General features: G+C 71.5%; 96 protein-coding genes (2 of these 96 cut by a window edge). 49 read left to right on the top strand and 47 right to left on the bottom strand.

Features of this window, described 5'->3' with window-relative positions; all coding sequences use genetic code 11:
• From K8638_RS10610 to K8638_RS10565, 10 genes are all read left to right on the top strand, one after another.
• On the top strand, positions 1–1676 hold the 3' portion of the coding sequence (locus K8638_RS10610; RefSeq protein ID WP_223754339.1) for a heavy metal translocating P-type ATPase. The gene continues 757 nt to the left of window position 1, outside the view; the window shows 1676 of its 2433 coding nt (coding positions 758–2433); the start codon falls outside the window, past its left edge; the stop codon is at positions 1674–1676.
• A complete protein-coding gene (locus tag K8638_RS10605; RefSeq protein ID WP_223754338.1) occupies positions 1673–1864 on the top strand; it encodes a cytochrome oxidase in 192 nt (63 codons plus the stop codon). The genes K8638_RS10610 and K8638_RS10605 overlap by 4 nt, the downstream gene beginning before the upstream one ends.
• Before the next feature lie 4 nt (positions 1865–1868).
• On the top strand, positions 1869–4229 hold the full coding sequence (gene ccoN / locus K8638_RS10600; protein WP_223754337.1) for a cytochrome-c oxidase, cbb3-type subunit I: 2361 nt from the start codon (positions 1869–1871) through the stop codon (positions 4227–4229).
• On the top strand, positions 4229–4408 hold the full coding sequence (locus tag K8638_RS10595) for a CcoQ/FixQ family Cbb3-type cytochrome c oxidase assembly chaperone (RefSeq protein ID WP_223754336.1): 180 nt from the start codon (positions 4229–4231) through the stop codon (positions 4406–4408). The genes ccoN and K8638_RS10595 overlap by 1 nt, the downstream gene beginning before the upstream one ends.
• Complete coding sequence (locus K8638_RS10590) at positions 4401–4964, top strand: c-type cytochrome (RefSeq protein WP_223754335.1); 564 nt, start codon at positions 4401–4403, stop codon at positions 4962–4964. Before K8638_RS10595 ends, K8638_RS10590 begins: the two co-directional genes overlap by 8 nt.
• 27 nt (positions 4965–4991) lie before the next feature.
• Positions 4992–6410 carry a cytochrome c oxidase accessory protein CcoG gene (gene ccoG, locus K8638_RS10585; RefSeq protein WP_223754334.1) on the top strand — a complete coding sequence of 473 codons (1419 nt, stop codon included), beginning with the start codon at positions 4992–4994 and terminating at the stop codon, positions 6408–6410.
• A gap of 449 nt (positions 6411–6859) precedes the next feature.
• On the top strand, positions 6860–8230 hold the full coding sequence (gene hemN, locus K8638_RS10580) for an oxygen-independent coproporphyrinogen III oxidase (protein ID WP_223754333.1): 1371 nt from the start codon (positions 6860–6862) through the stop codon (positions 8228–8230).
• Positions 8230–8817: a hemerythrin domain-containing protein gene (locus K8638_RS10575; RefSeq protein ID WP_223754332.1), complete on the top strand. Its 588-nt coding sequence runs from the start codon at positions 8230–8232 to the stop codon at positions 8815–8817. Before hemN ends, K8638_RS10575 begins: the two co-directional genes overlap by 1 nt.
• Before the next feature lie 112 nt (positions 8818–8929).
• On the top strand, positions 8930–9493 hold the full coding sequence (locus K8638_RS10570; protein ID WP_223754331.1) for a peroxiredoxin: 564 nt from the start codon (positions 8930–8932) through the stop codon (positions 9491–9493).
• Between the two features lie 248 nt (positions 9494–9741).
• Positions 9742–11082, top strand: a complete 1341-nt coding sequence (locus K8638_RS10565; RefSeq protein WP_223754330.1) for an agmatine deiminase family protein — start codon at positions 9742–9744, stop codon at positions 11080–11082.
• Between the two features lie 93 nt (positions 11083–11175).
• On the opposite strand, the gene K8638_RS10560 is transcribed toward K8638_RS10565, so the two are convergent.
• From K8638_RS10560 to K8638_RS10540, 5 genes are all read right to left on the bottom strand, one after another.
• Positions 11176–11853 carry a DUF4476 domain-containing protein gene (locus K8638_RS10560; protein ID WP_223754329.1) on the bottom strand — a complete coding sequence of 226 codons (678 nt, stop codon included), beginning with the start codon at positions 11851–11853 and terminating at the stop codon, positions 11176–11178.
• Positions 11854–11907: 54 nt separating this feature from the next.
• Positions 11908–12888 carry a M28 family peptidase gene (locus tag K8638_RS10555; RefSeq protein WP_223754328.1) on the bottom strand — a complete coding sequence of 327 codons (981 nt, stop codon included), beginning with the start codon at positions 12886–12888 and terminating at the stop codon, positions 11908–11910.
• Between the two features lie 103 nt (positions 12889–12991).
• Positions 12992–13600 (bottom strand): 2,3-diphosphoglycerate-dependent phosphoglycerate mutase, encoded by a 609-nt coding sequence (locus tag K8638_RS10550; protein WP_223754327.1) that lies wholly within the window; start codon positions 13598–13600, stop codon positions 12992–12994.
• A gap of 88 nt (positions 13601–13688) precedes the next feature.
• The gene (locus tag K8638_RS10545; protein WP_223754326.1) at positions 13689–15605 is read right to left on the bottom strand and encodes a lytic transglycosylase domain-containing protein; all 1917 of its coding nucleotides are present in this window, start codon (positions 15603–15605) and stop codon (positions 13689–13691) included.
• Between the two features lie 82 nt (positions 15606–15687).
• The gene (locus tag K8638_RS10540; protein WP_223754325.1) at positions 15688–16152 is read right to left on the bottom strand and encodes a YaiI/YqxD family protein; all 465 of its coding nucleotides are present in this window, start codon (positions 16150–16152) and stop codon (positions 15688–15690) included.
• 242 nt (positions 16153–16394) lie between these two features.
• Between K8638_RS10540 and K8638_RS10535 the strand changes: the two genes are divergently transcribed.
• Positions 16395–16853, top strand: coding sequence for a response regulator (locus K8638_RS10535; RefSeq protein ID WP_223754324.1), 459 nt, complete (start codon positions 16395–16397; stop codon positions 16851–16853).
• On the opposite strand, the gene K8638_RS10530 is transcribed toward K8638_RS10535, so the two are convergent.
• Entirely contained in the window at positions 16807–17868 is a 1062-nt protein-coding gene (locus K8638_RS10530; protein WP_223754323.1) for a serine hydrolase, read from the bottom strand. The two genes, K8638_RS10535 and K8638_RS10530, sit on opposite strands and share 47 nt — an antisense overlap.
• 273 nt (positions 17869–18141) lie before the next feature.
• Between K8638_RS10530 and K8638_RS10525 the strand changes: the two genes are divergently transcribed.
• Both K8638_RS10525 and K8638_RS10520 read left to right on the top strand, forming a co-directional pair.
• Positions 18142–18435 carry a hypothetical protein gene (locus tag K8638_RS10525; RefSeq protein WP_223754322.1) on the top strand — a complete coding sequence of 98 codons (294 nt, stop codon included), beginning with the start codon at positions 18142–18144 and terminating at the stop codon, positions 18433–18435.
• 204 nt (positions 18436–18639) lie between these two features.
• Entirely contained in the window at positions 18640–18972 is a 333-nt protein-coding gene (locus K8638_RS10520) for a hypothetical protein (RefSeq protein WP_223754321.1), read from the top strand.
• A gap of 6 nt (positions 18973–18978) precedes the next feature.
• Here K8638_RS10520 and K8638_RS10515 read toward each other — a convergent pair whose 3' ends face one another.
• The 3 genes from K8638_RS10515 to K8638_RS10495 form a co-directional block, all read right to left on the bottom strand.
• Positions 18979–20253: a serine/threonine-protein kinase gene (locus tag K8638_RS10515; protein ID WP_223754320.1), complete on the bottom strand. Its 1275-nt coding sequence runs from the start codon at positions 20251–20253 to the stop codon at positions 18979–18981.
• Entirely contained in the window at positions 20250–22052 is a 1803-nt protein-coding gene (locus tag K8638_RS44540; protein WP_305071154.1) for a sigma 54-interacting transcriptional regulator, read from the bottom strand. Before K8638_RS44540 ends, K8638_RS10515 begins: the two co-directional genes overlap by 4 nt.
• A gap of 78 nt (positions 22053–22130) precedes the next feature.
• Positions 22131–23114 (bottom strand): ARPP-1 family domain-containing protein, encoded by a 984-nt coding sequence (locus K8638_RS10495; protein WP_223754319.1) that lies wholly within the window; start codon positions 23112–23114, stop codon positions 22131–22133.
• 291 nt (positions 23115–23405) lie between these two features.
• On the opposite strand from K8638_RS10495, the gene K8638_RS10490 reads away from it, so the two are divergent.
• Positions 23406–25865, top strand: a complete 2460-nt coding sequence (locus tag K8638_RS10490; protein ID WP_223754318.1) for an ABC transporter permease — start codon at positions 23406–23408, stop codon at positions 25863–25865.
• A gap of 69 nt (positions 25866–25934) precedes the next feature.
• Entirely contained in the window at positions 25935–26855 is a 921-nt protein-coding gene (locus K8638_RS10485; protein ID WP_223754317.1) for an RluA family pseudouridine synthase, read from the top strand.
• A 16-nt stretch (positions 26856–26871) separates the two neighbouring features.
• Here K8638_RS10485 and K8638_RS10480 read toward each other — a convergent pair whose 3' ends face one another.
• From K8638_RS10480 to K8638_RS10435, 10 genes are all read right to left on the bottom strand, one after another.
• Positions 26872–28281: a hypothetical protein gene (locus K8638_RS10480; protein WP_223754316.1), complete on the bottom strand. Its 1410-nt coding sequence runs from the start codon at positions 28279–28281 to the stop codon at positions 26872–26874.
• A gap of 42 nt (positions 28282–28323) precedes the next feature.
• A complete protein-coding gene (locus K8638_RS10475; RefSeq protein ID WP_223754315.1) occupies positions 28324–29364 on the bottom strand; it encodes a ChaN family lipoprotein in 1041 nt (346 codons plus the stop codon).
• A gap of 184 nt (positions 29365–29548) precedes the next feature.
• A complete protein-coding gene (locus K8638_RS10470) occupies positions 29549–30046 on the bottom strand; it encodes a hypothetical protein (RefSeq protein WP_223754314.1) in 498 nt (165 codons plus the stop codon).
• A 127-nt stretch (positions 30047–30173) separates the two neighbouring features.
• Entirely contained in the window at positions 30174–32207 is a 2034-nt protein-coding gene (locus tag K8638_RS10465) for a hypothetical protein (RefSeq protein ID WP_223754313.1), read from the bottom strand.
• Positions 32194–33348, bottom strand: coding sequence for a DUF3142 domain-containing protein (locus tag K8638_RS10460; protein ID WP_223754312.1), 1155 nt, complete (start codon positions 33346–33348; stop codon positions 32194–32196). The genes K8638_RS10465 and K8638_RS10460 overlap by 14 nt, the downstream gene beginning before the upstream one ends.
• 176 nt (positions 33349–33524) lie before the next feature.
• Entirely contained in the window at positions 33525–33968 is a 444-nt protein-coding gene (locus K8638_RS10455; RefSeq protein ID WP_223754311.1) for a hypothetical protein, read from the bottom strand.
• Between the two features lie 242 nt (positions 33969–34210).
• Positions 34211–34933 (bottom strand): hypothetical protein, encoded by a 723-nt coding sequence (locus K8638_RS10450; RefSeq protein ID WP_223754310.1) that lies wholly within the window; start codon positions 34931–34933, stop codon positions 34211–34213.
• 40 nt (positions 34934–34973) lie between these two features.
• Positions 34974–37013 carry a YgiQ family radical SAM protein gene (locus K8638_RS10445; protein WP_223754309.1) on the bottom strand — a complete coding sequence of 680 codons (2040 nt, stop codon included), beginning with the start codon at positions 37011–37013 and terminating at the stop codon, positions 34974–34976.
• A 136-nt stretch (positions 37014–37149) separates the two neighbouring features.
• Positions 37150–38217, bottom strand: coding sequence for a M48 family metallopeptidase (locus K8638_RS10440; RefSeq protein WP_223754308.1), 1068 nt, complete (start codon positions 38215–38217; stop codon positions 37150–37152).
• Entirely contained in the window at positions 38198–38923 is a 726-nt protein-coding gene (locus K8638_RS10435; RefSeq protein ID WP_223754307.1) for an EcsC family protein, read from the bottom strand. The genes K8638_RS10440 and K8638_RS10435 overlap by 20 nt, the downstream gene beginning before the upstream one ends.
• Before the next feature lie 205 nt (positions 38924–39128).
• Between K8638_RS10435 and K8638_RS10430 the strand changes: the two genes are divergently transcribed.
• On the top strand, positions 39129–42701 hold the full coding sequence (locus K8638_RS10430) for an AAA family ATPase (RefSeq protein ID WP_223754306.1): 3573 nt from the start codon (positions 39129–39131) through the stop codon (positions 42699–42701).
• A gap of 10 nt (positions 42702–42711) precedes the next feature.
• Here K8638_RS10430 and K8638_RS10425 read toward each other — a convergent pair whose 3' ends face one another.
• The 7 genes from K8638_RS10425 to K8638_RS10395 all read right to left on the bottom strand — a co-directional run bounded on the left by K8638_RS10425 (position 42712) and on the right by K8638_RS10395 (position 51545).
• A complete protein-coding gene (locus K8638_RS10425; protein WP_223754305.1) occupies positions 42712–43257 on the bottom strand; it encodes a hypothetical protein in 546 nt (181 codons plus the stop codon).
• Between the two features lie 36 nt (positions 43258–43293).
• Positions 43294–46242, bottom strand: coding sequence for a CHAT domain-containing protein (locus tag K8638_RS10420; protein ID WP_223754304.1), 2949 nt, complete (start codon positions 46240–46242; stop codon positions 43294–43296).
• Positions 46239–46811 (bottom strand): RNA polymerase sigma factor, encoded by a 573-nt coding sequence (locus K8638_RS10415; RefSeq protein WP_223754303.1) that lies wholly within the window; start codon positions 46809–46811, stop codon positions 46239–46241. Before K8638_RS10415 ends, K8638_RS10420 begins: the two co-directional genes overlap by 4 nt.
• 156 nt (positions 46812–46967) lie before the next feature.
• A complete protein-coding gene (locus K8638_RS10410; RefSeq protein ID WP_223754302.1) occupies positions 46968–48170 on the bottom strand; it encodes an alanyl-tRNA editing protein in 1203 nt (400 codons plus the stop codon).
• Between the two features lie 56 nt (positions 48171–48226).
• Positions 48227–49462 (bottom strand): cytochrome P450, encoded by a 1236-nt coding sequence (locus tag K8638_RS10405; protein ID WP_223754301.1) that lies wholly within the window; start codon positions 49460–49462, stop codon positions 48227–48229.
• A 26-nt stretch (positions 49463–49488) separates the two neighbouring features.
• Positions 49489–50856 (bottom strand): sensor histidine kinase, encoded by a 1368-nt coding sequence (locus K8638_RS10400; RefSeq protein ID WP_223754300.1) that lies wholly within the window; start codon positions 50854–50856, stop codon positions 49489–49491.
• The gene (locus K8638_RS10395) at positions 50853–51545 is read right to left on the bottom strand and encodes a response regulator (RefSeq protein WP_223754299.1); all 693 of its coding nucleotides are present in this window, start codon (positions 51543–51545) and stop codon (positions 50853–50855) included. Before K8638_RS10395 ends, K8638_RS10400 begins: the two co-directional genes overlap by 4 nt.
• Before the next feature lie 266 nt (positions 51546–51811).
• Between K8638_RS10395 and K8638_RS10390 the strand changes: the two genes are divergently transcribed.
• From K8638_RS10390 to K8638_RS10370, 5 genes are all read left to right on the top strand, one after another.
• Complete coding sequence (locus K8638_RS10390; RefSeq protein ID WP_223754298.1) at positions 51812–52096, top strand: hypothetical protein; 285 nt, start codon at positions 51812–51814, stop codon at positions 52094–52096.
• 100 nt (positions 52097–52196) lie between these two features.
• Positions 52197–53696 (top strand): ABC transporter substrate-binding protein/permease, encoded by a 1500-nt coding sequence (locus tag K8638_RS10385; RefSeq protein WP_223754297.1) that lies wholly within the window; start codon positions 52197–52199, stop codon positions 53694–53696.
• Positions 53693–54457, top strand: coding sequence for an amino acid ABC transporter ATP-binding protein (locus K8638_RS10380; RefSeq protein WP_223754296.1), 765 nt, complete (start codon positions 53693–53695; stop codon positions 54455–54457). Before K8638_RS10385 ends, K8638_RS10380 begins: the two co-directional genes overlap by 4 nt.
• A gap of 108 nt (positions 54458–54565) precedes the next feature.
• A complete protein-coding gene (locus tag K8638_RS10375) occupies positions 54566–55360 on the top strand; it encodes an alpha/beta fold hydrolase (protein ID WP_223754295.1) in 795 nt (264 codons plus the stop codon).
• Between the two features lie 131 nt (positions 55361–55491).
• The gene (locus K8638_RS10370) at positions 55492–56310 is read left to right on the top strand and encodes a DUF459 domain-containing protein (RefSeq protein ID WP_223754294.1); all 819 of its coding nucleotides are present in this window, start codon (positions 55492–55494) and stop codon (positions 56308–56310) included.
• A 21-nt stretch (positions 56311–56331) separates the two neighbouring features.
• Here the strand turns inward: K8638_RS10370 and K8638_RS10365 are convergent, their stop codons facing one another.
• From K8638_RS10365 to K8638_RS10355, 3 genes are all read right to left on the bottom strand, one after another.
• Positions 56332–57213, bottom strand: a complete 882-nt coding sequence (locus K8638_RS10365; protein WP_223754293.1) for a general secretion pathway protein GspE — start codon at positions 57211–57213, stop codon at positions 56332–56334.
• Positions 57214–57302: 89 nt separating this feature from the next.
• On the bottom strand, positions 57303–57671 hold the full coding sequence (locus K8638_RS10360) for a Spx/MgsR family RNA polymerase-binding regulatory protein (RefSeq protein ID WP_223754292.1): 369 nt from the start codon (positions 57669–57671) through the stop codon (positions 57303–57305).
• Positions 57672–57685: 14 nt separating this feature from the next.
• The gene (locus K8638_RS10355; protein ID WP_223754291.1) at positions 57686–58567 is read right to left on the bottom strand and encodes a LysR family transcriptional regulator; all 882 of its coding nucleotides are present in this window, start codon (positions 58565–58567) and stop codon (positions 57686–57688) included.
• Positions 58568–58724: 157 nt separating this feature from the next.
• Here K8638_RS10355 and K8638_RS10350 point away from each other — a divergent pair, with 157 nt between their 5' ends.
• From K8638_RS10350 to K8638_RS10335, 4 genes are all read left to right on the top strand, one after another.
• Positions 58725–59480 carry an outer membrane beta-barrel protein gene (locus tag K8638_RS10350; protein WP_223754290.1) on the top strand — a complete coding sequence of 252 codons (756 nt, stop codon included), beginning with the start codon at positions 58725–58727 and terminating at the stop codon, positions 59478–59480.
• 263 nt (positions 59481–59743) lie between these two features.
• Positions 59744–60457, top strand: a complete 714-nt coding sequence (gene rpiA / locus K8638_RS10345; RefSeq protein ID WP_223754289.1) for a ribose-5-phosphate isomerase RpiA — start codon at positions 59744–59746, stop codon at positions 60455–60457.
• Positions 60458–60806: 349 nt separating this feature from the next.
• Complete coding sequence (locus tag K8638_RS10340) at positions 60807–62405, top strand: DUF1592 domain-containing protein (RefSeq protein WP_223754288.1); 1599 nt, start codon at positions 60807–60809, stop codon at positions 62403–62405.
• Between the two features lie 5 nt (positions 62406–62410).
• The gene (locus tag K8638_RS10335; protein ID WP_223754287.1) at positions 62411–63847 is read left to right on the top strand and encodes a DUF1552 domain-containing protein; all 1437 of its coding nucleotides are present in this window, start codon (positions 62411–62413) and stop codon (positions 63845–63847) included.
• A gap of 102 nt (positions 63848–63949) precedes the next feature.
• Here the strand turns inward: K8638_RS10335 and K8638_RS10330 are convergent, their stop codons facing one another.
• Both K8638_RS10330 and K8638_RS10325 read right to left on the bottom strand, forming a co-directional pair.
• Positions 63950–65026 (bottom strand): metal-dependent hydrolase, encoded by a 1077-nt coding sequence (locus K8638_RS10330; protein WP_305071153.1) that lies wholly within the window; start codon positions 65024–65026, stop codon positions 63950–63952.
• Positions 65027–65126: 100 nt separating this feature from the next.
• Positions 65127–66437 carry a pectin acetylesterase-family hydrolase gene (locus K8638_RS10325; RefSeq protein ID WP_223754286.1) on the bottom strand — a complete coding sequence of 437 codons (1311 nt, stop codon included), beginning with the start codon at positions 66435–66437 and terminating at the stop codon, positions 65127–65129.
• A 297-nt stretch (positions 66438–66734) separates the two neighbouring features.
• Here K8638_RS10325 and K8638_RS10320 point away from each other — a divergent pair, with 297 nt between their 5' ends.
• On the top strand, positions 66735–67352 hold the full coding sequence (locus tag K8638_RS10320; RefSeq protein WP_223754285.1) for a hypothetical protein: 618 nt from the start codon (positions 66735–66737) through the stop codon (positions 67350–67352).
• Positions 67353–67541: 189 nt separating this feature from the next.
• Entirely contained in the window at positions 67542–69203 is a 1662-nt protein-coding gene (locus K8638_RS10315; protein ID WP_223754284.1) for a PAS domain-containing sensor histidine kinase, read from the top strand.
• On the opposite strand, the gene K8638_RS10310 is transcribed toward K8638_RS10315, so the two are convergent.
• A complete protein-coding gene (locus tag K8638_RS10310) occupies positions 69169–71292 on the bottom strand; it encodes an ATP-binding domain-containing protein (RefSeq protein WP_223754283.1) in 2124 nt (707 codons plus the stop codon). The genes K8638_RS10315 and K8638_RS10310 overlap by 35 nt on opposite strands.
• Here K8638_RS10310 and K8638_RS10305 point away from each other — a divergent pair.
• The 12 genes from K8638_RS10305 (at position 71291) to K8638_RS10255 (ending at position 82787) form a co-directional block, all read left to right on the top strand.
• Positions 71291–72280, top strand: coding sequence for a spermidine synthase (locus K8638_RS10305; protein WP_223754282.1), 990 nt, complete (start codon positions 71291–71293; stop codon positions 72278–72280). The two genes, K8638_RS10310 and K8638_RS10305, sit on opposite strands and share 2 nt — an antisense overlap.
• 130 nt (positions 72281–72410) lie before the next feature.
• Positions 72411–73298 carry a hypothetical protein gene (locus tag K8638_RS10300; protein ID WP_223754281.1) on the top strand — a complete coding sequence of 296 codons (888 nt, stop codon included), beginning with the start codon at positions 72411–72413 and terminating at the stop codon, positions 73296–73298.
• 155 nt (positions 73299–73453) lie between these two features.
• Positions 73454–74230, top strand: a complete 777-nt coding sequence (locus K8638_RS10295; RefSeq protein ID WP_223754280.1) for an AraC family transcriptional regulator — start codon at positions 73454–73456, stop codon at positions 74228–74230.
• Between the two features lie 61 nt (positions 74231–74291).
• Entirely contained in the window at positions 74292–74639 is a 348-nt protein-coding gene (locus K8638_RS10290) for a DUF3703 domain-containing protein (RefSeq protein WP_223754279.1), read from the top strand.
• An 85-nt stretch (positions 74640–74724) separates the two neighbouring features.
• Positions 74725–75321 carry a hypothetical protein gene (locus K8638_RS10285; RefSeq protein WP_223754278.1) on the top strand — a complete coding sequence of 199 codons (597 nt, stop codon included), beginning with the start codon at positions 74725–74727 and terminating at the stop codon, positions 75319–75321.
• On the top strand, positions 75318–76880 hold the full coding sequence (locus tag K8638_RS10280) for a GMC family oxidoreductase (protein ID WP_223754277.1): 1563 nt from the start codon (positions 75318–75320) through the stop codon (positions 76878–76880). The genes K8638_RS10285 and K8638_RS10280 overlap by 4 nt, the downstream gene beginning before the upstream one ends.
• 220 nt (positions 76881–77100) lie before the next feature.
• Positions 77101–79857 carry a pitrilysin family protein gene (locus K8638_RS10275; RefSeq protein ID WP_223754276.1) on the top strand — a complete coding sequence of 919 codons (2757 nt, stop codon included), beginning with the start codon at positions 77101–77103 and terminating at the stop codon, positions 79855–79857.
• A 23-nt stretch (positions 79858–79880) separates the two neighbouring features.
• Positions 79881–80042, top strand: coding sequence for a neutral zinc metallopeptidase (locus tag K8638_RS45160; RefSeq protein ID WP_223754275.1), 162 nt, complete (start codon positions 79881–79883; stop codon positions 80040–80042).
• 105 nt (positions 80043–80147) lie between these two features.
• On the top strand, positions 80148–81062 hold the full coding sequence (locus tag K8638_RS10265; RefSeq protein ID WP_223754274.1) for a hypothetical protein: 915 nt from the start codon (positions 80148–80150) through the stop codon (positions 81060–81062).
• Between the two features lie 81 nt (positions 81063–81143).
• Positions 81144–81818, top strand: coding sequence for a hypothetical protein (locus K8638_RS10260; RefSeq protein ID WP_223754273.1), 675 nt, complete (start codon positions 81144–81146; stop codon positions 81816–81818).
• A 94-nt stretch (positions 81819–81912) separates the two neighbouring features.
• On the top strand, positions 81913–82044 hold the full coding sequence (locus K8638_RS44535) for a hypothetical protein (RefSeq protein ID WP_255662551.1): 132 nt from the start codon (positions 81913–81915) through the stop codon (positions 82042–82044).
• Positions 82041–82787: a helix-turn-helix domain-containing protein gene (locus tag K8638_RS10255; RefSeq protein WP_223754272.1), complete on the top strand. Its 747-nt coding sequence runs from the start codon at positions 82041–82043 to the stop codon at positions 82785–82787. Before K8638_RS44535 ends, K8638_RS10255 begins: the two co-directional genes overlap by 4 nt.
• Positions 82788–82797: 10 nt before the next feature.
• Here the strand turns inward: K8638_RS10255 and K8638_RS10250 are convergent, their stop codons facing one another.
• The gene (locus K8638_RS10250) at positions 82798–83007 is read right to left on the bottom strand and encodes a hypothetical protein (RefSeq protein WP_223754373.1); all 210 of its coding nucleotides are present in this window, start codon (positions 83005–83007) and stop codon (positions 82798–82800) included.
• On the opposite strand from K8638_RS10250, the gene K8638_RS44840 reads away from it, so the two are divergent.
• From K8638_RS44840 to K8638_RS45155, 3 genes are all read left to right on the top strand, one after another.
• Positions 83006–83245, top strand: coding sequence for a hypothetical protein (locus K8638_RS44840; RefSeq protein WP_305071152.1), 240 nt, complete (start codon positions 83006–83008; stop codon positions 83243–83245). The genes K8638_RS10250 and K8638_RS44840 overlap by 2 nt on opposite strands.
• A 171-nt stretch (positions 83246–83416) precedes the next feature.
• Positions 83417–84070, top strand: a complete 654-nt coding sequence (locus K8638_RS10240; protein WP_223754271.1) for an AHH domain-containing protein — start codon at positions 83417–83419, stop codon at positions 84068–84070.
• Between the two features lie 18 nt (positions 84071–84088).
• Positions 84089–84658 carry an imm11 family protein gene (locus K8638_RS45155; protein ID WP_370643947.1) on the top strand — a complete coding sequence of 190 codons (570 nt, stop codon included), beginning with the start codon at positions 84089–84091 and terminating at the stop codon, positions 84656–84658.
• A 6-nt stretch (positions 84659–84664) separates the two neighbouring features.
• Here the strand turns inward: K8638_RS45155 and K8638_RS10230 are convergent, their stop codons facing one another.
• The 3 genes from K8638_RS10230 to K8638_RS10220 form a co-directional block, all read right to left on the bottom strand.
• Positions 84665–88351 (bottom strand): VIT domain-containing protein, encoded by a 3687-nt coding sequence (locus K8638_RS10230; RefSeq protein ID WP_223754269.1) that lies wholly within the window; start codon positions 88349–88351, stop codon positions 84665–84667.
• A 74-nt stretch (positions 88352–88425) separates the two neighbouring features.
• Positions 88426–88845, bottom strand: coding sequence for a hypothetical protein (locus tag K8638_RS10225; protein WP_223754268.1), 420 nt, complete (start codon positions 88843–88845; stop codon positions 88426–88428).
• A gap of 14 nt (positions 88846–88859) precedes the next feature.
• Positions 88860–89330, bottom strand: a complete 471-nt coding sequence (locus K8638_RS10220) for a hypothetical protein (protein ID WP_223754267.1) — start codon at positions 89328–89330, stop codon at positions 88860–88862.
• Between the two features lie 249 nt (positions 89331–89579).
• On the opposite strand from K8638_RS10220, the gene K8638_RS10215 reads away from it, so the two are divergent.
• The 3 genes from K8638_RS10215 (at position 89580) to K8638_RS10205 (ending at position 92888) form a co-directional block, all read left to right on the top strand.
• On the top strand, positions 89580–89720 hold the full coding sequence (locus tag K8638_RS10215) for a helix-turn-helix domain-containing protein (RefSeq protein WP_223754266.1): 141 nt from the start codon (positions 89580–89582) through the stop codon (positions 89718–89720).
• A gap of 177 nt (positions 89721–89897) precedes the next feature.
• Positions 89898–90527 carry a hypothetical protein gene (locus tag K8638_RS10210; protein ID WP_223754265.1) on the top strand — a complete coding sequence of 210 codons (630 nt, stop codon included), beginning with the start codon at positions 89898–89900 and terminating at the stop codon, positions 90525–90527.
• Between the two features lie 345 nt (positions 90528–90872).
• Positions 90873–92888 (top strand): nuclease-related domain-containing DEAD/DEAH box helicase, encoded by a 2016-nt coding sequence (locus K8638_RS10205; protein ID WP_223754264.1) that lies wholly within the window; start codon positions 90873–90875, stop codon positions 92886–92888.
• A gap of 879 nt (positions 92889–93767) precedes the next feature.
• Here the strand turns inward: K8638_RS10205 and K8638_RS10200 are convergent.
• A complete protein-coding gene (locus K8638_RS10200) occupies positions 93768–94154 on the bottom strand; it encodes a hypothetical protein (protein WP_223754263.1) in 387 nt (128 codons plus the stop codon).
• Between the two features lie 66 nt (positions 94155–94220).
• Here K8638_RS10200 and K8638_RS10195 point away from each other — a divergent pair, with 66 nt between their 5' ends.
• The 3 genes from K8638_RS10195 (at position 94221) to K8638_RS10185 (ending at position 97526) form a co-directional block, all read left to right on the top strand.
• Positions 94221–94409, top strand: a complete 189-nt coding sequence (locus K8638_RS10195) for a hypothetical protein (protein WP_223754262.1) — start codon at positions 94221–94223, stop codon at positions 94407–94409.
• Between the two features lie 74 nt (positions 94410–94483).
• On the top strand, positions 94484–95764 hold the full coding sequence (locus K8638_RS10190) for a transposase (protein ID WP_223754261.1): 1281 nt from the start codon (positions 94484–94486) through the stop codon (positions 95762–95764).
• Between the two features lie 187 nt (positions 95765–95951).
• Positions 95952–97526 (top strand): hypothetical protein, encoded by a 1575-nt coding sequence (locus K8638_RS10185; RefSeq protein ID WP_223754260.1) that lies wholly within the window; start codon positions 95952–95954, stop codon positions 97524–97526.
• A 25-nt stretch (positions 97527–97551) separates the two neighbouring features.
• On the opposite strand, the gene K8638_RS10180 is transcribed toward K8638_RS10185, so the two are convergent.
• The 9 genes from K8638_RS10180 to K8638_RS10140 form a co-directional block, all read right to left on the bottom strand.
• On the bottom strand, positions 97552–98892 hold the full coding sequence (locus tag K8638_RS10180) for an MFS transporter (RefSeq protein WP_223754259.1): 1341 nt from the start codon (positions 98890–98892) through the stop codon (positions 97552–97554).
• Between the two features lie 131 nt (positions 98893–99023).
• The gene (locus K8638_RS10175; RefSeq protein ID WP_223754258.1) at positions 99024–100106 is read right to left on the bottom strand and encodes an energy transducer TonB; all 1083 of its coding nucleotides are present in this window, start codon (positions 100104–100106) and stop codon (positions 99024–99026) included.
• A gap of 89 nt (positions 100107–100195) precedes the next feature.
• Positions 100196–100786, bottom strand: coding sequence for a hypothetical protein (locus K8638_RS10170; protein ID WP_223754257.1), 591 nt, complete (start codon positions 100784–100786; stop codon positions 100196–100198).
• Positions 100787–100795: 9 nt separating this feature from the next.
• Entirely contained in the window at positions 100796–101497 is a 702-nt protein-coding gene (locus K8638_RS10165) for an STAS domain-containing protein (protein WP_223754256.1), read from the bottom strand.
• A 250-nt stretch (positions 101498–101747) separates the two neighbouring features.
• The gene (locus K8638_RS10160; RefSeq protein ID WP_223754255.1) at positions 101748–103607 is read right to left on the bottom strand and encodes a hypothetical protein; all 1860 of its coding nucleotides are present in this window, start codon (positions 103605–103607) and stop codon (positions 101748–101750) included.
• Positions 103608–103701: 94 nt separating this feature from the next.
• A complete protein-coding gene (locus K8638_RS10155) occupies positions 103702–104949 on the bottom strand; it encodes a hypothetical protein (protein WP_223754254.1) in 1248 nt (415 codons plus the stop codon).
• Between the two features lie 99 nt (positions 104950–105048).
• Positions 105049–106617, bottom strand: a complete 1569-nt coding sequence (locus K8638_RS10150) for a hypothetical protein (protein ID WP_223754253.1) — start codon at positions 106615–106617, stop codon at positions 105049–105051.
• Between the two features lie 3 nt (positions 106618–106620).
• A complete protein-coding gene (locus K8638_RS10145) occupies positions 106621–107373 on the bottom strand; it encodes a DUF4384 domain-containing protein (RefSeq protein WP_223754252.1) in 753 nt (250 codons plus the stop codon).
• Positions 107370–107873: an RNA polymerase sigma factor gene (locus K8638_RS10140; RefSeq protein WP_223754251.1), complete on the bottom strand. Its 504-nt coding sequence runs from the start codon at positions 107871–107873 to the stop codon at positions 107370–107372. The genes K8638_RS10145 and K8638_RS10140 overlap by 4 nt, the downstream gene beginning before the upstream one ends.
• Positions 107874–108149: 276 nt before the next feature.
• On the opposite strand from K8638_RS10140, the gene K8638_RS10135 reads away from it, so the two are divergent.
• On the top strand, positions 108150–108497 hold the full coding sequence (locus tag K8638_RS10135) for a helix-turn-helix transcriptional regulator (RefSeq protein ID WP_223754250.1): 348 nt from the start codon (positions 108150–108152) through the stop codon (positions 108495–108497).
• Positions 108498–108536: 39 nt separating this feature from the next.
• On the opposite strand, the gene K8638_RS10130 is transcribed toward K8638_RS10135, so the two are convergent.
• Positions 108537–112647, bottom strand: partial view of a TOMM system kinase/cyclase fusion protein gene (locus K8638_RS10130; protein WP_223754249.1) — the 3' portion only. Its footprint extends 17 nt past the window's final position; only the last 4111 of its 4128 coding nucleotides appear in the window; its start codon lies off the right edge, out of view — the gene reads right to left on this strand; it ends in the stop codon at positions 108537–108539.

The raw sequence follows: 112647 nt of genomic DNA, 5'->3' as shown, positions 1-112647 counted from the left end.
TGGTGCAGGCCCGTGGCGGCCGCGGCGACCTCGCCTACTTCGACACGCTCAACACCTTCGTCACCCTGATGCTCGTGGGACGCTGGCTCCAGCAGCGCGTGCTGGAGCGCAACCGGCGCTTCCTCCTGGAGGATGACGGGGCGGAGGGGCTGTTCGTCCGGCGGCAGGAGGGCGAGCGGCTCGCCACCGTGCGCGCCTCGGAGGTGGGAGAGCGCGACGTGCTGGTGATTGCCCCGGGCGACCTGGTGCCCGTGGACGCGGTGCTGCTGGACACGGAGGCGCGCGTGTCCACCGACTGGATTACAGGGGAGCCCGGCGAGCGTGCGGTGGTAGAGGGGGAGCCGCTGCCCGCCGGGGCCTTCAACGCGGGCCGCGAGGCGGTGCGCGTGAGGGCGACGCAGGCCTTCACCGACTCACCGCTGGTGGCCCTGCTGCGCCGCGCACCCGAGGGCGCGGGTGGGGCGGCGGTGCACACCCGCTTCTGGGACCGGGTGTCACGCCGCTGGGTGGTCACCGTGCTGGCGGTGTCCGCCCTGGGGCTCGCCGTGTGGTGGCCGGCGGGGCCCGACAAGGCGCTGGAGGTCGCGGTGGCGCTGCTGGTGGTGACGTGCCCTTGCGCCATCGGCATCGCCACGCCGCTGGCGTACGAGTTGGTGCAGGCGCGGCTGCGGCGTGGCGGCTTCTTCGTGCGCAGCCCGGACCTGCTGGACCGGCTGCCGCGCGTGCGCCAGGTGCTGTTCGACAAGACGGGGACGCTGACGCTGGGCCGGCTGGAGTTGGTGGACCGCGCGTCGGTGGAGGGGCTCTCTCCGGAGGCGCGGGACGTGGCGTTCGATATGGCCTCGCGTAGCAACCACCCGGCGAGCCGGTGCCTCGCCGCCGCCCTCAACCGCGTGGGCGCGCGTTTCTCCGCGGAATCACGCGTCACGGAGTACCCCGGCCAGGGGCTGGAGCTCATCCGTGACGGTGTGTGCTGGCGGCTGGGGCGCCCCGGGTGGGCCGCGGTCGTGAGCGAGGTGGGCTATGCGGCCCCGCGCGGCCAGGGCCCGGTGCTGTCACGCGACTCGGTGCTGGTGGCGGCCTTCCCGCTGCGCGAGTCGGTCCGCTCGGACGCGCGGCGCGAGGTGCAGGCGCTCCAGGCGGAGGGCCGCGCGGTGTGGCTCATCTCCGGTGACTCGCCGGCGCGGGTTCGGGAGATGGCCGAGTCGCTGGGCGTGCCCGCACCGCATGCGCTGGGCGGCCAACGCCCCGAGGACAAGGCGGCGGCGGTGGCGGCGCTGGACAAGGCGGACACGCTGTACCTGGGCGATGGCGTCAACGACAGCCTCGCCTTCGAGCGGGCGCTGTGCGCGGGCACGCCCGCCATCGACCGGCCGGTGATGCCGGGCAAGAGCGACTTCTTCCTCCTCGGCGAGGGGCTGGCCTCCATCCGCGAGGCGCTCCACCTGTCGCTGCGGCTGCGCGCCGTGGTGCGCCGGCTGCTGGGGCTCGCCATCGCCTACAACGTGGTGGCCGTCGCCGTGTGCCTCGCGGGGTGGATGACGCCGCTGCGCGCCGCGGTGGCCATGCCCGCCACCAGCCTCATCACCGTCCTCTTCACCGTGTGGAGCCTGTCCGCCGCGCGTGAGCGTCCGGCCTCCATACCTACGCCCCTGCCGCGGGAGGTGCCGGCATGAACGTTCTCGTCCTCCAGGTCTTCGTGAGCCTGATGCTCGTCGCCAGCTCGGTGCTGCTGTTCGCGTACAGCGTGCGCCACCGCGACCACGAGCACGCCGACCGGCTCGCCCTCTTCCCGCTCGAGGACGACAGCGCCCGCCCGGCGCCGTCCACCTCCGAGTCCAAGCCTTCCGCTTCCCAGGAGTGATTCCGTGCAACAGCAACGAATCATCTACGACGACACCACCGTCCGGCGCTTCATCATGGCGTCGGTCGTGTTCGGCATCGTGGGTATGGCGGTAGGGGCCCTGGTGGCCAGCCAGCTCGCCTGGTGGCAGGCCAACCTGGGCATCCCCTACACGACGTACTCGCGACTGCGCCCGCTGCACACCAACGCGGTCATCTTCGCCTTCGTCGGCAACATGATGTTCGCCGGCGTCTACTACTCCACCCAGCGCCTCCTGAAGGCGCGGATGGCGTCCGACCTCCTCTCGAAGATTCACTTCTGGGGCTGGCAGCTCATCATCGTCGCGGCGGCGATAACGCTCCCCCTGGGCATCACCACCTCCAAGGAGTACGCGGAGCTGGAGTGGCCCATCGACCTGGCCATCACCCTCATCTGGGTGGTCTTCGCCATCAACTTCTTCTGGACGCTGAAGAAGCGGAACGAGAAGAACCTCTACGTCGCCATCTGGTTCTACATCGCCACCATCGTCACGGTGGCGGTGCTGCACATCGTCAACAGCCTGGCGCTGCCGCTGTCCGGGCTGAAGAGCTACTCCGTCTACGCGGGTGTGCAGGACGCGCTGGTGCAGTGGTGGTACGGCCACAACGCCGTCGCCTTCTTCCTCACCACGCCCATCCTGGGCATCATGTACTACTTCCTGCCCAAGGCGGCGGAGCGGCCCGTCTACTCGTACCGGCTGTCCATCATCCACTTCTGGGCGCTGGTCTTCATCTACATCTGGGCCGGCCCGCACCACCTGCTCTACACCGCGCTGCCGGACTGGGCGCAGTCGCTGGGCATGATCTTCAGCGTCATGCTGTGGGCTCCGTCGTGGGGCGGCATGCTCAACGGCCTGCTCACCCTCAAGGGCGCCTGGTACAAGCTGCGCGAGGACCCCGTCCTCAAGTTCCTCATCGCCGGCGTCACCTTCTACGGCATGGCGACCTTCGAGGGGCCGCTGCTCTCCATCAAGTCGGTGAGCGCGCTGGGCCACTACACGGACTGGATTGTCGGCCACGTGCACGGCGGCGCGCTGGGCTGGAACGGCTTCATGGCGGCCGGCATGTTCTACTGGCTGGTGCCCAGGCTGTACGGCACGAAGCTGCACTCCACCAAGGCGGCGGACGCGCACTTCTGGCTCGGGACGGTGGGCATCCTCCTCTACATCGTGTCGATGTGGATCAGCGGCATCAACCAGGGCCTGATGTGGCGCGCCACCAACCCGGACGGCACGCTGCTCTACCCGAACTTCGTGGAGACGCTGCTGGCCATCCGGCCCATGTACATCGTCCGCTTCGTGGGCGGCACCATGTACCTGGTGGGCTTCATCATGATGGCGTGGAACCTGTGGAAGACGGCGGTCGCCGGCAAGGCGGTCGACGGGGAGACCACGGTGGTGGTGGAGGAGAAGGCCGCCGAGGCGGGTGTCGCTCCCGCGCCGGTGCCCGGCTGGGTCCAGGTCGTCACCGGCCGCCCGCTGGTGTTCGCCATCGCCATCCTCGCCGCGACGATGTTCCTGGGCTGGGCGAAGCCGGTGCGCGCGCTGGTGCTGATGGGCGCCATCATCGCCATGGGCGAGTTCGCCTGGATTGTCACCCGGCGCGAGCGCGAGGCGGGCAAGCCGTCCTGGTTCGGCCTCATCGAGGGCCGGCCGCTGGCCTTCACCGTGCTGACCCTGATTGCCATCCTCATCGGTGGCGTGGCGGAGCTGCTGCCCACCATCATGATCAAGCAGGCCGTGCCGGCGCACGGGGCGGCGCAGCAGCCGTACTCGCCGCTGGAGCTGCAGGGGCGTGACCTCTACGTCCGCGAGGGCTGCTACACCTGCCACTCGCAGATGATTCGTCCCTTCGTGGCGGAGACGCAGCGCTACGGCGACGTGTCCCGCGCCGAGGAGTTCATCTACGACCACCCGTTCCAGTGGGGTAGCAAGCGCACCGGCCCGGACCTGCACCGGCTGGGCGGCAAGTACCCGAACCTCTGGCACTACACGCACATGATGGACCCGCGGGCCACCAGCCCCGGCTCCAACATGCCGCCGTACCCGTGGCTGGCGGAGAACCGCATCCAGGTGAAGGAGGCGCCGAAGAAGCTGGCGCTGATGCAGAAGCTGGGCGTGCCGTACACCAACGCGGACGTGGACTCCGCGGAGGACCGGCAGAAGGCGCAGGCCGAGGCCATCACCGCGGACCTGGCCACGCAGGGTGTGAAGGTGGCGTGGGACTCGGAGATGGTGGCCCTCATCGCCTACCTGCAGCGCCTGGGCCGCGGGCCGCAGGACGTGCCCGCGACGCCGGGTGGGCCGCCCACCGCCGCCGTCACCGGCAGCCAGGGAGGGAGCCGCTGATGTACAAGCAATTCTACCAAGGCATGGCGCTGACGGAGCTGCCGCTCTTCGCGCTCGTCCTGTTCATCATGGTGTTCCTCGGCGTCGTCGCGTGGGTGTTCGGCGTGCGGCGCAGCCGGGACTTCGACACACTCGCTCAAATGCCACTGGCGGAGCGGGGGGAGGGTGGCCGTGAGTGACAAGGCCATGAGTGAGAAGGCGCCGCTGCACTACATCTACGACGGCATCGAAGAGCACGACAACCGGCTGCCCAACTGGTGGTTGTTCATCCTCTGGACGACCATCGTCTTCGGGGCGGGCTACTGGTTCTGGTACCACATCGCGGAGGTGTCGCCGGGGCAGCTCGGCGAGTACAACGCCGAGGCCGCGGAGCTGGCGAAGCGCTCGCAGGGCAACAAGCCCGCGTCCGACGAGACGCTGCTGGCGCTGATGCAGGACCCGAAGGCGGTGGACGGCGGCAAGGCCGTGTTCCAGGCCAACTGCGCGTCGTGCCATGGCGCGCAGGGACAGGGCCTCATCGGCCCCAACCTGACGGACGGGTACTGGCTGCACGGCGGCAAGCCGGTCGCTATTCACAAGGTGGTGGCCGAGGGCGTGGTGTCCAAGGGCATGCCCGCATGGGAGCGCACGCTGGGGGCCGAGCGAGTCAAGGCCGTCACCGCGTACGTGCTGACGTTGAAGGGGACGAACGCACCCGGCGGCAAGGAGCCGCAGGGCGAGCCCGAGCAGCCGTAGGCCCGGGAGGGAAGAGGCGCGCGGTATATGGGAACGACATCCGGGCCGGACAGCCCACGCATCGACCAGCTCAGCTCCATCCACGCGGACGGTTCGCGGCGTGCCATCCACCCCGCGGACGTGCATGGGCGGTTCATCACCCGCCGGCGCGTGGTGTTCGCGGTGCTGATGGCCATCTACGTGGCCCTTCCGCTGGTGCAGGTGGGCGGTCACCCCTCGGTCCACCTGGACGTTGCGGCGCGCCGCTTCTACCTCTTCGGCGGCACGTACAACGCCCAGGACTTCTGGCGCGTTCTCTTCCTGCTCACCTCGGTGGGCTTCGGCCTGCTGTTCTTCACCGCCTGGCTGGGCCGCGTCTGGTGCGGCTGGGCGTGCCCCCAGACGGTGTTCCTGGAGGGCGTATACCGGCCGATAGAGCGGCTCTTCGACGGGCCCCGCGAGCGGCGGCTGAAGCTGGCCGGCGCGCCGTGGACGCCCGCCCGCGTGGGACGTGCGGTGCTCAAGCACGGCGCGTACGTGGGCGTGTCCATGCTCATCTCCCACGCGGCGCTCAGCCTCTTCGTGTCCGCGGGCGGCCTGGTGTCCATGGTGTCCGCGGGCCCGGCGGCGTCACCCGTGGCCTTCGGCTGGGCCATGGCCGTCACCGGCGCGCTGTACTTCAACTTCGCGTGGTTCCGCGAGCAGCTCTGCGTGGTGGTGTGCCCCTACGGCCGGCTCCAGTCCGCCATGCAGGACCGGGACTCCGTCATCGTCGGCTACGACACGAAGCGGGGCGAGCCTCGCGGCCGGATGCTGAAGGTGAAGCCCGGCGAGGTGGCTCCGCCGCGCGGGGACTGCGTGGACTGCCGCCGGTGCGTGGCGGTGTGCCCCACCGGTATCGACATCCGCAACGGCCTGCAGATGGAGTGCCTGGCCTGCGCGCAGTGCGTGGATGCGTGCGACGAGGTGATGGACAAGGTGGGCCGGCCGCGCGGGCTCATCCGGTACGACTCGCTCAACGGGCTGGCGGGCCAGAAGCACCGCGTGGTGCGGCCGCGGCTGGTGCTGTACGGCGCGCTGATGGTGGCCGCCATCACCGGGCTGGTGCTGAGCCTCGTGGGGCGCGTCCCGTTCGAGGCCAACCTGCTGCGCTTCCAGGGCACGCCCTACCTCCTCGAGGAGGGCACGGTGCGCAACCAGTTCGAGCTGCACCTGGTGAACAAGAACCCCGGTGAGGCGACCTTCACCATCCGCGTGGACAGTCCCGTTCCCGCGCACGTCGTGGTGCCGCAGTCGGAGCTGAAGCTGGCCTCGCTGGAGAGCTTCCGCGTGCCGCTGTTCATCACCGTCCAGCAGGGCCGCGTCGCCGTGCCCTTCACCTTCTACGTGGAGGTGAAGGACTCCGCCTCCGGCGAGGTGAAGCGCATGGAGGCCCGCTTCCTGGGGCCCGCGCAGCCCGGCGGGTGATTGGCGGTTCGCCCGCCCCCCACGGCGGGGCCGTTGGCGGGGCGTGCCCGGTACGGAAGCCGCGCACCCTGTGGGCGGGGCGTGCGTGAGCCCGGCCTGATGCGCCCGGTCAGCGCTCGCGCCCGCCGTGAGCGCGGCTGCCTGGGACGATGGTGAGGCTCCCCTGGGGCGGCTGCCCGTCGTGAGCGTGGCTGCCTGGGACGCTGGCGAGGCTCCCTTGGGGGGGCGGCTGCCCGTCGTGAGCGTGGCTGCCTGGAGCGCCGACGGGGGCCCGCCCCGCGGGGGCTCGTTCCCCATCAGATCGGCTGCCTGGTGGGCTGGCGGGGGCACGACGCAGAGGTCGCGCCCCCTGGGGGGAGGGGCGCAGAAGTTGCGCCCCAGGAGGGGGCGTGGGGGGCCGGGTCCTTCGGTGCGGGGCTGGCACGGGGCTTGGAATGGAGAGGGGTGAGATGGAACCCCGAGCGCACGTTCCCACGCCCTCCGAAGCGCTGCTGAGCCGGTACGACGTCGCCGGCCCCCGGTACACCAGCTATCCCACCGCGCCCGAGTGGCGGCAGGACTTCGGCGCCGACGCGCTCGCCGAGCGGCTGGGCATCGCGGGTGCCCGGGAAGGCTCGGAGCCCCTGTCCCTGTACGTCCACCTGCCGTTCTGCCGCAGCCTCTGCTGGTACTGCGGGTGCAACGTGGTCATCAGCAAGGACCGCGGCGCGGCGGACCGGTACATCGACCACCTGGTGATGGAAATGGACCTGGTGGCGGAGCGGCTCGGCGCCCGGCGCGCGCTGTCCCAGATTCACTGGGGCGGCGGCACGCCCACCTTCCTCACCGAGGCGCAGATTGAGCGGCTGTGGAGCGAAATCACCCGGCGCTTCACGCCGCTGCCGGACGCGGAGGTGGCCATCGAGGTGCACCCCGCGCTGACGACGCCCGGGCAGCTCTCGCTGCTGCGGCGGCTCGGCTTCAACCGCGTGTCCATGGGCCTGCAGGACTTCGACCCGCTGGTGCAGCAGGTGACGAACCGCATCCAGACGCCGGAGCAGACGCGGGCGCTGCTGGAGCACGCGCGCGAGCTGGGCTTCAGCGGCGTGAACTTCGACCTCATCTACGGCCTGCCGCATCAGAACGCGGAGCGTTGGGCTCGCACGCTGGAGAAGGTGCTGGAGATGCGGCCGGACCGGCTGGCCGTCTACTCCTTCGCGTACATGCCGGACACGCTGAAGCACCAGAAGCGCATGCCGGCGGACGCGATTCCCGGCGGCCGCGTGAAGCTGGACCTGTTCCGCTCCGCGTACGCGGCCTTCGTGGAGGCCGGCTACCGGCCCATCGGCATGGACCACTTCGCGGTGCCCGAGGACGAGCTGGCGCGCGCGCAGGCCGAGCGCCGCCTGGGCCGCAACTTCCAGGGCTACACGGTGAAGGCCGCGTCGGACGTGGTGGCGCTGGGCAGCACCGGCATCAGCGACGTGGGCGGGGCGTATGCCCAGAACGTGCGCGCGCTGCCCTACTACTACGAGCGCGTGGCCCAGGGGAGCCTGGCCACCGAGCGTGGCATCGCCCTCACCGACGACGACCGGCGGCGCCGCGCCGTCATCACCCAGCTCATGTGCAACTTCTGGACGGACCTGGGCGAGGAGGGCGCGAGCTACTTCGCGCCCGAGCTGGAGCGCCTCAAGCCGTTCGAGGACGACGGGTTGGTGGCGCGCACCGGCACGCAGCTCGAGCTGACGCCGCTGGGCCGCCTCTTCGTCCGCAACGTGGCGATGGTGTTCGACGCGTATCTCTCCCGGGCCGCTCGGCCCCGTTTCTCCCGGACGGTGTGATGACAGCAATGGATGCATTGGACGTACTGACCCACGAGCACCGGCAGATCCAGCACGTGCTGGACCTCGTGGCCCGGGCGGTGGAGCGAGGGAAGCAGGGAGAGTTCGTGTCCGCCTCGCTCTTCCTGCGGGCGGCGAACTTCTTCCTCACGTACGTGGACGGCAGCCACCACGCGAAGGAGATGGTGCTCTTCCAGACGATGCTGGTCCACCGGCTGCCGCTGGCCACCAGCCTGCTGTCCCAGGTGTCCGGAGAGCACGGCACGGGCACCGAGCAGGCGCTGGCCCTGCGCGACGCCGCGGAGGCCGCGCTGCGTGAGGGCGCGGACCCGGAGCCGATGCTCACCGCGGCCGAGGCCTACCTCCGCCTGCAGCAGGGCCACACCACGGCCGAGGAGACGCAGGTCTTCCCGCTGGCGCGCCGGCTGCTGCCCGCCAACGTGCTGGAGCGCATGCGCACGCGCTTCGCCCGCATCGAGGCTTCGCACGGCTCGCTCGCCGAGGCCGTTGACGCCATGGAGCGTGCCTTCGCTCCGGCACGCCCGCCCGTGCGGCCCCTCGCGGTAGGCGGCGTGCGCTCGTTCTGAGGACGCCGCGCCCGGGCGGGGAGCAGGCGGGCGGCCGGCGCCCGCTCCCCTGGTGTCACCACCCGGCAGTGGCCACCTCTACCCGCGTGGACCCTGAGCCAGGGGCGCGTGCATGGGACGACCCGACGGGACGGCAGGACGTGATGCGAGAGGGGGCCTCGCGCCGCGCGCGCTGAGGCACCTGGCCCTGGTGGGCGCGCTGCTCGCCGCCACCACCGCGGGCGCCACGCTCCGGCCCGGCGAGTCGCTGCCGGAGTTCTCCACGAAGGACCTGCTGGACCAGCCGCACCAGAGCCGCGAGCTGGTGGGGCGGACCACGCTGCTGGTGGTCATCACCGACAAGGACGGGGGAGACGAGATGCGCCGGTGGTTCGACACCGCGAATACCCGCGTGCCCGGCTCCGTGCACCGTGCCTCCATCCTCACCTTCAAGCTGCCCTTCTTCGTGAGCGCCGGCACCGTGCGCGGCAAGGCCCGGGAGAAGGTGCCCCGCGAATTCTGGCGCGACACGTGGCTGGACAAGAACGGCGACATGGCGAAGGCGCTGGGGCTGGCCTCCAGCCGCACCCCGTACGCCTTCGTGCTGGACGCGCGGGGCCGCGTGGTGGCCGCCGTCCACGGCACCGTCGACTCGCCGGAAGCCCAGGCGGTGTGGGACGCACTCACCCGGGGCTGAGCGTCCTCCGGGGAGGCCCGCGCCTCCGCCGCCTGGGTACGCGGCTACCCCGAGGCGATTGCCATGTCTCTCCGCCCACACCCGGTGTGTCTGACGCGGCGCTTCCGGGTTTTTCCTGGCGCACCGCGAATCGACATGTGTCGGAGGGCTCATCCACGATGCGCGCCCCGGGGCCGTGGCGCGTGCACGCACGATGAGTCGACACCGGCCGGCGCTGCCCCTGGGCCGGCCTTGCAAGGGGATGTCACATGAAGTGGCTGAAGCCGTGGTTGTTCGCCACCCTCGCCGTGGCCGGCGCGGGCTGCGGCGGCGTGGAGCCGGAGTCCGGCGCCGGGATTGCGTCGCGCGCGGAGGCGCTCAGCGACGAGCCGCCGATGGTGCCTCGCGGGCTGACGGAGGAGGAGAAGGCGCGCACCGAGTCGGACCCCGCGCAGGGCGCCGCGCAGGCACTCGCGTGGGAGTGCAACCCGGAGCTGTACGGCTTCACCTCCGCGTCCGGCAACGTGGGCTTCGCCAGCGAGGCGGACTCCACCACGGGGCTGCTCATCGGCTGGCCGTCCTATGGCTGTAGCGTCCCGGAACTGACGGAGCTCATCCGCACCGGCATCGGGCGGGTGCAGGTCACCGTGCTGGCGGACGGGCAGTTCCACGAGGGGGCGAAGGCGTGCCTGGAGCACCGGGGCGTGACGCCGGCGCAGCTGTCCCAGGTGGAGTGGGTGGACATCCCCGTGGACAGCGTCTGGATTCGCGACTACGGCCCTGAGGTCGTCACCGGGGCGGGCGGCGAGCGGCGCATGGTGGACATGAGCTACTACCCGCAGCTCTCCAACACCTGCAACAACCTGGCGGGGCGCACCAACGACGACGCGTCGCCCACGCGGCTGGCCGCGGCCTGGGGCGGCATGCCGGTGGACCGGGCGCAGGTGCGGCTGGAGGGCGGCAACCTCCAGACGGACGGCGCGGGCACCTGCTTCCGCGCGCGGCGCGACGCCAACGCGCGCAACTGCTTCTCGCGCTGGTGCTACACGGAGGAGGAGCTGAACGAGGTCATCGGCGCCTTCCACGGCTGCCGCGTCATCACCCTGGAGTCGATGGTGGGCGGCGTCATCGACCACATCGACATGTGGATGACGGTGCTGTCTCGGCGCACCATCCTCGTGGGCCAGTACGACCCGGCGGATGACGCCGCCAACGCCGCGATTCTGGACCGCAACGCGCAGCGGCTGGCCGGCCTGGGCTACCGCGTGGTGCGCGTGCCCATGCCGAAGCCGTACTGCAAGCAGCGCAACGCCACCTGCACCGGCAAGGAGTCCCTCATCGGCCCGTGCGACGGCACCAGCGAGCGCGTGTGGGCCACGTACATGAACTCCATCCGCGTGGGCAACGCGCTGGCCGTCCCCGTCTTCCAGTGGGTGCCCGAGTCCCACGAGGCCATCATCGCCCAGCAGCAGCAGCAGGCGCTCTCCACGTACCAGCGCGAGCTGGACCGCGAGTTCGGCCAGGGCGCCGTGCACGTGGTGCCCATCCCGTCCGACAGCCTCATCCCCTGCCAGGGCTCGCTGCACTGCGTGACGATGACGTACCGCTGAGCGCCCGCGGGCACGCTGAAAAGACCACGGGCGCCCCGGGAAGTGTCCCGAGGCGCCCGCGGTGCTCCAGTCACGCTCGCGTCGTCCGGCCCGTCAACGCTGCGACAGGATGTCCTGGAGCCGCTTCTTGTCGCTGGAGAAGGAGAAGGCGCTGTAGAGCTGGTAGCCGTTCTCCGGGTCGAGGATGCGCGGCTTCAGCTCGCGCACCGCCGTCAGCTTGTCCTGCGAGAAGGGGAAGTGGTTGAGGAGCTCCGCCACCTGGGAGATGAGGAAGTAGTTGTCGCCGGCCGCCAGGCTGATGATGCGCATCTTGTCCTCGGCGAAGCTCTCCCTGGCGACGGCCTCGTTCAGGCGCTTGAAGGGGCCGTCCGGCATGGGCCGCACCACCGGCGCGGGCGGCGGCGGAGGGGGCTGCGGCTGCGGCCGCGGGGCCGGGGTGACGGCGCCCAGGGGGGGAGCCTCGGCGACGAGCTGCTGCACGGAGTCCAGCGTCTCCTGCGCCTTGCGCACCTTGTTGCGCCCGTTGCCACCACGGCCGTCCATGCGCTCCTCGGCCTCCTCCAGCAGCCGCTCCAGGCGGGCCAGGCGGGCGTTCAGCTCATCGCGGTCCACCACCACCAGGGTGCCCGTGCGCGGGGGCGGCTGCGGCGCGGGCTGCGGCATGGGCCGGCCCGGAGGCGGCGGGCGGCGCAGCTCGGCGCCCTGCGGCTCGTTCGCGGCGAGGGACGTCGTGGCGGTGAGGAGGGCGAGGGCGAGGGTGAGGGCCTTCATGGGGAGCATCCTTTCGTGTACTCGACACTACCGACGCGCCCCGGCCCCCGGCATTCAATTCCCGGGGGGAGGGCCCGCGGCCAGCGTCCGTACGGCGCAATACACCCCCTGGACGGCCTGGGCCATACGCTCGTAGTCGAGCGTGTCCCATGTGTCCTCGGAGGTGTGGTAGCGCGGGTTCCGCATGAAGGCCGTGTCCGTCACCATGACGGCCCGGTAGCCCTGGTCCCAGAAGCTGGCCTGGTCCGAGAAGTCCACTCCCTCCAGCGCCCTGGGCGCGGTGAGGGACTCCACGGGGAGGGGGCTGCCGGCGCGCATGGCGGCGGCCACGGCGTCCGTGAGCCCGCCGTCCCCCGGGATTCCCACCACGCCGATGAAGTCCCCCGTGTCCGGGTAGCGCAGGCGGAGCGCGGCCACGGGGTAGTCCTGGCTGCCCGGCGCGTCGCTGTAGGTGCCGAGCATCTCCAGCGAGAGCATGGCGCGCACGCTCACCCCGGCCTCCTTCAGCGAGCGCGCGTGCACCGCGCTGCCCATGCGGTCCGTGTGGAAGTGGGGCGGCTCTTCCAGCGTGAAGGCCACCAGGTCCACGCGGAGGGGCGGGGGCTCGCGGCCCAGCACCCGCGCCAGCTCCAGCAGGCCGGCCACGCCGCTGGCGTTGTCGTCCGCGCCGGGCGTGCCCTCGGCCGAGTCGTAGTGCGCGCCGACGACGAGCCGCGCGCCGCCCTCCGGCCCGAAGCGGGCGATGACGTTGCGGTAGTCGCGGCCCGCCACGCGGAAGGGCTGTGACTCCACGTGCCCGCCGGCCCGCTCCAACTGGCCCGCGATGTAGTCCGCGGCGCGCTCCAGGTTCTCCGGGTGGCGGTAGTCCCGTGGGTGGAAGGTCTCCGACAGCATGCGGACGTGCGCTCGCAGCCGCTCCGGCTCCACGCCGGCCATGGCGCACGTCCGGGCGGAGGGGAACTCCCGCCGCGTGCCCCACCCCCACGCGCGGGCCAGCCCGAGGACGGCCGCGAGCAGCGTGGCACCGATTCCCATCCACAGTCCTCCGCGACGCATGTGCCGTCTCCCTCCGGGCGCCGTGTCCACCCGTGCCGCCGTTGGACCTCCCGGGAGGCGGCGGAGTTCCGCGCCCCGTGACTCAGGGCATGGGCGTGTGCTTGGAGAGCACCTGGCCGTCGGGCGACATCTCGTAGATGAGCGGGGCGCCGGTGGCCAGCTCCAGCCCCACCACCTGTTCGCCGGTGAGCTTGTCCAGCTTCATCACCAGCGAGCGGTTGGAGTTGCCGTGCGCCACCACCAGCACGTTCTTCCCCAGGCGCAGGTCGCCGGCGATGGCGCGCTCATAGAAGGGCAGCACGCGCTTCGCCGTCATCTCCAGCGACTCGCCGTTGGGCGGGGGCACGTCGTACGAGCGGCGCCACAGCTTCACCTGCTGGTCGCCGAACTCCTTCGCCGCGTCCGCTTTGTTGAGCCCCTGGAGGTCGCCGTAGTGCCGCTCGTTGAGCGCGGCGTCGCGGATGATGGGAATGCGCTGGCCGAGCGTCTCCAGGATGATGTCGAGCGTCTCCTGCGCGCGGCTGAGCGCGGAGGTGTAGGCGACGTCGAACTTCATCCCCTGGAGCGCCTTCGCCGCGAGCCGTGCTTCGTTGCGGCCCTGCTCGGTGAGGGGCACGTCGACGAAGCCGGTGAAGCGGTTCTCATGGTTCCAGAGGGACTGGCCATGGCGGACGAGAGTGAGAGTGGGCATGGGCCCTTCTGCTAGCGCAAGCCGGACGGTGCGGCCAGGGCGGGAACGCGCCTTCCGCGGGCATTCGTCCGGGGCTCCACACCGGCCGCTATCTTCCGGACGTCTTGCGCTTCACGGGCTTGGGGGCGCAGCGCCCGGTCTTCGCCGCTCCGCCCGGGGGCCAGAAGTGCTCCAGCGGGCGCGCCTTCGTCTCGAGGATGCGCGACGAGTACCAGTAGTGGTTGCGGATGATTTGAGCCACGTAGTCACGCGTCTCCCGCAGCGGGATGGACTCGATGAAGTCGACGAGGTCCGTCCCCACGAGCCCCTGCCGCTTCCAGCCCGCCACCCGTCCCATGCCCGCGTTGTAGCTCGCGAGCGCGAGGGCGCGGTTGCCGCAGAAGTAGTCGACGAGGTAGCGCAGGTACTTCGTCCCGACGCGGATGTTGGGCTCCACCTGGAAGAGCAGCCGGCCCGTGCCCCGCTCCAGTCCGTCCGCGGTGCTCGGCAGGAGCTGCATCAGCCCGATGGCGCCCTGTCCGGACTCCGCGTTCGTCCGGAAGGAGGACTCCTGCTTCATCACGCCCAGCACGAGGGCGGGCTCCAGCGCGTGCTCGGCCGCGTACTTCTGGACGAACTCCAGGTGTCTCGGTGGGAAGAGGAGCCGGAGGGCAAACGGCGTGAGCGCGCCGGGATGCTTCCGCCGGAGCAGCTCCGCGACGGCCTGGAACGCCGCCGGGTCATCCCCGGCCTCCGAGTGCAGCATCGCGAGGTACAGCAGGAAGGGAGCACCGAGCCTCGCCGGCTCGCGTGACGCCAGCCCCTGGAGCTCCTCCGCCGCGAGCGGGGCCATGCCCTCGGCCAGGAAGTGCTCGGCCCGCTCCAGGCGCTGCTGCTCGCACGAGTCCAGCGCCGCGTCTCGTGCCGCCGCCTTCGGCGTGGCGGAGGAGATGCGAGCCTGGAGGTCCTCCCCCGAGGCCGTCGCCGCGAGCATGCCGTACCAGGTGAGCGGCGCGTCCTCGACGAGCGCCTTGAAGACCTGCTTCGCCTCCGCGGGCTTCCTGCCCCGCGCGAGCGCGCGTCCCCTCCAGTAGCGGGCGCGGAGGACGTGGGGCGAGGCGGGCCAGGCCTCCGGCAGGGCCTGGAACGCGGCGGCGGCCTCCGCGAACTTCCGCGCCCGGTAGAGGGCCATCGCCCTGGTGAAGGCCTCGGCGTCGGGGGCCATGGTGGGCGCGGTGGGCTTCCGGGACGGCGCGGGAGGGAAGGGGCCGAGCGCTTCGAGGGAGACGTGCTTCGTGATGGCCCGGGCCTTGGGCGAGGTGCGTCCCTCGAGCTGGATGAACCGGCGCAGCCACTCCGCGCACGTGGGGGAGACGGAAGGTTTCGCCGGCGGCGGGGGGGCCTGCCGCGCGCAGGACTCCGCGTAGCGGCCGAGTGTCTCCGGCTGGAAGCCCATCAGCAGGTCCACCGAGTCGAAGTGGGCGAAGGCGCTCTCGTAGAGCTTCTGCGTCTCCGGCCACTGCTGTCGCGCATGGAGGGCCTCGCCGGCCACGGCCTCGGTGCGCCCGAGCTCCTCCGGCAGTTTCCTCACCGCGACAGGGGACGGGCAGCTCTCCTCCGCGCGCTGGTAGAGCGCGAGCGCCTTCTTCGCGGCCTCCAGCGCCTCCTCGCGCTTGCCCCCGGCCAGGAGCTCCCTCGCCTGGTTGCGCGAGCCCGCGGCCTCGAGCTGCAAGCCATACGGGAGGAAGAGCGGGTCCTGTTGCAGGAGCGTCGCGAGGCGCAGGGCCTCCGCGGGCTGTCGCGGGAGGGCGTCCTGGGCCGCGCGGAGCTGCCGGGCGGCCGGTGAGCGGAGTGCCTGGAGCGCGTCGCGCAGCTCCTCGACGGAGCGCTCGGTGATGGGGGCGTTGGCGTTCCCTTCACGGGCCGGCGGAGGTTGGGCTTCGGCGGAAGGGGGCGTGCCCCAATGGCCCGTCCCCCCGAAGAGGACGAGACAGGCAATCCACCCCACGAGCTTCACCCCGCGCATCCCGCCTCCGTTCCGAGCGCCGCGAGCCGTGGGCATCCGATGCCCCGGGCCGCGTCCTGTCCATGGCTGGGAACATCCAGCATCATGTGGGCCGGCCCGCCTTCACGAGCCTCGTCAGCTCGCGGTCCAGGGAGGCGGCGAACTGCTGGCGGTCCTGCGCGGAGAAGCCGCTCGGGCCTCCGGTCATCACTCCACTCTCGCGCAGCTCCTGCATGAAGTTCCGCACCGAGAGGCGCTCGGCGATGTTCTCCTCGGTGAACAGCTCCCCGCGCGGGTCCAGCACCACCACGCCCCGGGGCACCAGGAGCGCGGCGAGTGGGATGTCCTGCGTCACCGCCAGGTCTCCCCGCTGTGCCGACTCCGCGATGTGACGGTCCGCCACGTCCAGCCCCGCGCCGACCTGCACCGTGGAGACGAGCTCCGAGCGCGGAAGCGAGAGGGCCCGGTTGGCCACGAAGACCATGGGCACCTTCAGGCGCTGCGAGGCGCGCAGGAGGATGTCCCGGACCGCTCCCGGGCAGGCATCGGCATCGACCCATATCTTCATTCGCGACCCATCCTCTCCTGGCCGCCTGCCCGCTGCCCGACAAGGCGACCGTCCCGGAGTCCCTGCAAGCGTCCGGGCGTGACGCTCCATGCGTCTACCACTCCTCGCAGCCGTTTTTGATGGTGGGAATTCCCGCCAAACGGGGGCCATTTGCTCAAGCTGCAATCTCCCACGGTCGCTTCCAGGCCGGGCCGGTTTGTCGGGCCCCCCTGGTGCGGCCGGTGGAGTCACATGGAGGAGCCGTGGCCGTGACCCGTGACGGACTGGGGCAGGGGATGCAGCAGGCTTCGTGGACCCGCGCGGAGCCCGGTGGGATGGAGGAGGACGTGGCGCCACGGCGCATCCTCCTCGTCGAGGACAACGTGGACATCCAGGAGGCGATGCGCGAGCTGCTCGAGGAGATGGGGCACTGCGTGGAGGTCGCCGCCGATGGGGTCCAGGGCGCGAACCGGCTGCTGGAACTGCGGCCCGATGTCGCGCTGGTGGACATCGGGTTGCCAGGCATCGATGGGTACGAGGTCGCCCGGCGCGCGCGCTCGGCGCCCGGCGGGGACGGCTTCTACCTGATTGCGCTCACGGGGTACGGCGGCTCGGAGGCGAGGGCGAAGGTGCTCGCGGCGGGCTTCGATGTGCACATGGTGAAGCCGCTGAGCCTCAGCGACCTGCCGCGCCTGGTGGGACAGGCGAAGCGTGGGAGGTGAGCCGGGTGAGGAGGGCGAGGCCGGGGGCCTCCAGCGGTACACGGCCTCGCAGCGCGGCGAGCAGTGACCAGCCGTGGTCCGAGAGGAGGGCCACCCCCGCGTCCGCCTCCGGCGCGAAGCCGAGGAAGCCGGTGTAGCCACCCATCACCGATGACCGCCACACCACCGTGTGTCCCCGCACCTGGGAGACCGTCCACCCGAGTCCCATCCGATGCGGGCGGGCCTCCGCTCGCGGCACCTGCGCCAGCTTCAGGGCGCGGGTCAGGCCCGGCTCTCCGCGGCCGAGGTTCGCGTCGAGGAAGCGCAGCAGGTCGGGCACGGTGGAGTGGAGCGCGCCCGCACCCGGAAGCGCCGGGAAGGTCCAGGCGGGCACCGGCTTGCCTCTCGCGGTGTGGCCGGGGCGCAGGCGGGGCTGCTGCTCGTCCGTGACACGCGTCGCCGTGTCCGTCAGGCCCAGCGGCTTGCAGAGATGGTCTCTCAGTGCATGCCCGTAGTTGACCCCCGCCCGGCGTGAGAGGGCGTGGCCGAGGACTCCCATGCCGAGGAGTGATTCCGCGTAGGGCCGTGGTGGAGGACTCGCCGGCTGGTAGCTCCGCAGGAAGTCCCCGAAGAGGCCCGCCGAGTAGTGGCCGAACGGGTCCTCCGGGTTCCGGGGCCCCGCCTCCAGGTTGGGCGGGAGGTGGGGCATGCCCGACGTGTGCGTGGCGAGCTGCTCCAGCGTGATGCGGCCCGCGGACTCATGGGTCAGCAGCGAGCGCGGGATGAGGTCCGCGAGCGGCGTATCCAGCCGCAGCTCGCCCCGGTCCACCATCAGCGCCAGCAGGGCTCCCGTGAAGACCTGGGTCAGCTCTCCCAGGGCGAACACGGCGTCGGTGGCCGGCGGGGCTCCCTTGCCTCGCAGGCACTGCACGTGGTGCTCGCCACGCACGGTGAGCCCCACGCACAGGGCCGCGGACCGGTACCCGCGCACGTAGCGCCGGGTCTCCTCTTGGATGAGCTCGGAAGGTGTGGGCATGGAGGTGCGAGAGGGGCGGCTCTCGCATGGCTCCCGTGGCCCGTCAACCCGGAGCGCTTGCGCGTGGGAACACCGGGCGTCGTGGAAACCCCCATGTCGCCTCGTGGGAATCCACCAGCCCGGAGCCCCGCGAGACATTGGTGGCGCTGCATGTTTCCCGCTCAAGTGTCTCTGTTTGGTTTGTGATGTATATGCTTAAGCTGGATTTGCTGGTATTGCAGTGCTTGATATGTGGCATCCACCTCTCCATGACGGAGGGGCTCGGAGGCTCACATGAAGACCTCGTTGACGAAGCTGTTCCTGGTTGCCGGCGCCGTCCTGATGGCGGGTTGTGGTGGCTCCATGGAGGCGGAGGAGGGCGCGGAGGTGACGCCGCCCACGGCCGAGGAGCCGGGCGTGTCCCAGGAGGCGCTGCCGGTGTGTGGCTCGGGGCTGGACTGCCGCGGCTACTACGTGAGTGGCTCGTACACCTGCGTCCAGTATCCGGGGTCCACGCGGGCCGTGTACTGCTGCCCGTCCGGCATGCGCGTCTACTACAACGACGCGGGCCAGCAGTGGTGCGCCTGAGCCCTGCTCCGGCATGACGTGACGGGGTGAGACGAGGGGAGTCCGGAGACGGAGCGGCGCTGCGTCGCGCTGTCACGGGTGGGCCCGCGAATTGACGGATTGTCGCTCGCGGGCCCGGCGGGCGCCTCGCAAGTCCCCGGAATCCCGAACGGGCCGGGTTGGAACGGCATGTGTAAGGGACAGGACCCGCAAGGAGGTCCCGTCATGTGCTGCCCGGTCCCATCCCGCGCGTTTTCTCTCACCCGCCACTTCATCGAGCGCCGCTCGCGCCGCCAGCTCCGCGACGACGTGCTCGACTTCATCCTCGAATTCGGTGCCCGCGCCCGCGCCAGCGGCATGACGCATGTCACGGTGCTGGAGAGGGACTTGCCGGCCGCCTTGCGGAGCTCGTCGATGGCCCGGCAGGCACGAGGGTGGATTGTCCTGCTGAGCGACGAGGAGCGCCTCGTCACCTGCTACCGGCGGGGCGACGCGAGCCGCTTCATCCGCCGCAAGCCGAAGCGCCGCATGTCCGCGGAACAGGTCCAGCGGGCCTGAGGCGGGCTATTCCTTTTCCAGCAGCGCTTCCTTCGGCGTCGCCTTCGTCAGGCCCGGCCTTCCGGCCTTGGACGGAGCCGTGCGCTTCATGCCACCACGCTTGAACGCTTCTTCCGTGGCAGGGCTCGTTCCCCGGGTGCCGAGGCTGTCCGCCGTCTGGGGGGCGCCGGGAGTCGCGACTCGAGGTGCCTGCGGCGTCGAGGGCTCCGTGTTCTTCGTCTGCAGTGGCTCCACGGGTGACGGCTCGGGCGCCGGCGTCACCGCCTGGGCTGCCTGGGGCACGGGCGCCTTCGTCGCGGCCGGAGGCTCACGGCTCGCGGCCGCCGGGCCCAGCAGCAGGAGCGCCGCGAGCGCCGCCACCGTCGAGGTCCCCACGGCCAGCGCGCCCACCGGGACGCGTCGCTCCAGCAGCCTTCTGGCGGACTCCGCGCTGTCGGGCCGGTCCTCGATGCGCTCGGCGAGCAGCCGCGTCAGCAGCCTGCGCAGGCGGCCCGGCACTCCCGCGGGCAGCGGCTTCTCGCCGGGAAAGCCTCCCGCGAGCGCCTCGTAGAGCACCAGCCCCAGTGCGAACAGGTCCGACTGCGCCACGGCGCGCCCCAGCCGCTGCTGCTCGGGCGCCATGTACCGCAGCGAGCCGATGAGCGCGGCGGACTCCGTCAGCGTCGTCGCCCCGTCCAGCCGGGCGATGCCGAAGTCGCACAGCTTCGCCCCGTCCGGTGCCAGCAGGATGTTTCCCGGCTTCACGTCCCGGTGGATGAAGCCATGCTCGTGCGCCGCGCCCAGCGCCTCCAGCATCCTCCGCGCCAGCCCTTCCACCTCCGGCCAGGGCAGGGGCCCGTCCTTTGTCAGCTTCGCCCGCAGGTCCGGCCCGTCCACCCGCTCCATGGCGTACCAGCAGAAGCCCCGCTCCTCGCCCTCGGCCAGCACGCGGACGATGGCCGGGTGCTGCACCTGCCTCAGGGCCTCGGCCTCGCGGCGGAAGCGCACCCGCACCGCCGGGTCCGCCGCCACCAGCGTCGACAGCACCTTCACCGCACATGGGCCCGCGTGCCCCTCCGCCGCGTACACCGTGCCCATGCCTCCCGCGCCCAGGCGCCCCACCAGCCGGAAGCCTCCGAGCGACTCACCCGTGAGGTCCACCTCCGGCGAGAAGCGCGCCACGCCCGGTGCCGTCTCCACGCGCGCCAGGTCCACCTGCACGCCACACGCGGAGCAGGGCACCACCAGGTCCACTCGGGCGCCGGGCAGCGGGGTACGGCAGGCGGGGCAGAGGAAGTTCATGCGTAGAGGTCGATTCCGTACTCTTCGATTTTCCGGTCCAGCGTCGGCCGGGAGATGCCGAGCGACTCCGCCGCCGCGCTCTTCACCCCCCGCGCCCGCTTGAGCGCGAGGGCGATGTGCTCGCGCTCCACCGCCCGTATCACCTCCGCCAGCGTGCCTTGGACACCGCTGGCCGGGCCCGGGGTTCCCGGGCCGCCTTCCCGCTCGGGCGCCACCACCTCCGGTGGCAAATCCATCAGCCCCACCTGCTCCCCGGGCCCCTTGAGCACCAGTGCCCGCTCGATGGCGTTGGCGAGCTGCCGCACGTTGCCCGGCCAGGGACAGGCGCGCAGGGCGTCACGGGCCTCGGCGGTGAAGCCCGACGCGCGGCGGCCGAGCCGCGCGCCCAGTGTCGCCAGGAAGCGCTCCGCCAGGGGCAGCACGTCCTCGGGGCGCTCGCGCAGCGGTGACAGATGGATGCGCACCACGTTGAGCCGCCAGTAGAGGTCCTCGCGGAAGGTGCCGGCGCGCGCCGCCTCCTTCAAATCCCTGTGCGTGGCGGCCACCACCCGCACGTCCACCGGAATGCCCGCGCGCCCGCCCACGCGGTGGACGATGCGGTCCTGCAGCACGCGCAGCAGCTTGACCTGGAGCGGCGCGGGCAGGTCTCCCACCTCGTCCAGGAAGAGGGTGCCGCCGTCCGCCTGCTCGAAGACGCCTTCCCGCGTGGACTGCGCCCCGGTGAAGGCGCCCTTTTCGTGGCCGAACAGCTCGCTCTCCGCCAGCTCCGCGGGGATGGCGCCGCAGTTGACCGCGATGAACGGCCCGCGTGAGCGGGGCCCCAGCGCATGGAGCGAGCGCGCCACCTCTTCCTTGCCCGTGCCGCTCTCGCCGGTGATGAGCACGGTGGACTGCACCGGCGCCGCCGCGGCGGCCACGCGCATCGCCTCGCGCATGTTGGCGCTCTCCGCCACCGGGGACTGCGCGGTGGCCGGCGTGGCGCGGGGCTCGGGAGGGCAGAGCGAGGGGCCCACCGCCAGCGCCAGCGCGCCCGCCAGGGACAGCTCCTCGTCGTGGAAGGACTGCTCGCGCAGGATGCACAGCGCTCCCGCGGGCTGGCCTCCGGCGTACAGCGGCGCGCACAGGACGAACGCGTCCGCGCGGCGCACGCGCGTGCTCTGGGCGTCGTGCTCCGGGCGGGCCTGCGCCTCCGGCATCGCCTGGGCGCGGCCGGTGCGCAGCGCGGCGTCCACCAGCTCCCGGCTCACCGTGAGGTGCGTGCCCTGGGGACGGGTGTGCCGGGGGCGTGGCCCCTGGGGGCCCAGGCGCAGCAGCACGAGCGCGGAGGGCTGGAGCGCGGACTCCAGCGCCTCGAAGAAGAGCCCCACGGCGGCCTCGGACGAGGTGCACGCGGCGGCGCGCAGGGCCAGCTCTCCGGCCCTCGCGAGCGCATCCGGCCCTGGCGCGGCGCCGGCTCTCGCCGACTCCGGGCGGGTGCGGGTGAGGACGAGCGTGGACTCGCCGTCGCGGGCACGCAGCGCGTCGAAGGACGGCTCGTACACCAGCACGCTCTCGCCCACGGAGACGTGGTCCCCGGGGCGCAGCCTCACGGGCACCTGGGCCTGGAGCCGCTCCCCGTTGAGCCAGGTGCCGTTGCGCGAGCCCAGGTCCTTCAGCACGTGCCCGGGCCCCTCCGGGGAGATGACACAGTGCTCCCGGCTGACCTTGTCATCGAGGAGCTGAAGGCCGCCCTCGGTGGCTCGCCCCACCGGCAGCGGAGCGTCCAGCTCGCGCGCCACACCCCTGCATGGACCGAACATCGCCACGAGTCTCGCCACGGAGGCGAGCCTATTACTTCTCGCCACTCCCGCGCGATGTCCGGGGGCGTACACGGCGCCTCAAGGGCTCCTGGTCGGGCTGTCCTTCTTCGTCCCGAAGAAGGTGCCGTGCACGGCCTTGCCCTTCGAGCGGAACATCTTCTTCTCCACTCCGTCCTTCGTGGTGGGGCCGGTGCCACCCACGAACTGGTCGATGTGCTCCTTCTTCAGCGCGCGGGCCTTGGCGCGGCCCTGCTCCTCGTGCTCCGCGCGGCCGGGCTGCTTCTCCAGCGCGGCCAGGACGTAGGAGGCCAGCAGCTTGCGCTCCAGCTTCGCGTACAGCTTCGGGCTGTCGAAGACGTCCACCACCTCCAGGTCGCCGTTGATGGCCACCGCCAGCCCGGCCAGCCGCTCGTCGCGCGGCAGCTTCCCCTGGATTTCGTCCAGGTACCGGCCGATGCGCTGGCGCAGCGCCGCGTCCTGGAACACGCGCCGGTAGGTGCCCGTGGGGCTGGAGACACCGGACACCTGGGACTTGCGCGCCACCTCGCCCCAGACGGCGCCCTGCTCGGAGAAGAGCGCCGCGCGGCGCAGGTCCGGGTGCGCCACCGCGAGGCCCGGCTGGAAGGCCAGGCTCTGTCCCTCCCACCGCCCCTGCTCCACACAGAAGACGGGCACCCGCTGGCGCTCGTCCGGGTCCAGCACCACGTCGTTCTGCACCATGCGGTCCTGCTTGCCGCCCAGCAGCAGCTCTCCGCCCACGAGGTAGAGGGGGCGCTCGTCGCGGTTGTGCACCCGCAGCTCGCGCACGGTGCCGTCGCTGTCCAGCTCGCGGATGGACACCTTCTTCGCCGCCTGCGCCTCCTCCAGCACCGTGTAGTCGTCGTACGGAGGCCCCTTGCGCGTGTGCAGCGGCACCACCGCGAGGTTGTAGGCGAGGACGGGCGCGCCCACCTCGTAGTCGCCCAGGCTCAGCTCGGGGGCGGGGGACTCGTTCTGGGCCAGGGCCAGCGGCGCGGTGAGCAGGGCCACGAGGGCCGAGAGGACGGGGATGCGGGACTTCATGTGGGCAATGCCTCCTGTGTGCGAGGCGTCCCATTGCAAGCCTCCGTGCCAGCGCCGCTCCCCCGGGAGGCGCCGGGCGGCGTGTCACACGGTGTGACGAAGTGCAAAGCCGTGTGACACCACCCGCCTGACGGCAAGGGCCAGACCCGGCCGTGTCCGGGAATGGGAAGGGGCTTCCCATGGGTGGACACGGGGAGGGGAGGATTTCGAGGAGTCCCGAGGGGTTGGCGGGGTGGACAGCCCTGGCTCGGCCATTGCTAATTCCCCTGCCGGCCCCACCCCGGAGACCCGATGCGCGATTTCGTCCAGGAGCTTCGCCTCGCCTTGAGGATGCTCGCCAAGCACCCCGGCTTCACCGTCGTGGCGGTGCTCACGCTCGCGCTGGGCATCGCCGCCAACACCGCCATCTTCAGCGTGGTGGATGCGGTGCTCTTCGCGCCGCTGCCCTATGCGGAGCCGGACCGCCTGGTGATGGTGTGGGGCAGTCGGCCCGAGAGCAGCCGCGAGACGGTGGCCCCCGCGGACTTCCTCGACTGGCGCGCGCAGGCGGACGGATTCGAGGCGCTGGCCGCCTTTTCCCACGTGTCCTTCAATCTCGCGGGGGACGGCACGCCGGAGACCCTTCCGGGCGCCAGCGTCTCCATCAACTTCTTCCAGGTGCTGGGCGCGCGGGCGGCGCTCGGGAGCACCTTCGACGTGTCCGGCAACGACGCGGGGGCCTGGCAGCGCGTGGTGCTCAGTCATGCACTGTGGCAGCGGCGCTTCGGTGGGGACAGGAGCATCATCGGCCGCACGGTGCGGCTCAATGACGTGAGCTACGAGGTCATCGGGGTGATGCCCGAGCACTTCGACTGGCCCGCCATCACCCCCACGCGCGCGGTTTCCTCCAATGTGCCGGAGCTGTGGGTGCCCGCCGTCCATCGGGACGTTCCGCAGCTCGGGCCGGACGCCATGCAGGACGTGAGCGTGTGGCGCACGAGCCGGTACCTTCGCGTGGTGGGACGGCTGAAGCCGGGCGTGACGCTGGAGGGCGCCTCGCGCTCCCTGGAGCTCGTCGCCGCGCGCCTGACCGCCGAGTTTCCGGAGAGTCACACGAACCTGGGCGTGCGGCTGGTGCCGCTGCGCGAGCAGATTGTCGGCCCGGTGCAGCCGGTGCTGTGGGTGCTGCTGGCGGCGACGGGACTGGTGCTGGCGATTGGCTGCGCCAATGTCGCCAACCTCTTCCTGGCGCGAGCGTCGGCCCGCCGGCAGGAGCTGACGGTCCGTGTGGCGCTGGGGGCCCGCCGCTCCCAGCTCGTGCGGCAGCTCCTCACCGAGAGCGTGCTGCTGGCGCTGGTGGCGGGGGCGCTCGGGTTGCTGCTGGCGCTGTGGAGCATGGACGCGCTGCTGTCGCTGGTGCCGCCGGAGCTGCCCCGGCTCGGCGCGGTCCGCATGGATGGCCGGGTGCTGACCTTCACGCTGCTCATGTCGCTGGGCACCGGTGTTCTCTTCGGGCTCGTGCCGGCCTTGCAGGCCTCCACGCCGGACCTCAACGGCGTGCTCCGTCAGGGCGGAGGCGGCAGGTTCTCCGGGGCACGGAACCGCTCGCGCAGCGCGCTGGTGGTGGGCGAGGTGGCCCTGGCCGTGGTGCTGCTCATCGGCGCGGGGCTCCTGCTGCGCAGCCTGTGGAGCCTTCAGTCGGTGGAGACCGGCTTCCGCTCCGAGGGCGTGCTCACCTGGACCCTGTCGCTTCCCAAGAGCGACTACCCGGATGACGTCCGGCAGGCGGCGCTCTTCCATCAGGTGCTGGAGCGGGTGGAGGCACTGCCCGGCGTGACGAGCGCCGGCGCCATCTCCGACCTTCCCTTCCGGACCAACGACATCTCGGTGGGACTGGAGATCGATGGGCGGCCTCCGGAGCCGGGGGCGCAGGCCATGGTGGGCTACCAGGTCATCACGCCCGGCTACTTCCGGACGCTGGGCATTCCGTTGCTCGCGGGCCGGGACATCACCGCTTCGGACCGGAAGGACACGCAGCCGGTGCTGCTCGTCAACGAGACGGCCGCGCGCCGCTACTGGCCGGGCGAGGACGCGGTGGGCCGGCGCATCCGCGTGGGCTCGGAGGACGGCCCGTGGCAGACGGTCATCGGCGTGGTGAGGGACGTGCGGCAGGGCGGGCCGCAGCGGGACATCCGGCCGGAGGTCTACGTGCCCGCGCTCCAGCAGACGTTCCACTTCATCCAGTTCGCCGTGCGCACGGAGGGAGACCCCCTGCGCCTGGTGGCCGGGGTGCGCGAGGCGCTCGCCGCGGTGGATGCGGACCTGCCCATGTCGCAGGTGCGGACGATGGACGAGGTCGTCACCACCGCCACCGCGCGCCCGCGCTTCCTGTCCACGCTGGTGGCGCTGTTCGCGGCGCTGGCGCTGCTCCTGGCGGGCGTGGGGCTGTCGGGCGTCATCGCGTACATGGCGCGGCAGCGGACGCAGGAGATTGGCATCCGCATGGCGCTGGGCGCGCGGCCCGCGGACGTGCTGCGGCTGGTGGTGGGCAGCGGCATGCGGCTGGCGCTCGCGGGCGTGGGCCTGGGGCTGGGCGTGGCGTGCGTGGCCACCCGGGTCATGGCGAGCCAGCTCCACGGTGTGAGCGCCACGGACCCGCTCACCTTCGGCAGCCTGGCGCTGCTGGTGCTGGGCGTGACGCTGGTGGCCACCTGGGTGCCCGCGCTGCGCGCCACGCGCGTGGACCCGCTGGTGGCGATGCGGAGTGAGTAGTCGCCGCGAGGTGGACGTCCGGGGCTCGCGGACGTTGACTCGCGGCGCGCGTTGGGGGACGGGAGGGGCATGGCGCAGCAGAAGGTCCAGGTTCCCCGTGAGGCCGCAGGTGAGCGGCTCGACCGTTTCCTCTCCAAGCACGTGCCGGGCTTCACGCCGGAGCGGGCCCGCGCGCTCATCGACTCGGGGGCCGTACGCATCCGAGGCAAGAAGTGTCAGCCCACGCGCAAGCTGTGGGGCGGGGAGGAAATCGAGATTGAGCGGCCCGAGCCTCGTGCCGCGCCCGCTGTTTCCAGTGAAGGGCCGGTGCTGCCCGTGCTCCATGACGACGCGGCCCTCGTCATCGTGAACAAGCCTCCCGGGCTCGTCGTGGAGCCGGAGGGGCGCGCCCCTTCCGTGGTGGGGCTGCTCGCCGCGCAGCGGCCGTCGTTCGACGTGGAGGGACTGGCTCAGCCCGGCGTGGTGCACCGGCTGGACCGCGAGACGAGCGGGTGCCTGGCCTTCGCCCGCACCGATGCGGCCGCCGCCGCGATGCTGCGCGCGTTCCAGGAGAAGCAGGTGGACAAGCGGTACTGGACGCTCGTGCTCGGCCACCCGCCCGAGCAGGGGCGGCTGGAGGGCCCCTACGCTCGTGACCCGAAGGACCCGCGCCGCTTCACCACGCGCGTGCCGTCCGCGCGCCGGGCCGCGCTGTCCTTCGAGGTCCGCGAGCGCTTCCCCGGCGCCGCGCTGCTGGAGGTGGACCTGGACACCGGCCGCACCCACCAGATTCGCGTGCAACTCTCGGAGGCCGGCTTTCCCGTGCTCGCCGATTCGCTCTACGGCACCGACGAGGCGCGCTCCCACCCGGCGGCGAAGGCCCTCGGCCGGCAGGCACTGCATGCCTTCCGCCTGGAGCTACCGAGCCCCGCCTCGGGTCAGCGCGTGCGCGTGGAGGCGCCGCTGCCCGAGGACTTCCAGCGCGCGCTGGCGGTGCTGCGCGGCGGGTGAGGGGGCTCCCCGTGCGTCAGAACCGCGCCTGGAGCAGCAGGTTTCCGCCCACCGCGTGTGGGTCGGTGAGCACTGGCCTGGCGACACCCGTCTCGTCATCCTCGAAGCTCGTGCGGTTCGGGTCCCGCGTGTAGGCGAGCTCTGCCAGGACTCCGGCCACCCTTCCCAGGTCCCAGCGCACCGTGGCCTTCAGCGTCAGCACGGGCTCTCGGTCCACTCCGTCCGGCAGGATGGAGAGCTGGTTGGGCCCCTGGAGCACGGCGAGCCTGGGCGCGCCTCCCAGATTGCCTCCCAGAGGGAAGCGGGTCGCCGCCGGCACGGTGGCGCGCAGCAGCAGGCCCGGCGTGAGGCCCAGCTCCTGGAGGTGGTAGTCCGCGCCCATCGTGAACGACACCTCCGGCCGCGGGTTGCTGTCCTCGGCGAGGGCCTGGAACGGCGGGAGCCCCGGCACGTCGACCTGGATGAAGTTGACGGTGCGGTAGTACGCGAGTCCGTGCAGCCGCAGGTCATTCCACTTCACGCGGGCACCCAGCGCCGCCGCCGCCGCGTTCACGTCCTCCGGCTCGCCAGTCTCTGGCGACTCCAGCGGCTGCTCCATGAAGCTCCCCTCCAGGGAGACCGCCGCGGCGAGGCCACCGGGGTAGGACTCGGGCTCGAAGAAGCGCTCATGGAACGCCGGGTCTCCCGCGTAGAGCGACAGGTCCACGCTGGGGCCGATTGCCACGCCCCGGTTCCACTGCACGCGCCCGGACAATCCTCGCGCACGCACCTCGAGCTTCTCACCCACCATCGCGGGAGCGGGCGCCAGGCCCCTGTCCACGGTGGTTGCCTCGACGTCCACCCGGAGGCCGGGCGTCAGCTCCACGCCGGCTCCCGCCAGCAGCGCGAGGCGCCGCTCCGACTCCAGCTCCAGGTTGTTGATCACCCGCGCGGACTTCACGGCGGCGAAGGCGCTCCAGCGCTTCCGGGACAGCCGTAGCTCCAGGGCCGGCTCCGCTCCACCCTCCCTCACGGGGTACGCCTGCCGCGCCCACGTCACCGGGTACTCGTAGCCCATGTAGAGGCGGGTCGACGACAGCGGGTACGCGGTGAGCGCCAGCCCCTCTTCGCGAGACCACGTGTCGGCGCGGTAGCGCAGGCGGAAGAAGCTGGAGTTGTCCTGGAAGCCGAGGCCCTGCGAGCCGCCATTGATGAACAGGGACACTCCGGCCTCGGCGCTCAGGCCCGAGGTCAGCTCCGGCGTCCGCGCGTCCAGTGCCGCGTGCAGCCGGGTGAGCGAGTCCGACGCGCCGAAGTCCGCGTCGTTCGCGACGAACGACAGGCGGGCCTGGACCGGGGGCTCCGGCGGAGTCACGGCGGCAGGGGTGGTGTCTGGCGCCTGTCCGAGCGCGAGGGAGAGCGTGGCGGTGATGAGGGGCTGCATCATGGCGGCTGCTCGCATACCACGCGTCAGCCATTCCGCCCCACTTCAGCGCTTGCGCTCCCGGAGCGGGGCGCACGGGTCTTCCTGGGGCACCGCCGGGGTGAACCACACGTAGTCGAAGGGCAGGGCGCCCGCGGAAAACGAGGCCGCGTAGTCCTTCGGCTCATGCGACCCGGGGGCGACTTCCAGCAGTCCCACCGAGAGTCGCTTCCGCTCGGGCGCGCGGCGCGCCAGGTGCGAGGGCGCTCCCCGGTCCGTGCGGGCGTGCCCGTTGCCGGTGATGAGCACGCCTCCGTCTCCCCGGTCCGTCTCCAGCAGCCGGTCCGCCAGGTGCGCGTCACGCGCGCGCTGCGCCTGCGCCATGGGCCCCAGCAGCTCCGCGGGCAGGTGCCCGCAGTGCGCCCGGTCCTGCTCCTCGCGCATGTCGCGGGCCACGTCCTCGGGCAGTGGTGTGTCCAGCGCCAGCCTCGCGCGCAGCGGCGCCGGGAGCGCCTCCGGTCCGCGCTTCACCAGTTCCCGCACCTGCGCCCGGGGCAGGTTGGCCGCCACCACCGGGAGCCCCGCTTCCAGCCCCGCGGCGAACACCGGGCGATAGAGCGTCCAGTCCGGCCAGCCACTCCGGGACCAGTCCACCGCGAGCGCCAGCGCATCCACGTCCCGCGGTGCCCGTGCGAGAGACGCGTCCACCGCCGGCTGCTGCTCCACGTCCAGCATCTCGAAGGCCAGTACCGGCTTTCGCGCGCCACTCCCCAGCGCCCGCACCAGCTTCGCCTGGAGCCTGTGGTGGTCCGGCTGGTCGTGCCGCTCGCCCAGCACCACGAAGCGCGCCTCCCGCAGGGCGCGTAGCAGCTCCGCCTCGTCCACGAAGCGGCCCGCCTTCACGTCCCAGATGCGGCCGGCGAGCGGATGGTCCCGGTGCAGCGGGGACTGCCACCCCTCCGGAAGCGGCTCCGCTCCGGGAAGTGCGCCGGGGCGAATGTCGCTTGCGGAGCCCCCCTCCTCCGGAGCCGTGGGGCGCGTGGCACCGGAGCGCGCACAGCCGGAGACGAGGAGCAGGACGGAGGCGGCCAGGAGCGTACGCATCATGCCCATGACTCAGCCACAGCCAGTGGGTCTCAAGCCATCCGTTTGTCGGAGCAGTGGTGGACGCGAGACGCATGCCCGCATCCCGCGGCGCGTGCTCACCGGGCTCGGCGCGTCCGCCATGGAAGTGGGGGCGCCGGCACCCGGCCTCGCGTTCGTGGCGAGGCCGGGGAACGGCCGTGGGGGACTACTTCGAGTCCACCACGAGGACCATCCACCGGTCCGTGGCGTGGTCGATGCGCACGTTGGCGGCGCCGGCCTCCTGGAGCTGCTGCACGATGCCCTCCAGGAAGGTGAGGTGCTCCTTCGGCGCGTCCACGAAGACGTTCTTCGGGCCGTTGCCCTTCGCCTTGGGCTTCTTGGCGGGAGCGGCGGCGCCGCCGTTGAGCGCCTCCGGAGCGGCGGCGGCCTTCAGCCGGGAGGCGGCGTCATCGGCGGGCTCCGGCGCGGCCTCGGGCTCGGTCTCCGGCTCCTCGGGTTCCGGCGCGGGCGCGGCGGCAGCGGCGGCGGCCTCCTCCTCGGCCTGCTCGCGGAGCTGGTTGAAGGTCTTCAGGTTGATGGCGGACCCGAACTTGTTCTTGAAGGACTCCAGCGCCTCCTTGCTGCTGATGTCGGGCCGCTGGCGGAAGAGGTCGAGCAGGTAGGCGTGGCGCTCCTGGGTCTGCTCCTGGGAAGTCCTCGGCATCGTCTTCAAGCTCCTCAGATGTTCAAAAACGGAAGGGGCGCGCACCCTAGCCGAGCTGACTGGGGAACGGAAAGTGGGGACATGTCGCCCTCATGAGTGAGGGCTTGCTCGGAGTTCATGCGTGATTTCACGCTCCGGCCGACCTGCGCTTGCGGCGCAGGATGAACGCGGCGCCCAGCGCCACCGGCAGCAGCAATCCGCCCCCCATGACGGCCAGCGTGCGGCGCCGCATTCCCTTCCAGGGGAGGGAGAGCTTCGGTTGCTGTGCCCGCGCCCGCTCGAAGTCGGGCTCCGGGCACTCCTGGCCGAAGAGCATGTCCTCGCCGGCGCGCAGCGCTCCGTTCTTCACGTACATGCGCCAGAGGCGCTTGCCGCGCTCCGGCTCATTGGACGCGGTGAAGCGCGCCGCGTGGCAGAGCAGCACCGCATACGCCTGGCTGCGCGGAGGCACCAGCGCGGCGGCCTGCTCGGCGAGGTCCGCCGCCGTGGAGCGGTAGTGGAAGCGGAACGCGTGCGGCGGCGCATGGGCGGTCAGCCGCTGTTGCTCGGAGGCCGAGACGAGGGGCAGCTCCGCCATCTTCCGGCGGACGGTGTCCTGCTCGGGCGGCAGCTCGGGCGGCCCGTCGTACTCGCCCCTGTCATACATGCCGTCGGTCTGCGCCCAGTCCGGCGCGGCCTCGGTGCCCAGGATTTCCATCCCCGCCCGGCGCGCGAGCAGTGCCGCGTCGAAGAGGGCCCTGGCGCGGTCAATCTCGTTGTCCGCCGCGCGGGCGCGCTCCCGGGCGTCCAGGTACTGGCGTGCCGGCTGCTCGAACGGCGTGCCCCGGAAGTACTCCAGTGCCTCCGCGCCCGCGCCCGTGCGCAGCAGGCGCCGGGCGAGCAGCAGGCGCAGCCGCCGGGTCAGGCTGTTCGTTCCCTCCCGGGCGTCGTCGTCCCAGAGGTTCGCCAGCTCGGGCTTGCACCGCGCATCCGCCTCAGGGGTGTACGCCGCCACGAAGCGCTTCAGCTCCTCCACAGTGAGCACGCGCTCGGCCACGTACGCCATGTCCGCCCAGGAGCAGCTCGCCGCCACCTGCTCCGCGGACCGGGTGAAGTCCCCCTGCATGAGGGCGAGCAGGGCCCGCTCCCCCTCCGCGCGCGCCCGGGGACGCTGGGGGTACCACTCGCCGTCGCCCGACCAGTCCTCCGCCTCGGGCAGTCCCTGGGTGGCCTCCGCGAGGTGCTGCTCCGCCGCCGTCCGGTCTCCCCGGCGCAGGGCCAGCTTCGCCTTCACCCACGCATCCAGCGGGGTGTGCTCCTGGCCCGCGAAGCGCTCCGCGAGGTCGAAGCGGCCCACGCGCCACGCGGCCGCCGCCAGCCGGTCCGCTCCCGCCACGCCGGGCACGGACGCGAGCGCGTCCAGCAGGCGCTGCAGGCCGACGGATGCTCCGTCGTCCGCCCACTGCCACTCCTGGCCGCGCGTCCAGGCGAAGGTCGCCATCAGCCGCTGGGCCAGCGGGTCCTTCAACGCCTCGCGGAGGCGGGCCTCGTTCCGGCTGAGCGCCCGCGCCACCAGCAGCAGCGACGTCGTCGCGGAGCCGCTCCCGTGCGCGGCCTGCTCCGCGTAGAGCCGGATGGCGCCGGCATCATCGCCCTGGTCGAGCAGGAGGCGCGCCTCCTCGCCAAGGCTCGCCACCGCCAGCCCCAGCGGGTCGTCGAAGCCCTGCCGGGCCAGCTCTCGCACCTCGGCGAAGCGGGGCCGCGCCTCGTGCTGGAATCCGGCCCCTGACGTCCGCGCCAGCATGAACGCGGCGAAGGTGGAGAAGCGGCGGCGCTCTTCCGGAGGCAGCGAGAGCACGTCCTGGAAGCGGGCTCGCGCCTGCTCCAGGTCTCCGGCATGCCACGCCTTCGCGCCTTCGGCGTACAGCGCCGTCTCGCGGGCGCCGCCTCCCGTCCGGGCGTCTTCCGGCTCCGAGGACTCCACCACCTGGAAGGTGTCCGCCGGCTTCGGCAGCAGCCGGGAGGCCTCGAGTGAGAAGCGCCCATCCGGCAACTCCGCCAGGGTGCCGGCCCTGTCCGTCAGCAGGTCGGGCGGGAAGTCGGGGCCGCAAGCGTCTGCATCGCGCACGGGCGCGAGCAGCAGGAGGACGACCAGGGACGCGAACAGGCTACGGCACGGCAAGTGACACCTCGGTTCCCCGCACGAAGCCGACCACGCGTCGCTCGCCGGCGCGCAGGCGGGGAGGCGTGCGCGCCACGAGGGAGGCCCCGTGCGGGGCATAACCGCCCACGCCATCCAGGACCTCCAGGTTTCCATTGAGGGTGAGGCGCGCGGGCGCTTCCGCGTCCACGCGGCCGGTGTTCTCGATGACGATGTCCCGTGTGCCCCCGCCCGCGTCCACCAGCCGGGGCGTGAGGCGCGGTGTCAGCGGTTCTCCGCGCACCACCGCCTGCAGCGTGGACGGGCTCCACGCGTCCGGGTCTCCCCGGTGGCCGAGCCGGAACCAGAGGATGCCCGTCACACCGGGCACGGGGCGCTCGCGCAGCAGGGCCAGGAGGCGGGCGACCTCGCGGGGCTCCGCGGACAGGCGCGTCCCGTCGCGCAGCCGCACGCGGTAGGTGGGCAGCGCGACGCGGAAGGCGCGGCCGGTGGCCTTCGACCAGGACTCCACGAAGCGTTGTGCCTCCTCGGGGGTGAAGAGCGTGGGGGCGCGCACCGCGTGGACCTGGAGGACGACGTCATCGGGGATGGAGGCCAGCCGCTTCACCTCCGGCGAGGAGGCCCAGGTGGGCAGCGCGGTGATGGAGAGCGTCAGGCCCTGGCCCTGGAGGAGCGCCCGTTCATGCTCCAGCCAGTCCGCGTAGCGGGGCAGGGCGGGGGTGGCGCAGTCGTGGTCCACCTCGAGGCCGCGGACTCGCACGCCGCGGGCCTTCCAGGCGCGGGCGTGGACGGCGACTTCTTCCAGGGAGATTCCGTCGAGCGGCGCCGTGCCATCCACCCGCATCACCGCCACCACCTCGCGGCCGGAGCGCGCCAGGGACTCCACGTCCACGCCGATGTCCACCGGGGTTCGCGCGGAGCCCGAGCGCTCGCGGGCCAGCACTCGCAGCGCGCCCAGCTCCGGAGGCGCCTCCGCGAGGGCTCCGCTCAGCTCCGGGCTCCAGTCCCGCTGCCACACGTAGGCCTCATGGGTGAGCGGGGGCGGAGGATTCCGTGAGCACGCGAGGCCGAGCGCGAGCATCAGCGCGCCCCATGGCAGGACGCCGCGCGGCGCGCCCCAGTCCTGGGTGCTGTGTTGCTGGAGATTCCCCGGAGAAGTCATGACCCGACGGCCGCCCGACGTGGTGCCATGGTGCCACAGCGAGGGCTTCCATTCCCATGTGATGGTGCCCGGCGGGTTGCCGCGTCCCGGGCTCCCGGTGGTTGGGGCTCCGAGCATCCCATTGCATGGGCTCGCAGTACTCCGGCGAGGCCACCGCGAAGGTAGCCCACGCCGTGTCAGTCCGCGGGCGGCGGCGAGCTGTGGTCGCAGTGAAGCAGTGACGGCGGGTCGAAGCAGGTGAAGCGGTTGTTGTCGAGCCGGCACACCCCGTTGGGCGTGCTGGCGCACCGCACCTCCGCGCGAGTGGCCTTGCAGTCGTAGCCACAGCTCACCGCCTCGGAGGCGTTGAGGCAGCGGGGCTCGGGCGTCTTCGCGCCGAACTCGTGGATGACGCTCTCCGGCGGGTCCCAGCAGACGAGCTGGTGGAAGTGGGTGCTGCACACGCCGTAGGGCGTCTGGTTGCAGGCCACCTCTCCATTGAAGAGCCGGCAGTTGTAGCCACAGGCCACCTTGCCGCGGCTCTCCATGCACTCGGGCTTTTCGCTCGGGCCGGCCGGGTGGTGGATGACCACCTTCGGTGGGTCCCAGCAGTGGACGATACCGGCCAGGACCTGACACACCCCATACGGCGTCCGGGCACACGCCGTATTCGTTCCGCTCGATTTGCACTGGTACCCGCACACGGTCCGCCCCTGAGAGGACAGGCACTCGGGAGGAGGGGGCCGCGGTGCGGGAAGCTTGGGGGCCTCCACGGGTGTGGAGGCCAACCACAACATGGCGAGCAGGGAGAGCATGGTGCGCCCCCCGACGAAATTGCCGGCGGTTTATTCAATCTCCCGATTCCGGGGCGCGGGCCGTCCCGTCAATGGTTGGCCGGCATGATGAAGCGCCCGTCCTCGCCCAGCCGCAGCCGGGTGACGTAGCGCTGCTTGATGTCGAGGTAGAGGTCCTTCCCCTTCGGGGTGAGCGTCACCGCCGGGACGATGAGCTGGTGCTCCGGCGGGGCGCCCAGGGCAATCCACATGCGCCCACCATCCGTGCCCAGCGTCACCCAGCGCGTCTGGGGCCCGTCCGGGGACTCGCTCATGTCCATCTTCACCAGGAAGATGGACCGCTTCCCATCCGGGGACGTCCAGGTGTCGGCGAGCGACAGGCCCACGTGCGACGGCTGCCAGGTGGACCAGCTATTCACCACGCAGTAGCCGCCCGCGTGTGGGCGCGCCAGCACCAGGGAGCCGCCACCCTCCGCGCCGGTGGCGCTGTGCTCCATCAAGCCGAACACCTGCAGCGGCCCTGATGCCAGCGTCACCTCCCGCTGGAAGGCGGGCTTCACCACCTCCTTCGGCTGGAAGCCAAGGTGCTCGAAGGTCAGCGCCGGCAGCCACGTGCGGGCGGCGAGCCGGGGCCGGAAGCCCAGCTCCAGGTTCAGCTCATCCGCGATGCTCTCGGGGCAGGTGGGCTTCTGCTCCGACGGAGCCGCGGCCTCCGGCGGCGCTTTGGGGGCGACCCCCTTCGACAGCGAGGAGCACCCGCTCATCAACCCCAGCACACAGCCCAGTCCCAGCCACCTGCTCGCGCGACGCATTCCGCCCTCCTGAAGGAAGGCGCGCGAGTCTGCCAGACCTTCAGCGGGGACGCGGACCTCCGGGCCTGCGAGCGCCGCCACGTCCCGGGCCGCCCGGTCCCCCGGGACGGGGCCCGGAGTGCTGCCGGGGGGCGGGGCTCCTCGGCTCGCGGGGCCCGTCCTCGTCGTCCCGCTGCCCGGCGCGCTGGCGGCGGGCCGCCTCGGCGGGCGTCTCCGGGGGCACCAGCGCGTGCGGGCCACGGCCGATGAGGTCCTCGCGGCCGGCCTGCTTCAGCGCCTCGCGTGCCAGCGGCCACTGCTCCGGGTTCCAGTAGAGCAGCAGCGCCTTCTGCATCCGCTTCTCGCGCAGGCCCTGCGCCGTGTAGACGGGCTCCATCTTCAGCGGGTCCAGGCCCGAGTAGTACATGGCCGTCGCCATGGCCATGGGCGTGGGGATGAAGTCCTGCACCTGCCGGGGCCGCTTCCCGTTCTTCTTCAGCCACAGCGCCAGCTCCACCATGTCCTCCAGCGTGGAGCCCGGGTGGCCGCTGATGAAGTAGGGAATGTCGTACTGCTCCTTTCCGGCCTCCTCGCTGGCGCAGGCGAACATCCGCTGGAAGCGCTCGAAGCTCTCGATGCCGGGCTTCTTCATCTTCTCCAGCACGCGAGGGGACACGTGCTCGGGCGCCACGGAGAGCTGCCCGCCCACGTGGTGCGCGGCCAGCTCCTTCACGTACTCCGGCGAGCGCTCCGCCAGGTCGTACCGGACGCCGCTGGCGATGAAGACGTGCTTGACGCCTTCCTCCTCGCGCACGTCCCGCATCAGGTCGATGAGCGGCCCGTGGTCCGTCTGGAGGTTTTCACACACGCCCGGGTGGACACAGGACAGCTTGCGGCACCGCTTCTCGATGTCCTCGCTCTTGCACTTGAGCTTGTACATGTTGGCCGTGGGGCCACCGAGGTCCGTAATCGTTCCCCGGAAGTCACCCATGCGCCGCAGCGCGCGCACCTCGCGCAGCACGCTCTCCGCGGAGCGGCTCTGGATGACGCGGCCCTCGTGCTCCGTAATCGAGCAGAAGGTGCAGCCGCCGAAGCACCCGCGCATCAGGACGATGGAGTGCTTCACCGTCTCGTAGGCGGGGATGCCCTCGTCCTTGTAGATGGGGTGGGGGACGCGGTTGAAGGGCAAATCGTACAGCTCGTCCATGGCCACCGAGCGCCCCTCGGGGCCCGGGGCGCCCACGCCGTCCTCCAGGGGGAGCGCGGGCGGGTTCATGTAGATGGCGCGGTTGCCGTGGCGCTGCGCGAGCGGCCGCGCGTTGCCCGGGTTGGTCTCCATCTGGAAGTCGCGGCTCATCACCGCGAAGGCGTGCTTGTCCGCCACCACCGTCTCGTATGGGGGCAGCACCACCGTCTTGCGGTCCGCGGCGCGCTTCGCCGGGTCCGCCTCGTGGGCGCGCATCTCCTCGTCGTTGATGATGTACGCGGTGCCGCGCACGTCGCGGAGGTCCTGGATGCGCTCGCCACGGCGCATCCGGTCCGCCACCTCCATGATGGGGCGCTCGCCCATGCCGAAGACGAGCAGGTCCGCCTTGGAGTCGAAGAGGATGGAGCGGCGCACCTTGTCGCTCCAGTAGTCATAGTGGGCGATGCGGCGCAGGCTGGCTTCGATTCCGCCCAGGATGATGGGGACGTCCGGGTAGGCCTCGCGGCAGCGCTGCGCGTAGACGATGGTGGCGCGGTCCGGCCGGCAGCTGGTGCGGCCGCCGGGGCTGTACTGGTCCTCCGAGCGGTTCTTCTTCTGGGCCGTCAGCCGGTTGAGCATCGAGTCCAGGTTGCCGGCGGCCACCCCGAAGAAGAGGCGCGGCGGGCCCAGCGCCTTGAAGGGCTCGGCCGAGTGCCAGTCCGGCTGGGGGAGGAGCCCCACCTTGAAGCCCCGGCCCTCCAGGAAGCGGGCGATGAGCACCGGCCCGAAGGCCGGGTGGTCCACGTACGCGTCCCCCGTCACGATGATGATGTCGCACTGCTCCCAGCCCCGGGCCTGCATGTCGGCGCGGGTGATGGGCAGGAAGGGATGGGCGTAGCGGGTCTGGGGGGGCATGTCGGTGCGCGGGCTGCGAGTGCTGCTCCCTAAACACCCTGGGGCTTCGGATGCAAACCCGGCGTGGGGGAGGGTGTCCACCCACATGGACACCCCGCCCCGCTGCCCGGCAACCAGCCCCGTCCTGGTGGCGGAATCAGGCCGCCACGGGGCGCTTCACCCGGTCGTAGTGCCCGGCGAGGATGTCCAGGTAGTTGCCGTTCTCCACCCAGTCCAGCAGGTGCATCACCCGCCAGGCGATGAAGGGGTGGCTGGAGTCCATCGTCATCAGCGTCGCCAGCAGCCCGTCGAACCAGCTCGACTCCTCCAGCTTCGCCAGCTCGCGCGCCTGTCTCACGAAGGGCGCCAGCCGCATCTTCGTCCGGTTCACCGTCCCGGGCCGGTGGCCTCCCGCCAGCCGCATCAGCACGCCGAGGGAGGCGGCCACGTCCCGGCAGCCCAGGAGCCCGGCGCGGTCCGCCGTCAGCTCCGAGCAGCGCATCCACTTGTAGAGCGCCTTCTGCAACGGGAAGCTCAACAGCCGCCCCACGCTGCCCAGCATCTGGCTGCCACCCGCCAGCACCACCGCCAGGGAGCGGTAGAGGACGTGGTCCGCATGCAGGTGTCCCAGCTCGTGCGCCAGCACGGCCACCACCTGCGGGTCGTCCAGGTGGTCCAGCAGCGAGGCGTGCACCATCACCGTCGGCTCCTCGACTCCGAAGGTGGCGGCGTTGGCATAGGGCGACTCGCTCAGGAACAGCGAGGGCTGGTAGGGGATGTCCAGGCGCAGGCGCGCCAGGTCCAGCAGCGCCACCAGCTCCGGGAACTGGTCCTCTCCACAGCGCACCGACGTGGACAGGTTCATCAGCCGCATGCTGCGCTCGCCCACGTTGGACAGCACCCAGCGCATCACCGTGGAGAAGCCCGGCAGGGCCTTGAGCGCCACGAGCGTCGCGCGGTCCAGGGGGTGCTCGTAGGCCATGGAGCTGATGTTCGTCAGCGGCGCATCGGGCGGGATGAACAGGGCCTTGCCGCAGGCGCCGCACTCGCAGCTCGCGGCATCCAGGACGGCGGCGGACACACGGACGCGGTTGCGGCGCCCGCAGTGGCGGCACTCCAGCAGCCGGGCCGGCACCTTGTCGGCGTCCGGCCAGAGCGTGGCCACCAGCTCGGCGCGCAGGGCCGGGGAGTCGTACCCCTGGGGGTCAGCCGGACTTGCGGACATGGGCATCCACCACGGAGTCGGAGGTTTCGGCGCTCTCGGGAGGGGACAGCTCGCGGCGCTTCTTCAGCTCGCGCATGCAGCGCTCCCCCACGCGGTTGGTGAGCACCTTGTTCATGGACGAGCCCACGGCGATGCCCACCAGCGGCAGCGCGCGCAGCAGGCCCTTGGACACGGACAGGAGCGCAATCTTCGTCATCACGCTCACCAGCATCTTCGACGCCTCGCGCGGCGCGTACTTCCAGAAGGCGATGCCCTGCGTCTCCGCGAGGTCCATCACCGTGTTGCGCTCGCGCTTCGCGTCGTAGGTGCTCACCGAGGCGAGGAGGAACGCGAGCTGCCGCTCCTCGTCGCGGGTGATGTCGTAGCCGTAGAGGTGGCTGAGGACCAGGGCCATCTCCACCTCGAACTTGAGCATCATGCACATGTCCGCGAGCGTCCCGCCCAGCGCGGCCACCACGGTGCCCGCGCCCGGGACCAGGCCGGGAAGCGCCGCCAGCCCTCCGGAGATGGCGGAGCGGTTGGAGAAGTGCCGCACCACCTCGAGCGCCGCGGCGTCGCGCACGGCATCCTCGCTGGGCAGCTTCTTCTCCCGGGCCTTGCCCAGCTCCTGCTTCGACAGCGCGACGAGGCTGTCGGTGTCCGCGAGAATGCGCTCGACGGCTGTCAGGAGCTTGCGTCCCTGCTCCTGGTCCTCGACTTCCTTCATGGTGGCCCCCCTGTGGGCATGGCGGGCCGGGCTTCACACCCGGTCTCGGTCACGACGCTCGCGGAGGGCTGTCGCGGCTGTCAAGTCACGCGCCGTGTGCACCCGGTGTGCCATGGGGCCGGGCGCATTGACGCGGATCCAGGCCTCCCCTACCTTCGCGCCCCCTGTGCCCGGAGGAGGGCCGGGGGAACCGACGCCTTCCCCGATGATTCACCGGACCCACGACGAAGCCGCCGAGGAGCGCGAAGCGCCGTCGGCGGGGGACTCCGGCCGCGAGCTGCACGTCGAGTACGACGATGCGCCCGCGGACGGAGGGGCCGTGCGTCCCGGGGCCGCTCCTCGCAACAGGCTCGCGGAGGCGAGAGGGCAGGGCGGGGCACCGGCGCGTCAGCCCGCTTTGTCCGCGGACACTCCTCGCTCGCCCAACCCGATGCTGGCGCTCGCCCGGTTGAAGAAGGCCGCGCGGGCTCGGGAGGCGGACCCGGACGGCGTGCCCTCGGTGGACCTCGCCGCGCCCGCGGAGGCCACCCAGGCCGAGCGCGAGGCCATGCAGGCCGCGGTGTCCGCTGGAAAGCGCCGCGAGGCGTGGACACCTCCCGCGTACCTCCCGGAGGACCTGCGTGAGGCGCTCCTGGCCGAGCGCAGCCAGTACCGCGCGCAGCGGCTGCAGGATGTGCGCGAGGTGGGCCTCCAGTCACCCGGCGTGCTGTCCCTCATCCCCCGGCCGGCGGCGGACCCGGACTGGTCGGGAGGCTCGCTGCTCGGCTTCCAGGGCGAGGAGTGTGTCTTCGGCGGCGACATCGTCCACCTGGACTTCGAGTCCGGCCGCGTCTTCGCCGCGCCGAACCATGGCGACGACGTGGACCGCCGCGCGCTGTCCGCGGAGCGCTGGGCCTACCGCCCCTATGACTTCGCGGAGGCGCTGTGCAAGGCCGCCTCTGCGTACGAGGAGCGGCAGCCCGCGCTCACGCAGTCGCTGCGCCGCGCGTGCGGCGAGCAGCCCGCGCCGGAGCTCACCGCGAAGGAGGCGGAGCGGCTGCCGGCGGACCGGCTGTGGAGCCAGCCCTGGGGCTGTATCTGGGGCCCGCCGGGCACGGGCAAGACGACGGCCGTCGCGGACCTCATCGCCCGCTCGCTGCGCGCGTTCCCCGGGGAGCGCATCCTCGCGGTGGCCCCCACCAACCGCGCCGCGGATGAGCTGGTGATGCGCGTCAGCGCGCTGCTGGAGCGGGAGCCCATCCCCCTGCGCTCGCCGCGCTGCATCTTCCGTGGCGGCACCGGAGCGAGCGAGTCGCTGGCGAAGCTGCCCACCGTCGTCGTCGAGGACAGCCAGAAGGGCGGCAAGCTCCGGGCGAGCATCGAGGAGCGCGAGCGCGAGCTGATGCTGCAGCGCGTGCGGGGCGGCCCCGCGCACGAGCTGGCGAAGCTCCAGGCGGAGCTGCGTGGCCTGCGCGGCAAGGTGAAGGACCCCACGCTGAAGGAGGCGGAGAAGGGCGACTGCCCGCTGATGGTGCTCACCGTGCACCGCGCCCTGCGGCTGGTGTCGGAGCTGGAGGGGAAGCAGACCTTCGCGAGGCTGGTGGTGGACGAGGCCGGCATGGTGACTCGCGCCGCCACCGCGCTGCTGGGGCCCCTGGCGGAGCGGGTGACGCTCGCCGGAGACCCGAAGCAGATTGGCCCGGTGAGCCGCGCCGCCGAGGGCTCCGGGAAGGAGACGCAGAAGTGGCTGCGCGCCAGCGCCCTGTCGCACCTGGAGGACGCGGTGAAGGACGCGGCGCGGCCGGACGTGCTGCTCTTGCGCACCCAGCACCGCATGCACCCGGACATCGCCCGGGTGGTGAGCCACTTCTGCTACGGCGGCGCGCTGGAGGACGGCGACATCGTCAAGGCCCGCGCGGAGAGGCCCGCCCCGGTGGCCGCCTTCGCCGCCACGCGCGCCGGCTGGGTGGTGCTGGACAGCCTCTCCCGCGACGCGCGCCAGCTCACCCACGGGCGGGGCGAGACGGGCTCCGGCTATCAGCGCGAGCTGTCCGCCAACCTGGCCGTGTCCCTGGCGAAGGAGGCGGTGCGCTCGGGGCTCAGCGTCCTGTGTGTCACGCCGTACCGCGCCCAGGCCGCGCTGGTGCGCCGGCTGGGCAACGCCGCCGGCCTGCGCGGGAATGTCTTCAGCGCATCCACCATCCACCGCCAGCAGGGCACCCAATATGACGTGGTGCTGGTGGACACCGTGGCCGGGGGCCGGCCCTTCCCGCCGCACACGCTGGTGCCCATGCTCAACGTGGCCGCCAGCCGCGCGCGGGACTACCTGCTGGTGCTCGCCTCGCGCGACGAGGCCCGCGCCGCCACCATTCCCCAGCGCTTCCTCGCGTTGCTGCCCCGCCTGCGCGTCCTCGACGCCGAGCCCCTGCGCCTGGAGCCGCTGCCCCTGCCGCAGCGCCCGCCGCCGCCTCCACCGCCGCCGCCCGCGGTGCCGGCCAGCCTGGGCGGCGAAATCGAGGGCTCGCGTCCGGCCCGGCCCCTCTTCACGCATGAGCAGGTGTCCCTCTTCGAGCGGCGCTTCGACGACGGCCACCACCTGGTGCGCGGCGTGGCGGGCAGCGGCAAGACGTACGTGCTGGCGCACTGGGTGGCGCGCTACCTGCTGGAGCACGAGGAGACGCAGGTGCTGGTCTCCTTCTTCAACCGGGCGCTGGCGCCGCTGGTGCAGAAGCTGCTCACGGAGGCGCTCGTCCAGCGCGCGGGCCGGGAGCGGGCGCGCGAGCTGCGCTCCCGGGTGACGGTGCGGCACGTGGGCGCGCTGCGGGCCCCGGAGCCCGGGAGCTTCGACGCCGTCTTCGTGGACGAGGCGCAGGACATGAACGCGAAGGCGCTGGCCACCCTCCACGGGCTGGTGCGCCCGCACACGCTGCCGGACGGCCGGCAGGTGCGCTGCTTCCAGTTGTTCATGGACGACTCGCAGAACGTCTATGGGCAGATTCCCATCGACGCGCTGAAGGAGCAGCTCCCGGAGGGGCTGTCCTTCCGGGGCCGCACCCGCGTCCTCAAGGAGACGTTCCGCGCCACCCGCGACATCCTCGACGTGGCCTTCAACGTGGTGCTGGACCCGCTGCGCCAGCATCAGGTGAGCGAGCCCGGCATGCGCGAGTACATGAAGGTGGGCGAGCTGGCCCGCGAGGGGCTCCTCTGGCTCCCGGAGGAGACGCTGGAGGGACTCTTCCGCGTCCAGTCCACCGAGCGCGGCGGCGTGCTGCCCCAGGTGCGCGGCTTCGCCTCCAGCGCCAGCGAGGCGCGGCAGGTGGCGAAGGAGATTGCCCGCCTCATCCGCGAGGAGGGCGTCCACCCCGGAGACATCCTGGTGGTGGCCCCCGTCATGCCCTCGCAATACACGGAGGCGCTCGCCCGCGCCGGCGTGCCCGCGGAGGCCTATGGCGGCAAGGGCGGCCGGGACGTGGCGGACTTCCGCGTCAGCGGCGTGGACCACGTGCGCGCCACCACGGTGTTCTCCTGCAAGGGGCACGAGTGCCCCATCGTCTTCTTCGCCGGCCTGGACGCGCTGGACACGGTGGAGAACTGGATGGCCGGAGCCCGCGAGCGCAACGCCCGGGAGAACGAGCGCATCCGCCGGGCCATGTTCTACGTGGGCTCCACGCGCGCCATGAAGCGGCAGTACCTCTCTGGCGTCCGGGGCGCCCGCTTCCTGCGCGTGGCCGCCACCTACGTGGAGACACTGGCCGGGCTCGCCCCTTCCGCCCCCACTGCGGAGGGCGGAAGGGAGTAGCCGAGGGCTTCTACCTGGCCTGCGTCGGAACCCTGACCTGCACGGGCTTCATCTGGTAGGGCAGTCCGCTCTGGCTGATGGACCAGAAGGTCCGCGCCGCCAGGTTGAGGACGGGCCGGAACGGGTCGCCACCCGTGGGGTCTCCGCCACCGCCCGTGCCTCCAATCGGGTCGCCATTCCACGCGCCCGGGTCGGGGGGGCAGCCCGTCTGGTCCTCAGTCTCCTCGGCCGGCTTGCACTCAGTGGACATCTCGAGCGTGGCGATAACGAACGTCCCCGAGTCCTGCGACCCGGTCTTCATGGGCGCGTCCTGGGCTTCCAGTTGCTGGGCCGTCGGGCTGTCGAGCCGGGCGACAATCTTGTCCTGGCGCACATCCACCAGGTAGCTGCTGGCGCGAAGGGGTTGGTGCTTGTCGCGGAGAGTGACCCGGACGAGTCCGCCCGGAGGGGCCTCCCGCCGTATTTCCTCCAGGGAGGGCATGGGTTCGCGAGTAGGTATGTGGCGGCACGCCGAGAGGGCCAGCAGCGCGGGGAGGAGCAGGAGGCGATTCTTCATGGTGTCGAACTCGGGGTTGGGGAGAAACAGAAACGACTACTCGAAAAGGAGGACCTGCAGCACCCAGGAGCCGGGGCGGCCGCGCAGCCAATCCTGGCGGGCGTCCCGGAGCACGATGGCGGCGGGCGCTCCCTCGCGGATGCGCGCGAGTACCGGCTCGAAGAACTCCGACACCTCCGCGTCGGGAATCTCCCGCGTGGCGGCGAGGACGGCTCTCGCGCCCGCCTCGATGAAGGAGACGGGCAGGCCGAAGGTCTCGTGGAAGTATTCCTTGCTGTAGGCCGCGTGGCAGGCCGCGAGCAACACCACGGGCCGGCCCTGGAGCCGCTGCCCCTGGAGGTCTGACGCCGTCAGCGCGTAGCGCCCGCCATCGACCTCGGGCGAGAGCACCAGCAGGGAGCCGTCGGCCACGTCCGGGTCGACGATGCCATGGGCGTGGATCTGCACCTCGGTCGCATCACGCATGGCCGCCAAGACGCGTGACGGCGTCGCCGCCGGGCCCGTCAGCATGGTGAAGGCCCCGTCCTCCGGCTCACGCGCGCTCCAGGTGCGGAGCGTAGGCATGCGAAGCTCCGCGGGCGAGACGACATCCGCCACCACCAACCGCCGTGTGGGCAGCTCCACGGGGTTGGAGGGTGGGGCACCGACCCGGTACGTCCAGGCGATTTCCGGCGGCAGCAGCCCCGCCTGTCCCTGGACGGGAGGGCGGGCCAGCACGTCCACGCTGGGGCAGACACGTAGCGCGTCCACGATGTTCGTGGGCACCAGCCCCTCCACCGTCGACAGCGGCTCCCTCCGGCCCGTGCTGAAGCCGCCCACGAGCCGCCCACCCGCGTCGCGCGCCACCACCGCCGTGCGTTCGTCATCCACGGTGACGCCGAGGGTGCACTTCTCCGTCGCCGGCAGGGCGCGCTCCTCGGCGAAGAGGTTCAGCGCGCGCTCCAACTCGCCATGCTTCGTGGCGTCCAGGATGAGGGAGGTGTAGCTGTAGGCGCGGGCCTTCCGGGCGTCTCCATCCGAGCCGAGCAGCGGCAGGGCCTCGGTGATGGCCTGGCGCAGCAGTTCCTGCCCCCGCCGCCGGTCCTGTTCGATGACGAAGCGTCCCTCGATGTGGCTCAGCAGGGGCCCCACGCCGGACTGCGGGGGACCCGAGGCACGCAGGGACTCCAGCCCCCGGGCGAGCAGCTCCGCGTCCCCCTCACGCCGGTAGGGCGTGTGGGCCAGGTCGGCGAGGACGAAGGCGCGCGGCAGGGAGGGAGGCTGGCCACAACGCGCCACGTGGTCGAGCTGCTCGCGGGCGCTTGCGAAGTCGTGGATGCGGTAGAACGCGAGAGCGAGATTGGTATGGGCCGCCTCGGTCAGGTTCGGGTCCGAACAGGGTTCGGGCATGCGCAGCAGGGCGTCCTCCATGTACGCGCGCGCCAGGGAGAGGTCTCCATGTGAGCGAGCAATCTGTCCCAGGTGCTGGATGAGCCGCAGCTCCTTGGCCCACTCCTTCCCGCTCCGGGCGCGCTCCAGCGCGGATAGGGCCCGCGCACGAGCGTCCACGGGGCGGTGGAGGAGGGACTCCACGTGCGCGAGCTGCCGCTGCAGCTCCAGGCAGCGGTAGTTCAGCGCACCGCCACCGCCGGTGCCGCACGCCCGCAGCGCGGTGGTCAGCCGCTCCTTCGCCCGCGTCGTCTGTCCGCGCAGCACGTCCGCCTGGGACTGCTGCTCCTCCGTGAGGAGCGCGAACCACGGGTCCCTCGTGTCCATCGCCAGCGCGCGGTACTCCGCCTCGGACCGCCGCGCGTCCTTCACGAACAGCAGCGCCCCCAGGAGGATGTCCTCCTGCCGGGCATCGCGCAGCCTCGCGAGGAAGGGCTCCAGCTCCGCGGGCTTCATGTCCCCCCGCGTGAGCCGGACGTAGTCCGCGGCCAGGGGCGCCCTCGCGGCGAAGTCCCGCCGGGCGGCGCGGCGCACGGCGTCCTCCAGGTGGGTGCCCCCGTCCTTCCGGTCGAGCCACACGGCCAGGGGGCGCAGTGTCTCCACGCGCTCGGCGGAGCTGGCCGCGCGCAGGGCGTCGTAGAAGCACAGCCGGGACAGGCCGGGGCGGGCGTCCACCTGTTCTTCGGAGAGGAGCGCCTCGCCGGCCACCATGCGGTCGCAGTCCTGCTTCGTGCCATTCCAGTCCTTGCGCTCCTGCTCGGCCTTCTCTCGAAGCTGCCGGGCCCGTTCCGCCCCTTCCTGGCTCCAGCCCGGCTCCTTCAGCGCGGCCACCTGCTCGAAGGACTCCGCCGCCTTCAGCCACAGGCCGAGCGCTCGCAGCGCGAGCCCCCGGTTCCACAGCGCCTGCGGATGCTGGGGCCGCTCCTTCAGCGCACGCTCCAGCAGGGCCAGGGCCTCCTCCGGAGCGCCCCGCTGGAGCGCCAGCACCGCCCGGTCCGTGTCCGCGTCCGGCGAGGAGGGCAGCTTGTCGAGGTGGGCGGAGGCCTGTCCCAGCTCCCCGCGCAGCAGGAAGGCCACGGCGACGCCACGGTGGTCCCCGGCTTCCTCCATCAGGGCCATCTCGCGCATGGGCAGCGGCTGCGTGGCCGCGCCCTCGCTGCGCATCACCTCGTAGGGCCTGTACCGGTCCGCGCCCGGATGCGTCACCCGCGCCTCCAGCCCGCGCGTGGAGGCCTGGGCGAGGAACGCCTCGGGAGTGCCGGGCAGAGAGTCCGTGCGCGGCATCAGCACCAGCGTTGCGACGCCGGCGGCCAGCGCCAGGGGCACCACCATCAGCCACGTCTTGCGGCGCCAGTCGGATGGCCCGCGCACGACGTCGGAGGCCGGCCCGGCGCTGGCGCCTACCGCGTCGTCGGCGAGCAGCTCCATCGCGACCAGTTCCTTCATCCGCGCCTCGCACCGCTCACAGCGCGTGAGGTGGTGGCGGAAGTTCTCCGCGTCCACCGGTGCCAGCTCGCCGTCGACGAAGCGCTCCAGGTTGCCGCAGAGCTCACTCATGATTCTGCCCTGCCTTCGCGCGAGGCCTCGCCGGGCGCCAGCAGCTCCCGCAGGGCCTGCCGTGCCTCGGAGAGCCACCGGCCCACCGTCCCCTCGGGCGCGCGGAGCTGCTCGGCAATGGCCCGGTAGCGCAGCCCCGAGGCGTGCAGCCGGTACGCCTCGCGCACCTGGGGCGGGCGGAGCTGGTCGATGGCCCGCAGGAAGGCGTCCCTCGTTACGAGCTCCCACTGCTCCAGCGGTACCGGCTCTCCCGTCGAGTCCCCCTGCACCACGCGCAGGGCCGGCGCCCCCAGCACCTCGGTGCGCCGCCGCCGGCAGTGGTCCAGGAAGCGGTTGCTCAGCGTGGTGCTCAGCCACACGCTCACCGCCCCCGCGCTCTCTCCGGCCAGCCGGTCGAAGTGGCGGTATGCGCGCTCCAGCGTCTCCTGCACGAGGTCCTCCGGGTCGATGCCTCCCCCCGCGCACAAACGACGGGCGATTTTCAACAGGCCCGGGCGCCGTACGCGCGCGAACTCATCGAACTGGCGGTGGAGCCCTTCTTCCATCGTCGCGCCGCCCCTTGCTCCCATGACTTCATGCCGTTCCACCAATGGAGCACCCCCTGCGCACGGGGAGAACGTGCTCGGGGAAATCCCTTCGGTGAAATCGTATAACACGGGGTGTTACAGACCCGGCCAGGAGAGCGCGAGGGCCCTTTCCCGGGCCCGGGGAGGGGGGCTCGGAGATCAGGACAGCAGCGAGGCCACGAGGGCGGGCCAGTCGGTGCCGGGCGGGAGACGTCCCTCCGCGTGCTCGGGGCGGCCTCCACCCCGGCCTCCCGCGGCCTCGGCGGCCTTCTTGAGGAAGGCGCCGCACCCGAAGGTGGAGCCGGCGCCCCGGGCGATGAGGACGGGCATGCCGTCGGGGACACGGCCGGCGAGCAGCACCACGGACTCCGGCCGCGACGTGAGGCGCGCGGCCACGGCGCGGAGCTGCTCGGGCCCGGCGCCGTCGAGCACCGCCACCACGCGCTTGTCCGGGGACGCCGCCAGCGCGGCGGCCAGCTCCGCCGCGGTGTGCTCGGCCAGGCGCGCGCGGGCGGCGCCCAGGGCCTCGCGGGCCTCGGTCAGCTCGCGGCGCAGCTTGTCCACCGCGGCCGGCACCTCCAGGGGGCCACAGGTGAAGGCGCGTGCCATGGCGCGCAGCGTGCCGGCCTCCTCCCACAGCTCGCGCCGGGCGCGGGGGCCCGCGGAGAAGAGGACGCGGCCCTTGCCCTTGTAGCGCTCCACGCCCAGCACCCGCACCAGTCCCACCTGGCCGGTGCGCGTGCAGTGCGTGCCTCCGCAAGGGGACACGTCGAAGTCGCCAATCTGGATGACGCGGATGTTGGCCGTCACCTTGGGCGCGCGGCGCAGCGGCAGCGCGGCGAGCTCCTCCGGCGTGGGGAAGAAGGCGCGGATGGGGAGGTCCTCGTCGATGACGGCGTTGACGCGCGCCTCCGCCTCGGCCACCTGCCGCTCGTCCAGGGTGTCCTGGTCCGTGTCGATGGTGCACAGCGTCTCGCCCAGGCGGGAGGACACGGTGGCCGCCCCCGCCACGTCCACCAGCGCGCGTGACAGCATGTGCTGGCCGGTGTGCAGCGCCATGTTCACCCGGCGGCGGGCGCGGTCCACCTCGCCCTCCAGCTCGGTGCCGGGCCCGGGCAGCGGGGTGCCCTCCGGTACGTCGAGCAGGTGATGGACGGTGCCGGCGTCGTCCACCTGCACGTCCCGCACGGGCAGGCCGCCGAGCATGCCCCGGTCGCCCATCTGCCCGCCCGCCTCCGGGTAGAAGGCGGTGCGCTCCAGCACGACGGAGGGCGCGCCATTCCAGGTGCCGTGCCCGGCGACGCGGGCGGTGAAGCGGTGGAGGAAGGGGTCGGCGTGGTAGAGGCGCTCGGTGGGGGACATGACGTGGAAGGGGATAACACGGGCGCGCTGAAGCCAGAGGGGCGCGGGGCCCGGCTTCAGGCCGGGTCCCACTCCACGAGGAGCCGCCGGGGGCCGCGGTGCAGGAAGTTGGGCACGTACTGGACGGAGGGGCCCGGCGCCAGCCGCAGGCCGGGCAGCCGTTGCAGCAGCAGCTCCAGGGCGATGCGCACCTCCAGGCGGGCGAGCGGCGCGCCGATGCAGTAGTGGATGCCCTGCCCGAAGCCCAGGTGCCGGCCCACGTCCGGGCGGTGCGGGTCGGCGCGGTCCGGCTCGTGGAAGGCGGCGCCGTCCCGGTTGGCGGAGGCGAAGAGGATGAGCAGCCGCGCGCCCTCGGGCACCTCCACGCCGCCCAGCGTCACCGCGCGCCGCGTGGTGCGCATCATGCCCTGCACGGGCGAGTCCAGGCGCAGCCCCTCCTCGATGGCGAGCGGGATGAGGCGCGAGTCCTCCCGCACCGCCCGCAGCCGCTCCGGCTCCCTCAGCAACATCACCAGCACGTTGCCGAGCAGGTTGGCCGTCGTCTCGTGCCCGGCGAAGTGCAGCATGGACAGCAGGCTGATGAGCTCCACGTCGCTCAGCGGGGGCGTGTCCTCGTACCGCGCCTCGATGAGCGCGCTGATGACGTCGTCCCCCGGCGCGCTCCGCCGCTTGGCGATGTGGCCCGCGAGGTACTTCTGCACGGCCACGAGCCCGCGTGCGCACTCCACCTGCCGGGGGACGGGGGCGTTGCCCGCGGAGAGCGTGGACAGGTCCTCCGTCCACGCCTTGAGCCGCTCCAGGTCCGAGTCCGGCAGCCCGAGGATGGCGCCGATGACCCGCGCGGGCAGGGGGTAGGCCAGCCGCTCGACGAGGTCCGCCCGGCCCTCGCGCGCGAAGGCGTCCACCAGCTCCGTGGCGATGGCACGCACCCGGGCCTCCATGGCGGAGACGCGGTGGGGCGCCAGGGCCTTGGTGACGATGACGCGCATGCGTGTGTGGTTGGGCGGGTCGTCGTCCACGAGCGCCGGCACCTGCGGGTAGCACTCCGCCAGCGCCGCCAGCACCTCGGGCGCGGGCGGCACGGGGTTGCGGAAGGCGTTGGCGGACAGGAAGTCGCCGGGGTTCATCAGCACCGTCTTCACGTCCTCGTAGCGGGAGACCACCCACAGGTGGAGCTCCTCGCTGAACTGGACGGGGGCCTCCTCGCGCAGCCTCGCGTAGAGCGGGTACGGGTCTTCCACGTACCGGGGCTCGAAGCGGCTGGAGAAGGCGGGCGGAGTCGTCGTCGACATGGCGCGCAGCCTAGCCGCGCGCGCCCTCAGGCGGCATCCGTTCGTGTGCGCGCCGTGAGGGGCCCCAGGGAGGGCATGCCACCGTCCATCGCCCCCGGGAGCCCCAGCGCCAGCGATGGAACGCGCGGCAGGTGGATGGTGAAGGTGGCGCCCTGGCCCGGGGCGCTGTCCACCTGGATGCGGCCGCTGTGCGCGGTGACGATGCCGTGCACCACGGCCAGGCCCATACCCGTTCCCTCACCGGGTGACTTGGTGGTGAAGAAGGGCTCGAAGAGCCGCGCGCGCACCTCCGGCGCCATGCCCACGCCGGTGTCGCGCACCTCCAGCACCGCCTCCTCGCCCTCCATGCGCGTGGACAGGAGGATGCGCCCGCCCTCCGGCATGGCCTGCGCCGCGTTCATCAGCAGGTTGACCACCACCTGGGCAATCTGTCCCGGGTGGCCGAGCAGGCGCGGCAGGTCCTTCAGGTCCAGCGTCACCTCGCACTGGGGGCCGAGCTGTCCGCGGGCGATGCGCAGCGCGACGGCCACCTCCTGGTTGAGGTCGTACTCCACCACGGCCTCCGGGTCCCCGCGCGCGAAGCGGCGCAGGTCCGCGACGATGGCCGTCACCCGGCGGATGCCGTCCAGCGTGGCGGGCAGCACGTCATCCACGTACTCACGAAGCTCCGGCGGCAGGTCGTCGCACGCCCGGAGGTCGTGGAAGAGCGAGTTGACGTTGCTCTTCACGTAGCTCATCGGGTTGTTGATTTCGTGCGCCACTCCGGCCGCCAGCATGCCCAGGCTGGTGAGCCGCTCCTGCTCTCGCGCCCGGTGGTGGGCCACGTCGAGCTGCTTGTGCGCCCGCTCCAGCTCCTCGTGCTGCCGCGCCAGGCTCTGCAGCGCCTGGTGGGTGAGGAGGACGCGCCCCTCGGAGATGAAGTAGACGAGCAGCGACACCAGCACGAAGCAGGCGGGCACCAGGGGAGGGCACCCGTCCACCAGGGCCACGACGGCCACCAGCGCCAGGGACACGGCCAGGCGCAGCCGCGCGCGCGGGTCCGCGAAGCGGTCCACCCACAGGGCGTTGAGCGGCAGGTACAGCCACATGGGCAGCGCCCAGTCACTGGCCAGGCCGTAGATGACGTTGGCAAGCATGTTCACCACGAAGCGCAGGGACTCCGCGGTCCGGGTGTGCTGGGAGAAGAAGCGCTGCGCGAGCACGATGTTGATGCCCGTCACCGCCAGGAACACCGCCGTCACCAGGGCGATGCGCTCCCACCGTCCCCACAGGGCGTAGATGAGCAGCAGGTGGATGAGGATGCAGGCGGCCAGCGTGAAGTGCTTGAGCCGGGCGTTCATCCACGCCGCGTCGGCCTCCGGGGCGATGGGCGTGGGGAGCTGCTGCTGCGTCATGCGTCGCCCAGGCCGGTTCGCGTCGACGCGTCCGTCTCCTCCGCGCGCACCGGCAGCTCCAGGCGCAGCCGCTGGGGGCCGCCCACCTCGGCGACGAACGACAGCCGCCCGCCGTAGCGCTCCAGCAGCCCGCCCACCACCTTCAGGCTGTCAGCGGCCAGCACGCCCGCGAAGCGCTCGATGATGGAGAGGGCCTGCTCCGCCGGGAAGGCCGGGTCCGCCATCTGCACCTTCAGCACCATGGAGGCATCGGACATGCCCACCTCCGCGCTCACGCCCGAGGCCGCGCGGAAGGGGGCGTATAACTGCGCCATCGTCTCGCGCTGGCGCAGCAGCCCCGTGAGGTACGACACCAGCTCCGCGTCGTCCCAGGGCTTGCTGATGAAGCGGCAGATCTCCCCTTCGTTCACCGACGCCACCACCGACTTGAAGTCCGCGTAGCCGGAGATGATGAGCCGCAGCGCCAGGGGATGGCTGCGCTTGACGCGCTGGAGCAGCTCGCTGCCCGTCATCCCCGGCATCCGGAAGTCCGTCAGGACGATGTCCGGGCTGAACTCCTTGAGACGCTCCAAGGCCTCGGCGCCGCTGAAGGCCACCTGGACGTCGAAGCCCTCTCTGCGGAACAGCCGGCGCAGCGCGTGCGCCACCTGCGGTTCGTCGTCCACCACCAGCAGCTTGAATGCTTCCATGACAGCGTCGGCTCCTCTGGTGGCCACTGTAACGGAGGGCCATGCGAAATGCCCCCGGTCTGTGATGCCGCTGTCGATGGGTCACTCGCGCACCTGCGACAGGGTGGGAGCGCGGCTCGTGCGTGTTTTTACGCTCCCACCGGAGAAGGAAGCGGGGAGGTGGGCGTTATTCCCCCCGGATGCGGGGCGCGAGGCCAGCCGGGCGAGCGTCAGGCGCGTCGTGGGACTGCGTCAGAGTTCGTTCCCACAAAGGGGGGCTTCTCGAAATGATGAAGAAAACGATTGTGTCGGTCTGCTGGTTGTTCCTGGTCGCGGCCTGTGGGGAGGACCGCCCCGGCCCGGCGGAGCTCGTGGATGGCGCCTCCTGTGTCCCTGCTGCTCAGGCGGAAGGCGAGCCGCGGCCCGAGGCACGGGAGCTGACGGCGGAGGAAGTGTCGGGGGAGACGGTGGACGTCCGCTGCGCGGAGCGCGGCGTGACGGCGATGGAGGGCGGGGACGCGCCCGCCAGCGACCCCAAGCACGAGACCACGGGCGACCCCAACCCCATCTAGGTTCCGAGCCGGCGCAACGCGCGGCCTGAACATGGCTTGCCGGGGACGTGGGGGCTAAAAGGGGGCGGCGGTTCGCCTCACTGGAGGGCCAGCACGTCCGATGCGCGAGTTCCCGTTCCGGGCGCGAAGGCCCGTCCTCCTCCCGGCCTGTGGGTGGGTGCTGTTGGCGCTCGCGCTGCTGTCATGTGGCACGGAGGAAGGCTCGGGCCTGGAGCGGGTTCGGCGCGCGGGCGTGCTGAGGTGGGGCGCGGACGCCCAGGGCGGAGAGCCGTATGCCATGGAGGACCCGGACGAGCCGGGCCGCATGCGCGGCTTCGAGGTGGAGCTGGCGGAGGCGCTGGCGCGGGAGTTGGGCGTGCGCGCCCGGTTCGTCCAGAACGACTGGTCCAACCTCATCCCGTCGCTGGAGCGCGGCTCGTTCGACGTGGCGCTGAACGGGATTGAAATCACCCCCGCGCGCGCTGGCCGCGTCCTCTTCACCCGGCCCTACTTCATCTTCAACCTGCGGCTGCTGGCCCGGAAGGACGACGCGAGCGTCACCCGGCTGGAGTCGCTCCGGGGCCGGCGCGTGGGCACGCTGGCCAACTCGCAGGCGTGGGAGCTGCTCCTGCGCAGCGGCGTGGAGGCGGTGCCGTACGAGGGCGTGGAGGAGCCCTACATCGACCTGGAGCAGGGGCGGGTGGACGGCGTGCTGATGGACGACATCATCGCGCAGCGCTACGGCCAGCCGCGCCCGGGCCTGCGGGTGGTGGGGGACGTGGGCGAGGGCTACTACGCCATCGCCGTGCGGCCCGGGGAGGAGGATCTGCGCGCGGCCCTGGACGAGGCGCTGGTCCGCATCGCCCGCTCGGGCGAGCTGCGCGCCATCTTCCGGCGCTGGGGCATCGACAGCGCGGCCCAGCAGCGCATGGTGGACTGGACGGACGCGCAGACGCGCGAGGTGCTGGCGGACACGCGCACCACACACCTGGGCTGGGGGCAGCTCGTGCTGTTCCTCCAGGCGGCCGTGGTGACGCTGCTGGTGTCCGTGGGCGCCATGGCGCTCGCCATTCCCCTGGGCGTGGGGCTGGCCCTGGTGCGGCTGTACGGGCCCGGCTGGGCGGGCCGGCTGGCCACCGTCTACGTGGAGCTGTTCCGGGGGACTCCCGTGCTGTTGCAGCTCTACGTCCTCTATTACGGGCTGGCGGGCGTGCTGAGGCTGGACGCGCTCAGCGCGGCGGTGCTCGGCCTGGGGCTGAACTACGCGGCCTACGAGTCGGAGGTGTACCGGGCCGGCGTGCAGGCCGTGCCGCGCGGGCAGTTCGAGGCGGCGCTCGCGCTGGGCATGCACACGCGGCTGGCCGTGCGGCGGGTGGTCATGCCCCAGGCGTTCCGCGTGGCGCTGCCGGGCGTCACCAACGACTTCATCGCGCTGCTCAAGGACAGCTCCCTGGTGTCCGTCATCTCCGTGGTGGAGCTGACCAAGCGGATGACGATTACGGCGGTGGATGTTCGGAGCTGGCTGCTGCCCGGAGCGCTGTGCGCGCTCCTGTACCTGGCGATGAGCTACCCCCTGTCCCGCCTGGCCAGGCGGCTGGAAGCGAGGCTGGAGCGCGGATGATTGAAGTGAAGGACCTGAGCAAGCGCTATGAGGGCCGCACGGTGCTGGACGGCATCAGCGCGGCCTTTGGCCCGGGCGAGGTGGTGGCGCTGGTGGGCCCCTCCGGCGGCGGCAAGAGCACGCTGCTGCGGTGCCTCAACGGGCTGGAGCCCTTCGACGAGGGCTCCGTGCGGGTGGGCGGAGACGTGCTGGGCCCGGGCGCGGCGCGCGCGCGCGGCGAGCAGGTGTGGAACATCCGCCGACGGGTGGGCTTCGTCTTCCAGCAGTGGCACCTGTTCGCGCACCGCACGGCGCTGGGCAACGTGATGGAGGCGCCGGTGTACGTGAAGGGCCTGGGCCGGAGGGAGGCCCGCGAGCAGGGCCGGGCGCTGCTGGCGAAGGTGGGGCTGTCCCACCGCGAGGACGCGTACCCCTCCGAGCTGTCCGGCGGTGAGCAGCAGCGGGTGGCCATCGCCCGCGCGCTGGCGATGGAGCCGGAGGCGCTGCTGCTGGACGAGCCCACCAGCGCGCTGGACCCGGAGCGCGTGGGCGAGCTGGTGGACCTGCTGGCCCGGCTGCGCGCGGACGGGCTCACCCTGGTGGTGGTGACGCACGAGATGCGCTTCGCGCGCGAGCTGGCCTCGCGGATGCTGGTGTTGCATGGCGGACGCATCATCGAGGAGGGCCCCCCGGCCCGGGTGCTCGACAGCCCACGGCACGAGCGCACCCGGGCCTTCCTCGGCCTGGACCGCGCGGCCGGCCTCTCTCCCTCCCGCTCATGAGGCGGGAGGGAGGGTTGCGCCCGCCCGCCGGAGGAGCATGCTGGAGGGTGGGCCGGGCAGAAAACGGCGCGCTCGCGGTGTTCCCCGCCGCGTTCGCGAGGGAATGACATGCGTCGAGAAGTGCAGCTCACGGAGTTGGGACGGGGCAGGGGCCCGAGGGTGCTCCTGCTTCCAGGTCTGGGCGCCAGGGGCTCCGGCTTCCGGGCGCTCGCCGGGCAGCTCGCCTCCCTGGCCCGGCCCGTCCTGGTGGAGTACCCGGAAGGGGAGCACGCGGCGTGCGGCGCGGGTGAGCTGGCGCGGCAGGTGCTGCGGGCCGCCGGGGGCATGGACGCGGTGGTGGCCAGCTCCTTTGGTGGCATGGTGGCGGCGCACCTGGCGGCGGCCGGCGCGGCGCGGGGCGTGGCCTTCCTGGGGTCCTTCATCCGCCCCTCGCAGTTGGGCGTGCGCGGGCGCGTCATCGGGATGATGGGCCCCATCGCCGTATGGGGCAGGCCCGGAATCGTCGCGGCGGGGCTCGCCGCGTGGAGGCCGGTGCCTCTCGACCAGGTCTCCGAGGTGGTGCCCACCACGAAGCTGGAGCGGAGCACGACCTGGCACCGCGCCCTGGCCATCGGCGGTGAGCCGCCCCCTCCGGAGCTGCGAAGGCTTTCCGTCTCCTGCGTGTGCATCCAGGGGGACCGCGACGTGCTGGTGCCTCCGTCCACGCTGGAGCGGTTGTGTGCGTCGCTCCCGGTGGGCACACCCCGGCACCTGCTGCGCGGCGCGGGCCACGTGCCCTACTTCACCCACCCCGACGAGTGTGCCCGGCTGCTGAGGCCCTGGCTGGAGGCCCTGGCGCCCAGGGAGTCCCACACCGAGCCCACGCGCCTCCCCCGCTCCGTGGTGTCGGGCAGCGCCGCCTGAGCAGGGGCGTCCGGCCCTCCATGCCGTGAAGGCCCCCTGCCACCCACCGTGTGTGCCTCCCGCCGCGGTGGGCAGGTGAGACGCGAGGGGGATGTACCTGACCGCGTCCGGCCGCTAGCGTTCGGCCGCTCATGCGGAACCGTCTCGCTCGCGCGCTCATCCTCGTCTCCCTGCTCACCTCCGCCCCCGTGCTGGCCTCGTCCGGAGTGGACGGCGGCTCCCCACCCGACACCGTCCGCGCCGCCCCCGTGTTGCCGGCCGCTCCGGCGGCGGCCAGCCCGTCCCCGCCCGCCGCGGAGCGCACGCACACCGTGCTGCTGCTGGGAGACAGCCTCATCGCCACCGGCTTTGGCGAGTACCTGCAGGCCCAGCTGGAAGCGCACCCGCGCATCCGCGCGGCCCGGCGCGCGAAGTCCTCCACGGGGCTGGCCCGCCCCGACTTCTTCGACTGGATGACGGTGGGCCAGCAGGAGGTGGAGCGCCACAAGCCGGATGTCGTGGTGGTCATCCTCGGAGGCAATGACGGGCAGTCGCTGCAGGACGGGAAGGGCGGCAAGCCCATCCAGTGGGGCCGGCCCGAGTGGGAGCAGGCCTACCGCGAGCGGCTGGAGGCGTTCGTGAAGGTCCTCTCGGCGCCGGGCCGGAAGATTGTCTGGCTGGAGCTGCCGGCCACCGGCCTGAAGCGCTTCGAGCGGAAGCTGGGGCTCATCCGCGGCCTCCAGCGCGAGGTCGTCTCCGCCCATCAGGACACCCTGCACCTGGACACGCGCCCGTTCTTCACGGACGCCAGGGGACGTGCGCTCGTCCACGCCCGCGTCGACGGCTACCGCAAGCCGATGCGGCTGCGCATGGAGGATGGCGTCCACTTCACCGTCGCCGGCGGGCGCTACTTCGCCAGCAAGGTGTACCCGGAGGTGCTGGGCGTGCTGGGGCTGGTGCGGCAGGGGTAGCGGCGGAAGCCGGCGGGCGCGTCAGTGCGACGGCGGCGCGGAGTCCGGGCCTCCGGCAAGGGGGCCCGGGGCGCCCTCGGAGCGGAGCCTGCGGATGGCACGCAGCAGGAGCTGCTCGTCGCGAGGATTGGCGAGGTAGCCGCGCGCTCCGAGCTTGCGCGCCCGCTCGAAGCCCTCGTCGTCCGACGTGCCGTGGACGATGAGCGAGCCGGAGATGTGGACCTCTCCGGCCAGCAGTCCCTCCATGGCCTGGATGGGCGCGAGCACGATGTCGTCGGGCCCGGTGTGCAGCACCTCCAGCGGGCTGGCCACCTTGGCGGTGATGCCGTGCCTCGCGAGCTGCCGGGAGATGAGGACTGCGGTGACGGGAGGCCAGCCGTAGAGTAGCAGGGGCCCGCCGGGAGACGGGGTGGGGACGGCGGGTGGCTCGGGCGGCTCCTCGATGCCGTACACCCTGGCGAGCGCGCGGGTCAGCGCGGTGTCCGAGGCGACGTGCGCCTCGACGCGGGGCATGCCGGACACGGCGCGCACGGCGTCCACGGCCTCCAGCGACACGGGCGCGGGCAGGGCGATGTGGAGGACCTCGCGCTCCCCCTGCTCGAGCTGGACGCGCTCCACCCGCAGGGGGACGGCCCGGTACTGCCGCGCGATGCGCGTGGGGATGAGCGCGGCCACGGTGGGGGAGGGCAGCGCGCGCTCCAGGTCCACGGCCTCCACGCCGAGCTGCGCGGCGAGTCCCCGGAGGACGTCGGCCTCCGAGCAGAGCCCCTCGCGCACCAGCGCCCGCCCGAGCGGGACGTGCGTCTCGTGATGATGCACCAGTCCCACACGGAGCTGGGCGCGGTTGAGCACTCCCAATTCCAGGAGGATTTCTCCGAGCGGACGTCTCGCACCGGTCTCCATGGTAGGAAAGGAGTCTTCACTCCAGCCCCCTTCCCGCGAGCGACGGCACGCCGGGGGCTCGCTCCCCCGCCCGTCCTCAAGGCATGTGCTCAGCGGGCGGCGGTGAGCACGCGCGCCCAGGCCTCCGGCTGGAAGCCGACGAGGACGGCACCGCCGGTGACGGCCACGGGGCGCTTGACGAGCTTCCCGTCGGCGGCCAGCCAGGAGACGAGCTCCGCGTCCGAAGCCGCGTCGACCTTCGCCTTGCCCAGCGCGCGGTAGCTCTGGCCGCTGGTGTTGAGCCACTTGCGCACGGACACCCCGCTGCGGGGAATCCACTGCTCCAGCTCGGCCACGGTGGGCGGCATGTCGACGATGGGGCGGACCTGGTGGGCCACGCCCTGCTCCTTCAACCACTTCAGCGCCTTCCGGCAGGTGTCACAGCCGGAGTAGGCGAGTACCAGGACTTCGTTCGGCATGGGCGCGGCTCCTATCACGGCTCCACCCCGGTGAGGACCTGGACCACGCGGCGCGCGGCGCGGCCCGGCTTCACGCCGGTGCGGTGGTGGAGCTGCGGCTGGAACGCATGCGTGGAACCGCGGGCCAGCTTCAGCGCCTTCAGCTCGCCCCGGCGCAGCTCGCGTGTCACCAGGTGCTCCGGCAGCCACCCGTAGCCCAGCCCCTCCATGATGGCGACCTTCTTCGCCGCGAAGTCGTTGAGGTGCACCGTGGAGCGCGTCTCCAGGGAAGCGGTGCTGAGCTGCAGCCGCGGGTCCGAGCCGTGCACGGTGAGGAGCAGGTGCTCCGCCAGCTCCTCGTCCTTCAGCACCCCGCGCCTCTTCGCCAGCGGGTGCGAGCGGTGGGCCACCAGCACCGCCTTCAGCTCCGGCAGCCGGTAGGTGCGCAGCCCCGGCAGCGTGGGCGGAATCACGGACACCATCAGGTCCGCCTCCTCCCGCGCGAAGGCCGCCTCCACGCCGGCGAGGAACTCCGCGGACACGTGGAAGCGCGTGCCCGCTCCTTCCGCGCGCAGCTCCTTCACGATTCGCAGCAGCGGCTCCGCGGGGAAGACACCGTCGAAGACGATGCGCAGCGTGGGCTCCCAGCCGGAGCGGATCTCCGCGCACGCGGCCTCCAGCTCCCGCTCCGCCGCCAGCAGCTTCCGGCAGTGCTCCAGCACCCGCTCACCCGCGGGCGTCAGCCGGGTGCGGTAGCCGCGCCGGTCCAGCAGCGTCAGCTCCGTCTGCTCCTCCAGCGTGCGCAGCGCGTACAGCACCGCGGTGTGCCCCTTGCGCAGCGCACCGGCCGCCGCGGCGAAGGTGCCATGGCGCGCGAGGGCATCCAGGGCGCGGGCCTGCTCCAGGGTGACGTTCATGGGGACATTGTCTGATTCCCGCACAGTCGTGGGCAGCGCTTTGTTCTCTACGGGGTTTCCCCAGGTCCAGACTGACTGCATGGCTTCGACGCAGTGCGCCTTACTTGCGTCATTAGGACTGTCCTAGAGTCAAAGCTTCACCTGTAGGGAGGGGTATATGACGGGAAGGCTGTTTAGGGCCCTGGCAGTCACGGCCGCGCTGGCGTCCTCGGCGGCGAGCGCTCAGGACACCGAGGCGACGGCGGCGACGACAACGTCCAGCGAAATCAGTGGGCTGGAGGTCGGCGTGGGGCTCGGCTTCCAGGTGGGCGCGGGCTACGTCTACAAGAACGGCCTGCGGCTCGACGGCACGGTGGGTGACGTGAAGCTCAGCGACGCGGCCAACGGTGGTATCGCCTTCGTGCTGGACCTGGGCTACCGCATCAATTCCCGGTGGTTCATCGGTGCGTTCGGCCAGTACGCGCACATTCTGACCAAGACCAACCCGTACTCCTGCCCGGAGGGCTTCGACTGTTCCACGAACCAGCTTCGCCTCGGGCCCCAGGTGCAGTACCACTTCTCGCCCGACGCCACGTTCGACCCCTTCGTGGGGCTCGGCTTCGGCATCGTCCTGCTGAACACCACCATCGAGGGCACCCAGCCGACCGGCGTGGGCCTGGACATCGACAGCAAGACGCGCGGCCCGGAGTACATCAACTTCACCGTGGGCGGTAAGTGGAAGGCCGGGGAGTCCCTCTCCTTCGGGCCCTACCTCAACGCCACCTATGCCCGGTACACCGTGCGCGCGGGCACCCAGGCGGTGACCCTGCCCCCGGCGGCCGGCGGCATCACCGTCGAGGGCCCCCTGAGCCCGGTGGATGACGGCCCGTACGGCCTGCTCATCCTCGGCGTCCGCGGCACCTACAACATGTAGTTCGTCCTCGGGGCCGCGCCGCGCCGCGTGGCCCCGGTGACTTCACTGGCTGGGAGGAGCCCGGGCCGCGGTGACACGCGCCGGGCTCTTCCTGTTTCTGGCGCTTCCTTCCATGGCCCGGAAGCGGGGGCGGCCCTCCCTTCACCGGCTTACGGCCTGGTGCGTCAGGGACGGGATGTGAAGCCTCACACGCCAGGGGTGATTCCAATCGCTTGCCAGGCCTCTCCGTGGACACGCGGCGGCGGGGTGTACCTTCGAGAGGCATGAGCCACGAATCCGGCGGCGACACCATCCGTTACAAGCGAGAGGCCGCCGCCTGGGCGGTGGACGCGTTCTTCCGTCCGGGCATGGTGGTGGGCCTGGGCACGGGGAGCACCGCCGCCTTCGCGGTGCAGCGGCTGGCGGAAGCGCGCGCGGAGGGGCGGCTCACGGACGTGCTGGGTGTCCCCACCTCGCGCGGGACGGAGGCGCTGGCGCGCGGGCTGGGCGTGCCCCTCACCACGCTGGAGGAGCACCCCGTGCTGGACGTCACCGTGGACGGGGCGGATGAAGTGGCCCCGGACCTCTCGCTCATCAAGGGTGGGGGAGGGGCGTTGCTGCGGGAGAAGATTGTCGCGCAGGCCAGCCGGCGGGTCGTCATCGTGGTGGACGCGGGCAAGCTGTCACCGCGGCTCGGCACGCGCTGGCCGCTGCCGGTGGAGGTGCTTCCCTTCGGCTGGCGCTCGCAGGCGCTGTTCCTGGAGTCGCTCGGCGCGCGCGTCACCCCGCGGCGGGGCGCGGACGGCGCGCCCTTCCACACGGACCAGGGCAACCTCGTGCTCGACTGTGGCTTCGGCCCCCTCCACCGCCCGGAGGAGCTGGCCTCGCGCCTGGACGCGCGCGCGGGCGTGGTGGGGCATGGCCTGTTCCTGTCGCTGACGACGGACCTCGTGGTGGCCGGCCCCGGGGGCGTGGAGCACCGCGCCCGCTCGGGCTGACGCGCGCGAGGCCGCCCCGCTCACGCCCGTGCTCGCCTTCCTGCTCCGCGAGCAGGCTTCGCGCGCGCTCCGGGGCCGCGCGTACCCTCTGCCACGCCGTGGAAGCGGGTGCCGGTACGTGGGTGCCTGTACGGCGCAGCAGCTCCGCATTTCCTGGACTCCTAGAAGATGGTTGGCGTGTCTCCGGTAGCGAGGGCGAAATGCAGCAGTGCTGCTGAAAGGGTGAAGCCTTCCGCTCGCGGTCATGAAATCATCACCGGTCGCGACGGGGGGACCAGTTACAGTTGTCATCGTGCCTGCACTCCGGAGGGGGTTTTCTGGGAGTCGCAGGCCAGAGGGTGTCTCTCGTATGCGAATTCTCCGATTCAGTCTCCCCGCGGCGCTGCTGCTAGCGGCCGCATCCTGCTCCGACAAGCCAGAGCCGCAAGGCCCACCGCCCGAGGTCTCCGAAGCCTCCCCGGTGCGAGTGCGCCGGCTGACCCGGGTTGAGTACGACAACAGCCTTGCCTCGGTCGTCCCGGGGATGCCGCCGCTGAGCGCCACCTTCGCGCCCGAGGACACCATCCTCGGTTTCAGCACGCACGACCGGCTCCAGGTGACGTCGCTGCTCGCGGACCAGATGGACAATGCCGCGATCAACGCGTCGGTGTATGCCTTCCGCTCCCTGAACATCCACGTGCAGTGCCCCACGGACGATGAGGCGTGCACGATGGCCATCCTCTACGACGTGGCCAGCCGCACCTTCCGCCGGCCCCTCACCGATGAGGACCGGGCGGAGCTGCTCAACTTCTGGCGGGAGCTCCGAAAGGTCGCGGCCCCGCAGACCGCCCACCAGCTCTTCCTCCAGGGCCTCTTCTCCTCGGCCTCCTTCCTCTACCGCACGGAGCTGGGCGAGCCCGGCCAGGGCGCCGGCAAGGTCGTGCGGCTGACCCAGCACGAGGTGGCCTCGGCGCTGTCCTACGCCCTCACCGCCGCCCCTCCCGACGAGGCGCTGCGTGCCGCGGCGGAGGCCGGGGAGCTCCAGACGGCGGAGCAGCGTGAGGCGCAGGCGCGCCGGCTGCTGGCCACCCCGGCGGCGCAGAAGCGCCTCCACCACTTCATCACCGAGTGGCTGGGCATCACCGGCCTGGCCAACATCAACAAGAACAACCAGGTCTTCCCCTTCTTCAGCGCGGCGTTCAAGGACTCCAGCCGCGCCGAGACGCGCACCTTCATCGACCACGTGCTGGCCAACGAGGGCGGCTCCGTGAAGGAGCTGCTGAGCGCGAACTACACCTTCGCGGACGGCCGCATGTCGGCGTTCTACGGCACGACGAGCACGCCCAACGGCACGACGGGCCGCGTGCCGCTGCCGCCCGAGCGCGCGGGCATCCTCACCCATGCCAGCGTGCTGGCGACGTATTCGCTGTTCGACTCCAGCTCGCCCATCCGCCGCGGCAAGTTCGTCCTCACCCGCCTGCTGTGCCAGGACATCCCGCCGCCTCCGCCGAGCATCGTCATCATCCCCCCCGCCGTCGCGGACGACACCACCACCCGCGCGCGCTTCGCCGCCCACAGCAGCAGCCCCTCCTGCCAGGGCTGCCACAGGCGGCTGGACCCGGTGGGCTTCGGCTTCGAGAACTTCGACGGCCTGGGCAAGCACCGCACGCAGGAGAACGGCCTCACCGTGGATGCCAGCGGCTCGGTGGACTACTCCGCCGGCACCTTCACCTTCACCGGGGGCGGCGAGCTGGCCCGCTGGCTCGCCAACAGCGAGGACGTGGCCAACTGCGTTCCCCTCCAGATCTTCCGCTACGCCATGGGCCGTGAAGAGACTCCGGTCGACGAGCAGCTCCTCGCCGACATGCGCGCCGCGTTCAAGGCCAACCCGCGGCTCCAACTGGGTGACGCGCTCGTGAGTCTCGTGCGCTCGCCCTACTTCACCCACCGGCGTACCGCCAACGAGTAGCCACCATGCTCCGCGAACTTTCCCGACGCTCCCTGCTCAAGACGCTGGCCGGCTCGGCCGCGGCGCTCCCGCTGGCCAACCTGCTCGGCACCACCGACGCGCACGCCCAGAGCACCACGCCTCCGCTGCGCTTCATCGCCATCTTCACGCCCCACGGGTGCATGCCGGAGTACTGGAACCCCCAGGGCGGCGAGTTGGACTTCAACCTCGACTTCCCCAACTCCATGCTGGCCCCGCTCCAGGCGCACCGCTCCAGGCTGCTGGTGCTGGACGGCGTGGACTACAAGGTGCTGTACGAGCACGGCCTGACGGGCCACGAGGGCGCGCCCGTCACCTTCCTCACCGGCAGCAAGGTCAGCACCGCCAGCGGTGACGACCTGCCGCAGAGCGCCTCGCTGGACCAGGTGCTGGGCAACGCCATCGGCGGTGCCACCCGGTTCCGCTCCATCCAGCTCAACGCCTGGGAGCAGTTCGGCGGCCAGCACGTCTACAACAGCATCAGCTTCACGGCGAACGGCTCGCGCGTGCCCTTCGAGCGCGACCCGGCCGCCCTCTACCAGCGCCTCTTCGGCAACGCGCCGGCGCCGGCCGCGGACCCCGAGGAGGCGGTCAGGGCCGTCGCGCGCCGCAGGAGCGTGGTGGACTTCCTCATCCGCGACGCCACCCGCCTGCGCGACAAGCTCGCCGCCGAGGAGCGCCAGAAGCTGGAGGCGCACCTGGAGGCGCTCCGGGACATCGAGCGCCGCCTGGGCACGCTCAGCACCTCGCCCACCCCGTCGCCCACGCCGGTGCCCGCCGACCAGGCGTGCAGTGGCGGCACCGCGCCTCCGGCCTACGGCGTGGACCAGCTCGGCAACCTCACCAACATGCCGACGCTGACGCGGCTGCACCTGGACCTCATCGTCCGGGCCTTCGCGTGTGATTTGACGCGCGTGGTGACGCTGACGATTCCGGGCCCGTCCATGCCGTGGCTCGGCATCAATGAGGACGTGCACAACGACCTGGCGCACCGGCTGGACGTCACCCAGGAGCCGCTGCGCACGGACATCCGCACGAAGATGGTGACGGTGCAGCGCTGGTACGCCGAGCAGGTGGCGTACCTCATGACGCAGCTCGCCTCGGTGCAGGAGGGCAGCGGCACCGCCCTGGACAACACGCTCATCCTCTGGGGCAACGAGCTGGGCGACGCGGCGGGCCACATGAACGTGCGCGTCCCCACCGTGCTGGCCGGCGGCGCGGGAGGCAAGTTCCGCATGGGCCGCTTCCTGCGCGTGCGCCCGCTGGGCTCCGACCCCCTGTCCGGCTGGCAGGGCCCCGGCACCCCGCTGCGGGATGCGGTGCCGCACAACAGGCTGCTGGTGTCCATCGCCAATGCCTTCGGTGTGAATGTGAACACCTTCGGCCACCCGGACTACATCGGTCCGATGGCGGGCCTCACCTGAGCCCGAGCCGAGCCCCGCGCGGCGGCCTGTCCGTCGCGCGGTGACTGGAGGCCCCGTGGGAAGGACGAGACTCCTTCCTCCGGGGCCTTCGTCGTTTCCGCGCTACGGCGCGGGTGCGCTCGCGCCGGCGCCATTCGTCCGGGAAGGCGGCGCCGCTTCGCCCCGCCACCGGCGCAGCAGCTCGCTCGCGCTGCCCCCGCGCTCCATCCGCGCGTGTGTCACCTGGTTGGCCGCGTCCAGGCGGATGACGAAGCCGAGCGTGGGCTCGCCGCGCAGGTGGTAGCGCAGGTCGTTGATGCGCACCTCGCGGCCTCCGGCTCCGTCGTCCAGGGAGGCCAGGGTGACGACGGGGAAGCGGGCCCATGCGAGCGCCTCGCGCACGGGCGGCACCGCGCGTACGTCCTCGGGCAGCGCCGCCTCGGAGGCGTCCACGCGGCGCGCCTCGCGGGGGGCGCCGGCCAGGGGCACCTCACCCGCGGCGAGCACCCCACCGGGCAGGGTGGCCACATAGCGCCAGCTGCCCACGGAGAAGGGCAGGGGGAAGACGCGCACGGCCCGGGCCGAGGGGTAGGCGGCCTCCACACGCCGCGTCAGCACGCCCCAGGACGTCACGCGCGCGCCCACGTAGGCGGCCGAGCACGCCAGGCCCACCAGCAGCGCCCGCCGCCATGACGCGCGCCGGCGCCACGCCACGGCGGCCCCCACCACCAGCGGCAGCGTCACCCAGGGGTCCACCACCATCGTCCAGTCGAGGCTGAGGCGGGCGTCGGAGATGGGCAGCAGCACCCGTGTCCCCCAGCCCGTCCACAGGTCCGGCAGCAGGTGCGCGAAGAGGACGGAGACGAGGCTGGCCAGGAACACGGGGCGCACCCGCGCGCCCCGGAAGAGGGCGCACGCGCCCAGGGTGGCCCCGAGCGCCACCACCGGGGCGAAGAAGAGCGAGTGCGACAGCCCCCGGTGGGCCTGGAGGGCCACCGTCACCGCGTCGCCGCGCGCCAGCAGCGTGTCCAGGTCCGGCAGTTCCGAGGCGAGCACGGCGGCCACCAGCACGGCGCGGTCCGTGGGCGTGGCGCGCCCGGCCGCGCCGGGGCGTGTGTCCGGGCGGCGCAGCGCGCCGAGCGCGAGCCCGAGCAGCCCGTGGGTGAGGTTGTCCATGACGTGGCCCGGGTCTACCGCCATGCCGAGGGGGACGCCAGGGGCCCTGAAACGCACGAAGCGGGACGCCTGGCAGGGCGCCCCGCTCCGTCATGCGGCTCCAGTCAAACGAGCGAGCGGTGGGTTACCCGCCCAGCGCGCCGTTGATGAGCGGCGCGACAATCTGCATGCCGGGGTCCTCGTTGTTGTACCCGTTGGGCGGCTCGTAGATGCGGATGCGCTCGTTGTTGTTGATCCACCGCGAGAGGAACGTCTCCATCGGCACGAACTCGCTGTAGCACTTGTACGTCTGGCCCCACGGGAGCTCGAGGTACTCGTACCAGTACCGCTTCTTCTCCATCTTCTGGCAGGCGTGCGCGCCGATGAAGGTGATGATGGTGCTGCAGTGGCTGGAGTTGATGGCGCGGTGGTGCGGGATGAAGTAGCTGAAGTTGTTGTAGAGCTTCAGCTCGTTGACGAGGTTGTCCTGGTCCACCTTCCAGTAGCCGAGCACGGACTCCTGGTCGTTGGGCGTGTGGAAGCGCTCATACGAGAAGCGCGAGTAGTTGTAGTCGCGCGTGTAGCCCGTGTAGGCGAGCTGGTCGTTGGGGAACTCCTGCGCCACCATGCGGTTGATGCTGCCGAAGTCGTTCTGGTTGAACGTGGCCGGCAGCAGGCCGAAGACGGAGTTCAGGTTCCAGGACTGGCGAATCTTCTCGTGCAGCGCGCGCGAGCGGTAGTCGACGTTGGGCGCCAGGAAGATGGGGCCCGAGTCGTTGAGCAGGTAGCCGCGCGCCGGGTTGATGGCCTTGCGCACGAAGTAGTAGCCGGCCGACGTGGCGGTGCCGCCCGCGCTGTAGCCCGTCATCAGGAACTTCTGGAGGTTGGGGAACTGCGTGCGCGTCCAGTTGGCCACCGCCATCGTGTTGGTGTAGCCGGAGTGGTGCCACGTCAGCGGCGGGTTCTGCCCCGTGGAGTCCGTGTAGGTCACCACGTTGTTGCCGACGTGCACGTCACCCGTGCAGTACGGCATGTAGACGATGTTCCAGCCCTTCGTCACGAGGTCCGTGCGGCTACGGCCCGGCAGGCCCGGGTCCGCGCCATTCACGAGCGGCGACACGTACTTCGCCGTGAAGTCGGTGATGTAGCTGTCGCTGAGGCCGTTGGGGTTGGCGGCGCCCAGCACGCCCGCGCGCCCGCTGCACGTCTCGTAGTCCCAGCACGCGCCACCGCCCTCCAGGAGGAAGAGCAGGTTCGGCGAGCCGGTGCGGTGCACCCAGAACTTGTACTGGGAGCCGTTGCCACACTTCGTGCCCGGGAGCTCCACCTTCTCCCAGTTGTAGTTGTTGCCTCCATCCACGAGCACTTCGACGATGGTGGAGACGATGACCTCCGCGCGGGCCGCACCGGGCACCAGCGCTACGGCCATCAAACAGGCCAGGAGAAGGCGTTTCATTCAGGAACCTCCGGGTTTGGTGGGAATCCAGGTCTATATAAGGCAATTGCAACAGAGTCAGCGACTTTGTGGCTGTTTCATGTTTCATGGGACACAACAGGTCGTGATGCGTTGCGGCATCTGTTTGTGATGCATTGCGGCACGGGCGGCGTGCCTCGAATCGCCTGTGTCGCCGTGGGCGGCGGGTTGCCAGGTGCGCGCGGCGCGCGGTATTCGGGCGGCATGGCCGCGAACGCTCGGTGGAAGGGCTTGCCGTGGATTGCCGCGACGGGCGCCGTCGTCGGAGTTGGACTTGCCGTGCTGCTCTTCGTCCGGCAGCCCGCGGCCCCGGAGGTGGCGACGCCCGCTCCCGCCACCGCGCGGGCGGACGCGCCGGTGACGCCGTCCGCTCCCAGCGAGCCTCCGCCGGGGGCCGCGGCTCCCACCGCCGTGGCGGGGAGCGGCGCGGTCCCGGACGCCCCGCGCGCGCCGGAGCCCCCGCCGGCCGAGGGTGTGCCCCAGATTCACCCCGTGGACCTGGAGGCGCTCCGGGCGAAGCTGCCGGACAACCTCTACTGGGAGCTGGGCGCGCCCACCAAGGACCCGGAGGTCCTGAAGCGGCGCGAGGACGACGCGCGGCGCTGGAACGACCTCTACGGCAAGGTGCTCTCGGGCTCGGCCACGGAGGAGGAGGTGCGCCAGTACTACGAGCACCGCCGCCGCGTGTCGGAGGACTTCATCACCTTCGCCGCCACGGTGCTCGCCGAGTACGGCGAGCAGCTGCCCGAGCAGGAGCGGGGCCTGTACGAGCTGAGCATCAACATGCACCGCACCCGCCTCGCGGAGCTGCCGGGGCAGGAGCAGGACGCGCTGGCGCGCAGGCAGGTCCAGGAGCAGCGCCGCGAGGCGTGGCGCCAGGGCCAGCAGACGCCCTGAGCGCGGGGCCCGTGGAGCATCGGCCCCGCTGGTGTCCGCCCGCCCGGCCGCCCCTTCACCCGGCGTCACGGGAGTGTTGGGTGCCGAGCAGATGCGCGGCCGGCGGGAGTAGGGGGCGTGGGGGGGAAATGTTAAGCGACGGGACCGAACGCCGTGGCCCGTACCCTCACCAACAGCGTGGAACATCCCTTGACCGGACAGGGCCCCGCCAGCGCCGACTCCCGAGAGCCGGACGTGGCGGGCATCGACACCGTCCTGCTCGACCAGCTCCCGGAGAGCGTCGCCGTCTGCTCCGCGGACGCGGTGTGCCTCTACGTCAATCCCGCCATGGAACGGGCCTTCGGCAGGTCGCGGCTGGACCAGCTCGGGCGGGTGCTGTGGGAGCTGTACCCGGACATGCTGGGCGCCACGTTCCAGGAGCGCTTCCGCCGGGTGGCGGCGACGGGCGTGGCGGAGGAGTTCGAGTGCCACGTCGCGCAGAGGGAACGCTGGTTCGTGAAGCGGCTGCTGCGGGGCCATGGGCGCGTGTACGTCTTCTCCCGGGAAATCACCGCCGAGAAGAAGCAGGAGGCGACGCTCCGCGGCCTGTATGACGAGACCCGGCGCGCGCAGCGCCATGCCGCCTTCCTGGCCCAGGCCAGCGAGGTGCTGGCGTCGTCGCTGGAGCAGGAGCAGATCCTCCAGCGCATGGCCCACCTGGCCGTCCCCACGCTGGCGGACGGGTGCTGCGTGGACATCCCCGGACCGGACGGGCAGGTGCGCCGCATCGCCATGGCCTGTGTGCGCCCGGACCAGGTGGAGCTCACCCAGGCCTTTCATGCCCGCTACCCGCTCCGCATGGACGACGCGGGCGGCATCGGCCGCGTGCTGCGGGTGGGCGTCACGGAGTTCGTGCCGGAGCTGCAGCCCGCGCTCCTCGAGCAGGCGCTGGCCGGCGACCCGGAGCGGCTCCAGGCCACCCTGGCGCTGGGGGTGAAGAGCTACATCTCCGTCCCGCTCATCAGCCGCGGCCGGGTGCTGGGGGCGCTCACGCTCGTCAACACGGATGCCGTGCGCCGCTACACGCAGGCGGACGTGCGGCTCGCGGAGGACCTGGCGCGGCGCGCGGCCGCGTCGCTGGACAACGGGCGGCTCTACATGGAGGCGCAGGACGCCGTGCGCGCGCGCGACACGTTTCTCTCCGTCGCGTCCCACGAGCTGAACACGCCCCTCACCTCGCTCACCCTCAACGTCCAGGCGCTGCGCAGGGATTTGGAGTCGCGCTCCGCCGCCACGCCACCGGAAGCCCTGGGCGCGAAGGTGGTGGCCGTGCAGCGGCAGCTCTCGCGCCTGTCCAGCCTGGTGCGCGAGCTGCTGGACGTGTCCCGCATCACCGCCGGCCGGCTGCGGCTGGAGCGCGAGGAGCTGGACCTGGCGGCGCTCGCGCGGGAGATGGTGCCTCGCTTCTCGGAGGACCTGTCGCGGGCGGGCTGCGAGCTGCGCCTGGACGCGCCGGGCCCCGCCACGGGCTCCTGGGACCGGCTGCGGCTGGAGCAGGTGTTCCAGAACCTCCTGTCCAATGCCATCAAGTACGGCCGGGGCCGGCCCATCGAGCTGCGGGTGGGCGCGGACGCCGAGCGGGCCTGGCTGGTGGTGCGCGACGAGGGCGTCGGCATCCCTCCGGAGGGGCAGGCCCGCCTCTTCCAGCGCTTCGAGCGGCTGGCCAGTGAGCGGCACTACGGCGGGTTGGGGCTGGGGCTCTGGATTGTGAAGCAGATTGTGGACGCGCTGGAGGGCCGCATCCTGGTGGAGAGCGCGCCGGGCCGGGGCTCCACGTTCACCGTGGAGCTGCCGCGCCAGAAGGCGCGATGAGGTGGGAGCGGACGCCGGAGGACACCACCCAGAGCTGGTGTGAGGTGCGCGTAATCGCCACGTGCAGGCGGCGCCGCGACTCGTCGTCCACCGGCCAGGCCCGCGCCGTCACGTCCGGGAGGATGACGTAGTCGAACTCCAGGCCCTTCACGCTGCCCACGTCGGTGATGTCCACGCCGGGCTCGAAGGTGAACTCGCCGTCGCTCACGTAGCGGGCCCACGGCATGTCCGAGACGACGCGGTAGACGGCCTGGGCGGACTCCGGGCTGCTGGCGATGACGCCCACCGACGCGTGCGGCTCGCGGGTGACGAGGTCCCTCAGCGCCTCGCCGATGAAGAGCTGTGCCTGGGCCTCGTCCGGGAAGTGGTGGAAGCCCACGGGGGCGCCCGGGCGGCCGGTGTGATTGGGGGCCTCCGGGGCCTGGGTGCCCAGCACCCGCCGCGCCAGCTCCACCACCGGCTGGGGGCAGCGGTAGGCGACCTGGAGCCGGCACGTGGCGGCGTCGCGGATGTCCAGCTCGTTGAGGACCGAGGGCCACCCCGCGAAGCCGGCATCCGTCTGCTGCATCTCGTCTCCCGCGAGCGTGCAGCTCTTGCCCTTGCCCAGGAGCCGGCTCACGACGAACAGCTCGAAGAGGGAGAAGTCCTCCGCCTCGTCCAGGACGACGTGCGCCAGCCTGTCCAGCCCGAGCGGGCCGTGCTGCGCCTTGAGGAACATGAGGATGGGCAGGTCGTCCAGGTCCACGGTGCCGGCCAGCGCGTAGGGCGTGTCCTCTTCGATGGCCTTGCCGTCCACGGTGATGAGCCGCTCGGGGTCCGTGATGTCCTTCAACTCCTTCGCCAGGGACGTGGCGTGCTGCAGGCGCGTGTGCTCCAGCGTCTCGTCGATGGCGGTGCGCGGAATCTCGCCGCGGGCGGCCTCCACCACGGACTCCAGGAAGCGCCGGTCGAAGTAGGCGTCCGCCAGCCGCTTGCGCAGCTTCTCCAGCGTGGTGCCCGCCGCAGTCTTCGGCACGCCGATGCGGGCGGCCAGCGCGCGCCGCAGGACGGGGTGCCGCTTGAGGCGGGACACCAGCGGCGGCGTGTCGTTCCACAGCTTGATGCCGGGCACGTCGAAGGCCTGGCGCGCCGCCGCGAGCAGCCACGTGTCCCGCGTCTGCACGGCCACGCCGCCCAGGCCGAGCGGCGCCAGCAGGCGGCGGGACAGCCGGGCCAGTCCCTCCTCGGGGACGATGAGCTTCATCCGGGACTGCGGGTAGGTCTGCGCGTCGTCGAAGGCAATCTTCGCCAGCCGGTGCAGGGCCACCGTCGTCTTGCCGCTACCCGCGCTGCCCAGCACCAGCAGCGGCCGGTCCGGGCCGGTGCTGACGGCCTCGTACTGCTCGGCGTCGAGCAGCGCGGTGACGCCGAAGGCATCGTCGATGCGGCGGGCACCCTTGCCGGTGCCGAGGAACTCCGGTCTCGCGGCGGCGCCGGTGCCGCCGGACTGGAGCGCGGTGAGGTCTCGGCCCACGGAGTGCCACTCGCCGCCGGGGGCGCGCTCCAGCACCATCGCCCCGCAGATGATGCGCGTGAGCACGCCGCGCTCGATGACGACCAGCCGGCGCGTCTCGACGGTGCCCTCGGCCAGCCGCTCTCCGAAGTACTCCTCGTAGGAGTCGCCCTCCTCGTAGCAATAGAAGACGCGGGCCACGGGGGCGAAGCGCCAGTCGATGATGCGCACGCCGGCGCCCACGTCCGCGAAGGTGGTGCGGCCCAGCAGGTAGTCGCGCGGGCCGCCCGCGCCGTCCAGGCGCAGGTGCGCGAAGTAGGGGGCCTGGGCGTCCGGCAGGCGCGCGGACTCCTGGCGCTCCATGAGCGAGCGGGCCTGGTTCATCTGCGCGAAGAGGTGGGGCAGGTCCGCGACGGAGGCGGTGGCCGCGTCGTCGCGCAGCACCTGCAACTGGGCGACCAGTCCCCGGGTGTCCGGCCCGCGCAGCGCCTTGTGGCGCGCGGTCTCCAGCGTCGCCTGGACGCGGGCGAGCAGCGCCTCCTCCTCGGCGATGATGGCGCGGGCGTGCTCCGGAAGGCTGCCATGGACGTCACTCATGCGCGGCAAGGTGAACCCTGGGGGCGTGCAGGTCAACCCGTTGTTTTTCCTGGGGGAATTGCTACTTTATTGGCACCTGGAAGGAGCGGACATGCGGCGCGTCACCCCTCGACTGTTGCTGATGGGGCTGGTGTTGCTGGCGTGCTCGGCCTCCGGTTCGCGCTCCGTCCTCTACGAGAAGCAATCGCCCTATACGTTCATCTCCGTGACCCAGGACGCGGAGGGGCGGCGCTACCTCCAGTTCGACCAGACGGGAGCGCTGCAGAGCGTGGTGTGGCCGGGGCAGCCGCTGAGGCTGGAGTTGCCCTACACGCGGGTGTCCATGGTGGGGCTGGCCTTCGTGCCTGAGCCGAAGCGCATCCTGGTGGTGGGGCTGGGCGGTGGGGCGATGCCCATGTTCCTGCGCGCGGTGGTGCCCGGGGCGCACATCGACGTGGTGGACATCGACCCGGACGTGGTGGCGGTGGCGAAGGAATACTTCGGCTTCCGGGAGGACGAGCGCCTGCGCGCGCACGTGGCGGACGGGCGGGGCTTCGTGGAGGCGGCGGGCCCTCCGTATGACCTCGTCTTCCTGGACGCGTACGGTCCGGACAGCATCCCCGAGCACCTGGCGACGGTGGAGTTCCTCGCGGCGGTGCGGGCGCGGCTGGCGGAGAAGGGCGCGGTGGTGGGCAATGTCTGGGAATTCCCACCCAACACGCGCTTCGACTCCATGGTTCGCACGTGGCACGCGGGCTTCCAGCAGCTCTACACGTTCGACGTGCGGGGCAGCTCCAACCGCATCCTGGTGGGGCTGGCCTACCCGGAGAAGCAGCCACGCGCGGCGCTGGAATCCCGCGCGGAGAAGCAGGAGCGCGCGAAGGGGATTCCGTTCGACCTGAGCGCGCTGGTCGTCGAGGGCTACGAGGACGAGACGCCGCGCAAGCCACGCGGGAAGGTGCTGAAGGACGCGGACCTGCCGAAGCCGGAGTCCGCGCCGGCCCCCTGAGTCGGGCATCACACGTCACGGCGATGCTGGAGCCCATGGAGTGCAAATGCATTCCAGAGGCCGTTGTATCCGAGAGTCCATCCCTGTCAGGATTTGAGAGGCATTCGCTCCCCAAGGAGTCCCATACCCCATGAGAGTTCCACTGCCTCACCTGTTGCTCGCCGCCACGCTGCTGGGGGGTTGCAAGACAACGCATACCCCCGCCCCGTCCGCGGAGCCCTCCACGGCCGCGAAGGTGGACTGTGGCCCCGCCATTCCCGGAATGGAGGCGCTGCTGAAGCCCGCGGCCTTCGTCATCCTCGGGGAGATGCATGGCACGAAGGAAGCTCCGGCCTTCACCGCCGCCCTGGCATGCCACGCGGCCGCGGCGGGCCAGCCGGTGCGGGTGGAGCTGGAGCTGCCGGTGGCCGAGCAGCCGCGCATCGACGCGTTCCTCGCGAGCGAGGACGGCGCCATGCAGCCGCTCACCTCGGGGGAGTTCTGGTCCCAGCAGATGCGCGACGGGCGCAGCAGCGAGGCCATGCTCCAGGCGCTGGCCCGGCTGCGCGAGCTGAGGCGCGCGGGCCTGCCCGTCACGGTGCGCGTCTTCGACGTGGGCGCCGTCGGAGGCAAGGACCGCGACGCCAGCATGGCGGAACGTCTGCTCCAGGAGCGGGCCCAGGCTCCCGGCGAGACGTTCATCGTGCTCACCGGCAACCTCCACGCCCGCCGTGACAAGGGCGCGCCATGGGACCCGGAGCTGCGCTTCATGGCCAACCACCTGCTCGCCTCGGAGCCTGGGCTGGTGACGCTCGACATGGCGTACCTGGAAGGGAGCCTGTGGGCCTGCATGGGCAGGACCGAGGCGGACTGCAAGGTGCACCCGGCGAGGCCCCGCTACGCCGAGCACGCGGCCACGCCGCGCATCGTCCTCATGAAGGACGAGCTGAAGGGCCGCTACGACGGCGTCTACGGCGTCGGCGCGCTGACGGCCTCGCCTCCCGCGGTCAGCACCTCCACGGCGAGCCCCACGCCCTGACGCCGTCCCCGGCGAGCGGCCCCGGCGCCGCTCGCCGCACGGGGGCTCAGGGACCGGTCAGGAAGGTGTCGCCCCGCTCAAGCTTTCATTGCGCGCCTGGAGGGTGGCCGCGATGCTGGTCCGCCGTGCGGCCCCTGTCCGAGCGAAAGCCGAGCGTGAGCAGGATCCCGACCTGGAAGGGACGGCTCTTCTTCGGTTCCCTGCGCCTGATGTACGTCGGGCCGCTGGGCGAGACGCGCCCGCACGCGCACCACTCCTTCCAGATTCTCCTCTCGCTGGGTGAGCCGGTGGCGCTCCGGGACCGGGGGCAGCGGGTAGTCACTTGTCACGCGTCCGTCATTCCGCCGGACGTCGAGCACACCGTCGTCGGCGGTGCGGGCTCCGTGGTGCTCCTGCACGTCAACCCGGACGACCTCGTGGGCCGCCGGCTGCGGACGCTGGGCATCGGCGCGGAGGCGGACGCCTGGCGTTACGCGGGGGAGCCCCTCCGGACCTGCGCCGTACAGTCCCCGCCACGGCGCTGGGCGGAGTCCGAGGCGCTCGCGCAGGCCCTGCTCCAGGCGCTCCAGGCCGACACCGGGGCGCCTCCTCCCTCGCATCCGGCCATCAAGAAGCTGCTGCGCCTGCTGCCGGAGGTGCTGGAGGAGGACGTGCGCCTGTCCGCGCTCGCCCCGCGCGTGGGGCTGTCCGCCGGGCGGCTGTCGCACCTGTTCGGCGCGGAGGTGGGGCTGCCGCTGCGGCCCTACGTCCTCTGGCTGCGCCTCCAGCGCGCCGCCGGGGACCTGCGGAAGGGCGCCACCCTCACACAGGCGGCGCACGCGGCGGGCTTCACCGACAGCGCGCACCTCAGCCACGCCTTCCGCCGCACCTTCGGCATCACCCCGTCCGAAATCGCCGGCGTGGTCGACTGGGTCCTCCCGCCTCCGGAGTAGCGAGTTCTTACAAGCCCGCGGCCCGCTCCCGAGCGACTGTGCGCGCATACAGGAGGGAGTCATGCCGATGAAGCCGAAGCTGCGTGCCGCCTTCGAGGCGGAGCTGCGCGAAGCCACCGAAACCGAAGCGCGGGGAGACCTCGCCCGCGCCTGGCGCCACCTCGAGCGCGCCCACGTCCTCAGCCAGGCGTACGCGGGCCCCCACGTCTGGGTGCACTGCCGGATGTTCGCCTTTGGCTGGAGGCGGCGCGACGCGCGCGAGCTGCTGGGACAGGCCGCCCGCATCCTGGTCGCCGGGCCCGGCTCGTGGCTGGGCCGGGCGCCGCTCGGCAATACCGGTGGGGCCAACGTGGGCATCCTCACCCCCATGCCCATTCCGGAGGACCTGCGGGCCCTGCTGGACGCGTGAGCCTCCATATCGCGACGCGTCGTGCAATGGGCCACGCTCTTCCTCCAGAGTCACGCATGCGCTTTCTCTGAGGGAGGGGAATGAGATGGCCTCGCTGTCACGCCGTGGTCTGCTCAAACGAGGGCTCCTGGGAGGCGCGGTGCTGGCGCTGGGAGGCAGCGGCCTCCTGGCCACGCGCGAGGGGTTGTCGCTGCCCCTGCCTCCCGAGGGGCTGAAGGTGCTCGGTCCGCGCGAGTACGCCACGCTCCAGGCCCTGGCCCGCCGGGCCTTTCCGCCGCGCCAGGGCTGGCCGGACGCGGACACGGCGCGCGTGGCCTTCACGGCGGACGGGCTGCTCGCGAGGGGAGACCCGGCGGTGGCGAAGGAGGTGAAGCAACTGCTGGGCCTCTTCGAGAACGCGCTCGCCGGCTTCCTCGTCTCCGGCCGCGTCACCCCCTTCTCGCGGCTGTCGCCCGAGGCGCAGGACGCCGCCTTCGATGAATGGCGCGACTCGCCGCTCGTGGTGCTGCGCACGGGCCACCATGCGCTGCGCGCGCTGGTGTACAGCGCGTACTACATGCACCCGGCCGCGTCGGCGGCCACCGGCTACTTCGTGCCGGAGGGCTTCCATGACCCGAACGCGCCGGTGTGGAAGGGAGACGGACCCCGGCCCCTGTCCTCGAAGGAGGGTTCCACGCCATGAGCGGCCGCATCTTCACGGGAGAGGAATTGACGGAGGACCGCGTCGTCACCTGTGACGTATGCGTGGTGGGGAGCGGCGCGGGAGGCGGCGTGCTCGGCCACGAGCTGGCGCGGCGTGGCCTGGACGTGGTGATGCTGGAGGAGGGCGGCTACCGCACCCGCCGCGACTTCGACATGAAGGAGGCCACGGCGTACACGACGCTGTACCAGGAGCTGGCAAACCGGGCCACGGACGACCTGGCCATCAGCATCCTCCAGGGGCGCGCCGTGGGTGGAGGCACCACCGTCAACTGGTGCGCCAGCTTCCGCACCCCTCCGGAAATCCTCGAGCGCTGGCGCGACGTGCACGGCGTGAAGGGCCTGGACACCGCCACGCTGGCGCCGCACTGGGACTGGCTGGAGGAGCGGCTGAACATCCGCGACTGGCCCATTGAGCGGGCCAACCGCAACAACCAGCTCCTCTGGGAGGGATTGGGCAAGCTCGGCTACAGCCGGGGCACGGTGAAGCGCAATGTGAGGAATTGCGCCTCCCTGGGCACGTGCGGCATGGGCTGCCCCACGGACGCGAAGCAGTCCATGCTGGTGACGCTGATTCCGGACGCGGTGGAGCAGGGGATGCGCCTGTTCGCCAACGTCAGCGCGCGCAAGCTGGAGATGGAGGGGATGCGCGTGGTGGCGGTGCACGCGGACGTGCTGGACCCGCGCACGGACCGGCCCACGGGCCGGCGGCTGACGGTGAAGCCGAAGGTGACGGCGGTGTGCGGCGGCGCCATCAACTCGCCGGCGCTGCTGCTGCGCAGCGGGCTCTCCGCGCGGGGCCTGGTGGGCAAGCGCTTCTTCCTGCACCCGGTGGTCGTCTCCACGGGCCGCTTCCGGGAGCGGGTGGAGGCCTTCTTCGGCGCGCCGCTCACCGTCTACTCGCGGCAGTTCATCGACCGGGGCCCGGGGAAGCTGGGCTGGCTCATGGAGGTGCCGCCCATCCACCCCGTGCTGGCCTCGGTGACGACGCCGGGCTTCGGCGCCACCCACCAGGAGATGATGGAGCGGCTGCCGTATGCCAACGCCGTCATCTCCATCACCCTGGACGGGGTGCAGCCCGGTGACGACGGCGGCACGGTGTCACTGCGCGGCGAGGGCGAGTACGCGCGGCTGAAGGTGGAGTACCCGCTCACGCCCTTCCACTGGGAGGGCTTCCGCGAGGCGCTCAAGGTGTCCGCGCGCCTGCAGTTCGCCGCGGGCGCGGAGGAGGTCATCAGCCCCCACTCGGCGCCGGTGGTGATGCGGAGCGAGAAGGACGTGGAGCTCCTGGACCGGGCGCCGTACGAGCCGCTGCGGTGCCGGGTGGCCAGCGCCCACCAGATGGGCGGCTGCGCCATGGGCGGCAGTCCGAAGACGAGCGTGGTGGACAGCACGCTGCGCTACTGGGACGCGGACAATCTCTTCGTGGTGGACGGCTCGGTGTTCCCCACCGCGCTGGGCGTCAACCCCATGGAGACCATCCTCGGCATCGCGCACTGGGGCAGCCAGCACGTCGCCGCCGCGGTGGGCGGGCGGAGCTGACGGGCCGCCAAAACCTCTCATCCGGACCTGGACTCCAGGTGCCTTGGCGGGGGCCGCGAAAAGGTGCTATGCGCCGGGGCCGTTGGCTGTCCCTGGCGCGGAAAGCCTGACGGGATGTCAGGCTTTGAAGCCGGGGCCGTACGGTCGCGAATCACTCTCGCCTGGGGGGGCGGGCCGGTGTGGCCCGGTGTGCCTTTCCCAGGGCCCCATTGGAGCCCGCATGACTCCCAAGCCCTCGGTCCGTTCTCTGGCATTCCGGCCCCGTGCCGCTGCCCTCGTCCTCCTCGCCCTGACGCTGGGCGCGTGCGCCACGTTGCCGCCCCGGGGGCAGGTGGTCATGCGCGACGTGTCCTTCCCGCTGCGCGACTTCCGCATGCCGTCGGGGCTCCGCGTGGTGGTGGAGCAGGACAGCCGCTCGCCGGTGGTGGCGGTGGTCGCCGTGGTGGGCACCGGCGGCTCCAGCGACCCGGCGGGCAAGGAAGGCCTGGCGCACGTGGTGGAGCACATGGTGTTCCGCTCCCGCCATGGGGGCGGCCCCTCCATCCAGGCGCGCCTGGAGGCGGCCGGCGTGGGCCACTCCAACGCGGCGACCAGCATGGACTACACCTTCTATGAGGCGCTCGCCGCGAAGGAGTCCCTGCCCGCGCTGCTGAAGATGCAGGGGCAGGCGCTGGCCGCGCCCCTCGCGGGCGTCACCCCGGAGGTGTTCGCGGTGGAGCGCGAGGTGGTGCGCAGCGAGCTGCGCCAGCGCAACGAGACGGGCTACGTGGGCCAGGTGCTGAGCTGGGTGCACGCGGCCTCCTTCCCCGCGGGCCACCCCTATTCGCGGCCGCTCATCGGCACGCACGAGTCGCTGTCGGCCCTCACCCTGTCGGATGCGCAGCGCTTCGCGAGGGCGCACTACCGGCCGGACAACGTGACGCTGGTCATCGCCGGGGACGTGGACCTGGCCTCCATCGAGCCGCTCCTCCAGGAGAACCTGCCCGCCGCCTGGGGGGGCACGGGCGCGCCGCTGGCGCTCAGCGCGCGCCTTCCCGCGGAGCGGACCGAGCCGCCCGTCGCGCCGGCCCCGAAGTCGCTGCCGGTGTACGAGGCCGCGGTCTCCTCGCCCGAGCTGTACATCTCCTGGGTCCTGCCTCGCGGCTTCGACGAGGCCAGCGCCGTCCACGACTTCGTCGACTCCAGCCTCGGCCCCCGCCTGTGGGAGTCGCTGCGCAGCGACGGCGACATCGCCGCCGTCACCACCAACGTGGTGTCCGGCACGCGCGCCTCGCTGCTGCTGGTCCGCGTGTTGCTCACCAAGGGCGACCATCCGGAGCGCTCGGCGGAGAAGGTGCTGGACCAGGTGCATCGGGCCTGGGCGTCGTCCGTCGACGCGGCGGGCGTGCTCGGGCGTGAGTTCGACTTCCAGGACACGCGCCGCGGCGTCGTGACGGGCATGGTGCTGGAGTCAGAGAACCTCCTGGCGCGCACCGTCCACCGGGCCCTGCTCACCCACTTCACGCTCGACGTGCGCAGCTACACCCGCTCGCAGATGGCGCTGATGGCGCTCGGCGGCAGCCAGGTGACGGACTTCTCCTACAAGTGGCTGCAGCGGGAGCGCGCCCGCGTCATCCTCGTGAAGCCCGGGGAGAGTGGCGGGGCGGCGGTGGAGCCCGGCCTCGCGGCGCTTCCGCCCTCGGACGAGCCGGCCGCTCCCATGGAGCCGCTCCCTCCCTCCGTGCTCACGGCTTCTTCCGGGCCGGTGCATGTCCTGAAGCTCGACAACGGCATGGAGGTGCTGCTCGCCCCGAGGCCGGGCCTGCCGGTGGTTCGGGTGGGCGTGGCGCTCGGCGGCGGCCGTACCCATGGCGCGAAGCCCGGCGTGGCGGACCTGGTCGCCTGGGGCTCGTTCCGCGAGTCCTACTTCGAGGGCCGCCCCGGCGACTGGGGCCTGCACGGCTCCAGCGAGTTCGAGCGGGACCACCTCCGCGTCGGGCTGTCGGGCACCGCCGGCAATGTCGGCAACATGCTGGCGATGATGGCCGAGCAGCTCTCCAGCACCCGCACCTCGGAGTACGTGGTGCGCTTCCTGCGCGAGCAGGCGCTGCCCTGGCGCGAGGCCGTGGACACGCGTCCGGAGGTGCTGGCGGAGCGCGCCCTGCTGCGCGCGCTCTACGGCACGCACCCCTACGCACGCGAGGCCACCGGCGCGGAGATGGCGAAGGTGTCCTGGTCCGAGGCGAATGACTGGATCGAGGAGGTCTACCGTCCGGGCAACGCGGTGGCGGTCATCGCGGGTGAGTTCGACGTGAAGGAGGTCGAGGCGCTGGCGCGCAAGTACCTGGGGGGCTGGAGCCGGGGCGAGCCCACCCCGGTGGACCCGCCGGGAACGCCGGAGCTGCCCGCCGCCTCCTCGCTCCCGAAGGCCCTGCTCACCCCGCGCCCCGGGGCGACCCAGGGACAGCTCCAGGTGGCGTGCCGGCTGCCGGCCGCGACGCCCGAGTCGGAGGCGCGCTACGCGCTGATGGCGGAGTTGATGGACGTGCGCGCCTACCACGAGATGCGCTCCCAGCGCGGAGCCACGTACGGCTTCCACGTCAGCCCCTGGCTGGCGCGGGGTGGGGCGGCCCACCTGATGATGCAGGGCATGGTGGACGCGGCGCGCCTGGATGAGAGCGTGGGCTTCGTCCGCAAGACGCTCGGCTCGTACGCGAAGGAGATCTCCTCCGAGGACCTGGAGCAGGCCCGCACGCGGCTGCTCGCGCGTCAGGCGGTGTCCTTCATCTCCACGGACGCGTGGGTGGACGCGCTGCTGGACGCGCGCGTGCGGGGCTTCTCCCACGAGGCGGTGGCGCGGCGGCCCGCCCATATCCAGGCGGTGACGGCGGAGGCGCTCCGCCAGGAGTTCGCCGGCTGCCTCCAGCGGCTGGTGGTGTCCGTCACCGCCGACGAGGGCCGGGCGCGCGCCACGCTCCAGGCCCTGTCGGTGCCGTAGCGGCCCGTGCCTCCTCGCCTGCCGTGCGCTCACGCGGGCGAGGGGGGGGGCGGGGCCGCGTCGTGCCCGAGTCCTTCACCCGCGGCACCTCCGAGCAGCGCGTGTACGGGTTCCGCCGGGGCATGGCGCAGGGCACCGTCCAGGCGTGTGACACCTTCCGCGAGGGCGCGTCCGGCGGGCGCTGAGGCGGAGCCGCCCGCCCGTGCTAGTGTCTCCGGTGGCCCCGCCCCTCACTCGTGCGGAGCCGGTTCCCGCCGGGCCGGTGGTGGGACGCGCCATCGGAGGGGGACATGCCGTCACCCAGGGCCCTGCTGTGTGCGGTGCTCGCCGTCAGCCTCGTCTTCGCGCCCGGCGCGGAGGCGCGCTTCGGCAAGCGCTCCACTTCGGACACGTCGAAGGAGGGGGCCCACGAGGCCACCGCCATCGGCGTGGAGGACGACGAGGACGACAAGGACGACGACGAGGACTCGCGGAAGGAGCGACGTTCCCAGGCCGCGGAGTCGCCGGACGGTGACGGCTGCTGCTCGGAGGCGGGACGGGGGCTGGCCGAGGCGCTGCTGGGGGCCCTGTTCCAGGCGATGCTGGAGGGGATGGCCCACGCCATCGCCCACGGCGGCACGCACCAGGAGGGCGAGCCGGAGGCCGGGCTCGCGCGCGGCGAGCGCGGGGAGCGCCGGCACGCGGTGCCGCTTTCGCTGCGCATGGGCGCGCAGGGCCTGGTGCTCAGGGGCGAGGCAGGTGGGGCGGACATGTTCCTGGGTATGGAGGGCCGGCGCTTCGGCGTGGACGCGCACGTGCTCCGGCTGGCGCTGCCCGCGGACGACGGGACGAGCGGCACGGACCGGCTCACGCTGGTGGAGGCGCACGTGAGCCACGCGCTCTACGTCCATGAGCAGGCGCGGTTCCGGGTGGAGGCCGGGGTGAGCACCGCGCGCGCGCCGGACGTCACCCTCATTGGTCCCAGCGTGGCGCTCTCCATCGAGGCGTGCGTGCTGGGGCCGCTGGACGTGGAGGCGCGGGCGCAGCTCACGCCGCTGCCCTACCGGCAGCTCGACGGCACTGCCGGGCTGGCCCTGCACCTGGGCGCCTTCGTGCTGCGCGGGGGCTGGCGCGGCCTCTTCCTGGACGACATGGGCGTGGTGGATGGCATCTCGCACCAGGAGCGCCTGCACGGCCCCTATGCCGGTGGGGGCTTCACCTTCTGAACGTCACATCGCGCGGACCGCGCCTCCTCCCCGTGAACCCAGGGCCCGCCGGGTGGGCCCTCACTGGAGGAGTCCCACTTCATGTCGAAGGTCCTGCGAGGCTTCCTGACGTTCGTGCTGTTCGCCGTCGTGTCCGTGCTGATGTTGCTGCTCGTCAGCCTGCTCACGGGAGGCGCGCTGCCCGCCGGGGTGGCGGTGCTCATCGGCCTGCTCCTGGGCGGAGGCTACGGCCTGCAGGCGGGCGTGCTGGGCAGCTATGACCTGGACGCTCGCCAGGGGTGGCTGGAGCTGCTGGTGGACGCGACGTGGAGCCTGCCCAACACCCTGTTCGGCTTCGTGTTCGGCAACCTCATCTACCCGTGGTTCGGAGACCTGTCGCGGAAGGACTCCGAGGGCGGGGGCTGGGTCGTCTACAAGGCCTCGGGCACCGGCACGGGCTTCGGCCATGACGTGCTCCAGACGCTGGGCACGGTGAACCTGGGGGGCGCGGGCAACCACGAGAAGGTCCACGTGCTGCAGGCGCGCATCCTCGGGCCCCTCTACCTCCCGTTCGTGGCGCTCTCCTATGTCCTCACCTTCACGCTGCAGGTGCTCTGGACGGTGACGGTGGGCGGCCTGCTGAAGCTGCTCGGTGCCCGCGAGAAGCCGTACTTCCGGCCGCCCGACCGCTCGGCCGTCAGCGGCTTCTTCGGGTGGATCTACTACGCGACGCCCATCGAGCTCTGGGCCTACTCCACCGAGCATCACCCGGCGTGACGGCACTTTCCGTTGCCTTGACGATTCGTCCGTCATAACGGATATTCCTCTCATCCGTTTTGACGGACATTCGTCCGGTAACGAAGAGGCCACCATGAGCGCAGCGGTCATCGACCTGCAGGACTTCCGCAAGAAGCGTGAGACCGCGCAGTGTCAGATGATGCGCCCCGCGCCGGTGCGGCCCTGGATGCCGGTATGGGTGTGGGTTGTAGTGTGGCCGGTATGAAGTCGGTTCGGGAGAACACGCGGCGGCGGGCAGCGGGCGCGTCCGAGCGCGGCCGCCGTGAAGCGAGAGAAGCCCCCGCGGGTTCCCCTTCGGCCACCGAGCAGTCACCCCCTTCCCAGGCGGCTCCCCCGGATGGGGAGCAGGCGTGGACCTACGAGTCAGCGCCCCCGGAGTCGGACCAGGACCTGGCGCCCGTGGTGGGGAAGAACCTGCGCCGGCTGCGCAGCCAGCGCGGGCTGTCGCTGGAGCGGCTGGCGAAGGCCTCCGGCGTCAGCCGGGCGATGCTGGGACAGATTGAGCTGGGCCAGAGCGCTCCCACCATCAACGTGCTGTGGAAGATTGCCCGGGCGCTGGACGTGCCGTTCTCCGCGCTCATCAGCATGACGGGTGGCGCGGGGACGCGGCTGATGCGGGCGCGGGAGGCCAAGCGGCTCACGTCGCATGACGGGCGCTTCGTGTCCCGGGCACTCTTTCCGTTCGACGAGCCTCGGCGGGTGGAGTTCTACGAGCTGCTGCTGAAGGGCAACGGCGAGGAGCGGGCCGAGCCGCATCCTCCGGGGACGGTGGAGAACCTCATCGTCACTCGCGGCACGCTGGAGCTGGAGGTCGGGACGGAGCGCCACCTGCTGGCGGCCGGTGACGCCATCCTCTTCGAGGCCGACCGGCCCCACGTCTACCGGAACGTGGGGGCGGACGAGGTGCAGATGTACCTGGTGATGACGTACGCCGAGGAAGTCGGCTGAGGCGGGCCCGCTAGCGGGACGTGCCCACCATCATCGGCATGCCGTTGACCATCATCATCACCGGCGCGCCCATGGTCATCATGGCGTTCATGGCGTCACAGCACTCCTTCACCATCGCCATGTCCTGACCTTCCATCGGCATCATCTTGCACACCATGCCGTCCCTACCCATCTCGCACGTCATCCGGACCATCATCGGCGCCATCTGACGCATCATCATGGGCATCATCATCGGCATGCCCATGCCCATGGGCATCATCGGGTTCATGCCCATGGGCATCATGGGAGGCGTGCCCATCATGGGGTTCATGCCCATGGGCATCATGGGAGGCATGCCCATCATGGGGTTCATGCCCATGGGCATCATCATGGGCATGGGGCTCATCCCCATCATGGGCATGGAAGAGGGGGAGTTGGTCGGCATGGGGGTGGGGGCGGCCATCATGAAAGCTCCTTGATTCGGGGTGGCGGGGCAGGTGCGTGCGGCAGCGCACCTGAATAGAGACGCGTCACCCGGAGCGGGATGTGCCCGCGGGGCCGGGCCGGTGTTTTCCTCCGGGCCAGCGGAGGACCGGTGTGCCGCGGCGGAGGCTCCGCCGCCTCGAACGGAGGCGCGTCCGTTGGCGCGGATGGAGCTGTTCTCCGCGTTACACTGTGCATTGGGGCGCGCTTCGGACGGGGGGGGCACCGAGGGCGCACGTGTCTTCGTGCTCGCGGTGGCGCTGGTGGTGGGGAAGGGCACGGCGGGAGGCGTTTCATGGCTCTCCTCGCGGTTGCCCCTGCTGCCGAGCTTCACGGAAGCGTCGGCGCTGAGTGCATCGCAGGTCGGCGTGAGGCTGGCGGCTATCGCGCAGGTGAGCGCGGTGGCGGTGGTGGGGGAGGGTATCGTCATCAGCCTCGCGCCCAACGCGGTGGCCATGGTGGCGCTGGGCTCGGGCGGCATTCAGGGGGACCCGGATGGGACCGTGCATCACATCTGCACGGACAAGAACTCCGTCTCCGAGGCAGAAGGCGGGCCGTGGACGCCCCTGTTCGAGAAGATCTTTCGAAAAGCAGGGATGTCGCTGAGGAGCGACCCCGCGAATCGCATTCGAATCCGGGGCCATGAGGGCCCTCACCCTGCTGCGTATCATCAGGAGGTCTACCGACGAGTCGAGCGAGCAACGAGTAGGTGTCGCACAGAAGCAAGCTGTCGGGAGATCTTGACGGGTGAGCTCCAGAAGATTGCGCGTGAACTCATGACACGCGGCAGCAGGTTGCGGCGGCTCATCACGGAGGACTAAGGGAGGGTGGCAACGCCAATGCGCTATTTTGACTTGATGGAAAATCTCTACATCCCTGGGCGCTGGTACCTTGACACCCCTGTTGATGGCAAGGGGGTGGATTCAGGGAGCTGGCTCTTCATGGAGGGGAAACCCGCGTCCGTGGAAGAGCCGCTGCGGGTTGGGCTCTTCCGTCCAGGCAAAGCGCTTGATTATTCATGTGCGGACGCGGGAGCCGTCCCGGTCGTCCACCCGCGAGTGGCCTCCGTGCTCACCGCCCTCGCCCCCGGGGACATCCAGACGTTTCCCATCCAGGTCGAGGGGCAACCCGAGCCCTACGTCCTCGTCAATGTCGCCCGCTTGGTGGACTGCATTGACGACCAGGCCTCGGAGCATGTCCAGCGCTGGATACCCGAGGACGAGAACGATCAGCCCGAGCGAGCCGGTGAGTACCGGAACGTCGTCGGCATGCGCATCGACAAGTCCCGGGTGGGCGACGCGAAGATCTTCCGCCCATGGGGTTGGCCGGTCGTCCTCGTCGTCTCGGAGGACATCAAGGACGCGCTGGAGCGCACCGGCGCCACCGGCATGAAGTTCACGGAGGTGTAGTCCTCCTCACGGAGCCGACTGCGTGCTCACCTGTGCCTTCTCCGCCGGAACGAGCTCCTCCCGCCGCAGCAGCAGCCGGGCGTTGTCCTTGGGGAGGATGCGGAGCTGGAAGCGGCGCCGGTGGGGAGCCTCCTCGCCAAACACGCCCCGGTCGCTGACGAGCAGCAGCGCGGTGGGCACCACGTACCGCGCGGAGCGGTTGCCGTAGTAGTGCACCACCACGTGGTACGGCCCCGGAGCCGCCTTGCGGGCGTGGTACAGCTCCGGCCCCAGGCCATCGGTGATGTCCCAGAAGAGTCGCCCACCCAGCCGCGTCTGCTTGTGCTGGTAGAAGCAGCGCTCGCCGTTCGGCTCGATGACCCACAGGTCGATGTCCGTGCTGTCCGAGTTCCAGTGCGTGGTGAGCTGGTAGTCGATGGACGACAGCCTCACCCGTCCAGGCTCCACCCCGTCCTCCATGTCCTTCGTCTCCAGCTCCGCCAGCCGGGCCCGGAGCACCGGTGCCACGGGCTCCGAGCGGGGGTGACGCGCCAGCGCCCACAGCATCCTCGCGTAGTGGTGCGCCGCCACGGTGCGCAGCTCGGCCCGGTGCCGGTTCCAGGAGCGGGCGAGGACGATTTCATAGTTCCTCGCGGCCTCCGAGTAGCGCCCCGCCGCATCCAGCGCGAGCGCCTCCTCCAGGAAGGCCTGTCCCTCGAATGGCCGGTTCAGCCGCACGTGCTCGAACAGCTCCGCCGCCGCGGGGTACTGCCCCATGGCCAGCAGTCCGTAGCCCACGAGCCGCAGCGCCTCCGCGTCCTTCGGGCGCAGCTCCACGGGCGAGGACAGCGCCCGCAGCGCGCCCCAGGTGTCCCCGGCGAAGGCGCGCCTGCGGGCCACGGCCTCGTACACCATGACGTCGTCCTTGTTGGCGCGGCGGGCCTGGCGGTACGTCTGCTCCGCCTGGAGCCGCGCGTCGCCACCGGCGTAGGGGTCGTCGCGCAGCGGCTGGCGCTCGAGCAGGGCGGACAGCGCGGCCCGGTGCGCGCCCAGCCCCTTCACCACGGCCTGGCCGGACGCCGGCACCTCATCCAGCGCGATGCCCTGGAGCCGGTCGCGGCGCTGGTCCTCCTCGCGCCGGCGCAGCGCCTCCAGGTCGGTCAGCTCCACGCGCTCGTCGTTGATGGAGTAGCGCTGGTAGTCGGCCTCGGACTCCAGCACGAGCATGGACGCCCGCGCGTTGGCCAGCCGGTAGTGCTGGCTGAGCGCCACCACCATCCGGTCCAGCCGCTCGTCGTCCAGGGCCACCAGCCTCGCGACGAACAGCTCCGCCCACGCCCGGGGGGCGAAGGGGCTGTCCTCGTCGCGGGGCAGCGGCACGCGCAGGAGGCGCTCCTCGCCATTGGCGCGAGTCACCACCTCCAGCTCCGCGGCGCCATCCTCGGGGAGCCGTCCCGCCACCTGCAGCTCCTGGCCCGGGAAGACGAGGTGGGGCCGTCCCGCGACGACCAGGTCCTTCACGGCGGCGCCCTTCACCTCCACGCGCTCCAGCACCACGGGCGCGGCGCGGTGGGCCCGGGCCGCCGCGTCCACCTCCGAGCCGGACAGCACGCTCACCACCCGGCCCCGGCTGGCCCGGGCCAGCGCGTCGAACAGGTCCGTGTTCACCGCGGCCTCGCCGAAGCGGTACGTCACCCAGCGGAGCGCCTCCGCGCTGGGGTGGCGCGAGACGAGCGACTCCACCGTGCTCTGCCCCCAGGTGGCGTTGCCGTCGGACAGGAGGAAGGCCGTCACGCGCTCGCCGGGCTTCGCGGGTTGGAGCCACTCGCCGCCCGCCCGGTCCAGTTCGGCCAGCATGCCGTCCACGTGGGACGCGCCCTCGAGGAAGACGCGCTCCAACTCGGCGAAGGTCTCCTTCCGGTGGCCGGCGTCATTGGGGCGCCAGCCCGTCCCGTGCAGCCAGCGCGGGCGCACGTCGAAGAGGAGCACCGCGTACTCCTTCAGCGTGGAGTCCTTCTCCAGCAGGGCGCGCAGGGTGGCGGCCTGGAGCGCCCAGGCATTGCCGTCCTCGATGGACAGCGAGGTGTCCACCACCAGCACGGCGCGTCCGGTGGCGGGGCCCTCGGCCTCCGAGGTGAGCCGGGCCGGCAGCCGCACGCGGGCGTGGAAGGCCTGGCCCTGCAGGCCCGCCGCATCACGTCCCACCAGCACGTCCGCCTCCGCGTGCTTCGGGGTGAGCGCCGCCGCGAGCGCGCCGTCCCCTTGCAGCTTCGGGAAGTCATACGCGCGCCACGGGCCCAGCGTGCGAGGCGCGGCGGCGGGCTCGGGCTGCACCTTCACCTCGCCCGCGTGGCGCGGGTCCACATGCAGGCGCGCGGACACCTGGAGGTCCTTGCCGGCGCCAGCCGGGAGCGGCCACGTGTAGCGCAGGCGCTCGCCGTCGAAGAGGAGCGTCTGCTCATAGGCGATGACCACGCGCTTGAGAGACCTGGGCGGCAGGGGGAAGACGCGGGCGCTGAAGGTGGAGGCGCCGGCCCACTCCAGCAGGGCCGGGTCCACGTTGTTGCGGACAATCTCCTCGTAGACCTCGCGGGCGCGCTTCTGCTCCACGACGCGGGCCTCCTGGCGCTCGCCCCAGGCGTACCTCGCGCCCTTCGGGCTCGGAGGGGCCGAGGCTCCCAGCTCCTCCGCCCGGGCCGACTCATTGCCCAGCGGCGGCAGCAGCTCCGTGGACTGGAAGAGGGAGGGCGCGTTGACGGCCACGGAGCCGGAGTAGAGCGCGAAGCCGGCGACGGCCGCGCCCCCGGGCAGCGGGTAATAGAAGGTGCCTTCGAGGTTGCGGTTCGTGTCGTTCTCGAAGAGGTGGTCCACCACGGTGCGGGCGCGGGAGCCCTGGATGTACGTCACCACGCGGACGGCGCGCGTCTTGAGGGGCGTGTAGCGGCCGTCCTCGCCCATGACGAGCACCTTGGCCGCGCGGGGGGCGGCCTCCACCTTGGGCAGCACCGGGGTGGGGAGGTCCTCGGCGGGCTCCGGCTTGCCCGAGGCCGGCTCCGCCGCGCCCCCGCCACCCTTGATGATCTGGATGACGTTCATGCGCTTCTGTTCGAGCGTCCGGGGGCTGTCCCTCCGCTCCATCGCCACGGCCCGCTCCCGCATCGCCTCGGCTTCCGCGCGCGCGCCTCCGGACCCAGGCCGCTGGGCCATCTCTCCGCCAATCCTTTCGCCCAAGACGCCACCGACGACGCCGCCGACGACTCCCCCTTGGACACCGCTCTCGATACCGTCCTCGGCGGGACTGGGAGGTGGAGGCGGAGGCGTGCCCGTGGGCATGGGGGCCATCGCGGGCCTGGGCCGGTGGCCGTCGTCGTACTCCACCTCCTCCTGGACGGCGCCCTCATCCCGGTCACCGTCCCCGGGCGGCCGCTGGGCGAGCCTGGTGCGGCTCAGCTCGGCGATCTGCGCCTCGCTGAGGACCACGGGGTCGGCGACGGAGTCACGCAGCTCCGCGAGGTCCACCTCTCCGGGGTCGGGCTGGCCCGGCGCCGTCTTCGGCGCCACGAGTCCGGCCTTCTCGAACTCGGGGGACAGTGAGGCCCGGGCGGGAGTCTCGGGCGTCGTGGGTGGGGTGGACTTCGAGCCGGAGTCGCGGTTGCAGCCGGCGACGGCGAGGCACGTCAGCAGCAAGGCGGTGGACAGGCGCGGGAGGTGCATGGCGGAGGACGTTAGCCCAAACGCCTCCGCGCCTGCTCATGGCCGCCCGGTCCGGGTGGAATGGAACCCGGCGGTCAGTGCTGCACCGCGAGGATGCGCCGTCCGGCCACGTCCACGGCGTACGTCGCTCCCATGTCCATGATGGGGTCGTACTTCTCGCAGACGTTGGGCCGCAGCGTGACTCGAACGAAGGTGATGCCCTCGGGGCCGGGGGACGCCACCACGTCATAGGACTCGCGCTGGTAGAGGCAGATTTCCTCCTCGGTGGCGCCCTTGTGGGGCTTCACGTCCAACGGCATGAAGTCGTCCAGGGCGAGCTGCATGGCCGTCACCAGCCCGCCGGGCAGGGTGGTCCGGGTCTCCGCCGGCAGGTCCAGGGGGAACTGCACGCGCGCCGCCTCCTCGGGAGGGGCGTGGGGCGGACGGGAGGAACGCTGGAACAGGGCACACGCTGGAAGCAGCAGGCACAGGGGTAGGAGAAGTCCGCGCGTCATGGTGTCTCCAGGGGCTATTCGCTGACTTCGGTGATGATGCCGTCCGCTTTATGCTCGGGCTTGATGATGCCGATTAGCGCCCAGCGCTGGTCGCGCCGCTCGTACAACTCCCCGGGGCGCATCTCGCCGACGTAGGGAACCAGCTTCATCACCCGGCACTTCGTGTCGAACTGGATGCGGATGCTGAAACGCTGCCGGGCCTCCAACCGGTCCTCCGGGGACATGCGCGAGTCGGCCCACGGGTGGCTGTGGTAGTCCGCGAGCACGACGGTTCTTCCTCTCGGGTCGTCCACGTAGCGCGGCGGCTTGCAGCGTTTCTGCCGCTCCGGGATGGCTTTGAGCAGGGGGCCCAGCGTGGAGGGAATGCTGGCGTGGTAGGCGCCGTTACCCAGGGAGTAGATGGCACCGCAATACTCCTGCCCGTACTCTCGGCCCTGGGCGCGAGGAAGCCGCATGACGGCGGGGCAGAGTTGGTCGATCACCACGTCCACGTCCGTTGACGGGGTGATCGCTTCCCAGGGTCCCCGTACCCAGACGAAGCCTTCTCTGAACCCATAGTCCGTGCCCTCGACAGGACCAATCGGGTTGCTGGCGCACGACACGAGCCAACCCACCACGAGGGCAGCAACCCACGGTCTTCTCATGCCTGCTCCCGCGAGCCGGGGCCTCAGCAGCCATTGGCTCCGCGCATTAACGTCAATGTAGAATAATAGACTAACACAAAGGAGCGGCACATGCCCAAGATCAACCCGTTGCGACTGAAATACTGGCGGCAGAAGAAGCACCTCAGCTTGGTCGACCTGGCGGAGAAGTCCGCCGTCGACAAGGCCACGATTCACCGAATCGAGAGGTCGACTTCCATGAAGCAAGTCTAGGCCGAGACGCTCCGCTGCCTTGCGCCCGCACTCGGCATCGAGGATGCGGAGCTGACCTCCGAGGCGGAGCCGGGAGCCACCAGCCCCCCCCGTGACCCCCGGGCGCGGTCCCAGGTCTCGTTCCGGCTGGACAACCGCTTTCGAAACGCCTTCTCGCTCGTCGTAGATCGGTACCGCGTGAAGCAGACCACGATCGTGGAACTGGCTCCCCTGCTCTTCACGATGGTCGCGGAGGACAGCCTTCGACGGCGCGCCAGGAAACTCGCAGCCCTCCGCGCCGCCCATGCGGAGACCGGGACGCTTCCGGAAAGCTACACCGATGCGTTCGCCGCCTTTGCGGTGGACGAGGAGAGGTCCATCCAGGCCAAGGACGTCTTCGGCCGGTGGATGGACGATCCCGGCGTTCAGCCTCCGCACTTCCAGAAGCACGTCGACCCCTTCGGCCAGTGGAACCCGTTCGAGCACCACGTGAAGGAGTGGTTCGCGGAGGCCGGCGAGGAGGGCGGCTTCGACGAGTGGCACGAATTCGGGTTCTCCTACTCCGTGTGTCCCGAGATCGCGCTTGAGGCCGCGTGCGGCGACGAGGACGTGGCCGCGGCTCTGCAGAGCGGAAGAATCGGCCTCCACGAGGTGCCAGCCGACCTCGTGGGCACCGACCATGCCGAGCAGCGCCTCTCGTGGCTCCGGGACCGGGTGGCCGCCGTCCGGGCGGAGGAGGAGGCGAGGCCCAACCCCTACCTTCGCGCCGTCCGGATGAGCGAACTCGTGAAGTCGCCTTCTCACAAGACGGAGTCCGGCGATGCGTAACGAACCCACGCCCCCGAGCCGACTGGCGTCCGGTTTCTCCAGGCACGCCGCTGTCCGCGCACAGCAGCGAGCAATCCCTGGGGTTCATCGTCGACGCGCTGCTGGCGTGGGGCGACCACCGGGACGCGGGCGGCGGTGCGACCTGGTACTTCTTCTCGAAGCGCAGCTGACGGAAGTTCTGCGCCTACGTCGGGACCGAGGCGAAGCGATTCGATCGCTTTCGTGACACCTACATCGTCGTCGCCTCGGACGACACGATCATCACCACGTGCTGGAGACACTGAGCCCGATGATACGCTCCGGGCCACGAGGCCCGACCCACCACTCGCCCAAGGAAGGTCCGTGATGGCCATCCTGTTTCCTCCGCTCGAGAACATCCGCAGGCTGACCACACCGCCGACGCCGGGCGAGTTGCATCTGGTCACGGTTCTCAGCCAGGTCCTCGACGACCACCACGAGGTCTTCTTCAACCCGTTCCTGGACGGCGATCGGCCCGACGTCATCGTCCTCAAGAAGGGATGCGGCGCCGCTATCATCGAGGTGAAGGACTGGAACCTGGAGAGCTACCGCGTCGACGCCCACAACAAGTGGAGCTGCGACGAGGCGCCGCTGCTCTCGCCTCATAAGCAGGTGTTTCGCTACAAGAAGCGCCTGTTCGATCTTCACCTGCCGGTGCTCGGCCTCCACGACCTCACCGACCGGAACTTCTTCCGGGTCGTCCGGCCCTTCGTCTACTTCCACGTCGACCGGAAGCGACTGGAGCGGTTCTACGCGCCGGCCCGGACGGAGCTGGCAGGCGAGATCGACGAGCTGAACCGGAGGAAGAAGAACGGATCGATCACCGACCACGGTTCCTACGAGAAGAAGCTCGGCTACCTCCAGGACAAGCGAGGCCAGCTCTCACGCGACGAGGGCATGTCGTGGGCGCGCGATTCGCTCGAGCGGGACGTCCGGAAGGTCTCCCTGATGAAGAAGGACGACCTCTTCACGGACGAGATCTACGCCGACTTCAAGCGCCGACTGGCCCCGCCCACCTTCGTCGTGCGGCAGGGTGTCCCGGTGGTCTTCGACGCGGACCAGCGTCCGCTGACGGCCAGCAAGCCCGGGCTCTCGAAGATCAGGGGCGTCGCCGGCTGCGGCAAGACGACCATCCTCGCGCAGCGTGCCATCAACGCATACGAGCGGCATCGCGATCACGTCCTCATCCTGTATTTCAACATCACGCTCGGCCACTTCATCCGGGACGCGATCGGCCGGCAGCTGAAGCACGGCGCCGACACCCACTACCGGATCACGCATCTGCATGGGCTCATCTCGTCCACGCTGGACGAGCTTGGCATCCACGATGACTCGAGGCCGAACTTCGAAACGCTGGACGCCCCGACGCTCGGCGTCCTATCCGCCTTGATCCATGGCGATGCCGTGCCGAAGTTCAAGACCATCCTGATCGACGAGACGCAGGACTACGAGCTGGACTGGATCCAGTTCGTCAAGGACAGGTTCCTGGCCGCCGACGGCGAGCTGACGCTCTTCGGGGACCGGAGTCAGAACATCTACGACCGGAAGGAGCAGTCCGCCCTCCGGGGCTTCGGGCGCTGGCAGAAGCTGACCCGGTCCTACCGCTCCGGTCAGGACGCGCGCCTCGTCAAGCTCCTGAAGGGCTTTCACGAACGGTACCTGGCACCGAAAGACGTCGACTCCGAGATTTACGACGTCCGTGAGGAGCAGGCGAGCCTGATCTTCGACCTCCTGACCTACCAGCGCTACGGCTCGAGCTACGACGCATCCTCGGTGCTGAGCAAGATTCGCGAGTACATTCGCGTGCACGAGCTTCACCCGAACGACGTGGCGATCATCGCCTCGAGGGTCGACGCTCTCTTCCCGCTCAATGAGGAGCTCACGAAGACCGAGAAGACCAAGATCTCGTTCGAGGATGGTCTCGAGCTCGATGAAGCGAGCCATGGCGAGAGCACTCCTCGGCGCAAGTTCTTCGAGATGGCCAGGCAGTGCGAGGGGTCGCAGGTGGCGCCCGAGGACCGCAAGGAGTTCGACGACGCCTGCGCGATCCTGAAGGGCATCCGCAGACGCAAGAAGGTCTTCTTCTTCCAGAACTCCGGAGTCCTGAAGCTCTCCACGACGCACAGCTTCAAGGGCCACGAGGCCGAGACGGTGTTCTGCATCCTGATGCCCGACGACTCGCCCGAGATCGTCTACACCGGCATCACGCGGGCCCGGAGGAACCTCGTCATCTTCGACGCCGCGGGGAGCAAGTTCGAATCGTTCTTCCTGGAGCAGATCGAATCCGGCGGCGAGGCGTCGCCCGTTCTCAAGTGGCGCATCGGCGAGCGCCGGTCGACCTAGGGATTTCGCATCTAACGGCCACCCGCCCACGTCACGCTTTCGGGCTCCGGCGCGCACCGCACCTACGTGCCCGAGCTGAACCGGAACGGCACCGCCACCTTCCTCTTCCACGTCCGGGTGGTAGTTTTCGATTCCGTTTCGGACAGTCTCCCTCCTCGTGCGTCCGGTCGATCCTCCGGTTTTCCGGCCCGGCATCCCGAGCGGGCGGCTCGTCGGGCACGAGGGCGAAGCGGTGGATTCTTGTTGGCGCCGACGATCCCGACGGCGACGAGGTCACCCTGTCGCTCGCGCTGGTGCCCGCCGGGACCCGGTTCAGCGCGGCGACCGGCGAATGTGCAGAACACGCGAGCCAGGAGGAAAGCGACGCCGGACCTCGCCCACGTCGTCTCGGTCATCAGCTACCAGCCTTGCCGGGTTCGGCCCGTAACCAACGCCTCTTCGCGCTCAATGGGTTCTAACCCGCTTCAGCATAGTCAGTTAAGGCAGGTGCCTTGGAGGAGTCACCCTCCTTCCCTCCGAGCACGGTTCACCGACTTACCTGAAGCGGGTTAGCCTCAGCGTCGGGAACGAGGCGCGAGTAGGTTTCCCCGAATGATGTGCCGCCGCTTTCAGATTCCACGGGCCTTTGCAGTTGTTGACGCGCACCCTGGTTGAGGGAGCGAGGCCCGAGCTCGATCCGGCTGCGTGATGGGGTCGCGACGACCGCCCATCGTCGGCGAGAAACTGGAGCGCCGCGCCCGCTGATGTAGGGTGGAGGACCTCGTCATGCTCGGGTCGCAGGCCGAGGCGCATGGGTGAGAGAGCGAGCTCCCACGTCGTGGAACTCGCGCCGGGCGTTGGCTGTCTGTCGTTCCCGTCTCCGCGCGCCCGTCGGGCCCCTCAATCCAGGTACCCCCACCGGTCCTCCTCGAACACGTAGAAGGGGCGCCCGAAGGGCATCACCTCGGTCCAGCCCAGGACGTGGCGTGTCGAGCCGGAGCTCACGTCGTAGGTGAAGCCGAAGTGCGGCCCGTCGAACTTCGCGGGTGGGAGCGCGGGCAGGAAGCCGGGGACCAGTTCCTCCAGTGTCTCGGGGAGGCGGCCGTGCTTCGCCTGGAAGGCCCGGCAGGCGGCGATGAGGACGTCCGCGTTCTTCCGGGCCCGCTCGCTCCCCGCGCGGTCGGGGCGGAGGACGAGGGCCAGCGTCATCACCCCGCCCACGACGTTCCCCACGAGCTGTCCCGTACCGGCGAGGAGCCGGTGGAGGGCTCCCTTCTTCGTGGACATGTCTGCCTCCCGTGCGGCCCCCATCCTCACATGGCTGACCATGTTCCACGAAGGGAGGAACCCATCATGACAGACATCAAGGACCCCCGGCGTATGACCGAGCCGTCGGAGGACACGCTGGAACGACAGGGCGCCAACGTGGAGGAAGAGCCCGGCCACACGCCCGGGGCGGCCGAGGGAGATGACGAGGAGGCCCCGCACCGGGAGCATCCCTACCCGGACCCGGACAAGACCCCCGGCAGCGCGGAGGGCTGAGGGCGTGAGAAAAAATTAACGTTTCTGATGCGTCCGACGGATGCATAAGCGTAGCTGTGCGATCATGACTCGCCATGGCGGGGAGCAGACGGTCGCGAGTGCGTGTGCTCCGGCCGAAACGGACTCAGGTGCTGGCGGCTCGGACCTACGAGCAGTTGGTTGACCGAGGTCATCCGGTTCGCGCCGTATGGGCGGCGGTCGAAGCGCTAGACATGTCGGACTTCGAGCGCGCCATCCGCGCCCGTCCGCATCACGCGGGTCGTTCGGCGGTGGACCCGAGGCTGTTGCTGGCGCTGTGGGTGTATGGGCAGATGGAGGGCCTCTCCAGCGCTCATGCCATTGCGGCCCGGCTGCGTACGGACGTTGCGTACTGGTGGTTGTGCGTCGGCGTCGGCGTGTCGGCCCATACGCTGTCCTCCTTCATGACGCGCTCAGGCCCCGCCTTCCGGGCGTTGCTGGGCAAGCTGCTGGATGACCTGTGCAGCCGCGGTGCCGTACGCCGGCCACGGCGAGTTGCCCAGGACGGCACGCGTGTGCGCGCCTCCGCGGGGGCTGCCTCTTTTCACCGCAAGGCCACCCTGCGGAAGCGGGCAACGGAGGCTGCTGCCGCCGGCCAGTGCCGGCGGGGCGCGAGCACCAAGGCACGTGCAGCCCAGAAACGCGCTCGGGCCGATTTACAGGCCCGGGCGGCACTCGCGCTCGCTGCTTTGCCGGCAGCAGCGCGGCGTAAGAAACGTGCGAAGGGGGGCGTTCGTGGCGAACCTCGAGCCTCGCTCACCGACCCACAAGCACACGTGATGCGCATGCCAGACGGCGGCTACCGTCCCGCCTACAACGCGCAGGCCGTCTCGGACGTCGAGAGCCGGCTGGCATTGGCCGGTCGTGTCACCAATGAGGGGACGGACGCTGCCCAACTGCTACCGATGGTGCACTGGGTGGCCCGCGTCCTGGGACTCAAGCCCGAAGCCTGGTTGGTGGACGGGGCCTATCGGAATCTCAAGGCCTTCTCCGCGCTCGAGTCTCAGGGCATTCATGTCTTCTCTCCCCTGCCGGCGCGCAAGAACTTGCTTCCACCGGGGGCACCGAGCAGGCGCCAACGAGGCGAACCCATCGATGCGTGGCGTGCGCGGATGCAGACCCCCGCAGGCAAGCGCACATACGCCCAGCGCGCACCGGCGGCGGAGCTGCTCAATGCGCAGGTCAAGGAGCGCCAAGGCCTGCGCAGGCTTCACGTACGAGGTCGCAAGCGAGCCGAAGCGGCTTGGTTGCTCGCACTCGTCGCCCACAACCTCCTGCTCGCCATCGCGCAAGGGTGGTTCGACGAGCCGGAAGGCTCATTTCTTCTCACGCCCTGAGTCCCCGTCCGGGCTGTTGCCTCCATGGACACAACCTGATTGCGATTGTAGTCCGTGGGGCAACAGGGGAGGGCAACCGCCCCTCCGGGCCATGCCCTGGCCCCGATGTTGCTCCATGCGCGCTCCCCACCCCGAGGGCGCCATGTCGAAAGCCATCCGTCGTTCACTTGCCGTCGCGGCCTGCTTGATGAGCACGGCCTGCATCCTGGACCCGCAGAACGGGCAGACCTTCAACGGCCCGGTGACGGGCACCACGGTCTCCTTCTCCGCCTACCACACGTCAGCGAACGCCACGAGCCGCGTCCAGGTGCTCAGCAGTCCCACCGCAGACCCCAGCGTCAGCGCCAACTGGATTACCCTCGCCACGGCCACTTCGGCGGCCTCGGGCTACAACGACACGACGGGCGCCACCGTGTACCCCTGGTCGGCCAACGTGACGCCGGTGCCCTCGGCGGCCTTCGCGGCGCGCTGGCCCGCCGGCGGCCTGGCCTTCCTCCGGGCGCTGACGTCCGACGGCTACACGCACGCGACGTTCGATGACGTGACGTTCGACGACTGCTTCTCGGAGGTGCTCGGCCGTCCGGACTGGGCCTGGACCGACGTGACGACGGACTGTGGAGGGCTCGGCGCCTCGCGGCTGGCGGTGGTGTCGACGTCGCCCACGCCCCTGGAGCTGCCCCGGGTGACGGGCGGAATCCGCTTCCTGAGCAAGAAGGGCGTGGGCAGCGACGCGGAGACGAACAACTACTACACCACCATCAACGCCCCGCTGACGCTGGCGGCCTTCCGCTCGCGCTACATGGTTCCCACCGTCGGCGACTCGGAGGCCGAGGTGACGGCCACGTATTACAACGACGGCGACCTCGGCATCGGCCGGGAGATGCATTGCCGGCGCTTCGCGGCCAACGCCAACCATGGCGCGGGCATGGCGTGCCACGTGAGCAACTACGGCACCTTCGGGCACACCTCGGAGGCGGACATCACCGCGGCGCTCAACCAGGCGACCTCGCGCACCGGCGCCTTCGCCACCGTGGCCATGGTGTACGAGCCCTCCCGCGCCAACAACCCGGTCACCTTCATGGTCTACGACGCCGCGGGCAACCGCAGCACCCGGGCCGGGCTCGACACGCGCCTCGCCAATGACACCGTCCCGCGCAACTGCCTCACGTGCCACGGCATCAACTCGTACGTCAGCGTGGCCGGCAGCACGGTGACGGTGGCCAACGCGCGCTTCCTGCCGTTCGACCTGGACAGCTTCCGCTACAGCACCGCCGCCCCCTTCCGGCGGGCCGACCAGGCGGAGAGCCTCCGCAGGCTGAACGCGCTGGTGAAGGGCACCGTGCCGGCCACCACGGGCATCTCCCGCCTCGTGGACCAGTGGTACCCGGCGGGCGTCAACACGGTGAACGCGGCCTTCGACGGCAAGCGCCTGCCGCCGGGCTGGGAGTCGTCGGGCTCCGACGCGACGGACCGGCGCTCGCTGTATGACGGCGTGGTGAAGAACTACTGCCGCACCTGCCACATCAGCTCCGAGTCCACGTATTACACCTTCGAGAACCACGCGGACTTCGTCGGCAACGGCGCGCGCATCCTGGAGCTGACGTGCAACTGGCCCGCGGCGCGGCTGAACTCCGCCGAGGGCGGGGCCATGATGCCGCACGCGGAGCACGTGGCCCGCCGCTTCTGGCAGAGCGGCGCCCGCGCGTACCTCGTGACGGGGCTCAACGGGCTGAACACGCCGCTGGCGGGCTGCGTGCCGTGACGCGGCGCCGGGCCCGGGAGGACGCTCAGCCCTCCCGGGGCCCCGGGCGCTCGGCGGCCATGTCCATGCCCTTGGCCACCTCCGGGATGATGCCCAGGCGGACGTAGATGGGACGCACCCGCTCTCGCAGGGCGGGCAGCTTCCTCCAGAACCACGCCGCGGCCACCAGGCACATGGTGCCGCCGATGGCCAGCGTCACCGGCGCGCCCAGGTGCGTCGCCAGCGCGCCCCCCAGCAGGCTGCCGAAGGGCGCGGTGCCCATGACGGACATGGTGTAGAAGCTCATCAGCCTGCCGCGCATCCGCTCCTCGACGATGGTCTGCAGGACGGTGTTGCAGGACGCCGTCGTCACCATCATCCCGAAGCCGGTGAACACCAGGGCCACCAGCGACAGGGCCAGGTTCCGGGACGCGGAGAAGGCCAGCAGCCCCGCCCCGAAGAGCAGGGTGGTGCTGACGATGACGCCGCCCAGTCCCCGCACGGACCGGCGGGACGCCAGGAACCCGGCGCCCCCGAGCGCGCCCAGCCCCGCGGCGGCCATCAGGAAGCCCAGCGTGTTGGCCCCGCCGCCCAGCACCTGGGACGCCATCACCGGCATCAGCACGGTGAAGGGCATCCCCATCAGGCTCACCAGGGCCACCAGCCCCAGCAGGGCGCGCATGGGCGGGAAGTGGAAGGCGTGCTGGAAGCCCTCCTTCAATTCCGTGAGCACATGCTGATGCCGGTGCTCCCGGACGCGCGGGGTGATGCGCATGGCCAGCAGCGAGCCCAGCACCGCGAGATAGCTGATGCCGTCGATGAGGAAGCAGCCGCCTTCGCCCACCAGCGCGATGAGCGCGCCGGCCAGGGAGGGGCCCAGCAGCCGCGCCGCGTTGAACATGGACGAGTTGAGCGCGATGGCGTTGGGCAGGTCCGCGCGGTCCTCCACCATCTCCACCACGAAGGACTGCCGCGCGGGCATGTCGAAGGCGTTGATGAGCCCTTGGAGGACCATCAGCACGGCGATGTGCCAGACGGCGATGACGCCGGAGAGGGCGAGCGCCGCCAGGGCGAGGGACTGGAGCATGGCCAGGCCCTGCGTCACCACCAGCAGCCGGTGCCGGTTCCACCGGTCCACCAGGACGCCCGCGAAGGGGCCCAGGAGGAAGGTGGGAATCTGCCCGCAGAAACTGATGACTCCCAGCAGCAGCGCCGAGCCCGTGAGGCGGTACACCAGCCAGGCGGTCGCCACCCGCGTGAGCCACGTGCCGACGAGGGACACGCTCTGCCCGGCGAAGAAGAGGCGGTAGTTGCGGTGGCCCAGGGCCCGGAGCAGGAACCTCCACCCGCCACGTGGGCGCTGCTCCCCGGAAGCCTGTGCCTGCATCCCGTGCCTGCTCCTTTCCCTGGTTGCCGTACGCCGTTGATTACCGAAACCTGGGCACCCGGGGTGGAGGAGGCAGGTTCTCGCCTGGGGGGCGGGCAGCCGCCCTCCGGCGCCTCGCGGCCCGGACCGTGTCAGTGCGACGCCGCGGGCGCGGCGCCCGGGCACTTCTGGAGGTACGCCTCCAGCGTGTGCTGGAAGCGCTCCCGCTCCGGGGCGGGCCAGGGCTTCGGCAGCGCGGCCACCGCGTCACGTTGATGGGCCACGGCCTCCTCGCAGCGGTCCAGCCCCGCGCTCACCGCCGCGAGGGTCTCCAGGACGTAGGCATTGCGAGGTGCCCTCCTCCACGCCGTCCTCGCGAGGGGCGCGGCCTCGGTGTAGCGGCCCGCCTGGGCATGGTGCCAGGCCAGCTCGTTGGCGGACCACCAGTCCTCGGGAGCGAGCGTGTGGAGGCGCTGCAGCGTCGCGGGGTACGCGGGGTCCTCCGGCTCGAACTTCGCGAGCGAATACGCCAGGTGCGCCCAGGCATGGGGACTGTTGGGGAACCGCATCGTGCGGGCGCGGGCCCAGCCGAGTTGAGCCTCCCGGGTGAGCGGCGCGAGGTCGGGATTGATGGGGAAGTGGAAGACGTAGGGGACCTCGACCGGATGGCCCGCGAACTTCGCGGGCCAGTACCGCGCGTTGAACACGACGCCCATCAGCGCGTCCGTGAACCCTGCTGGAGCGCTCTCTATCACCCGGCAGTCCCGCGGCTTGCCCTCCACGGTGAGCCGGCACTGGATGACGACCAGGGTGGCGGCCCGCAGCTCGCGCGCTTCACGGGTGAGGGCGGGCCGCCGGAGATCGAGCGCCCGCGGGTTGTCCCATAGGTCCTGAAGGGCCTCGCACGCCGGGGGAAATGGAGCGGTGCAGGCGCCCCCGAGGTCCGCGTGGGCCTGCCGGATCTGCTCCTCCGTGGGGTTCCCGTCCAGCGCCCGGAGGGCTTCCGCCATGATGGCGGGCGCCTCGGCGGGCTCCACGACGACCCGCGGCCGCGGGTCGCTCAGCGAGAGCTCCACTCCCCTGAGGAGGCTGTCCGGCTCCGGGGCATCATCCAGGTACCGGTCCATCATCCGCGAGAGCTCGCCATGGCTGGCGGGCAGCACGGGAAGGTTGGCGTGCCTGCAGCCGGAGGCGAGCAGGAGCAGGACGGCGAGAGTCAGGAGCGCGCGGTGCACGCGCGGCACTCTAGCGCCGTCCCGGGCGCGTTGCGGAAATGAGGTCTGGGGACCTGCTGTACCTCAAGCCGCGGCCTTGGACGCCGGGCCTACCAGGTGATGACGTAGGTGCAGGACGCCGCGCCCTTGTGCCGGCAGCCCTGGTGGGCGTCATGCGTGAGGGTGGCCTGGGGCTGGAAGCGCTGGGCCATTCCCTTGATGAGTCCCATGTCGAAGCGGCACGGGTAGGGATTGTCACACACCATGACGGCCTCGTTCTTCCCGGCCACGGGCTGGTACGTGTAGTGCCCGATTCCCTCCATCATCTCCCCGGTCGCCGGGTTGAACATGTCCCGCCCGTCCTTCCGGTGGTTCATGTGGTAGGCGATGTCGATGGAGGCGAGCGCCGACTGGACGTCCTTGACGTGCGGCGGGAACACGGCGTTCTGCGGAACGAACGACCCGACCTTCTCCAGGCCCCGGCCGCCGAGCAGGGTGTCGATCCTCTTGTAGACCGGCAGGTAGAGCTCCAGGTCGTACCAGGCGTTCGTGTCGAGGACGAGCACGCCGCGCTCATCCCGCGTCTGGACCTTCAGGTCCTGCATGAGCTCATTGACGAGGACCGAGAACGACTTGATGGCGGCGACGACGGAGTAGACGCTCGAGCCGCTGGCCTGGATGCCTTTGAATGCGTGTGACATGGAGAGTCCCTAGCCCTGGTGACCGCTCGCATCGAGGGCACGAGCGGCGGCGTGGTTGTGCAGATGGCGGAGGCAGTCCTTGAGACCGTCCCTGAGGCTGCCGAGCGTCTTCACGCCGCGCAGGTCCACGCCAATCTGGACCAGCGTCTGGGCAATCAGCGGGCTGATGCCGGTGATGACGCAGTAGGTGCCAAGCAGGCGCGCCGCGTTGACCATCTTGATGAAGTGGTTGGCCGTCGACGTGTCCACGACCTCCACGCCGGTGATGTCGATGATGGCGCAGCGGGCCTTGCCCTGGGAGATGCGATAGAGCAGCCGCTCGGTCATCTCCAGCGAGCGCTGGGTGTCCATCACGCCCACGATGGGCAGCGTCAGGATGTCCTCCCACAGCTCGATGATGGGGGTGGACAGGTCCCGGATGGCCAGGCGCTGCTGCTCGATGGTGCTCAGCTTCTCCTCCAGCTCGCGCCGCGCGGAGTCCAGCTTCTGCATGGACTGTTCGTTCTCGCGAACGGAGGCGTGGAGCTGGCGAGCGAAGAGGTTGATGGTCTCCTCGAACCCGGAGAACTCGTCCGCGCCCGTGACGGGGATGAGGTGCTGGGCCGGGTCGAACTCACCGAGGGAGATCATGGCCAGCAGGTCGCGGATGCGCTCGAGGCGGTCCAGGTCGACGGTGATGACGGAAGGAGACACAGGGTGCGGCTGGGCCATGGACGCGACACCGGAGCGGGACGAGGGGGAAACATTTCCCGATGGATGGTTTGGTTATGCCGAAACGCATTATTTTCATCAACGGGTGTAGCCCGACCCTGGGCGACCTTGAAACAGACTCATCGTGAAGTCGTCCGAGCCGGTGGGCCCAGGCCTGTCCGCCTGGTGGACGGCACGGCATCCGAGCGAAACGCAGCCCGGCGGGTGAGGAGCCCCTGACCGCGAGGAGCCCTCCACCCGCCGCATCACTTCACTCCGCCGTCGTCACGCCCGTGAAGGTGGCGCCTCCCAGGCGCAGCCGCTTCACGTCCATCCATCCCAGGGTGTCGTTGTGCGCGGGGTGGGCCACCGCGGCCACGCGCAGGCTGAGGTTCCCGACGGCGTCAACCTTCTCGAACGTGTACTCCAGCTCGTTGGTGCTCGCCGAGTAGAGGGGCTGCTGGAGCGCCGGCTCGAGCAGCAGGTCGTACCGCACGGCGCCCGGGGCGCGGGTCCAGCTCACGGCCAGGGGCGAGCCGGTGGGGCGCTCGGCCTCACCGTGCAGCGTCAGGTCGAAGTCACCCGGCAGCGTCAGCGTGCGGCAGAGCACCTCGCCCTCGCGCATCACGCGCAGCTCGACCGTGTCACCAAACACCGGAGGCCCCAGCGAGTAGAAGCCATTGCTATAGGCGCCCTGCTCGTTCAGGTACGGCACGTCCCACCCGCTGAGCATCACCTTCGCGTCCGTCACGGCAATCCCGCCGTCCTTGACCTCGACGCGCACCGAGCTGGCCTCCTGCTGGAGGATGTCCCAGGCGTACTGCTCGAACTCGCCCTCCACCGTGAGCTCGCTGCCCTCCGTCACGCTGTCGCACGAAGTGAAGGAGATGGGCAGCTCGCGCACCCGCCGCACGACGAGGCCATCGCTCTCCTCGGACGCCACGACGCGCACCGTCGCGTCGCCCCCGTACGCCAGGGGTGAGAGCTCCAGCCAGCGGCCCTGCGTCTCGTCCGAGGCGAGCACCTGGTCTCCGGCGACCACGCTCGCCGTGTAGTCGGAAGCGCCCCGGGCCAGCGTCCACGCCACGCGCACGGACGCACCGGGGCTGTAGCTCATGGGCAGGGTGGGCCAGGTCACCTGGAAGTCGCCGGGCACCACCACCGTCCGCGCGACCTCCGCCTCGCCCACCTTCGCCATCACCGTGACGAGGCCGGACCCGAGGGTTCCCGAGGTGTCCTCCAGGTGGAGCGTGTAGCGCTCCAGCGTGGCGTCGTACGTGGCGACCTCGTCGCCCACCGTCACCTGCGCGGCCTTCACGCTCTCTCCGTCCCGGCGCACCTCGAGCGACACGTCGGCCCGGGTGCCATTGACGACGAGCTCGCCACCGAGCGTGAGCAGGCCCTCGACGGGCTCCTCATCACCCAGGCCGCACGGGGCCTGCTCCACGGTGTCGTCCCATGCCGCCTCGCAGACGAACGCGTCGAGCATGGGGTCGTCGTGCAGCGACAGCGGGATGGGCGTGGTGAGCGGCACCACCTGGGAGGTGAGGTTGTCGGTGATGCGCACCAGGTTGAAGCCCTGCTTCAGCCCCGTGGCGGGCGCCTGCGCGGAGTCGAGGTAGACCACCATGAAGGCGGGCGGCCGGGTCCATGCGAGCGACGCGCCCAACACGCGGTCCACCGGCGTGCCGTCCGCGGGGATGGTGTCCAGCGTGGTGTTGCCGTTGCGGTCGTCGTAGGCGAGGAGGATGCCCACCGAGCCTCTACCCCGCATTCCGTCGCCGAGCTGCACCAGTGCCTCGGCCGGAGGCGGGCTCGTCACGTCGAAGGTGTAGCTCGCGGGGAATCCGCCCGGGTACGCGACATCCTCGGTGACGATGCCGAGTGGGTTGCTCACCGGTCCGGGGCCCTCGGTGAGCAGGCCGGGGTACCACGCCAGCGCGAGGCGGACCGGACGCGTCACCTCGGTGCCCGGCGTGGGCGCGAGCTGGCCCTGGAGCGTGGCCAGCGGCTTTTCGGCGGGAGGCGGGTTCGTGGTGGGGGGCGGCGGCGTGTTTCCGCCTCCGCAGGCGGAGAGGGTGAAGAGGGAGAGCAGCAGGGCGCTGCGGGAACGGCGAGGTGCGGCGAACATGGAAGACTCCGGTTCAAGACTGAGGCCCCGGGGATGCGGGGCGCTCACGTCTTGAAGACCGGGCGGCCATTTATTTTTGGGAACCCCTTTTTCTTCAGGGCACCACGGTGAGCGGCTGCGTGCGCACGCACTCCACCTCGAGCCACCCGTACCGTGAGAAGGCCGAGGGCCGCGTGACGGCGGCGACGCGGAGGGTGGCGGGCCCTTCGTACGACACGGGCAGCAGCGTCACGCTCCTCTCGCTCGTGAAGGCAAAGGACTGCTGGAGGCCATCCGGAGAGCGCAGCTCCACGTTGTAGCCGGCAGCGCCCGCGGCGGCCGTCCACGCCACGTCGAGCCCCGCGCCACTCCGCAGCTGCCCTCCCGGGGCCGGAGAGGTGATGTCGAAGCCCTCGGGAACGGTGAGCAGGCCACGGGTGACGGAGTCTCCCTGGCGCGCGACCAGCTCCACGGTGCCGCCCTCGGTGAGCAGCGTGGAGTCCGCTTCTTCGAGGAAGTGGCCGAGGCGCTCGGGCACGTAGGGCACGGGACGTCCGCCCAGCGTGACGGTGGCATCGCTCAGCCGCTCGTCGTCGCGCGTGAGGTACAGGTTCACCGTCACGGTGCGGCCCGCGAGCGACACCGTGCCCCACACGCTCAGCGTGCCGGGCGGCGGCGGGGGTGGTTCGAAGGAGATGCCGCACGGGGGCTCCGACTCCGGCAGGCCATCCCACGCGACCTCGCACGCGAGCAGGTCCAGCAGCGGGCCACCCGCGCTCAGCGCGAGCGGAATGGGCGTGTCGAGCGGCACGACGCCACCGCCATCGACCGTGATGTGCAGGAGGTTGAAGCCGCGCTTCAGGCCCGTGCCCGGCTCCTGTGTCTCCTCCAGGTACAGCAGCACGTACGAATCGAAGCCGCCCCACGAGGAGCCCACCACCCTGTCCTGGGAGGGCCCACCCCCGCCGGCCGGGAGCGGGTCGAGCCGCTGGTTGCCGTTCAGGTCGCGGTAGGCGAGCAGGAAGCCCGTCGCGGCACGGCCTCGCACCTGGCCTCCCACCGCCACGCGGGCCTTTTCGGGAGGCGGCTGGTGGAGCGGCAGCGCGAAGTCCGCGGGGAAGGTGGACTGGAACGGAACGTCCTCCGTGAGGATGGACGCGGGCGCGCTCGGTGGCACGGCGGAGTCGTCCACGATGCCCGGGTACCACGCGAGTGTCAGGCGCACCGGGCCGTCGGGCCGGTCGGTCGCGGAGAGGCTGGCCTCGCCACGCAGCGTGACGAGCGGGTCTCCCGCGTACGTCGTGTCCACGGGACTGCCGCATGCGGCGGCGAGAAGGAGAAGAAGGACGGGCAGTCGGCGCATTACGGCGTGTCCTCTCAGAGTGTGGCTACGAGCCCGCCGCGAGCGGCGGCGAAAGGAGGGAGAGCCGCCCCTGCAAGCGGCGCATCTCAGCGTGTCCTCTCAGAAGCGGAAGCCCGCGCCCGCGCTGGCGAGCGGCGTCAGGCGCAAGGGGGGCACCGACTCGCTCGGGGGCGGCAGGTAGCGCACCAGCAACTGGCCCTGGACGAGCGCGAAGGCCGGGCCGGGCAGCGGCACCTCCACGCCCACCACCGGCCCGGCCGCCACGCCCAGCGCATGGCGCGGGGCCAGCGCGGGCCGGTCCATCGTGTCCTGGATGTCCTCCTCCCTGTCCCTCCGGAAGGACTGCCGCAGGCCCGTCACCTCCACGGAGAGGCCCACCTGGGGCACCAGCGCCCACTCCAGCCACCGGTAGCCCGCGGCGGCCCCCAGCCCCAGCGCACCCTCGGAGATGTCGAGCCCCACGCCGCGGTAGGAGGCGCGCGTGCCCGACACCGTGCCGAGCGCCCACCAGGCACCCCGCGTATGCCGGTAGCCCAGCGCCGCCGACACCCGGGTGCCCGTGCCGGGAATCGCCGCCCCCTCCCAGCGCCCGAGCACGAGCACCGCCGCGCTCTTGAGCTCCAGCGCGCCGCCCTTCACCGCGACCTCCTGGTAGCGGCGCCATTCCAGCGCGGCCTCGTTCACCTGCCGCTCTCCACCGAAGGGCAGCTCCACCTCCAGCAACCCCGTGCTGGCTCCCGCGCGCTTGCGCACGAGATAACGCCCGGGAGGCACCGCGAGCCGCAGCGGGCGGCCGGGCTGCTTCTCCACCTCGGCGACGACGTCCGGGCGGGGGCGGCTGGAGACCACGTAGTGCCCCGCGGCGGCGGCGGGGAACACCAGCGCGCTCCTCGCTCCCGCCGGCTCGGTGAGCACCAGCTCCCCCGTGCCGGCCAGCTCCAGCGCGTACGCGGGGTGCTGCCCCGCGCCGGCCGCGCCCGCCACGGTGCGCCGGTATGAATAGGCATACGCCTCGGAGAGCGACACCTTGCCGTCCGAGTCCACATCCGCGTCACCGCGCAGGCCGGTGAGCAGGTGGTGTGTGAAGAGCGAGCCCTGGAGCGAGTCCCACTCCTCGCTCACCTCGGCCGGGCCGCTCGAGGAGATGACCACCTGCCCGTGCAGCGGCAGCTTCTCCAGCGAGACGTCATAGGCGGGCGCCGCGCGGCCCCCCTTCTTCTGCGCGAGCGTGCCGCTCTCGCACGCGTCCACCACCATCACGGTGAGGCGCGCGCCGGCCCTGCGCGCACTGTCGCGCAGCTCGGCGAGCGGCAGGTGCGTGCCGGCCAGGTGCAGCACCCCCGCCTTCGCGTGAGAGGAGACGTAGACCACCAGCACCGGGTCGTGCCCTTCGCCGCGCAGCTCCGCGATGCGGCCCGCCACCTCCGCGAGCTTCTGGCGCACGTCCTGCGCCGGGGCGTCCACCAGCACCGAGGCGCGGTCCGCGCGCACACCGCCCAGCTCCACGAAGAGCTGGCGCACCCGTGACGCGTCGTCGTCCGCGAAGCGCAGCACCGCGTCGTCCGGGTCGCCCACGTTGGCGCCGATGGAGACGAGCAGGCGCACCGTCTCGGCCGGCGCGAGGGCCGGCCACAGGAGCACGAGAAGCAGGGACAGCAGCCGCATCATGGGTCAGGGCGCCTTGCGCAGGCGCAGCGAGGAGACGCGGCAGCCGTCGCAGGTGAGGGTGGGCTCGGCGCGGCCCGCCTGCTCGCGGAGCCGCGCGAGCAGCGGGGCCGCCTGGAGCGGACGGGGGGAGAAGACGGCGAAGAGCCACTCCGTGCCCGGGGCGTCGTCCAGCTCCACGCTGCCGGGCAGGAAGTCGCGCTGGCCGGCGGCGAGCGGCGCGGACGCCGTGCCCTCGAAGGGGTGGAAGACGGTGGCTCCGCCCCGGCCGTCCAGCTCCAGCACCAGCAGGTGTCCGGCCTCCGGTGACTCGTAGGCGAAGCGCAGCCGGTCGCCTTCCTTCACCGCGCTGTCCTGGGCCAGCGGGACGGCCTCCGCCCCCGCGCGAGAGACCACCACGCGGAAGGCCTCACCCTTCCAGGTGACGCCGGGGCCGTCCCCGGTGAGGCGGGGCCCGAGCACCAGCACCAGCACCAGCACGGGCACCACGGCGGCGAGCACCGGGAAGAGGCGGCGCCAGGGAGAGGGAGCGGCGGCCTCGCGGCGCTCGAGCTGGCGCAGGAAGCGGTCGGCCGGACGCGCGCGGAGGAAGGCGTCCCGGCCGGTGGTGAGGGCTTCGAGCTGCGCGCCGCAGGCGGCACACGCCTGGACATGGGCTCGCGTCGCGTCCGGGGTGGGCTCACCGGCCGAGAGGGCCTCGAGCACGGCGGCGGGAGGGCACTCGGGCCCGCGAGGGGAGGGGGGCAGGGGGGCGGTCATCGTCGTGCCTCGTGGCTTCGTCCGGCGAAGAGCTGGCGGATGCGGTCCTCGAACGTCTTGAGCTTCTTGCCCACCGTCTTTCGCGAGAAGCCCGTCTGGGCGGCCACCTCGTCCTGGGTATAGCCGTCCAGGTAGTGCAGCACGCCGATGGTGCGCGTCTTCCCGTCGAGGGTGCGCAGCGCGGCGCCCAGCAGCGCGCGCCGGTCCGCGTCCTCGGTGGAGCCGTCGCCGCGCTCCTCCAGGGCCGCGAGCTGCGACTCCTCGGCCACCGGCTCGCGGCCGCGCTTCTCCATCAGGTCGAAGCAGCAGCGGGCCGCCACCGTGTACAGCCAGGCGAGGGTGGCTCCGCCGTCGCGCGGGGGGCCATAGCGCTTCACCCGGAGGAAGGTCTCCTGGAGCGCGTCCTCGGCGTCCTCGGGCCGGCGGACGAGCTGCAGGCAGCGCCGGTGCACGAGGAAGCCGTAGCGCTCGTAGAGCTCGGCCAGCCGCGCGTCATCCATGGCGCGGGCCTCCTCCAGTTCGGGCCTTCCAGGCGGTGGGACTCACAGCGGTGTGCTCCTTCAGGGAGGAAGACCGCCCGACCGCCGGAAAATGGGAACCCCCTTTTTTCAGCACGGCCGGGATGCCGACACGGCCCCACAGCATCGGCCAACGGGCCCTCGGGGGCCAGTCACGCCGGGCATGGGCCTCGGCCCCGGGGGCGCCCACCTGGCGGGCCGGAACGCCAGGTGTTTCCCGGTGTTGACAACGCCCGGCGCGCGGCATTGCTTGGGGCCATGGTCAACTCCGGCGCCGCGCTCGACCTCATGTTCCACGCGCTCGCGGACCCGAGCCGGCGGGCCATGGTGAACCGGCTCTGCCGGGGGCCGGCCTCGGTCAGCCAGCTCGCCCAGCCGCTCGCCATGTCCCTGCCCGCGGTGGTCCAGCACCTCCAGGTCCTCGAAGCGAGCGGCCTCGTCCGCTCCGAGAAGGTGGGACGGGTGCGCACCTGTCGAATCGTTCCCACGGCGCTGCGCACGGCCGAGCAGTGGATATCCGAGCGGCGGACGAGCTGGGAGCGCCGGTTGGACCGGCTCGGCGAGCTCCTCGCGGAGAGCCCCGAGGAGCCGGACGCCCAGGAGTGAGGCCGTGGGCGTCTCGTGGCGCCGCGCGCCGCGGCGGCGTCAACGCGCGAGACGGCGAGGGGCTTCCAGCGAGGCCAGCAGCCTGACGGCCTCTTCGTACGCGGGCCAGCCCCGGCCGTCCTGGATGTCCGCCACTGCCTCCGCCAGGCACGTGTGCGCATCCGCGTGACGCCCCGCCTCGAGCAGCCTCCGCGTGAGGCCCAGCGAGACATTCAGGACCGAGACGTATTCACGCTGCTCCCGGGCCAGCGCGAGCGCGCGCCGGAGCAGCGTGAGCGCACCCTCCCGGTCGCCGTCGCCGACCAGCAGGTGGGCCTTGTGCTGGAGCAGGGTGGGAATGGACTGCTGGTCCAGCATCCCGACTGCGCCCTGGACCGTCTCATCAATCACCGCGAGCGCCTCCTCACGGCGTCCGGCCAGCAGCAGCGCCTCCACCTTGTACGCGGTCCAATGCGGGCGCGCCGTCCATTGACCGTTCGAGGCGAAGTACCGGAGCCCCGTATCGATTTCCTCGAGCCCCCTGTCAAACGCGCCGCGCCGCGCGAGCACGAGTCCATGGGCGATGCGGGCGAGCATCCGCCAGTGCTCGAAGCCATGCTCCGTCGTGAGCCTCAGGGCAATCTTGTTCTCCGCCTCCATCCGGGAGGTGTCGCCCATCAGGTGGTAGGTGACCTGCATGGCGAGGGCCCCGACAGAGCTCAGGAGTGGATCGCGAAGCTCCCGCACCAGCGCGCGAGTCCGCTCCACGTAGCGAAGTGCCTCCCCGACGCGGCCGCTGTACAGCTCGACGTGCTGCAGCCAGCACAAGGCATACAGTCCGTGGTCGTCACTGAACGTCCGGACTATCTCCTGGTGGTCCTTCTGAGCGCAGATTTCCAGCTCCCGGAGTAGCCAGGTCCGCGCCTGCTCATAGCGCTGGCTGTAGTAACAGGTGGTTCCGCGGGCGTGGCGGGCACTGATCCGCATCGCGGGAGAGTCGCTCTTCTCCGCCAGGGCGAGCAGCTCGGTCGCGCAGTCCTCCGCCAGCTCTGGCCGGGTGCCGCGCACGACGTAGAGCAACCAGAGCGCGAAGACCACCGAGAAGGTCACGGGAGGGTCCCCGAGGATGCGGCAGAGCTGTCGCGCGCGGAGGCCGTTGGCCTCGTACTCCTGGGCGGAGAACCCGCGCGAGGCCCAGAGGGCTCCGCCCAGCGCCGCGCGGAGCTCCACCTCACGGCGCGGGGCCCACTCCGTTTCGGAGGACTGGGCGGCGAGCTCGACGCCGTGCGAAAGCAGCGCCGAGGCCTCGATGAAGGCGGAGCGCTGCATGGCTCGCCGGCCGGCCTGAAGGAGCCAGTCGGTCGCCTCGGCATGAAGCCCCGCCCGCTCGAAGTGCCATGCCAGGCTCTCCGGCTGCTCCTCGGCCATCTTGGGAAAGTCGCGCTGAAGCGTGCGTGCGACGCGCTCGTGGAGCTCGCGCCGGCGTCCCTTGACGATGGAGTCGTACGCGGTGTCCTGGATGAGCGCGTGCTTGAAGAGGTACGCGGGCGCCCGGAGCCGCCGCTTGCGGTGAACGAGGTCGGCGTTCACCAGCGCATCCAGGTCCTCGCGCAGCGTGCCCTCCTCGATGGGGAGCATCGCGCGGAGCAGGTCGAAGCTGAACTCCCTGCCTATGACCGCGGCCACCTGTGCCGTCTCCCTGGCACGGCCCAGCCGGTCGAGGCGCTCGGTGAACAGGCCCCGGATCGAGCTGGGGATGCCCAGCGAATCGAGCGTTCCGGAGAGGACCAGGCCGCCATCACGTTTCACGAGGGCCTCGGACTCCAGCATCATCCGGACGAGCTCCTCCACGAAGAGCGGCACTCCGTCGGTGCGGGAGGTGATTCGCTCCACGGCCTCGGTTGACAGCGGGAGGCCTCCGCCGACGGCCGAGGCCATCCGCGCGATATCGGGCCCCTCCAGGGGACCCAGTTGAAGGGTGAGCGCCGAGGACGGGGACCAGGGCGGGGAGAACTCGGGGCGGCTGGTGAAGAGGGCATACACCCGGGCCGACGCGACCTCACCCACGAGCTTCGCGCACAGCTCCCGCGTGGACGGGTCCGCCCAGTGCAGATCCTCGATGATGAGCACGACGGGAGCCTGCTCGCCCATCTCGTAAAGCAGGGAGAGCAGCGCGTTGTGGGTCAGCTCGCGCTGCTTCTGAGGGGACAGCGCGAGCGGCGTGTACCCGGAGGGCAGAGGAAGCGAGAGGAGGTGCGCGAACAGCGGCAGGGTCTCGGCGAGGTCGAAGCCCAGCGACGACAGCAGCTCCTTCAGCCGCACCACCTTCGCCTCGGACGTGAGCTCCCGCCCAGGGTCCAGCAGCCGCTCCAGCAGCTCGACGATGGGGTACAGCGGGCTGTTGCGCGCGTCCTGGGCGCAGCGCCCCTCGAGGCAGCAATGGGGCTCGGTGCCGAGCTGTTGCCGGAAGGCCCAGGCGAGCCGTGACCTGCCGATGCCCGGCTCGCCGGTGATGAGGACGACCTGCCCGCCGCCACCGCGCACCTTGTTCCAGCGCTCCGTCAGCGCCTCGAGCTCCCGCTGGCGGCCGATGAGGGGCAGCTCCGGAGCACCCGCATCCGTGGCGCCTTCCCTCAAGACGTAGGCATCTCCGAGGCCCGCATCGCCCGTCGCGCTCCGGCTGTCGAACGCGAAGTGGCCGCGCAGCAGCCGCTGGGTCTCGCCGCTGACCAGGATCTCCCCCGGCCTCGCCAGCGCGCCGAGCCGGGTCGCGGCGTGAAGCGTCGTGCCCCCGAAGCTCGGGCTCCGGTCTCGCGCGGCCCCCTGCTCCCGGGCGACAATCATGCCGGTGTGGACGCCGATGCCGACCTCCAGGCGCGCCCGGTACCGGCTCATCGTCACCTCACCGCGCTGGCGGACCTCCGTCCGAAGCGCGAGGGCGGCACGGGCCGCGCGCCGGGCATCGTCCTCGTGCGCGGAGGGGTACCCGAAGAGCAAGAGGAGGGTGTCGTTCAGCGAACCCCCGACCTGCCCGCCATGCGTGAGCGCGAGCGTGGAGCCGAGCTCCCGGCCCGCGCCGAGGAGCAGCTCGAGCTCCTCGGCGTCGACAGCCCCGCTTCCATGCCCCACCACCCTGAGCGTGCAGCACATGGCCGTGATCTGCCGCCGCTCACCTTCGCCCTGCCTGGGCGCGGCGGACAGCTCGGGTGGGGGCACCTCCTCCTCCGGGCTGTCCGCGCGCTTCTTTCCCCGTATCGTCACCGTGGGCTCGGGGGGCACGAGCGAGGGTGGGGCGCCCGGCTCGTCCCCACGGACGGAGCCGAGGTCGCACGCCTCGAGCTCCCGCAGCAGGCCCTCGGCGGTGACGTCGCGCGCATGGGCACGCTTCTCGGTGGCACGCCTCAGGAGGGGCCCGAGCGGCCCCCGGGCAATCCAATCCGGGATGGGGACCGGCTCCGGCGAGAGTTGCCGGAAGACGATGTCCGCGGTACTCGCACCCCGGATGGCCCGTGCTCCGGTCAGACACTCCAGGAATATCAATCCCCAGGCATAGAGATCCGAGCGCGCCAGTGGGGGCTCGCCGCGGAGTTGTTCCGGCGCGGCGTAGGACGGGGAGCCGACCCACTCATGGGTCTGGGTGATGCGGGCCTCTTCGTCCCGGGCCTTCTCGGTGAGGGAGCTGATGCCGAAGTCGAGGACCACCGCGTTCCGCCGTGCGCCACCGCGAATCATGATGTTCGCCGGCTTGAGGTCCCGGTGGACGACGCCCTCCGCGTGCGCGCTCGCGAGCGCGTCGAGGATCTGGCTCATGAGATGGCGCGCCTCCAGGGGGGGCAGGTGCTGCTCCTCCTGGAGGAGGGAGGCGAGGCTCTTGCCTGGGATGAACTCGAAGACGGAGTAGACGCCTCCGCCCTCACCCTGTCCTGAGTCGATCAGCCGGACGATGTTCGGGTGGTGGAGCCGGGCGCACAGCCGCATCTCGCGGTGGAAGCGGGCCGTGAGACGCTCCACCTCGTCAGCCGGGCGCGCCTCCGGGATGCGCAGCACCTTGACCGCCACCATCTGGCCGGTCGCGAGTTGGTGGGCCTTGTAGACGTCCCCGAATCCGCCCTCACCAATCTTTTCCACGACCTCGTAGCGGCTCTGGAATGCCGCTCCGAGCGCCACCAGG

This window comes from Myxococcus sp. RHSTA-1-4 (genome assembly GCF_020037125.1).
In the GTDB taxonomy this organism is placed as follows: Bacteria; Myxococcota; Myxococcia; order Myxococcales; family Myxococcaceae; genus Myxococcus.
This window is presented reverse-complemented; position numbering and strand designations above follow the sequence as displayed.

What these genes read in the sequence shown, in the direction of transcription:
- rpiA (WP_223754289.1), top strand. Translation starts at nt 59,744, where the DNA reads ATGAGCCACGAATCCGGCGGCGACACCATCCGTTACAAGCGAGAGGCC.
- K8638_RS10425 (WP_223754305.1), bottom strand. Translation starts at nt 43,257, where the DNA reads ATGAAGAATCGCCTCCTGCTCCTCCCCGCGCTGCTGGCCCTCTCGGCG.
- K8638_RS10430 (WP_223754306.1), top strand. Translation starts at nt 39,129, where the DNA reads ATGATTCACCGGACCCACGACGAAGCCGCCGAGGAGCGCGAAGCGCCG.
- K8638_RS10195 (WP_223754262.1), top strand. Translation starts at nt 94,221, where the DNA reads ATGACAGACATCAAGGACCCCCGGCGTATGACCGAGCCGTCGGAGGAC.
- K8638_RS10470 (WP_223754314.1), bottom strand. Translation starts at nt 30,046, where the DNA reads ATGCCGAGGACTTCCCAGGAGCAGACCCAGGAGCGCCACGCCTACCTG.
- K8638_RS10595 (WP_223754336.1), top strand. Translation starts at nt 4,229, where the DNA reads ATGTACAAGCAATTCTACCAAGGCATGGCGCTGACGGAGCTGCCGCTC.
- K8638_RS10440 (WP_223754308.1), bottom strand. Translation starts at nt 38,217, where the DNA reads ATGTCCGCAAGTCCGGCTGACCCCCAGGGGTACGACTCCCCGGCCCTG.
- K8638_RS10355 (WP_223754291.1), bottom strand. Translation starts at nt 58,567, where the DNA reads ATGAACGTCACCCTGGAGCAGGCCCGCGCCCTGGATGCCCTCGCGCGC.
- K8638_RS10360 (WP_223754292.1), bottom strand. Translation starts at nt 57,671, where the DNA reads ATGCCGAACGAAGTCCTGGTACTCGCCTACTCCGGCTGTGACACCTGC.
- K8638_RS10435 (WP_223754307.1), bottom strand. Translation starts at nt 38,923, where the DNA reads ATGAAGGAAGTCGAGGACCAGGAGCAGGGACGCAAGCTCCTGACAGCC.
- K8638_RS10605 (WP_223754338.1), top strand. Translation starts at nt 1,673, where the DNA reads ATGAACGTTCTCGTCCTCCAGGTCTTCGTGAGCCTGATGCTCGTCGCC.
- K8638_RS10190 (WP_223754261.1), top strand. Translation starts at nt 94,484, where the DNA reads ATGGCGGGGAGCAGACGGTCGCGAGTGCGTGTGCTCCGGCCGAAACGG.
- K8638_RS10445 (WP_223754309.1), bottom strand. Translation starts at nt 37,013, where the DNA reads ATGCCCCCCCAGACCCGCTACGCCCATCCCTTCCTGCCCATCACCCGC.
- K8638_RS10460 (WP_223754312.1), bottom strand. Translation starts at nt 33,348, where the DNA reads ATGACTTCTCCGGGGAATCTCCAGCAACACAGCACCCAGGACTGGGGC.
- K8638_RS10185 (WP_223754260.1), top strand. Translation starts at nt 95,952, where the DNA reads ATGAGCACGGCCTGCATCCTGGACCCGCAGAACGGGCAGACCTTCAAC.
- K8638_RS10520 (WP_223754321.1), top strand. Translation starts at nt 18,640, where the DNA reads ATGTGCTGCCCGGTCCCATCCCGCGCGTTTTCTCTCACCCGCCACTTC.
- K8638_RS10410 (WP_223754302.1), bottom strand. Translation starts at nt 48,170, where the DNA reads ATGTCCCCCACCGAGCGCCTCTACCACGCCGACCCCTTCCTCCACCGC.
- K8638_RS10200 (WP_223754263.1), bottom strand. Translation starts at nt 94,154, where the DNA reads ATGTCCACGAAGAAGGGAGCCCTCCACCGGCTCCTCGCCGGTACGGGA.
- K8638_RS10310 (WP_223754283.1), bottom strand. Translation starts at nt 71,292, where the DNA reads ATGAGTGACGTCCATGGCAGCCTTCCGGAGCACGCCCGCGCCATCATC.
- K8638_RS10490 (WP_223754318.1), top strand. Translation starts at nt 23,406, where the DNA reads ATGCGCGATTTCGTCCAGGAGCTTCGCCTCGCCTTGAGGATGCTCGCC.
- K8638_RS10215 (WP_223754266.1), top strand. Translation starts at nt 89,580, where the DNA reads ATGCCCAAGATCAACCCGTTGCGACTGAAATACTGGCGGCAGAAGAAG.
- K8638_RS10290 (WP_223754279.1), top strand. Translation starts at nt 74,292, where the DNA reads ATGCCGATGAAGCCGAAGCTGCGTGCCGCCTTCGAGGCGGAGCTGCGC.
- K8638_RS10240 (WP_223754271.1), top strand. Translation starts at nt 83,417, where the DNA reads ATGGAGCTGTTCTCCGCGTTACACTGTGCATTGGGGCGCGCTTCGGAC.
- K8638_RS10165 (WP_223754256.1), bottom strand. Translation starts at nt 101,497, where the DNA reads ATGGCCCAGCCGCACCCTGTGTCTCCTTCCGTCATCACCGTCGACCTG.
- K8638_RS10495 (WP_223754319.1), bottom strand. Translation starts at nt 23,114, where the DNA reads ATGAAGTCCCGCATCCCCGTCCTCTCGGCCCTCGTGGCCCTGCTCACC.
- K8638_RS10330 (WP_305071153.1), bottom strand. Translation starts at nt 65,026, where the DNA reads ATGGCGGTAGACCCGGGCCACGTCATGGACAACCTCACCCACGGGCTG.
- K8638_RS10205 (WP_223754264.1), top strand. Translation starts at nt 90,873, where the DNA reads ATGGCCATCCTGTTTCCTCCGCTCGAGAACATCCGCAGGCTGACCACA.
- K8638_RS10225 (WP_223754268.1), bottom strand. Translation starts at nt 88,845, where the DNA reads ATGACGCGCGGACTTCTCCTACCCCTGTGCCTGCTGCTTCCAGCGTGT.
- K8638_RS10285 (WP_223754278.1), top strand. Translation starts at nt 74,725, where the DNA reads ATGGCCTCGCTGTCACGCCGTGGTCTGCTCAAACGAGGGCTCCTGGGA.
- K8638_RS44540 (WP_305071154.1), bottom strand. Translation starts at nt 22,052, where the DNA reads ATGTTCGGTCCATGCAGGGGTGTGGCGCGCGAGCTGGACGCTCCGCTG.
- K8638_RS10540 (WP_223754325.1), bottom strand. Translation starts at nt 16,152, where the DNA reads ATGAAGATATGGGTCGATGCCGATGCCTGCCCGGGAGCGGTCCGGGAC.
- K8638_RS10480 (WP_223754316.1), bottom strand. Translation starts at nt 28,281, where the DNA reads ATGATGCAGCCCCTCATCACCGCCACGCTCTCCCTCGCGCTCGGACAG.
- K8638_RS10575 (WP_223754332.1), top strand. Translation starts at nt 8,230, where the DNA reads ATGACAGCAATGGATGCATTGGACGTACTGACCCACGAGCACCGGCAG.
- K8638_RS10180 (WP_223754259.1), bottom strand. Translation starts at nt 98,892, where the DNA reads ATGCAGGCACAGGCTTCCGGGGAGCAGCGCCCACGTGGCGGGTGGAGG.
- K8638_RS10550 (WP_223754327.1), bottom strand. Translation starts at nt 13,600, where the DNA reads ATGCCCACTCTCACTCTCGTCCGCCATGGCCAGTCCCTCTGGAACCAT.
- K8638_RS10380 (WP_223754296.1), top strand. Translation starts at nt 53,693, where the DNA reads ATGATTGAAGTGAAGGACCTGAGCAAGCGCTATGAGGGCCGCACGGTG.
- K8638_RS10300 (WP_223754281.1), top strand. Translation starts at nt 72,411, where the DNA reads ATGAGAGTTCCACTGCCTCACCTGTTGCTCGCCGCCACGCTGCTGGGG.
- K8638_RS10135 (WP_223754250.1), top strand. Translation starts at nt 108,150, where the DNA reads ATGGTCAACTCCGGCGCCGCGCTCGACCTCATGTTCCACGCGCTCGCG.
- K8638_RS10275 (WP_223754276.1), top strand. Translation starts at nt 77,101, where the DNA reads ATGACTCCCAAGCCCTCGGTCCGTTCTCTGGCATTCCGGCCCCGTGCC.
- K8638_RS10485 (WP_223754317.1), top strand. Translation starts at nt 25,935, where the DNA reads ATGGCGCAGCAGAAGGTCCAGGTTCCCCGTGAGGCCGCAGGTGAGCGG.
- K8638_RS44535 (WP_255662551.1), top strand. Translation starts at nt 81,913, where the DNA reads ATGAGCGCAGCGGTCATCGACCTGCAGGACTTCCGCAAGAAGCGTGAG.
- K8638_RS10325 (WP_223754286.1), bottom strand. Translation starts at nt 66,437, where the DNA reads ATGAAACGCCTTCTCCTGGCCTGTTTGATGGCCGTAGCGCTGGTGCCC.
- K8638_RS10255 (WP_223754272.1), top strand. Translation starts at nt 82,041, where the DNA reads ATGAAGTCGGTTCGGGAGAACACGCGGCGGCGGGCAGCGGGCGCGTCC.
- K8638_RS45155 (WP_370643947.1), top strand. Translation starts at nt 84,089, where the DNA reads ATGCGCTATTTTGACTTGATGGAAAATCTCTACATCCCTGGGCGCTGG.
- K8638_RS10565 (WP_223754330.1), top strand. Translation starts at nt 9,742, where the DNA reads ATGAAGTGGCTGAAGCCGTGGTTGTTCGCCACCCTCGCCGTGGCCGGC.
- K8638_RS10375 (WP_223754295.1), top strand. Translation starts at nt 54,566, where the DNA reads ATGCGTCGAGAAGTGCAGCTCACGGAGTTGGGACGGGGCAGGGGCCCG.
- K8638_RS10155 (WP_223754254.1), bottom strand. Translation starts at nt 104,949, where the DNA reads ATGCGCCGACTGCCCGTCCTTCTTCTCCTTCTCGCCGCCGCATGCGGC.
- K8638_RS10405 (WP_223754301.1), bottom strand. Translation starts at nt 49,462, where the DNA reads ATGTCGACGACGACTCCGCCCGCCTTCTCCAGCCGCTTCGAGCCCCGG.
- K8638_RS10350 (WP_223754290.1), top strand. Translation starts at nt 58,725, where the DNA reads ATGACGGGAAGGCTGTTTAGGGCCCTGGCAGTCACGGCCGCGCTGGCG.
- K8638_RS10370 (WP_223754294.1), top strand. Translation starts at nt 55,492, where the DNA reads ATGCGGAACCGTCTCGCTCGCGCGCTCATCCTCGTCTCCCTGCTCACC.
- K8638_RS10335 (WP_223754287.1), top strand. Translation starts at nt 62,411, where the DNA reads ATGCTCCGCGAACTTTCCCGACGCTCCCTGCTCAAGACGCTGGCCGGC.
- K8638_RS10250 (WP_223754373.1), bottom strand. Translation starts at nt 83,007, where the DNA reads ATGATGATGCGTCAGATGGCGCCGATGATGGTCCGGATGACGTGCGAG.
- K8638_RS10365 (WP_223754293.1), bottom strand. Translation starts at nt 57,213, where the DNA reads ATGGAGACCGGTGCGAGACGTCCGCTCGGAGAAATCCTCCTGGAATTG.
- K8638_RS10560 (WP_223754329.1), bottom strand. Translation starts at nt 11,853, where the DNA reads ATGAAGGCCCTCACCCTCGCCCTCGCCCTCCTCACCGCCACGACGTCC.
- K8638_RS10420 (WP_223754304.1), bottom strand. Translation starts at nt 46,242, where the DNA reads ATGAGTGAGCTCTGCGGCAACCTGGAGCGCTTCGTCGACGGCGAGCTG.
- K8638_RS10150 (WP_223754253.1), bottom strand. Translation starts at nt 106,617, where the DNA reads ATGATGCGGCTGCTGTCCCTGCTTCTCGTGCTCCTGTGGCCGGCCCTC.
- K8638_RS44840 (WP_305071152.1), top strand. Translation starts at nt 83,006, where the DNA reads ATGGGCATCATCATCGGCATGCCCATGCCCATGGGCATCATCGGGTTC.
- K8638_RS10265 (WP_223754274.1), top strand. Translation starts at nt 80,148, where the DNA reads ATGCCGTCACCCAGGGCCCTGCTGTGTGCGGTGCTCGCCGTCAGCCTC.
- K8638_RS10530 (WP_223754323.1), bottom strand. Translation starts at nt 17,868, where the DNA reads ATGCCCACACCTTCCGAGCTCATCCAAGAGGAGACCCGGCGCTACGTG.
- hemN (WP_223754333.1), top strand. Translation starts at nt 6,860, where the DNA reads ATGGAACCCCGAGCGCACGTTCCCACGCCCTCCGAAGCGCTGCTGAGC.
- K8638_RS10260 (WP_223754273.1), top strand. Translation starts at nt 81,144, where the DNA reads ATGTCGAAGGTCCTGCGAGGCTTCCTGACGTTCGTGCTGTTCGCCGTC.
- K8638_RS10305 (WP_223754282.1), top strand. Translation starts at nt 71,291, where the DNA reads ATGCGCGGCAAGGTGAACCCTGGGGGCGTGCAGGTCAACCCGTTGTTT.
- K8638_RS10160 (WP_223754255.1), bottom strand. Translation starts at nt 103,607, where the DNA reads ATGTTCGCCGCACCTCGCCGTTCCCGCAGCGCCCTGCTGCTCTCCCTC.
- K8638_RS10395 (WP_223754299.1), bottom strand. Translation starts at nt 51,545, where the DNA reads ATGGAAGCATTCAAGCTGCTGGTGGTGGACGACGAACCGCAGGTGGCG.
- K8638_RS10170 (WP_223754257.1), bottom strand. Translation starts at nt 100,786, where the DNA reads ATGTCACACGCATTCAAAGGCATCCAGGCCAGCGGCTCGAGCGTCTAC.
- K8638_RS10145 (WP_223754252.1), bottom strand. Translation starts at nt 107,373, where the DNA reads ATGACCGCCCCCCTGCCCCCCTCCCCTCGCGGGCCCGAGTGCCCTCCC.
- K8638_RS10340 (WP_223754288.1), top strand. Translation starts at nt 60,807, where the DNA reads ATGCGAATTCTCCGATTCAGTCTCCCCGCGGCGCTGCTGCTAGCGGCC.
- K8638_RS10555 (WP_223754328.1), bottom strand. Translation starts at nt 12,888, where the DNA reads ATGGGAATCGGTGCCACGCTGCTCGCGGCCGTCCTCGGGCTGGCCCGC.
- K8638_RS10475 (WP_223754315.1), bottom strand. Translation starts at nt 29,364, where the DNA reads ATGATGCGTACGCTCCTGGCCGCCTCCGTCCTGCTCCTCGTCTCCGGC.
- K8638_RS10570 (WP_223754331.1), top strand. Translation starts at nt 8,930, where the DNA reads ATGGGACGACCCGACGGGACGGCAGGACGTGATGCGAGAGGGGGCCTC.
- K8638_RS10385 (WP_223754297.1), top strand. Translation starts at nt 52,197, where the DNA reads ATGCGCGAGTTCCCGTTCCGGGCGCGAAGGCCCGTCCTCCTCCCGGCC.
- ccoG (WP_223754334.1), top strand. Translation starts at nt 4,992, where the DNA reads ATGGGAACGACATCCGGGCCGGACAGCCCACGCATCGACCAGCTCAGC.
- K8638_RS10400 (WP_223754300.1), bottom strand. Translation starts at nt 50,856, where the DNA reads ATGACGCAGCAGCAGCTCCCCACGCCCATCGCCCCGGAGGCCGACGCG.
- K8638_RS10415 (WP_223754303.1), bottom strand. Translation starts at nt 46,811, where the DNA reads ATGGGAGCAAGGGGCGGCGCGACGATGGAAGAAGGGCTCCACCGCCAG.
- K8638_RS10140 (WP_223754251.1), bottom strand. Translation starts at nt 107,873, where the DNA reads ATGGATGACGCGCGGCTGGCCGAGCTCTACGAGCGCTACGGCTTCCTC.
- K8638_RS10280 (WP_223754277.1), top strand. Translation starts at nt 75,318, where the DNA reads ATGAGCGGCCGCATCTTCACGGGAGAGGAATTGACGGAGGACCGCGTC.
- K8638_RS10525 (WP_223754322.1), top strand. Translation starts at nt 18,142, where the DNA reads ATGAAGACCTCGTTGACGAAGCTGTTCCTGGTTGCCGGCGCCGTCCTG.
- K8638_RS10515 (WP_223754320.1), bottom strand. Translation starts at nt 20,253, where the DNA reads ATGAACTTCCTCTGCCCCGCCTGCCGTACCCCGCTGCCCGGCGCCCGA.
- K8638_RS10450 (WP_223754310.1), bottom strand. Translation starts at nt 34,933, where the DNA reads ATGCGTCGCGCGAGCAGGTGGCTGGGACTGGGCTGTGTGCTGGGGTTG.
- K8638_RS10230 (WP_223754269.1), bottom strand. Translation starts at nt 88,351, where the DNA reads ATGCACCTCCCGCGCCTGTCCACCGCCTTGCTGCTGACGTGCCTCGCC.
- K8638_RS10390 (WP_223754298.1), top strand. Translation starts at nt 51,812, where the DNA reads ATGATGAAGAAAACGATTGTGTCGGTCTGCTGGTTGTTCCTGGTCGCG.
- K8638_RS10545 (WP_223754326.1), bottom strand. Translation starts at nt 15,605, where the DNA reads ATGCGCGGGGTGAAGCTCGTGGGGTGGATTGCCTGTCTCGTCCTCTTC.